Origin of the sequence: Pseudomonas saxonica (assembly GCF_007858365.1) — a bacterium.
In the GTDB taxonomy this organism is placed as follows: Bacteria; Pseudomonadota; Gammaproteobacteria; order Pseudomonadales; family Pseudomonadaceae; genus Aquipseudomonas; species Aquipseudomonas saxonica.
Window position 1 is genome coordinate 167,930 of record NZ_VFIO01000005.1, and the last position, 113,945, is coordinate 281,874.

Genomic DNA, 113,945 nt, shown 5'->3' on the forward strand with positions numbered 1-113,945 from the left:
CAAGGGTGCCAAGCCCTATCACCAGGCCTACGAGAAAGGGGTCAAGCTGGTGGGGGCGACCGCGCACTACATCAACAACGACCTGGACGAAGGCCCGATCATTGCGCAAGGCGTTGAGGTGGTCGATCACAGCCACTACCCCGAAGACTTGATCGCCAAAGGCCGCGATATTGAAGCCCAGACCTTGGCACGAGGAGTGGGTTATCACATCGAACGGCGCGTTTTCCTAAATGGAGGTCGTACGGTGGTCCTCTGATCACCGGCACAGGTTCTAAGCTGCAGGCAGATCGGCTTGCGGCGTACCGCTGTCGATCCCCCCTCCAACAATAACAAGGGTGAACTCGATGGCTGACAATCGCGGTGTGGTGTACCTGGGCAATGGCCAGGTTGAAGTGCAGAGCATTCCTTTTCCGAAGATGCAAAACCCTCAAGGCAAACCCATTCACCACGGCGTGATTCTGCGTGTGGTGTCGACCAATATCTGTGGTTCCGATCAGCACATGGTGCGGGGGCGCACCACGGCGCAAACCGGGCTGGTGCTGGGCCATGAGATCACTGGCGAGGTGATTGAAGCCGGGCGTGATGTGGAACATTTGAAGGTCGGCGATTTGGTGTCGGTGCCGTTCAACGTGGCGTGCGGGCGCTGCCGCAGTTGCAAGGAGCAAAACACTGGCGTGTGCCTGACCGTCAACCCGGCCCGTCCCGGCGGCGCCTATGGTTACGTGGACATGGGCGATTGGGTCGGCGGCCAGGCTGAATATGTATTGGTGCCGTATGCCGATTTCAATCTGCTCAAACTGCCTGACCGCGATGCAGCGATGGAAAAAATCCGCGATCTGACCTGCCTCTCCGACATTCTACCCACCGGCTACCACGGCGCAGTGACTGCGGGCGTGGGGCCGGGCAGCACGGTGTATATCGCCGGTGCCGGCCCGGTTGGGCTGGCTGCCGCGGCTTCGGCGCGCTTGCTCGGCGCGGCAGTGGTGATAGTCGGTGATGTGAACCCGATCCGTCTGGCCCACGCCAAGGCGCAGGGGTTTGAAATTGCCGATCTGTCCAAAGACACCCCGTTGCACGAGCAAATTGCCGAGTTACTGGGTGAGCCGGAAGTAGATTGTGCGGTTGATGCGGTGGGCTTTGAAGCCCGTGGTCATGGCCATGACGGGGTTAAACACGAAGCGCCCGCCACTGTGCTCAACTCACTGATGGGTGTGGTACGGGTGGCGGGCAAAATTGGTATTCCGGGGCTGTATGTGACTGAAGATCCGGGAGCCGTGGACGCTGCTGCGAAAATGGGCAGCTTGAGCATCCGCTTCGGACTGGGCTGGGCCAAGTCCCACAGCTTCCATACGGGCCAGACACCGGTGATGAAGTACAACCGCCAACTGATGCAGGCGATCATGTGGGACCGGATCAAGATTGCCGATATTGTCGGCGTCGAAGTGATTAGCCTGGACGATGCGCCGCGCGGCTATGGCGAATTTGATGCCGGGGTGCCGAAGAAGTTTGTGATTGATCCGCACCGGTTGTTCAGTCAGTAAGAGCCGCTGAAAAACAGCACTCCGGGACGAGCGGAGTGCTGAAAATTTGAGATGAAAATTTACTCACAGAAGGGCGTTTGTTTAGTCGACGGCTCTAATGTTGTCACGCTTGCCCTCAGATAAAGGCGGCTTGGGGCGATTTGAATGAGGCGATAATATAACGGCATTGTAGTAACTGGGTGGGCTGGTGGCTTCATTATAAGAGGGTGGCGGTAGACTCTGTTGCTGCCAGCGCGGTGTCGATTGTTGGCGGGCAATACTATTTTGACTCGTGGTTGAAGCGCGGTTGGTCACCCCAAAATGAGCCCTGAGGGCTTCATACATCTCGTCACCGGGTTGAAGATTTATGCCTGCACGCCTTTGGCGTTGAACGGGTGGTGTATTGGGTACGGACCCTGAAGGCTCTATCAAGTTCTGACTTGTGCGAGGGGTAATCGTATCGAGTGAAACATCTGAAAGTGAGCCGGAAGGTGAGTTCGAAAGTGACCGGGAACCAAATTCAGTTAACGACGTGTTTGAGCCGACTCTTGATAAAGGTTGAGTATTCGCAAGCGTGACCACGCTGTTTCTTGTTGTCCATGCCGGTGTTTTTAAACGGACTATAAGTTTTGAAAGTTTTGGTGGTATTGGAATATGTCCCGTCGGATCAACTTTGTTTGCAGGATCACCTCCGCAATACGCATACGCATTGATCCCGCCTTCAGCAAACGGACTTAAATTGTCGGGGCTGTTAAATCGCATCAATACCGGGTTGAACGCTCGATAACCCTGGCCCAATAGATAATGCCCGGTCAACGGGTCAGGTCGCTCGCCGTTGAAGCCACACACGCCGGGCAGCGTTTTTAAATACCTTTGATGACCGTAGGGTGTATAGGCGAGTGCCTGTTGAGTGCCGTCCGTACGGACGCTCTGCAGCACAGACGTTTGCATGTCTGTGGCCAGTAATGTGCAAGTGGTACCGTTTTGTTGAAGCGCTAAAGGTTGTGCGTCGTATTCGAACAGTCGGTTTGTACGTTCGTCTTCAACCTCGGTTGCGAGACGGGTTTGGTTGTAGAAGAGCAGCGTGGCATTGACGCCTGTCACTCTGTCTAATGAATCATATAAAAACAGGCGAGAATATTTTTTAGGAGGCATGTGCATAGTCTACTTATAGGAGAGATGCTTTTAGCTTCTATCGCACAATCTTGGCTGTATAGCTGTTGATGTTGAGAGTATTTGAAGTTGTTATGTGCTCATGGTGATGAGGTATATGGAGGCATTGCACTAGGCTGTTCGGATCTCTGTACCAAAGGTGACAGGCTCATAATTATCCTTTAAACCCTTTGGGGCATACCTCCACAGGTTTTTGTTTTTGCCGATCTGTATTAGGCTGTTGTGAGTGGACATTTCCCCCGGCTTCAGGGGTGGAATGAGTTTGTCGGGGTCAGAGGCATTTACTATTCCCTTAAAAGACTTAACAGGGCGGCCGGTGATGGCGTGCAGGGTGGCACCAAATGACTGGCTGTCGCCGGTGGCGGAATTGCACATAATAGTACGCAAGTAACTATAATCTTTCACCTCTATGCCATTGTTGCCTGTCAAGTTTACAAGCGACCAAGCGTCAATGGGTTGAGATTCATCAAACAGCATTCGCGCTTTTCCATTGCTCATTTGGCCGTGGCCCACAAAATTCAATCTCCGCTTGTTCTTGAAGGTGTCTTCAAACGCGATAATGCCATCGGAGAGTCTGGTTAATTTATGAACTTTCTTGACATGGCTTCCCGTAAAAAAAGCGTCTGCTTTCAAAAACCCACGATTCAATAGCCGAGAAACTTTAGAAAAAAAATGCCCTGTTGGGTCGACCCTGTTGATGGGATCCCCCCCCACAATACCCATACGCATTGATCCCGCCTTCAGCAAACGGACTTAAATTGTCGGGGCTGTTAAATCGCATCAATACCGGGTTGAACGCTCGATAACCCTGGCCCAATAAATAATGCCCGGTCAACGGGTCAGGTCGCTCGCCGTTGAAGCCACACACGCCGGGCAGCGTTTTTAAATCCTTTTGATGGCCGTAGGGTGTATAGGCGAGTGCCTGTTGAGTGCCGTCCGTACGGACGCTCTGCAGCACAGACGTTTGCATGTCTGTGGCCAGTAATGTGCAAGTGGTACTGTTTTGTTGAAGCGCCAGCGGTTGCGCGTCGTATTCAAACAGTCGGTTTGTACGTTCGCCTTCAACCTCGGTTGCGAGACGGGTTTGGTTGTAGAAGAGCTGCGTGGCGTTGACGCCTGTCACTCTGTCTAATGAATCATATAAAAATAGGCGCGAATATTTTTTAGGAGGCATGTGCATAGTCTATTTATAGGAGAGATGCTTTTAGCTTCTATCGCAAAATCTTGGCTGTATAGCTGTTGATGTTGAGAGGATTTGAGTTAGTTGACTTCAGGGGCATTAGGTCGATAGCGGTAATGCGCTAGGCGGTTCTGATTGCTGTACCAAAGGTGACAGGCTGATAGTTTTTTTTTAAACCCTTGGGTAGATATCTCCACAGATTCTTATTTTTACGGGTGTGTATGATGCTGCTTTTAGTGGAGGTTTCCCCAATCTTCAGTTTTGGAACGAGCAACTCGGGGTAGTTGGTTGAGACAGTCCCCATATAGGATTTAACAGGGCGGCCGGTTATGGTGTGCAAAGTAGCGCCAAATGACCTGCTGTCTCCTTTGGCGGAATGACACATAATAATGCGTAAGTAATTATAGTTTTTGACATCAATACCTTTGTTGGCTGCCAAATTCACCAGCGATCTTGCGTCGATGGATTGAGACTCATCAAATATTAAGCGCACTGATCCTTCGCTACGTTGACTGTGACCTGCAAAATTCATTCTCGGCATATTCTTGTAAGTGTCTTCAAACGCGATGATGCCTTCGGACAGTCGCGTTAATTTATGGACTTTCTTGACGTGGCCGCCCGTCAAAGCAGCCTTGGCTTTAATAATGCCAATGTCAATTAGTCGATTAATTTTAGAAAAAAAGTGCCCTGTAGGGTCGACCCTGTTGAGGGGATCACCCCCGCAATACGCATACGCATTGATCCCGCCTTCAGCAAACGGACTTAAATTGTCGGGGCTGTTAAATCGCATCAATACCGGGTTGAACGCTCGATAACCCTGGCCCAATAAATAATGCCCGGTCAACGGGTCAGGTCGCTCGCCGTTGAAGCCACACATGCCGGGCAGCGTTTTTAAATCCTTTTGATGGCCGTAGGGTGTATAGGCGAGTGCCTGTTGAGAGCAGTCCGTACGGACGCTCTGCAGCACAGACGTTTGCATGTCTGTGGCCAGTAATGTGCAAGTGGTACCGTTTTGTTGAAGCGCCAGCGGTTGCGCGTCGTATTCAAACAGTCGGTTTGTACGTTCGCCTTCAACCTCGGTTGCGAGACGGGTTTGGTTGTAGAAGAGCAGCGTGGCATTAGTGCTGACGAACCGATCCAGAGGATCGTAGAAAAAACGGCGGACAGTTTTTTGGCTGAGAGGGGACATAAGGCGTTCCGAAATGCAGGTCCAGAGGGCGTTTAGCATTCACTGGCGCCTGCCATGTGTATAGCTGGCAGGACTGATGGGCGGGCATGCCGCAGCTTCCGTGTATTTCATTTAAGATTGCGCGCCGTTTGATCCAATAGTGGCATTTGGGAACATCTGCCGGTGTTTTGGGTCAAACTCACAGTTTTGTCGCTCTTTGGTTTGCGGGCGGCTTTTTGGTTCTAGAGGCTTTTACGATGAAAAAATTGAGCGGCGTAGCACTGGCAACCTTGATGACCGTGGCTGCAAGCCCGGTGTTTGCTGGTTTCAGCATGAGTGACGTGGCGGGTATCGCTGCTCAGGTGCAAGGTGCAAATGGTAATGGCGCCACGACTGACAAGTCGGCGCAGGCTGTTCAGTTGCTGAGCAAGGTCAATGAGCTGGGTGTTAAGCCTGAGCAAGCGGCCGGTGGTGTTGGTGCGATGTTGAGCCTGGCAAAAAACCAGCTGACGACCAGCGACTATTCCGAGCTGGCCAAGCAAGTGCCTGGCGTTAACAAGCTGGCGGGCAACGGTGCCTTGGGCCAACTGAGCCAATTGGGCGGCCTGTTGGGCAAGTCCAGCGGTGTGTCCGAGACTGCTACCAACGCTGTGAGCAACGTGGCTAACACCGACCAATTGAACGCTGCGTTTAGCGCCCTGGGCATGCAAGACGGCATGGTTGCCAAGTTTGCGCCGGTGTTGCTGGACTATTTCAAAGGGCAGAACGTCAGCACCTCGCTGCTGAGCAAGCTAAGCAGCGCCTGGGGCGTTTAAAGGCTAATCACGCTCGGCACGCAAGGTGCTGATGCGCTGGTCTTTCTTGATCCAGAGCTGGTTGACCCAGCTCTGGACATGCTCACGAAACTGCGGATCGTTTTCGTAGTCACCCTTCCACAGCGCCGGGTCTAATTCGCGCGTCTGTATATCAACGATGACCTTGGGCACTTGCCCGCTGATCAAGTCCCAAAACCCCGGAATTCTTGCTTGCGGATAGACCACGGTGACGTCGAGCACGGCATCCAGCTGTTCGCCCATCGCAGCCAACACAAAGGCCACGCCACCTGCTTTGGGTTTGAGCAGATAGGTGTAGGGCGATTGTTGCTGTGCACGTTTGGTCGGGGTAAAGCGTGTGCCTTCCAGGTAGTTGACGATGGTGACGGGCTGGCGCTTGAACAACTCGCAGGCCGCCCGGGTGATTTTCAAGTCTTGCCCCTTGAGCTCAGGGTGCCGGGCTAAAAACGCCTTGGAGTAGCGCTTCATGAACGGGTAATCGAGCGCCCACCAGGCAAGCCCCAGAAAGGGCACCCAGATCAGTTCTTTTTTCAAGAAGAATTTGAAGAACGGCGTGCGTCGGTTCAGCCCTTGCATCAACGCCGGAATATCCACCCACGACTGATGGTTGCTGATCACCAGATATGACGTGTTGCGGCTCAAACCCTCGGCCCCACGGATATCCCATTGTGTGGGCAGGCACAGGGCGAAAATACGTTTGTCGATCTCTGACCAGGTTTCGGCAATCCACATCACGGCCCACGAGTTGTAATCGCGCAGACGCCCCGGTGAGATGAGTTTGAGCAAGGCAAACAGCATCAATGGCCCGAACAGGATCAGGGTGTTGCACAGCAATAACAGGGTGACCAGACAGCCGGTGAGCAGGCGGCGCATAAAGAACTCTTGAGCGATTAGGAACTGGCCATCATAAGCAGACACGCGGCGAACGCCAAATCAGACAAGCCGACAAATGTTTCACGGCTGCTCGGTTATGTTGCTGTTGTAACCACTGCCGCTGGCTGCGAACCTAATTTATTCTTGGGGTCTAACCAGCACTCTTTAAAGGAAACTGCCCTATGAAGTCTGTTCTCGCCGTGTTGTCCCTGTTGGCGTTGCCGGTGATGGCTGCCGAGCCGACCCTCTATGGGCGTTACGAGTACATCAAGCTGCCGGAGATCGGCGAAACCCTTAAGGCCAAGATGGACACCGGTGCGTTGACCGCCTCGTTGTCGGCCAAAAACATCAAGACCTTCACCCGCGACGGTGATGAGTGGGTGAGCTTTCAATTAGCGACTGATGGCGCGAGCAGCAAAGTGTATGAACACAAAGTGTCGCGTATCAGCAAAATCAAAAGCCGCGCAGACGAAGACGAAGACAAGGACGAAGCGGTGAGTGCCAAACGTCCGGTGGTCGATCTGGAAATGTGCCTGGGCAATGTGAAGCGCACGGTGGAGGTCAACCTCACCGACCGCAGCAGCTTCAACTACCCGCTGTTGATTGGTGCAAAGGCCTTGCGTGAGTTTGGCGCAGCGGTCAACCCAGCGCGTCGGTATACGGCGGACAAACCTGATTGTTGATCAAGTCAGCCCTCACCCCAACCCTCTCCCAGAGGGAGAGGGAGCTGAACTGCAGTGAGCACATAATTGACGGCACCCCCGATTAAGCCCCCTCTCCCAGAGGGAGAGAGAGCTGAACTGCAGTGAGCACATAATTGACGTCACCCCGATTAAGCCCCCTCTCCCAGAGGGAGAGGGAGCTGATCTGCAGTGAGCACATAATTGATGTCACCCCCGATTAAGCCCCCTCTCCCAGAGGGAGAGGGAGCTGATCTGCAGTTAGCACATAATTGACGGCACCCCCGATTAAGCCCCCTCTCCCAGAGGGAGAGGGAGCTGATCTGCAGTGAGCACATAATTGACGGCACCCTCAATTAAGCCCCCTCTCCCTCTGGGAGAGGGTTGGGGTGAGGGTAAAGGGCTCAATCAGCGCTTAAGCAACCCCTGAACGCTTATCCACACCGGTATCCCCAGGCCAATCCAGCTCAGCACGTCCCAGGCACCATCGCCCAGGAGCGCACTGAACAGGCCCATCAGACTGACCAGACCAATCGCCAGTGGAATGGAAAACACTTTCCAGAAGCTCGACTGACGCGGTCTCATCGTGCGTTCTCCCTGGCGGCGCGGCGTCGTACCCACCACAAATACAAACCACTGCCGAGCACCACGATGGTCAACAGGTCGAGTGCCGCCCAGAGGATTTTCATTGCCATGCCACCGTAGTCGCCAAAGTGCAGCGGCTGTGACATGCCCATCGCGTCCATGTACCACGGGCGACCACCCACGGCTGTAACTTCAAGGGTGCTGGCGTCGATCAAAACCGGGGTCAGCAAGTGGGCGGTCAGGTGCGTGTTGCCTTTCATAAAGACCGCGTAATGGTGCTCGCTGGAAAACCGTGTGCCAGGGAAGGCGATAAAATCCGGGCGCATATCGGGCGCCGCACGGTTGGCAATATCCAGTAGGCGGGTGGCGGGTGCCAGTTGGGTCAGCGGCGGCGCATCGCGATAGGGTTCGATCATCGCGTTGAGGCTATCGTTGCGCCAGGCATCGATGATTAAGTCTGCGCAGGCGCTGATCACCCCGGTCACGCCCACCACCAGCGCCCACGTCAGGGTGACCACGCCGAGCAGGTTGTGCAGGTCGAGCCAGCGCAGGCGCCTGGATTTGTCAGTGCGCACCGTGGCAAATTCATGACGGCGCATAAACGGCAAGTACAGCACCGTGCCGGAGACGATCGCCAGTACAAACAAAATACCCATAAAGGCCAGCAACAGTTTGCCCGGTAAACCGGCAAACATGTCCACGTGCAGGCGCAGAATGAACATCATCAGGCCGCCGTTGGCCGAAGGCACTTCCAGCGCTTCGCCGGTGCGGGCATCGAGCATGAAGGTGTGCGACGAATTCGGTTCGGTGCCGGCCGTTGCAGCCATGATGGCAAACACCGCGTTGGGGTCGTCGTCGTCACTGCCGAAGTACTGCATCACGTCATTGGGGCGATGGGCTTTGGCCGCGTCTACCAGCTGTTGCAGGTTCAGGTGCGGCGTATTGGCCGGCATCTCCCGCAACTCGGGGCTGTCGCCCAGCACGTGGTCGATTTCATGGGAAAAAATCAAGGGCAGGCCGGTCAATGCCAGCATCAGCAAAAACGCGGTGCAAATCAGGCTGGTCCAAGTGTGAATAAAAGACCAGCGACGGATCGTTTTGCTTTTCATGAAAATCCAAAGTTGACGCAGGTGTGCATTGACTCTTAGCCTCTGGCGAAGGCTGCAAGAAGGTATTGAGGACCTCCACAATGGATTGCGGGCAACCCGTCACAGCCTGCGTCAGCAGCTAAAGAAACCGATTTACCACGTGTAATTTACACTGGCCATCACGTTGCGGCGGTCGCCGTAGTAGCAGTAAAAACCATCGCAGGTCGACAAGTATTCCTTGTCGAAAACATTGTTGGCGTTTAGCGAAACTGTTGCGCCTTTAAGCGATTTGTTGATTTTTCCGAGGTCGTAATGCACCGCTGCATCGTAGACGGTGTAGGCGTCTGTATGACCATATGAGGCATCCGGCACGTAGGCCATGCTACCTATGGCGATATTGTCGGTTTCACCGATGTAGCGTGCACCAAAGCCTACACCAAACCCTTCCAACGTACCTTTGTGCCATGTGTAGTCCGCCCAGATCGACGCTTGATGTTCAGGTGTCAGCGGCAAGGGACGGTTCTTGTCCAGCGGGTCGGACACTTTGGTCATTTTGGTGTTGGCATAGGTATAGGCGGCTGTCAGTTTCAGGTTGTCTGTCACGTTGCCGACTGCTTCCAGCTCTACACCCCGAACATTGGCTTCGCCCAGCGGTCGGCTGACACCCAATGTGTCACTCAACACGATGTTTTTGCGGGTTAGGTCATACAACGCAGCAGTAAACAGCATTGAGCTGCCCGGTGGTTGGTATTTGAGGCCCAGTTCGTATTGTTTGCCGGTTCCCGGCTTGAACGCTTTGCCACCGAAACCACCCGGTTCTGCCTGGAACGATTCGGCATATGACACATAAGGCGTGAACCCGGAATCAAATACGTAACTCAGCGCGGCATTGCCGGTGAAGGCGGTGTCGTCACGTTTGTCGCGAGCATTATTCTCGTTGTAGAACGTAGTATCGGTGTGCAACCAGTCTTGACGCCCACCCAAGGTCAACCGCCAGTTATCAAGTGCCATTTGGTCTTGCAGGTAAAGGCCGGTATCTCGTGTTTTCTGATTGTAATCGTTGTAAGCGGTGTATTTGACGTTGCTGAAATCTTGCCCGTAAATCGGGTTGATGATGTTGCTGGGCGGTGCGGCACCGTATTCCCACTTGTAATTGGTGTTGACGCGTTGATGGTCTAGGCCGATCAGTACGGTGTGCTGGAGTTTGCCTGTGTTGAAGTCGGCCTGGAAATTGTTGTCCACGGCGAACTGACTGATGTCTTCATTTACGATGTTGGCCCCACGCTGCACGGTGCCATCGTCGGCAACCGAGCCGTAGTAGCCGCCTGCGGTGATGCCTTGAAAGGACAAGTCACTTTTGGTGTAACGGAGGTTCTGATTGAATTGCCAGACATCATTGAAACGATGCTCAAAAGCGTAGCCGAGAGCGTAATAGGTTTTGTCATAGAACTCCCACTTCGGATCACCCAAGTTTTCGTGGTATTTCACATTGCCGGCAGGTGAGTCTACTTTTGTGCCCTGAATCGGCAAAAACTGACTGGTAATCCCAGTGTCATCGCGGTTGAACTGACTGAGGAACGTCAGCTTGGTGTCTTCGTCGATGTTCCAGGTCAGACTGGGCGCAATGTTGTAGCGCTTGTCTTCGTTGTGATCGATAGCCGTATTACTGTCACGTACAACACCGCTGACGCGATACAGGAAACGCCCTTCGTCATCAATTGGGCCGGTGCTGTCGAAGCTGATCTGCTTGCGCTGATAGCTGCCAACTTGAATCTGTACTTCGTGGCTGGAAGTTTCTTGGGGGCGGCGACTGACCATGTCCAACAAGCCGCCAGCAGGTGTCTGGCCGTATACCGAAGATGCCGGGCCACGGAGCAGAGCGACACGCTCTAGATCCCATGTTTCCAGCTTCGGCATGGTGTAAGAACCTTTAGGTAACGGTAAGCCATCAAGGAATTGAGTCGGTTCAAAGCCGCGCACTTTCAGCCATTCCGAACGGCTATCGCTCCCATAGCTACTGGCCGTGACACCCGGCATGTAGCGCACTGCATCATCCAGATTCTGTACTGCCCGATCCTGCATCTGACTGCGAGTGGCAACGGAGATTGAACGCGGGGCTTCAAGCAGAGACGTGTCGGTTTTGGTGCCTGCTGCTGTACGTTGAGCGAGGTAGCCGTCTACGGGGCCCCATGCGCTTTCATAGCTGCCTTGACCACTGATAGTGGTTGCTTCAAGTGCCACGACCCCTTGTGGGATGGTAATCAGGGTAAAGCTGCCACCGCTTCCGGGCACTAACTGCAACCCCGTCCCGCGTAACGCTTCACGCAATGCCGTGCTGCCCTCGAATGTGCCGCTGACGGGGGCCGAGGTTTTGCCTGCGACCAGCGTCGGGTCAATCGCCAGGGTGATGCCTGATTGGCTGGCAATCTGGTTCAGGGTCGTGGACAGCGAGCCAGCAGGCAGGTTGTAGGTGCGAGCAGTCGTCTGTTCGGCGGCCATCAGCGAGGTGCTGGCCAACGGGGCGCTCAGGGCAATGGCAGCGGCCAACAGGCCGGGGCGCAAAAACGTGTCGAGGGTGCGGGACATTCGGCGTATTCCTGAATGGAAATGTTTCTCAATGCCTATCTGCCGCATGACATTCGAAAAGTGATAGGGCGTGTTGAAAATTATTTCGATTCAGCATTTTGAGGGGCAGGGCTGACAGTGACCCACCACGGCGTCACCTGTTCGATCTTGACCGGTAAAGTCGGTTGCAGGGCGTTGAGGGCCAGTTCGACGTTGTTCAGTGCGAAGCTGCCACTGATACGCAAGTCAGCCACTTGGGGATCGACGCCAAGATGCCCACGGTGATAGCGATTGAGTTCGCTCACCATGTCGGCCAAACGTACGTTGTCGAGCACCAGCATGCCTCGTGTCCAGGCATCTGCGCCGGGGCTCAACGCGAGCATCTGGCCCAATCTGTCGCGCTGCATCAGCACTTGCTGGCCTTCGTTGTAGACCGTTTCATTGCCACTGTTTTCAGGCTGCGCTGCTACTTGCGACTGCAAAACGCTTAGCCGCGTACCGTCGTCTTCGCGTTTGACCAGAAACCGGGTGCCCAAGGCGCGCAGGCTGCCATCGCGGGTCTGTACGATAAAAGGGCGGGGGTCGCCATGGCCGGTCTCGACCATGATTTCACCTTCTTGCAGGATGATTCGCCGGGTGCTGGCATCAAATTGCACGTCAACTGCACTGTGGGTGTTGAGGTCCAGTACGGTGCCATCGGCCAGACGTAATTGCCGCTGCTCCCCGGTTGCGGTGCGTTGGTCGGCCATCCAGTAATCCAGTTGCAGGTAGTTTTTACCCGCGAACAATGCCAGCCCGCACACCAGCGCAACACTGGCCAACCCACCGCTGATTTTACGGAGCCGCTGCTGCACCCCGTCGCGAGGAGCCAACAGCGCCTTGCGCGCCGGGATGCTGGTGTTGCTGAAACGTTGATCCAGCATGCCCAGTTGCAACCAGGCCCGGGCGTGTTCTTCACTGGCGGCATACCAGACCGCGAATTCAGCCTGCTCCACAGCACTGCCGTTGCCGCAGTCCAGACACAATTGCCAGGCGATGGCGGCGTCCAGAACCTTGGCGCTCACCGGTTTTGAGCTGACTGCACTCATGCCGGTTCGCCATACAGAGCGATGTAGCACTGGCGGATACCTTGGGCCAGGTACTGACGCACACGGGGCACGGATACGCCAAGACGCTCGGCAATTTCAGCGTGGCTCAGACCCTCTATGCGGCTATAAAGAAAGGCGGCGCGAGACTTGCTCGACAGTTTGCCCAGCATTGCGTCGATGGCCTTGAGGTCTTCGAGGATCAACTGCTGCTCTTCGGGCGAGGGCTGTTCGGCTTCGGGAACCTGCATCAGTTCGTTGAGGTAAGCCTGTTCCAGCGCAGCGCGGCGAAAGTAGTCAAACAGCAGGCCTTTGGCGATGGCGGTCAAAAAGGCCCGCGGCTCACGGGGCGCCTTGAGGTCGGTGCGCCCCAGCAGTCGCACAAAGGTGTCTTGGCTCAGGTCTTCGGCTCGCTGTGGGCAGGCCACATTGCGTCGCAGCCACGCCAGCAGCCAACCGCGATGGTCGCGGTAAAGCGATCCAACCAGTTCGCTGTGGGGATTTTGGACTGACGACAAGGGCATCACCGAATACAAGTTTTAACTAACGATAATTATTCGCGATTGTGTCAGAGCCATTGGTCATGCGCAATTGACGCTCATCGGATGGCAAAGGGCATTTGCTGTTTGGATACGTAGCAGCTGCCGAAGGCTGCGTTCGAGCGCGAAGCGGTCGTAAAACCTGAGTATGGGTATTGTCGGTATACCGCTGTGACAGGTATCACGACTGCTGCGCAGCCGGACGCAGCCTTCGTCAGCGGCTACGGTCAGGGGTACTTATTAAAAGCTGTGCACCTGTTTGCGTCGTTGCCACTGGTTTAGCTGCTGTTGCAGGGCTTGGGGGCTGTCGATGTGTTGGGCGCGGGCGCGGCTGAACAGGATCAGGGCCAGTTCCGCGGTGGCCAGCGCGTCGGCGCTAGCATTGTGGCGTTCTTCAACCTGGAGGTTGAAGTGGTTGATCCACGCATCTAATCCGGCTTCGCGCAGGTTGATCTGCGGGCACAGCATGGGCGCCAGTGCCGCGACATCCATAAAAGGATGCTGCAAGCGATAATCCAGGCTTTCTTTAAGGGCACGGCCGAGCATGTGTTGGTCAAACGGGGAATGGAAGGCGAGCAGCGGGCTGTCACCGACAAATTCCATAAAGTCGAGCAGGGCGTCGACAGGGTCGCAACCGGCGGCAATCGCACTCGGGCCCAGACCGTGCAGCAATACGCTGGGATTGAGCGGCATGTGGGTGCGCATTAACGTGCGTTCAAAGGCCTGACCCAGATCAATCGCGCCGTCTTCAATCACCATTGCGCCAATGGACAGCACTTGATCGCGCTTGAGATTCAGGCCGCTGGTCTCCAGATCGACCACGACCCAGCGCTGTTGGCGCAATGAACGTTCGCTCAGCCCCGGTGATGGCCGCAGTTGCAGCAAGCGTTGTTGTTGCTCAAGGCTCAGCAGCGGTTTTTTACCGGGTAAAAACCACGACCAGAAGCTCATAGCTGGTACCGCAACGCCAGGCTGCTTTGCAGGCGTTGTGCCTGACGCAGGGCCTCACGCAGGATGCGCCGGTCGAGCTGGTTCAAGTTGTCGGGGTCCACCCGGTTGGAATACGGACGGTTCTCCCGGGTTTGTAACTGGTGCTGTTGCATGCGGGTTTGCTGGATAAAGTGATACGCCTCTTCATAGGCGGCACCGTCCAGCGCTTCGATGACGTCCAGCGACACCAGCTGGCGCAGGCGTTCGAGGGTGTTAGTCGCTTCAATGCCGTGGGCCAGCGCCAGCAGGCGGGCGCCATCCACAAAGGGCGTAAGGCCCTGAACTTTGAGGTCCAGTGTGGCTTTGTCACTGCCTTTGCGTTCCAGCACAAACTCCCGAAAGCGCCCCACGGGTGGGCGATGGCGCAAAGCGTTGTCAGCCATCATGCGCTGGAACAGGCGATTGTCGGCCACTTGGTCGAGGATGCCAGCGCGCAACTGCTGGCAGCCTTGTTCGTCTCCCCAGACGGCGCGCAGATCAAAATAAATGCTGGAGGCCAGCAGATTCTCGGGAGTGGCTTCGCGGATAAAGGCTGCAAAGCGTCGAGCCCATTCGGCACGGGACAAGCACAGCTCAGGATTGCCGGCCATGATATTGCCCTGGCACAGGGTAAAACCGCAGGCGGCCAGGTGCTGGTTAATTTGCTGAGCGATGGGCAGCAAGCGCTGGCGAATTTCGGCAGCTTCTGTGGCGTCTTTAGCCTCGAAAAAAATACCGTTGTCCTGATCGGTGTGCAGGGTTTGCTCGCGTCGCCCTTCGCTGCCAAAACACAGCCACGTGAACGGCACGCCAGGGTCGCCGCGGTCAGCCAGCACCAACTCGATGACGCGACACACCGTGTGGTCATTAAGCTGAGTAATGAGGTGGGTGATCTGCGTCGAAGACGCGCCGTGGGCCAGCATTCGCTCCACCAACTGGCCAATTTCGCCGCGCAGGTTGATCAGGTTCTCCAGCTTGGGTGCGTGACGAATGGTGCGAGCCAGATGCACCAGATCGACCCGTTGCAATGAAAACAAATCCCGCTCGGACACGACGCCGCACAGGCGCTGATTTTTGACCAGACACACGTGGGCGATATGCCGCTCGGTCATGGCGATGGCGGCATCGAAGGCGCTGTGATCGGGGGTCAGGTAAAACGGGCCCGGGGTCATAAATACATCGATAGCCTGGGCGAAGTCCTCAACACCACTGGCCACTACATGGCGCAGATCGCGCAGGGTAAAGATGCCCAGCGGCGCTTTGTCGGCATCGACGACGACAATGCTGCCGACTTGTTGTTCATGCATCAGGCGCACGGCTTCGCGCAGGGAAGTTCCGGGCAAACAGGTTACGGGATGGCGCATCGCCAGTTCGCCGAGGCGGGTGTTGAGGGAGTACTGAGTCCCCAGGGTCTGTACCGCTTTCTGTTGAACCTGTTGGTTGACCTTGTCGAGTAAACTGCTGACACCACGCAGCGCAAAGTCGCGGAAGTCGTCGGACAGGGCGAACAGTTTGATGAACGCGGCCTTGCCCAGTTGCAGGCAAAAGGTATCCTCAGCAGCACGGTGTTCCGTGCGGGTAGCACGCTCGCCCAACAGTGCTGCGAGGGGGAAGCACTCCCCGGCCGTAATTTCAAATGTGGTTTCGGTATCGCCTCTGCCCAGATGAGTACGTTCACCCACGACCCGGCCTTGCTTGACGATGTAAAAATGTTCTACCGGCCCGTCAGCTGGTCGGATGATGCTTTCGCCGGGGCCATAGAAACGCAGCTGGCATTGTTCCACCAGGAACGCCAAGTGGGTGTTTTCCATGTGGTTGAAGGGCGGAAAACGCTGCAAGAACTGCATAGTGCCGTGAATGTTCTGCAATACAGCTGTTTTACCCGCCTGGAGAAACGCATCCGATTTACTCATGACCGTTACCGCGTTGTAGGTGGTTAACCCTTGTTGTTATGACGGGGCGGGGTGTGCCGGCCCAGGGTGCTGCTACCCCCTCATGCTCGTTTGTCTGCGCGCGGGTGCCCATTGGACGTAAGTCTAGGGGGGCTAACATGTTGAATGTTTAGAGGCATTTGTGTGGTTTGATACTTGATGATTGAAGCCACTGGCTTTGGTATAAGCGCATTGAGTGAACAGGAGGCGTGGTCGCGAGATAAACGACTACGCTGCTGAGAAAATAGCGGACAGGGTTCTGTAGAGAGCGGCATGACTGAACATGATATTTTGACCGACGCAGAGCGCAAGGCCTTGAACGAGGTGATGCACACCCCGGTCATCGCCCGGCAAAGTGTGTTGATCGTTGAAGACGATCAATTACAGCGCGAGCTGCTGGCAGAGCTTTTAACGGAGGAAGGCTATAAATGCCTGACCGCCAGCAATGAACAGCAAGCGTTGGCATTGCTCGCGTCCGACGACTCGGTCGGGCTGATACTGACCGACTTGCGCATGGTGCCCCATGATGGCTTGCACCTGATCCGCAAGGTCCGCGCTTCAACACGCGCCAGCCTGCCGATCATCATCATGTCGGGTGATGCCGGGGTAAAAGATGCCATTGCAGCCATGCACCTGAATGTGGTGGATTTTCTGCTCAAGCCGATTGATACCCAAAAGCTGCTTCAGTTGATTGCACAGGAGTTGGGGGTTTAACTAACTTCCCACCAAGCCCTATTTATTCGGCGGTGACAAATAAGTTCGGGTTGTTGGTGATGGACCCATCTGCGGACGACGCTGGGGGCTGGACCGGTGTGGGTGCGAAACCCGGAATATGGGCAGGGGTAAGAGGGGTGCACAGCACCGTCCATTTTTCACCAATGATTACGGGTGAAGTGCTTGTAACAACAGAAGCCGTCTCCGCTTTTGTAATGGTAATTTTGGCATCCCCAGGGGTTGTCGCCGTGCTTGTCGTATATCTCACAGATAGCACGTCGGCTTGCTTTTCATCTCCCGCATGGCACACCTTTGATCCATTGACAGTCGCATGGCCGGTCCCGGAAAGTTTTTTGGCAGGAATAATGACTATAATGGTCCCGAACTGAGTGGGGTAAATAAACTCTGCTCCACTCACAATGATATTTTTCCCCATATGACCCTCACACTCATAAGTATTTTTAACAAACGTTTATGTTTTTAAAATTACTTGGTTTCAAATCAGAATAGTCCACCTTGTAGTCATACGGTGTTAAAGCATTAATGAGCTGACGAACTGCACTCGTTTAGGTCTGAGGGATTATCCAGACAAAAAAATGCCCCTCAGCGAGGGGCATTTAATGAGCTGCGCTATTACAACCCGTTTTTAGCTTTGAACTCACGGCGACGGCGATGCAAGACCGGTTCGGTATAGCCGTTCGGCTGCTTCGTCCCTTCAATCACCAGCTCGACGGCCGCCTGAAAGGCGATGTTGCTGTCGAAGTTCGGTGCCAATGGACGATACAACGCATCGTTGGCGTTTTGACGGTCCACCACCGGCGCCATGCGCTTTAGGCTTTCCAGCACCTGGCTTTGGCTGACAATGCCGTGACGCAGCCAGTTGGCGATGTGCTGGCTGGAAATACGCAGCGTGGCACGGTCTTCCATCAGGCCGATGTCGTGAATGTCCGGCACTTTGGAGCAGCCCACGCCCTGATCGATCCAGCGCACCACGTAACCGAGGATGCCTTGGGAGTTGTTGTCCAGTTCGTTCTGGATCTGCTCGGGCGTCCATTGCGGGTTCACGGCCAGCGGGATAGTCAGAATGTCGTCCACCGAAGCATGAGCGCGCTTGGCCAGTTCGGCCTGACGGGCGAACACGTCTACCTTGTGATAATGCAACGCGTGCAAGGCGGCGGCCGTCGGCGAGGGCACCCAGGCGGTGTTGGCACCCGCCAGCGGATGAGCGATTTTTTGTTCGAGCATGGCGGCCATCAGGTCGGGCATGGCCCACATGCCTTTACCGATTTGCGCACGCCCTTGCAGGCCCGTGCTCAAGCCGACATCCACGTTGTTGTTTTCGTAGGCTGAAATCCATTTTTCGGACTTCATGTCGGCCTTGCGTACCATGGGGCCGGCTTCCATCGAGGTATGAATCTCGTCGCCGGTACGGTCCAGAAAGCCGGTGTTGATAAACACTACGCGCTCGCTGGCCGCTTTGATGCACGCCTTGAGGTTGATCGACGTGCGGCGCTCTTCGTCCATGATGCCGACTTTGAGCGTGTTGCGCGGCAGCGTGAGCACGTCTTCGATGCGGCCAAACAACTCGTTGGTGAACGCCGCTTCTTCTGCGCCGTGCATCTTCGGTTTAACGATGTAAACCGACCCGGTGCGGCTATTTTTGCGCGTGGCCTTGCCGTTCAGGCTGTGCATCGCGGCCAGGCTGGTAAGCAGACCGTCGAGGATGCCTTCCGGGACTTCGTGACCGTCTTTGTCGAGGATCGCGTCGATGGTCATCAAGTGACCCACGTTGCGCACGAACAACAGCGAGCGGCCGTGCAGGCTGACCGTGCCACCGTTGGGCGCGGTGTATTCACGATCCGGGTTCATGGTGCGGGTAAAGGTCTGGCCACCTTTGGACACCTGCTCGCTGAGGTCGCCTTTCATCAGGCCCAGCCAGTTGCGATAGATCACCACCTTGTCGTCAGCATCGACAGCGGCGACGGAGTCTTCACAGTCCATGATGGTGGTCAGGGCTGCTTCCATCAGCACGTCTTTGACGCCGGCGGCATCGGTCTGGCCGACCGGGCTGGCCGCGTCGATCTGGATTTCAAAATGCAGGCCGTTGTGTTTGATCAACACGGCGGTGGGTGCCGCCGCATCACCCTGGTAGCCGATCAGTTGTGCGGTGTCGCGCAGGCCAGTGCTGGCGCCGTCTTTGAGGGTGACCTGCAAGGCACCGCCGATGATGGCGTAGGCGGTTGAATCAACGTGAGACCCTTGAGCCAGCGGTGCTGCTTCGTCGAGGAAAGCACGGGCGAAGGCAATCACCTTGTCGCCGCGCACCTTGTTGTAGCCTTTGCCCTTTTCAGCGCCATCGGCTTCGCTGATCGCGTCGGTGCCGTATAGCGCGTCGTACAGCGAACCCCAGCGGGCGTTCGAGGCGTTGAGGGCAAAGCGTGCATTCATGACCGGCACCACCAGCTGTGGGCCAGCCATACGGGCAATTTCGTCATCGACGTTTTGCGTCGTTACCTGGAAATCGGCCGCTTCTGGCTGCAAATAGCCAATGTCTTGCAGGAAGGCTTTGTAAGCCACGGCGTCATGGGCCTTGCCGGCCTGAGCCTGGTGCCAGGCGTCGATCCGCGCCTGCAAATCATCGCGTTTGGCGAGCAGTGCTTTGTTCTTGGGGGCCAGGTCATGGATAACCTTGTCGGCACCGGCCCAGAACTGGTCGGCGTCGAGGCCGGTACCGGGAATGGCTTCGTTGTTGACGAAGTCGAACAGGACTTTGGCGACCTGCAGGCCACCGACGTGAACGTGTTCAGTCATTGCTTGCCTCACTCATTTTTATTTAAAGCCTGACACTGCGTTAGCTCGTGCTTGCGGGGTCGTGCGGGTTAAAACAGACGCCTTGGCGGGCGGTGTTGCCAGTTATGTAGTGCTTGCCGAGGCATACTACATGATCAATTGGCGATGTGAAAATCAGACTGATCACGTCGTTCTGCGACCATTTTTACGCTATCGGTCACGCAGAAGAACAGGATGTTCTCAAGAAATACACAGGTTGTTCCAGATAATTCTAAAAACAGTACACAATTTTGTGTTCTGGCGCATTTCGATACGCAGCAACGAGCCTGTGATGGGCTGAGTGCCGGTGAAGGTTCTGCGGACCTTATCGCAGCCTGCGGCAGCGGCTACAGGTAGTGGAAGGCGGCCTATACTCAACCGACCCTTAATAAGAGAGTCCAGCCATGAATCATCTCGTGATTACGGTCTTTGCTGCGGACAAACCGGGGCAGGTCGAGCGCATTGCTGACTGCATCGCCGCCCATGGCGGGAACTGGCTGGAAAGCCGCATGTCGCGCATGGCCGGGCAGTTTGCCGGGATTTTGCGCGTGGGTGTGCCAGCCGAAACTTACGAAGAGCTGCTGGACGCGTTAAAGCATCTGGAAGGGATTCAGGTGATGTTCGCCGAAAGTGGCATCGAGCAATCCTGCACCTGGAAGCCCATCGCCATGGAGCTGGTCGGCAATGACCGCCCCGGCATCGTGCGCGATATTTCGCGGGTGCTGACCCAGCAAGGGATCAATCTGGAGCGGTTGGTGACGGATGTGCGGCCCGCGCCCATGAGCAACGAGCCGCTGTTTCACGCTGAAGCCATTTTGGCGGTGCCGCTGACGCACTCGCTGGAGGTGTTGCAAAAGAGTCTCGAAGCCCTGGCAGATGAGTTACTGGTTGAACTCAAGCTGAACACCGAGGATTAGCGTCGGCGCAGGGTCAACCACGCATCAATGCTGTACACCACCAGACCGGCCCAAATAAACATAAAGGCAATCAGGGTACTCGCCGACAAATGCTCGCCGTACACCGTCACTGCCAGAATCAATACCAGCGTAGGCGCGATGTATTGCATAAAGCCCAACGTGGTGTAGGGCAAATGCCGCGCCGCAGCATTGAAACACACCAGCGGAATCAAGGTAGCGGGGCCAGCAGCCACCAGCAGCCAGGCTTCAGAGGTGCCCCAGAAGTCGGCGTGTGCGCTGTTGGCTTCGGGGTGTATCAGCAACCAGACAATGGCAATGGGCACCAGAATCCAGGTTTCGATCACCAACCCCGGCAAGGCTTTGACCGGCGCTTGTTTGCGAATCAGCCCGTAAAAACCAAAGCTCAGCGCCAGCACCAGTGAAACCCAAGGCAGGCTACCGACTTGCCACACTTGCTGGGCCACGCCGATCACTGCCAGGCCCACGGCCAGCCATTGCAGGCGGCGCAGACGCTCACCCAACAGCAGCATGCCCAGTAACACGTTCACCAGCGGGTTGATGTAGTAGCCGAGGCTGGCTTCGAGCATGCGGTCATTGTTCACGGCCCACACGTAGGTCAGCCAGTTGACTGCAATCAGCAGGCCGCTGAGGGTCAGTACTGCGAGGCGCTTAGGGTTGTCGCGCAACTCTTGCCACCAGCCGGGGTGTTTCCACACCAGCAGCATCAAGGAGCCGAACAGGGCGGACCAGAGCACCCGATTAACGATGATCTCGGCCGCCGGTACGCTGGCCAGAAGTTTGAAGTAGAGCGGGAACAGTCCCCAGATGACATAGGCGCTGAGGCCTAAAATGTACCCGCGACGCGGGTTGGCGGTTTGCATGCAGGGGTCCTTGTTTATAAATATTTCAGTAGCTGCGTACGATTGCGCAGCGACCGTAAATACTGAGTTCCTGATTTTCAGAGTCCCAGTGAGCTGATTTTACGACGGCTACGCCGCCGCAAGCAGCCTCGTACCTACGGCAGCTGCTACGGGGCGTGGTGTTAAAACAGCTTTAACGGCTCTTCATTGAGCGCCGACAATTGTTCGCGCAAGGCCAATATCTGATCGCCCCAATACCGTTCGGTGCCAAACCACGGGAAGCTATGGGGGAACGCCGGGTCGTCCCAGCGGCGAGCCAGCCAGGCGCTGTAATGCATCAGGCGCAATGCGCGCAGCGGTTCGATCAGCGCCAGTTCTCGCGGGTTGAAATCGTGAAACTCACTGTAACCGTCCATCAGTTCGGACAATTGGCCCAGGCATTCCTGGCGGTCGCCGGCGAGCATCATCCATAAATCCTGCACTGCAGGCCCCATGCGGCAGTCGTCCAGGTCGACGATATGGAACACCTCGTCGCGGCACATCATGTTGCCGGGGTGGCAGTCACCGTGCATGCGGATGTTGGTGTGCGGTGTGGCGGCGTACACGTCTTCTACACGCTTTAGCAGGTCACGGGCCACTGATTCGTAGGCCGGGAGCAGGCTGCGCGGAATGAAGTTGCCTTCGAGCAACGTGGTTAATGAGTCGTGGCCGAAGTTTTTCACGCCCAGCGCTTCGCGGTGCTCGAACGGTTTGGTCGCACCTACCGCGTGTAAGCGGCCCAGCAGTTGCCCGAGGCGATACAGCTGGTCGAGATTGCCAGGCTCAGGCGCACGGCCACCCCGGCGAGGAAACAGGGTAAAGCGAAAACCTGCATGCTCAAACAGGCTCTCGCCGTTGTGAATCATGGGGGCAACGACCGGGACTTCACAGTCGGCCAGTTCGAAGGTGAAACGGTGTTCTTCAAGGATCGCTTCGTTGGTCCAGCGCTGAGGCCGATAGAACTTGGCAATCAGCGGTTCCGAGTCTTCGATGCCGACTTGGTACACGCGATTTTCGTAGCTATTGAGTGCGAGCACGCGGGCATCGCTGAGGAAACCGATGCTTTCGACGGCGTCGAGCACCAGATCTGGGGTAAGTGTTGCAAACGGATGAGACATGCTGACTCCTGCGCGCAGCAGGCTGCCGCGTCCGGCCATGCATGTTAGCGCAGACCGGTCGCGGGGCGGCGACTTAATGCCGGAGTTGGCGAGGGTCAGGTGCCGACGATACCGCCGTCTTCACGGCTGATGGCCATCACCGAGGAGCGGGGTTTACCGTTGGGCAGGTGTTCCGGGAAGGTTGAGCCGCCGTTTTCGCCCGGGTGCTGGATGCCGACGAACAGGGTTTTCTGATCCGGAGAAAAGCTGATGCCCGTCACCTCACAGCCGACAGGGCCGACCATAAAGCGGCGAATTTCCCCGCTGTCAGGGTCGGCACAGAGCATCTGGTTATTGCCCATACCGGCAAAGTCGCCGCTGTTGCTGGCGTCGCCATCGGTCAGGATCCACAAACGTCCGGCATCGTCAAAGCCCAAGCCGTCGGGGCTGTTGAACATGTTGTGCGGGGTGATATTGGCCGAGCCTCCTTTTGGTTGGTCAGCGTGAACCACCGGATTGCCTGCGACCACAAACAGATCCCAATCGAAGGTGTCTGCACTGTGATCGCCGTTGTGTGCTTTCCAGCGCAGAATCTGCCCGTAGACGTTCTTTTCTCGCGGGTTGGGGCCGCCGACGGGTTGCCCGTCTTCGCCGCGCTTGGCGTTGTTGGTCAGGGTGCAATACACCTGGCCGTCCTTGGGACTGACCACAATCCACTCCGGGCGATCCATCCGCGTGGCGTTGACAATGCTACCGGCCAGACGAGCATTAATCAGTACTTCGGCTTGACTGGTTAGGTTGTTGCTGGCGTCCAGGCCGTTTTTACCGTGACTCAATTCAACCCACAGGCCTTTGCCTTTGGGGCGATCGGGGTTTTTGTCACCATCGTCAAAGCGGGCAACGTAGAGCGTGCCGTGATCCAGCAAGTCGCGATTGGCCTTGGGGTTCGCGTGATCAATTTTGTCGCGGCTGATGAACTTGTAAATGAATTCGCCACGTTCATCATCGCCCATGTAGACCACTGCGCGGCCGTCCCGGGTTTGCGCAAGGGCAGCGTTTTCATGCTTGAAGCGGCCTAGCGCCGTGCGTTTTACCGGGGTGGAGTGCGGATCGAACGGATCGATTTCTACGACCCAACCATGGCGATTCAACTCATTTGGATTGACCGCCAAATCGAAGCGCGGATCGTGGGGGTGCCAGTTGATCTCTTTGCTGGTGCCTACCGCGCCGTACCGTTTCTGTGCAGCGTTGAAGCTTTGTTTGTGATCGGTGCTGCCAAAACAATCGGTAAAGTTTTCTTCGCAGGTCAGGTAAGTGCCCCAAGGTGTTTTACCGTTGGCGCAGTTCTGGAAGGTTCCCAGCACACGGGTGCCTGTGTTGTCGGCTGGCGTGCGCAACAAGGCGTGGCCTGCAGCCGGGCCGCTGAGGCGGATCGGCGTATTGCCGTGTATGCGGCGGTTGAAGGGCGAGTTCTGCACAAACTGCCACCCTGACCCCTTACGCTGAATTTCAATGACAGACACTCCCTCGCTGGCCTGAGCTTTGCGCACCTCTTCAAGAGAGGTGGGCATGCCGCCATGGGGGTACAGGTAGCGATAGTTGGTGTATTCGTTGTTGATTGCCATCAAGGCGCGGTTGGGGTCATCAGGGAAGGCGAACAGACTCATGCCGTCATTGTTGTCGCCGAACTGGACTTCTTGCGCGCTGGCCGTGCCTTTGCCGCTGGGGTCAAAGGCCGGGCCGTCGATGTGCAGGGGCTGGCCCCAACTGATCAGCACCGATGAGCGATAGCCAGGCGGCAAGCTGATGCTATCGGTGGTCGCGGCCTTGATGCTGTCAAAACCCAGTAACTGGCTGGAAGCTGCGCTGACACTGGCTGCCAGCGCGCTGCGGCTGAGCAGCCCGCCGCTTAAAAACAGGGCCGCCCCGCACAGGGCACCGGCGCCGATAAAACCACGTCGGCTGAGGCCGATGAGCTGCTCAAGGTCGGTGGGTTGGTCTTCTTCTAATAGGTTCATGGCAGTCTCGGCTTTAGACGATTTTTGCAGTCACCTTAATCAGCCGGTATGACAGGAATGTTTCACCGCTCGCGAAGCCGCGATTGTGATGGCCCCTCGGACTTTGCCGTGCGGGCCAGGCAATACACATCCACCCGCCGTGCACCGGCCTTGCGCAACAACAGCGCCAAACTTTGTGCTGTGGCGCCGGTCGTCAGCACATCATCCACCAACGCCACATGAGCGCCCTGAACCCGTGCGTCTGAGGCCAGGCAAAATGCATTCAACAAGTTACGTTTACGGGTTTTAGCATCCAGTTCTTGCTGTGCCGGTGTGTCCTGGATGCGAACTAACCACTGTTCGTGACAAGGGATTGCCACTGCCTGACTGAGCCAGCCCGCGAGCATTGCCGCCTGGTTATAGCCGCGCTGGCGCAGGCGTTGAATGGACAAGGGCACCGGCAACAGGAAGTCGGGCTTTTGATTGCCGGCATTGAAGTGATCAAGCAGCGATTGGCCTAGAAGTTCGGCTAAAAGTCGTCCGTAGGGCCACTTACTGTTGTGCTTGAAACGAACGATCAAAGTGTCAATGGGAAAGCCATAAAACCAGGGGGCATGCACACGTTCGAAGGCGGGAGGTTGTTTGAGGCAGTAGCCGCAGCTCATGTCCGTTTTCGGCAGGGGCAAGGCGCATTGCTGGCAGCATTCATTGAGCCAGGGCAGTTCGAACTCGCAGGCTGTGCATACGGCCAGTGAGGTGTCGGTACGCTCATCACACAATAAACAGTACTGATCATTAAATAACCACTTGTAAACCACTCTTATCCAATGTGGTTGACAGTTCATGTCGCATCCTTAAACATGCCGGGCATCCGTGCCGTGCCTGGGGCGATTGCCTCAGGATCAAGTCCAGCATAAACAAGAGAAACGCCGATGAGCGCCAGCACCTTTGCCAACGTGCGACACGATTGGTCTTTAGCCGAAGTCCGTGCACTGTTTGTTCAGCCGTTCAATGACCTGTTATTTCAGGCGCAGACCGTTCACCGCGCGCATTTCGATGCCAACCGGGTGCAGGTTTCAACGCTGCTTTCGATTAAAACCGGCGCCTGCCCGGAAGATTGTAAATATTGTCCGCAGTCGGGCCACTACAACACGGGCCTGGCCAAAGAGAAGTTGATGCAGGTGCAAAAGGTGATTGAAGAAGCACAGCGAGCCAAGGACATCGGCGCTACGCGTTTCTGCATGGGCGCGGCCTGGAAGCATCCCTCAGCCAAAGACATGCCCTATGTGCTGGAAATGGTCAAAGGGGTGAAAGCGCTGGGCCTGGAAACCTGCATGACGCTGGGCAAGCTCGATCAGGAGCAAACCGCGGCCCTGGCAGGTGCGGGGCTCGATTACTACAACCATAACCTCGACACCTCGCCAGAGTTCTATACCTCAATCATCACCACTCGCACGTACAGCGAGCGCTTGCAGACCCTGAGCTATGTGCGCGATGCGGGCATGAAAATATGCTCCGGCGGGATTCTGGGCATGGGTGAGTCGCTGGATGACCGCGCCAATCTGTTGATCCAGCTGGCTAACCTGCCTGAGCATCCAGAGTCGGTGCCCATCAATATGCTGGTGAAAGTGGCCGGCACACCGATGGAAAACGCCGAGGACGTTGATCCGTTCGACTTTATCCGCATGTTGGCGGTGGCTCGAATCATGATGCCGCTGTGCCATGTTCGCTTGTCCGCCGGGCGCGAGGCGATGAACGAGCAAATGCAGGCGCTGGCATTTCTGGCGGGTGCCAACTCGATTTTCTACGGTGACAAATTACTCACCACCAGCAACCCGCAGGCCGACAAGGACATGCAGCTGTTTGCGCGTCTGGGCATCTTGCCTGAAGCCCATGAGGACCACGCCGACGAGGTTCATCAGGCAGCCATTGAGCATGCGCTGCGGGATCAGAAATCCAGCGAGCAGTTCTACGACGCTGCGGTTTAACCCGCTATTACCGTAGCCACTGACGCACCGGCGGCAGTGGCTACGCAACGCTTATCGAGGCCAGCATGTCTTTTGATCTGAACGCCCGTCTGGCTGCGCGTCGTGCCGACCATTTGTACCGTCATCGCCCCTTGCTCGACAGCCCGCAGGGGCCACAGGTGGTGGTCGACGGCCAGCCTTTATTGGCTTTTTGCAATAACGACTACCTCGGTTTGGCCAATCATCCTCAGGTGATCGAGGCTTGGCAAAACGGTGCAGCGCGCTGGGGCGTAGGCGGCGGTGCATCGCACTTGGTCATCGGCCACAGCACCCCGCATCACGCACTCGAAGAAGCGCTGGCCGAATTTACCGGCCGCCCGCGTGCGCTGTTGTTCAGTAATGGCTATATGGCCAATCTGGGCGCAGTGACCGCGCTGGTGGGGCAGGGCGACACGGTGCTCGAAGACCGTCTCAACCATGCGTCCTTGCTGGACGCAGGCTTGTTGAGCGGTGCACGGTTCAATCGCTATTTGCATAACGACGCGGCCAGCCTGGCCACCCGTCTGGCCAAGGCATGTGGCAATACGCTGGTGGTCACTGACGGCGTATTCAGCATGGACGGCGATGTGGCCGACCTGCCTGCCTTGGCCCGCGAAGCCAAAGCGAAAGACGCGTGGCTGATGGTCGATGATGCTCACGGTTTTGGCGCTTTGGGCGCCAAGGGTGGCGGAGTTGTCGAACATTTCGGCTTGAGCGTGGCGCAGGTGCCGGTCCTCATGGGGACCTTGGGCAAAGCCTTTGGTACCAGCGGCGCGTTTGTGGCGGGCAGTGAGGAACTGATCGAAAGCCTGATTCAGTTCGCCCGGCCCTACATCTACACCACCAGCCAACCACCCGCCTTGGCGTGCGCCACGCTTAAAAGCCTTGAGCTGTTGCGCACTGAACACTGGCGGCGCGAGCACTTGAATCGCTTGATACAGCAGTTTCGCCGAGGTGCTGAGCAAATCGGATTGCAACTGATGGACAGTTTTACGCCGATCCAGCCCATCCTGATGGGTGACAGTGCCCGGGCGCTGCTTCTGTCGCAGAGGCTGCGTGGGTGTGGCGTATTGGTGACAGCGATTCGCCCGCCAACGGTACCGGCAGGCAGCGCGCGCTTGCGTGTCACCTTGTCCGCTGCGCACACAGAAGCACAGGTGCAGCTACTGTTATCAGTACTGGACGACTGTTGGCGCGAGCTGGAGTTTGACGATGCGTGATCGCTTGATTCTGTTACCGGGCTGGGGCTTGGGGGTTTCACCTCTGGAACCCTTGGCGTCGGCATTACGTGGCCTGGACGAACACCTGCGGGTGGAAATCGAGCCGCTGCCGATGCTGGATTCGGCCACGCTGAACGACTGGCTCGACGAGCTGGATGCCACACTGCCCGACAACGTCTGGCTGGGAGGTTGGTCCCTGGGCGGGATGCTGGCCAGTGAGTTGGCCGCACGGCGAGGCGACCGTTGCTGTGGGCTGGTGACTTTGGCCAGTAATCCGAATTTTGTTTGCCGTGACGATTGGCCCGGTGCGATGCCTGTCGCCACTTTCGACACGTTCCTGAGCAGCTTTCAGGACGCCCCCAATACACTTTTGAAACGCTTCTGCCGGTTGTGCAGCCAAGGCGCTGTGGATGCGCGCAAGCTTGCCGATTTACTGCTGGCCGGTGCCCCCACAGTGCCGCGCAATAAGCTGGTGGCGGCGCTTGAATTGTTGGGCCGGCTGGATACGCGTGCAGCCTTGCAGGCCTTCAACGGGCCGCAATTGCACCTGTTCGCCGGGTTGGATGCGCTGGTGCCAGAAACAGTAGCGACGCAGGTGCTGGCGTTGTTGCCGGATGTCGAAGTGGGCCTGATTGAGCAGGCCTCCCATGCCTTTTTACTGGAAGCACCCCACGAATTGGCGGCGGCGATTCAGGCTTTTTTACATGAGTTGGGTGATGACTGATTTGAATAGTGCGAACTTGGCCAATCATTTGCCTGACAAGCGTCAGGTAGCGGTTTCATTTTCCCGTGCGGCAAGCAGCTACGACCGAGTAGCGGAGTTGCAACGTGCTGTGGGTCATGAGTTGATCGCCCGCCTGCCTGCAGACTTCGTGCCTGAGCGCTGGCTGGATCTGGGGTGTGGCACGGGGTATTTCAGCCGCGCTTTAAATGAGCATTTTGTGGATAGTCAAGGGCTGGCGCTGGATATCGCCCAAGGTATGTTGTCTTACGCGCGGCCGTTGGGCGGGGCGCAGCACTTTATTGCCGGTGACGCCGAATGCCTGCCCCTTCAAGACAGCAGTTGCGATTTGATTTTTTCCAGTCTGGCGCTGCAGTGGTGTGCTGATTTCAACGCTGTGCTCAGCGAGGCGCATCGTGTGCTCAGACCGGGCGGCGTGCTGGCCTTTTCCAGTTTGTGTGTCGGCACGTTGGGTGAGCTGCGAGACAGCTGGCGGGCCGTGGACGGGCAGGTCCACGTCAATCGTTTTCGCGAGCTTGAAACCTATCAACGGGTCTGCGCCGACAGCCATTTGAAGGTGCTCGGCTTGCAGATTCAGCCCCATGTGCTGCACTACCCGCAAGTACGCCAACTGACCCATGAACTCAAAGCATTGGGGGCGCACAACCTCAATCCTGGGCGTCCGGAAGGCTTGACCACTCGGGCACGTATTCAGAAGTTGGTGGGCGCGTATGAGCAATTTCGGCAGCCTTTAGGGCTACCGGCAACCTATCAGGTGGTTTACGGCATTTTGGAGAAAACGCGATGAACCCAGCGTACTTCATTACAGGCACCGACACCGATGTGGGCAAGACCACGGTGGCTGCCGGGTTGTTGTTTGCCGCCCGCGAAGCCGGGCTGACCACGGCAGCCGGCAAGCCGGTGGCCTCAGGCTGTGAAGATACGTCCAAGGGGCTGCGCAATGCCGATGCGTTGGCGCTGATGGCCGAATGTTCGATACCGCTGACTTACAACGAAGTGAATCCAGTGGCCTTTGAGCCGGCCATTGCGCCGCATATTGCTGCACGCGAAGTGGGTGTGACGCTCACCGTAAACTCGCTGCTCGTCCCCATGCAGGCCATTTTGGACAAGCAGGCGCAGTTTACCCTCATAGAGGGCGCAGGCGGTTGGCGCGTGCCGCTGTCCGGACAAGACAGTTTGTCGGACTTGGCCCAAGCGCTGAATTTACAGGTCATTCTGGTGGTGGGTGTGCGCCTGGGCTGCATCAGTCATGCCTTGCTGACCGCTGAAGCCATCGCCCGAGACGGCCTGCAACTGGCCGGCTGGGTGGCTAATATTATTGACCCGAAGACCTCACGCCTTGAAGAAAACCTCGCCACGTTAGCTGAGCGCTTGCCTGCACCGTGTTTGGGTCGCGTGCCGCGTTTGAAGTCCGCCAGCGCCAAAGCGGTGGCTGAGCATCTGCAACTGGATTTGCTGGACTAACCCGTCTTTCACCCGTAGCCGCTGCCTCCGATTGCAATGCGATCGTAAACCCTGAGCCTTCCATCTATCTGACAAATCGCAGGCATTGGGTTTACGACGACACCGTCGCCGGACGCAGCCTGCGCCAGCGGCTACAGCTTTTTTCGACGCCTTCATTCTGATATCCGAGACGAACGGCGGCATCGCGCTGCTTGACAATAAATAGGCGTAAACGTATGTTTCAAACACCTGTTTGACCGCTATAACAAATCCACGCGGTTGTTCATCCAAGGTTTCATCAGCAGAGGTTTATCGCTATGCCTGATTACAAGGCCCCCTTGCGTGATATTCGCTTCGTTCGTGACGAACTGCTCGGTTACGAAGCGCATTATCAAAGCCTGCCGGCTTGCCAGGACGCTACTCCAGATACGGTTGACGCCATTCTTGAAGAAGGCGCCAAGTTCTGTGAGCAGGTGTTGGCACCTCTGAACCGCGTGGGTGACATTGAAGGCTGCACCTGGAGCGAGTCCGGTGTTAAAACCCCGACCGGCTTCAAAGAAGCCTATAAGCAATATGTTGAAGGCGGCTGGCCAAGTCTGGCTCACGACGTAGAGCATGGCGGCCAAGGCTTGCCTGAGTCTTTGGGCCTGGCCGTGAGCGAAATGGTCGGCGCGGCCAACTGGTCGTGGGGCATGTACCCTGGCCTGTCTCATGGTGCGATGAACACCATCTCCGAGCACGGCACCCCTGAACAACAAGAGACCTACCTGAGCAAGCTGGTTACCGGCGAATGGACCGGCACCATGTGCCTGACCGAATCGCACTGCGGTACCGATCTGGGCCTGCTGCGCACCAAAGCCCAACCTCAGGCTGATGGCTCTTACAAAATATCCGGCACCAAGATTTTCATCTCGGCCGGTGAACACGACATGGCTGACAACATCGTCCATATCGTATTGGCTCGCCTCCCTGATGCACCGGCGGGCACCAAAGGTATCTCGCTGTTTATCGTGCCCAAGTTCAATGCCAATGCCGATGGCAGCCTGGGTGAGCGCAATGCCGTGTCCTGTGGCTCCCTTGAGCACAAAATGGGCATTCACGGTAACGCCACCTGCGTGATGAACTTTGACGGCGCCACCGGTTTCCTGATCGGCCCGCCGAACAAAGGCCTGAACTGCATGTTCACCTTCATGAACACCGCGCGTCTGGGCACTGCCCTGCAAGGTCTGTCTCATGCGGAAATCGCCTTCCAGGGCGGTCTGAAATACGCCCGTGATCGCTTGCAGATGCGTTCGTTGACCGGCCCTAAAGCCCCTGAAAAGGCCGCTGACCCGATCATCGTTCACCCAGACGTACGCCGCATGTTGTTGACCACCAAGGCGTTCGCCGAAGGCAACCGCGCGATGGTTTACTTCACCGCCAAGCAAGTTGACATCGTCAAGTACGGTGTTGATGAAGAAGAGAAGAAGAAAGCCGACGCACTGCTGGCCTTCATGACTCCTATCGCTAAAGCATTCATGACTGAAGTCGGTTTTGAGTCCGCTAACCACGGCGTCCAAATCTACGGCGGCCACGGCTTTATCGCTGAGTGGGGCATGGAGCAGAACGTACGCGACAGCCGTATTTCGATGCTGTACGAAGGCACCACCGGCATTCAGGCTCTCGATCTGCTCGGCCGTAAAGTGCTGATGACCCAAGGCGAAGCCCTGAAAGGTTTCACCAAGATCGTGCACAAATTCTGCCAGAACAACGAAGGCAACGAAGCTGTTCAGGAGTTCGTCACCCCGCTGGCTGCACTGAACAAGGAATGGGGCGAGCTGACCATGAAGGTCGGTATGGCGGCGATGAAAAACCGTGAAGAAGTGGGTGCTGCCTCCGTCGATTACCTGATGTATTGCGGTTATGCGTGCCTGGCGTACTTCTGGGCTGACATGGCCCGCCTGGCGGCTGAAAAACTGGCTGCAGGCACTTCGGAAGAAGCCTTCTACAAAGCCAAGCTGCAAACGGCGCGCTTCTACTTCCAGCGCATCTTGCCGCGCACCCGTGCACACGTTGCGACCATGCTGTCGGGTGCTGCCAACCTGATGGACATGAAAGAAGAAGATTTCGACCTGGGCTACTAAGCTCCGGCGCTTGATCTGCAAAAGCCGCTTCTCCTTCGGGGGACGCGGCTTTTTTTTGGCTAGCAGCGACCACAGGGTTGTGACTGGGTTTTAATTAATAGTCACGGCTTGACCCTATGTATCGCTATCGTCGTTAAGCTAGACTGCTACCTTCGCACAACGGTCCGTTTAGGGCTTTACCGTTTAACTATCACGAGGTTTGCCATGGCTGATTACAAAGCGCCCCTGCGCGATATGCGCTTCGTCCTCAATGAAGTCTTTGAGGTTGCTTCTCTTTGGGCGCAACTGCCTGCATTGGCAGAGTCTGTTGATGCTGAAACGGTAGAAGCCATTCTTGAAGAAGCAGGCAAGGTAACGGCCAAAAGCATTGCACCCTTGAGCCGCAGTGGGGACGAAGAAGGCTGTCATTGGCAAGACACCGTGGTCACAACGCCTGCCGGTTTTGTCGACGCGTATAGAACCTACGCCGAAGGCGGTTGGGTGGGGGTGGGCGGTAACCCTGAGTTCGGCGGCATGGGCATGCCCAAGTCGGTATCGGCCCAAGTCGAAGAAATGATTAATTCCTCCAGCCTGGCATTCGGCTTGTATCCGATGCTGACCTCCGGCGCGTGCGTGTCGATCAATGCCCACGCCAGCGAAGAATTAAAAGCGACTTACTTGCCGAACATGTACTCAGGCGAATGGGCAGGCTCCATGTGCCTGACTGAGCCTCATGCCGGTACTGATCTGGGGATCATCCGCACCAAGGCTGAGCCGCAGGCAGACGGTTCTTATAAAGTCAGCGGCACCAAGATTTTTATCACCGGTGGCGAACACGATCTCACCGAAAACATCATCCACCTGGTGCTGGCCAAACTGCCAGATGCCCCGGCAGGCCCGAAAGGCATTTCGTTGTTTCTGGTGCCCAAGTTCATGGTGAATGCCGATGGCAGCCTGGGTGCGCGTAACACGGTCACCTGTGGCTCTATCGAACACAAGATGGGGATTCAGGCCTCGGCAACGTGTGTGATGAACTTCGACGAAGCGGTGGGTTATCTGGTCGGCGAGCCTAACCGTGGTTTGGCGGCGATGTTCACCATGATGAACTACGAACGTCTGGGCGTTGGCATTCAGGGGCTGGCCTCGGGTGAGCGTTCGTATCAGAACGCCGTGGAATACGCCCGCGACCGGTTGCAAGGTCGCGCAGCAACCGGCGCTCAAGCCAAAGACAAAGTGGCTGACCCGATCATTGTCCACGCCGATGTGCGTCGCATGTTGCTGACCATGAAAGCCAGCAACGAAGGCGGTCGTGCCTTTTCGACCTATGTGGCCAACCAACTGGATATCGCCAAGTTCAGTGAAGACCCGGCGGCGCGTGAGCGCGCGGATGCGCTGGTGGCGTTATTGACGCCGGTGGCCAAGGCTTTCCTGACGGACCTTGGTCTGGAAACAACGGTGCATGGCCAGCAAATCTTTGGTGGGCATGGCTATATTCGCGAATGGGGCCAGGAACAATTGGTGCGCGATGTGCGCATCACGCAAATCTACGAAGGCACCAACGGTATTCAGGCGCTGGATCTGGTCGGTCGCAAGGTTGTGGCCAATGGCGGGGCTTATTACCGTTTATTTGCCGACGAAATTCGTCAGTTTATCGCCTCGTCCCACAGCGACTTGAGCGAGTTCACCCAACCCTTGGCCTCAGCTCTGGACACACTTGACGCCTTGACAGCCTGGGTACTGGATCGCTCGGGAAACAACCCGAATGAAATCGGTGCAGCTTCGGTTGAGTACCTGCACGTTTTTGGTTACACCGCGTATGCCTACATGTGGGCAATGATGGCGAAAGCTGCAGTGGGCAAAGAGTCCGATGGGGATTTTTACGTCAGCAAGCTGGGTACTGCGCGTTTCTACTTCGCCCGTTTGCTGCCGCGTATTCACTCCTTGAGTGCTTCAGTAAGGGCTGGCAGCGAGTCGCTTTATCTGTTGGATGAATCACATTTTTAAAATGTTTACCACAATGTAAGCATTTGCTTACATTACGCACTGCCAATCTCCCATATCCCCAGATTGGATCCACAGGTAATCTGATTGCCATGGACGTAGAGCAGGAAGCTCAAAGAAACAACACGGACACGTAGGATTCTGCCAGGACGGCGGAGTGAAATGGATGTCAGGGAAACAGTCTGTAAAACCCCGCCTCGGCGGGGTTTTCTTTTTTGCGCGCCAGAAATATCTGCCGAAGCGGCGACAAGGTCGTCGTAAAACCGGTGTGCGCAATTAGGACGGCCCTAAGCAGCGCCTACAACACACCTTCTTTGTCATGCATCACGTCTTCAAGCAGTGTGCGCAGTAGCCCCAGTGTGGCTTGCTGGCGTTGCACATCGCGACACACCAGCCCTACCGTCAGCGGTACACGCGGCTCACTCAGGGGTTTCCAGAGGAGTGCCTGGTTATCATGTTCATGACGAGAGCGGCCCGGTAGCACTGTAGCCAGCTTGGTGTGCGGCAAACTTTCGAGAATCCCCGCCATTGTGTTCAATTCAGCCTGCACCTGGGGGCGACGGCCTAAGCTGGCCAATTGGTTTTTCCAGATTTGTCGCACCTGGAACTCTTCCCCCAACAACAGCATTGGCAGCTCTGCAGCCTGTGTCACAGACACCTTCTTGAATTCACGCAGTGGATGATCAGCCGGTATCACCAATTGCAGTTCGTCTTCATACAACACCAAGCCGTGCAGTCCGCCCTGACGGGGCGGCAGGTAGCTGATGCCTATATCCAGCGTGCCATTGAGCAGGCGTCGTTCAATCTCGATGCCGGTCAGCTCGTAAATCTGCACCACTAAATGAGGCTGGGCCTTGCGTACCCGTTCCAGCATCTGTGGCACCAAACTGGTGTGCACGGTTTGCAAGACGCCAATCGCCAGGGTGCGCAACGCCTGACCCCGGAAATTGCTGAGCGCTTCTTTGGTTCGTTGCAAACCGTCGAGCAGTGGCAACGCGTGGTTGTACAGCGTGTGGGCCGCAAGGGTCGGCAGCAGGCGCTTACTGCTGCGCTCAAACAGGCTGACATCAAGGTTATGTTCGAGTTGGCGGATCTGCTGGGACAGGGCTGGCTGCGAGATTGAAAGGCGTTCGGCAGCACGGCCTACGTGGCCTTCTTCATAGACCGCGACGAAATAACGCAGTTGCTTGAAATCCATAAGTAATACTTATCGAAAATGCTTAAAAATCGAAATGGCTGAAAAGGCCGTTGCCCCCTAGTCTACGCCCATTGCGCTGGGCTGATCGAGCCGAATGGTCTGATATCCAAGACCTGAAACAGGTTCTTTTACATAGGCGCAGCTGAAAACCCGTTAGAGGTTAAAGGCTCCTGCTAGAACCAGGACAGTTGCATATTAACTCTGCTTATGGTCACAAGGTCTGCGTGCATGAACCTGTTTAACCTGCGTCGTCAAACGTCCAGTCTTGATCAACTGGCGGCTGTTGCTGTGCGTCCACCAGAAAGCACCTCTATGCCAGTCAACTATCTGATGCCCAGCGTAGAGCGCCCGGCGCAGGTCTTTGTGCGCGGTCAGGGCTCCTGGATGTGGGACAGCGACAGCCGCGCCTATCTCGACTTCACGCAGGGTGGTGCGGTGAACAGTCTGGGGCACAGTCCCGCGGTGTTGATCAAGGCGATGGCCGATCAGACACAGTCGTTGATGAACCCGGGAGCCGGTTTTTATAACCGTGCCATGTTGACCTTGGCCCAGCGCCTGTGTGAAAGCACGGGCAGCGATCAGGTGCATTTTCTGAACACAGGGGCTGAAGCCAACGAAGGCGCGATCAAGCTGGCGCGTAAGTGGGGCCAGCTGCATCGCGGTGGCGCTCATCGCATCATCACGGCAACCCGCAGCTGCCACGGCCGCAGTTTTGGCGCGATGTCGGCTTCTGGCAGCGGCACGTTCGATAACCGTTTCGAGCCGCAACTGCCGGGCTTTATCAATGTGCCGTTCAATGACTTGCCCGCGTTGCATGCGGCGGTTGATGCGCAGACCGTGGCGATCATGCTGGAGCCTGTGCAGAGTGAAGCCGGGGTGATTCCTGCCACCGAGCATTACCTCAAGGGCGTAGAGCGGCTCTGTCGAGAATTGGGCATCTTGCTGATTCTCGATGAAGTACAAACCGGTATGGGTCGTTGCGGCACCCTGCTGGCGGAGCAAAATTACGGCGTACGAGCCGATATTGTGACCTTGGGCAAAGGCTTGGGCGGCGGCGTGCCATTGGCGGCATTGCTGGCGCGAGGCAAGGCGTGTTGCCTGGAGCCGGGTGAGTTGGGCGGCACCCATCATGGCAATGCCTTGATGACCGCCGCCGGGGTTGCCGTGCTCGACACGCTGCTGGAAAAGAACTTCCTGCAAGACGTTCGCGAAGCCGGTCATCACCTGCGTGAAGGACTGGGTCGCCTGGCCAATAGTTATGCACAGGGTGAACTGCGCGGCCAAGGTTTGCTCTGGGGTTTGACCCTGTCAGACAACTCGGCAGATGCCGTGGTCAAGGCGGCCTTGTATGAGGGCTTGCTGATCACCGCTCCGCAGCCTGACTGCTTGCGTTTTACGCCTGCGCTGTGCGTCAGCAAAGGCAATATTGACGAGATGCTGCTGCGTCTGGCCCGGGCCTTTGCCCGCGTTCGCACTGCGCAATTGCAGTGCCGTCGAGGGGTTGCGGTCTGATCGCACCCACTCCACAGAATTTAACGAACCGTCTCGCGGTATCCCGCGCGCCCCATGCCTGTTTCTTTCGGCATGGGGCGTTTTTTTTGCCTGGGGATAAGTTGGCACTGAACCTTTTAACCGCGCCCGGAGTCGACTAACGGTCGGGCTTGAATGAGCCCACTTTATTTTGGGGAGCTGAAAATATGGACTTTATAAGAATCATCATCGCCATCCTGCTTCCACCACTGGGTGTGTTTCTACAAGTGGGTTTCGCCGGTGCATTCTGGCTGAATATTCTGTTGACCCTCTGTGGTTATATCCCGGGCGTTGTGCACGCGGTTTACATCATCGCTAAACGATAAGACCGCCTGCGGCAGCGGCTACCGGTTTTGCATGACATTGCAATAAAACAACCATTCCTGCTCCAGCGCGTGAGCCTGATTACTGGCCTTTCGAAAGCCGTGGCGTTCGTCCGGGTAGTAATGCGCTTGAGCCGGAATGCCGTTGTCTTGCAGTGCCTTGACCATGTCGCGGGTCTGCTGCGGCACAACCACTGCGTCCAACTCACCTTGAAAGAAAATCACCGGCACGCGGATTTTATCGGCGTGTAGCAAAGGCGTGCGGGCTGCATAACGTTCGGCGTCGCGTTGCGGGTCGCCGATCAGCCAGTCCAGGTAATCGCCTTCGAACTTATGGGTAGCCCTGGCCAAAGCAACAGGGTCACTGACGCCGTAAAGGCTGGCCCCTGCACGGAACACGTTCTTGAATGCCAAGGCGCACAAGGTGGTGTATCCCCCCGCGCTACCCCCGCGAATAAAGGCGTTGCTGGCATCAATCAAACCCTGCGCTGCGAGATGACTGACAACGGCGCAAGCGTCTTCTACATCCACTTCGCCCCATTTCAGGTGCAACGCTTGGCGATAGGCGCGGCCATAACCGGTGCTGCCGCGATAGTTCAGATCGGCCACGGCAAAGCCGCGCTGCGTCCAGTACTGAATACGTGGGTCGAGCATCGGGTAGCAGGCCGAGGTAGGGCCGCCGTGTATAAACACCACCAGCGGCGGCGCACCCTGTACGTTCATTGCCGGGTAGAAAAAGCCGTGTGCCTCGCCGCCCGCAGAAGGGTAATGCAGGGTTTGCGGGTAGCTGATCTGATCGGCAGGCAGAGGCGCAACGCCGCCGGCCAGAACGCTCATGTGTTTGTCGCTGCGACGAATGGCGATGACGGCCGAGGGGCTGATGGGCGATGCAGCAATGCAATAGATGAACGTTTCATCCAGCGCCAGGCTACGGAAGCGGCTGTACTCTCCCGTGAAGTCTTCAACGGTACCGTCGGCTAAACGCAGACCCAGGTGTCCGAATCCGGCTTCTGTCCAACTGGCCAGATAGCTCTGCTCGCCCAGCGGTAACCAGGTGCTGGCCCCTAATTGCCAAGGTGCAGGCGCATGATCGGCGGCGCTGGCGGGGGCAGGAACAAGCCCTTCGCCGGACTCAGCCCAAGGCTGCCAGAAGCCCGCCCGGTCGGTAAGGCTATGCAGACGATTGTGTTCGTCAAAGCGTGGCTGTTGCAGCGACTCTTCGCTTAAGTCGCCCGCGATACAGTGAGCGGCATTCCACTGACCGTCGATTTGCCCTTCGGCCAGCATCAGGCGTGTGGCGGTCCAGGGCTGGTGCGGTCGGCTCCATTCGATCCAGGCCAGACGCTGACCGTCCGGGCTCAAGGTTGGCGCTGCGTAGAAGTCAGCGCCCTCGGCCAGTACCTGACGCTCAAGGGTACTGGCATGAATGCTGACCAGCCGGTGCTGATCGGCCTGTTCTTCGACCGCCATTACCCGTCCGTCAGACCATTGCACATCGCCATAGCGGCACGTCCCCGTGGTCAGCGCCTGTGGTGCGCTGCCATCGAGTGCCTGACGATACAGTTGCTGATCGGCCTCATTGACGAACACCACACCGTCATCGCTCAGGCAGAAGGCGCCGCCGCCATATTCGTACACTCGGCTGCGCACGCTGAAGCCCGCAGGCGTCAGGCAGTGGGCCTGGCCATCGCTCCAGTGCCAGAGGCGGCAAGCCGCGTCCTGGGGCCGGTATTCATTCCAGAACAGGCCAGCAGAGCCGACCCGCAACTCGGCGAAATCGATCCCCGCGGCGACGGCGAGTGCGGCGCTGAAAGGTTCAGCCTTTGGCGATGAGACGGGAGTTTCGTTCATTTCGGAAGGCCAGTTGTTCGATGGTCTGAGTGGCGTGCTCAGCTTCTTCGCGCGCCTTGAGAATCAGGTCATGCTGTGGCGACTTGCTGCACACAGGGTCTGCGTTACTGGCATCGCCCGTGAGCATAAAGGCCTGACAACGACAGCCGCCGAAGTCTTTTTCTTTTTCGTCACACGAGCGGCAAGGCTCGGGCATCCAGTCATAACCGCGAAAACGGTTGAAGCCAAACGAGTCGTACCAAATGTGCTGCATGCTGTGGTCGCGCACGTTGGGGAACTCGACCGGCATTTGCCGTGCGCCGTGGCACGGCAGCGCTGTGCCGTCAGGGGTGACTGTCAAAAAGATACTGCCCCAGCCGTTCATGCAGGCTTTTGGGCGTTCTTCGTAATAGTCAGGGGTGACAAATATCAGCTTGCAGGGATGCCCTTCGGCTTCAAGTTTGGCCCGGTATTCGTTAGTGATGCGCTCGGCCCGGACAAGCTGTTCTTTGGTCGGCAGCAAGCCGACGCGGTTCAGCTGTGCCCAGCCGTAGAACTGGCAGGTGGCAAGTTCCACGAAGTCGGCTTCAAGGGCGATGCACAGCTCGATGATGCGGTCGATCTTGTCGATATTGTGCCGATGGGTCACAAAGTTCAGCACCATCGGATAGCCGTGGGCTTTGACGGCGCGGGCCATTTCGAGCTTTTGCGCGAAGGCTTTTTTTGAGCCGGCCAGCAGGTTATTGACCTGCTCGTCGCTGGCTTGGAAGCTGATTTGGATATGGTCCAGCCCGGCTTTTTTGAAATCGCTGATTTTTTGCTCGGTGAGGCCAATGCCCGAGGTAATCAGGTTGGTGTAGAAACCCAGTTTGCGGGCTTCTGCGATCAATTCGGCCAAGTCCTGGCGCACCAGGGGTTCGCCGCCGGAGAAGCCCAACTGCGCTGCGCCCATTTCCCGGGCTTCGCGAAACACCTTGATCCACTGTTCAGTCGTCAGCTCTTTGCCTTGCTGGGCAAAGTCCAGCGGGTTGGAACAGTACGGGCATTGCAGCGGGCAGCGATACGTCAGCTCGGCCAGCAGCCACAGCGGCAGACCCACTTCGGGTTTGGGTGGCAGCGCCATCGGGCTCTCAGGCAAGTTCGATCCAGTGCTCTGCACGAGCGACCTCCATAAATTGCTCGATGTCTGCGCCGAGCTCGGGTACGCCGGGGAACTGTTTGTCCAGTTCGCCGATGACAGCGGCAACGTCGCGCTGGCCATCAATCAGTCCACCGATCAAGGCTGCGCTGTCGTTGAGTTTGATCATGCCTTCGGGGTATAGCAGCACGTGGCCTTTTTGCGCTGGCTCGTATTGAAAGCGGTAGCCGGGGCGCCAGGTCGGGATTTTGCTGCGATCGAAGCTCATAGGGTGATTCCTTTGTGCCAGACACGTTGGTCGGTCACGCTGTGATAAGGCGGGCGATCCAGCTCGTAGGCCATGGTCATGGCATCGAGCATGCTCCACAAAATGTCCAGTTTGAATTGGAGAATTTCCAGCATGCGCTGCTGGCCTTCGTAGGTGGTGTAGTGCTGCAAAGTGATCGCCAGACCATGTTCGACGTCGCGGCGGGCTTGGCCCAGACGCGTGCGGAAATACTCATAACCGGCCGGATCGATCCACGGGTAATGCTGCGGCCAGCTGTCCAGTCGTGACTGGTGAATCTGCGGCGCGAACATTTCGGTGAGCGAGCTGCTGGCGGCTTCTTCCCAGGTGGCGCGACGGGCGAAGTTGACGTAGGCGTCCACCGCAAAACGAACGCCCGGCAGGACCAGTTCCTGAGAGCGCAGTTGATCCGGGTCCAGGCCAACGGCTTGCCCCAATCGCAGCCAGGCTTCGATGCCGCCGTCTTCACCGGGAGCGCCGTCGTGGTCGATCATGCGTTGAATCCACTCGCGGCGCACTTCCCGGTCAGGGCAGTTGGCGAGGATGGCGGCGTCTTTAAGCGGGATGTTGACCTGATAGTAATAGCGGTTGGCGACCCAGCCCTGAATCTGCTCGCGGGTCGCACGGCCTTCATACATCGCCACCTGATACGGGTGATAGATGTGGTAATACGCGCCTTTTGCGCGCAGGGCTGCTTCGAATTCGGCGGTGGAGAGTGGGGCTTGGGTCATGGTGCCTCCAAATTAATTGGTTTTGCCTTCGTAGCAGCTGCCGAAGGCTGCGTTGGGCGGCAAAGCCGTCCTGAAATCAGACCGCGCGGTTTATCAGTTAAACCCGGATATGCCTTTCTACGATTGCTTCGCAACCGGACGCAGCCTGCGGCAGCTGCTACGAATCGTTTTGTTTACAGCTCGATGCTCATGCCATCAAAGGCGACTTCAACACCCCGGCGGGCCAGTTCGGCGCGCTCGGCAGAGTCTTCATCGAGGATCGGGTTGGTGTTGTTGATATGAATCAGCACCTTGCGCTGCTCAGGCAATTGTTCGAGCACTTCGAGCATGCCGCCGGGGCCGTTTTGGGCCAGATGACCCATTTCACGGCCAGTGCGTGTGCCAACGCCACGGCGCTGCATTTCATCGTCGTCCCACATCGTGCCGTCCACCAGCAGGCAATCGCTGCCGGCCATGATTTCCAGCAACGGCGCATCGACTTTGCCCAGGCCCGGTGCGTAGAACAGTTTGCCGCCGGTACGCAGGTCTTCAACGATCAGGCCGATGTTATCGCCCGGATGCGGGTCGAAGCGGTGCGGCGAGTACGGCGGCGCGGCGCTGCGCAAAGGCAACGGGCTGAAGCGCAGGTTCGGGCAGGCGGGGATGGTGAATGAGCCTTCCAGCTCAATACGGTGCCAGTTCAGGCCGCCGTTCCAGTGCTTGAGCATGTTGAACAGCGGGAAGCCGGTGCTGAGGTCTTCATGCACCATGTCGGTACACCACACATCGTGCGGGCATCCTTCTCGCAGGCTCAAAAGGCCGGTGGTGTGATCGATCTGGCTGTCCATCAAAATGATGGCGCTGATCCCGGTATCCCGTAGAGCGCGGCCCGGTTGCATCGGGGCAAAGCTCTGCAGTTGCGCACGGATGTCGGGCGAGGTGTTGCACAGTACCCAGTTGACGCCGTCATCGGAGATGGCAATCGATGACTGGGTGCGTGCCTTGGCGTTCAGCGTGCCATCGCGAAAACCCGCGCAGTTGACGCAGTTACAGTTCCACTGCGGGAAACCACCGCCAGCGGCGGAACCTAAAATCTGGACAAACATGGCGTGTTCTCTTGCAAATCTGGAAATAAAAACGCCCCGGCGAACCGAGGCGTTGGGTTGCTCTGCTCAGCTCTCTATGGAAGAGCCAAAACAGATCAACGGCTTGCGAAGTACATGGTGACTTCAAAGCCAATACGCAGGTCGGTGTAAGCAGGTTTAGTCCAAGCCATTTCGTGACTCCTTCAGCAGGTGGGTGAATGGGTGTCTCTTGATTAGTCCAGCTCCCGGAGGGGCTGTTCAAAAGCTTAGGTGGCTATGTTACTAAATTTGACGCTTTTTGAACGCCTGATGTGGAAGAAAGCTCATTGCAGGGTTGGTAACGATCAGCTTTTTCCTTGATAAAACGCTTCAGGCGCTGCTTGTGTTGCTAAACACAGCCAGCCATTTTCGGCTTGGGCAATGCGCTGTGCTGCAGACAGTGTAGTGGCCTGATCCAGCGTCATAAGCGCGTTGTAGAGGGCTGTCAGGTAATCCGACGGATGGCCGGCCAGCTTGGCGTGCCACAGTAGCTCTGCGGCCTGGAGCGCCCCCAGTGACGCGCTCGAAAATTGTTGTGCCAAGGAGGTGCGCGCCTGCGTGAAAGAAGTTTCATCCAGCGCGGTGATCAATGCCGGCAGTGCGGTGATAAATGCTTCGATGTGCGCATGGATTTCAGCCACCGAGGCGTGAGGTGATTGCACGCCGAACAGCAGGCCGGTTTGGCCGTTAATTTGCCGCAGACCGCTGAATACGGCATAGCCCAGTTGCAACTCAACTCGCAGTTGCTGATAGAACGGTGTTTGGGCCAGGTGCGCGAGCAACCGCCACGCGGCTTCGTCAGCCAGATGACCGATGGGGGCCGGGCAATACACCAACAGGGCCTGTTCGCTGGAGTCGCCGGGTTCGATGTGCCAAGTGTGCCGCCATGCTGGCGGCTCTGAATGCTGCGCCTTTGGCGTGCCAGGAACTTTGCTCAAGACACTTGTCATTACAGCTTGGGTCGATGCGGGCAAGGCGACGGCTAACCCTTCCCATTGCGCGGTTGCCCAGCACTGCTCAAGATCGCTGACCTTGGGCGCTGTACCCTGTTGATGAATCTCGGGCAGACGCTTAAGCAGGTTGCGAATGGGCATCAGGGTCGGCGTTGGTGCAGCGTCGTATGTACCCGGCGCGACGAGTGAGCGTAGAGCGTGCTCCAGAATGGTGGGCATAGGCGTGTGAAAGCCCTGCATTTTGAGCAGCAGGTGTGTCCCTGATGCGCTCAGCACCAACTCAACTCCCGCCTGGCGCGCATCCTGTTGCAGTGAGCGCAAACTGCTTTGCAGACGTACCAGCAGCACATCGTCCAATTGCCCCGGCAGGCTCCAGCGCAGATAAATCGACGCCTCTGTGTTGTGCGCAGCAATGGCTGAGCTAAAGCTCATGGCAGACGGGGCGCGTCGATCTCGCAACCGATCTTGAGCAAAGGTACGCAGGCCTCGATGCGCGCTGGTCTGCCCACGAATCAAGCCTGCGCTGACGGGTTCATCCGGCACCTTGAGAAACGGGTTCGGCGCTGGCAATTGCCAGTCGTGTGCTGACCCATGACGCGCTGTGGGTTGCATCTGTTGCAGTGCGCTTTTGAGTGCGGTGACGCCTTGATCCGACAACTGGAGAGTGTGTTGCTCTACGTCGCGGCGGGCCAGTTCCAATGCACCACTCACGGCTTGCTGACGCTGTTGCAGCCGATGGTATTCGTCGCGCAGGGTCGGCCATTCGGCTTGAGCACTGAAGAACGACAGCCAGTCGCAAAACGTGTCCCGAATGCTGGAAGCGTGTTCAGCAATGTCGCTGGCAGCAGTGAACTCGATTTGCAGCAGTGCCTGACTTTCGAACTGATAAACAGGACTGGCTTTGAGGGTGTCGATCAGGTGTTGCTGGCGTAACGCTGCGACGAGTCCGCCCGGTTTGTCGGCGTTGATCCAGTGGCAGAGAAACGCCAATGCCTGAGCCGATTCGGGCGGCAACGGGTCGAAGGCAAACATCAGGCTCAGGTGCTGCCCGTCAATGTGGTGATAGGCGTGTTCACCTGTGCTCATCAGGGCGGGCGGGGCGATCTGCGGTACAGCTTTGCCGGTGTGCAAGACGGCGCTGTAATGCTCGCCTAGTGCTTCAAGCTCCGTCACTGATTGCGGGCCAACCAAGCTAAGGGTCATTTGCCCGGTTTGGTAGAACTGCTGATAAAAATCCTGCAAGGCCTGCTGAAAGCTTGGGCGGGGGATCGGCAGGCTGTAACGATTACCGGCATGAAAAGCCCTGAGCGGGTGCGCCGGGTTCAGCGCTTGCAGCCGCGCCAGTTGGCGCTGGGCCGATGGCTCACGGGTCCAGGCGATAAACTCGGCGTGCAGCACTTCGCGTTCGCGCAGTTGCGTTTCTTTGTTCATGCTCGGGTGGGCGAGCATGTCGCACAAGCGTTCGAGGCCACCCGCAAAAGCGCTGGGCGGGAGTTCGAAAAAGAAGTCGGTATGGCGCTCGCTGGTTCTTGCATTGATTTGGCCGCCGTGACGCTGCACGTAGGCCATCAGATTGTCTTGGGCGGCAAAGCGCTCTGTACCGAGAAACAGCAGATGTTCCAGAAAGTGCGCCAGCCCAGGCCAAGCCGCGGGCACATCGTGGCTGCCTGCTGCTACGCGCAAAACGGCTGCGCAGCGATTGAGGCGCGGTTCTTGGCGCACAGAAAGGGTGAGACCGTTATTCAGGGTCAAACGTTGGGTGTGAGGGTGGTTCAGCGCAGGCATGGGCACTTCCGCAACAGAGAAGTACCTATGCTAGCGGATCAGCGCTTGGTCAGCTCGTTGTAAAGTTCAGGGCGACGGTCGGCCAGGTAAAAATTACCGTCTTTGGCATCGAGCAATTGCTGACTGTCCAGCGTGGCCACAATCAACATTTCTTCGTCGTTGGCCAGTGCGATCTGTACGCCATTAGGCGCTGCGATACTGCTATGGCCGCAGTACTGAATGTCGCCCTCGCGCCCACAATAGTTGGCATAGGCCACATAACACTGATTCTCGAAGGCGCGGCTGCGCACAGTGACATCTGCAATGAACTCGTAAGGCGCCATGTTGGCCGTGGGCACCACAATCAGCTCAGCACCCGCCAGGGCCAGACGGCGGGCGTTTTCCGGGAACTCAAGGTCATAACAAATCAGCAAGCCAAGCTTCCAGCCTTCCAGATCGAAGACCGGAAAGGCATCGGGCCCCTGGCTGAACATCAAGCGATCCAACTCACCGAAAAGATGCGTTTTGCGATAGTTGCACAGGCTTTGGCCCTGGGCATCAATCAGCTGCACGCTGTTGTAAATGTGCCCGTCCTCGGCGCGTTCGGGGTAACCGTAAACGATGGCCATGTTATTGGCTTTCGCCAATTCGGCAATCTGCTGTGCGGCGTCGCCGTCCTGCGCTTGCGCGAGTTCGGCGACGGCTTTGGCGCCGATGTTGTAGCCCGTTAGAAACATTTCGGGCAGGACCAGCAAGTCTACGTTGTCTTTGGCCTGCAAGACGATGGTGTGCAGTCGTTGCAGATTGCCCGCCACATCCAGTGGCAAAGGCGGGCATTGATAAAGCGCGACGCGCATAAAGTGCTCCTGCTGTGGGGCGATCAATCCGGCAGGGCGATGGGGCCTATGTCATTGAACACATCGCCAGGGCCGGGGTTTGCGGCGTGAGTGCTGCCGCCAAAGTGGGTCATGATGCCCCATACCGCGTTCAATGAGGTCTGCACGGCGCCTTCGACCCACGCAGGTGTCCAGGACACATCATCACCGGCAATAAAAATACCACGTTGTTCGGGTGGAAAATCCTGCTGCATAAAGTGTGCGTACATACGCTGGTTGTAACGATAGTGGCCCGGCAGCGCGCCTTTAAAAGCGCCGAGAAAGTGCGGGTCAGCTTCCCATGACACGGTGATCGGGTCGCCAATGATGCGGCTGGCAATATCCACCTTAGGGTAGATCTTCTTCAAGGAATCGAGCGCCAGCTTGACGCGTTTTTCGACAGGATGCGGCAGCATTTTCAGAGCGTCGCTCATCCACGAGTACGACAGGCAAATAACCCCCGGTTTGTCATCGCCGTGATCAAACAGGTAAGTGCCGCGGGTCAGGCGGTCTGTGAGCGTCATGCTCATCAGGTCGCGGCCAGTCTCAGGGTCTTTGTCTTTCCAGAAAGGACGGTCGACCATGACGAAAGTTTTCGACGATTGCATGTAGCGCGTACGGTCCAGCGCCATCCACACTTTTTGTGAGAACAGCGACTCCTCGCACTCAATTTGTGTGGTCAGCAGCCAGCTTTGGCAGGTGACCAGAACCGCTTCGTAAGGGCGGGTGACACCCAGATTGTCGGTGATCGAAAACTGACCGTCTGCACTGCGGCTGATGCTTTTGACCCCGGTACGCGGTGCTCCATGGTGCAACGAGCTAAGGCTGGTGCCTTCGGGCCAGTGGGCGCAGCGTTCAGGCGCGTGACGCCAGATGCCCAGTGGCACCTGTTCTACGCCGCCGACTACCAGGTGTTGATGGTCGTCGCAGTTGGTCATGACCACGCGGAAAATTTCGAGCATGGAATTTGGGAAATCAGAGTCCCAGCCGCCTGTGCCAAACCCTACCTGACCGAACACCTCGCGGTGCTGGAACGACAACTTGGCGAAGGCTTTTGACGTAGCAACGAAGTCGTAAAACGTGCGGTCATCCCACAGCGGCACCAGGGTGTTCCACAATTCTTTCAGGCGAGGCACGTCACGGTCACGGATAGCTTGTTGAATATCGCCAAAGCGTGACCCTGCTTCCAGTGCATCGGCCCAAGCGTCTGCAACTTCCTGGAACAATGCAGGCAAGTCCGAGAGTTTTTGGGCGTAGAAGGTTTGGCCTTCAAGGTCAATCACGGTGCTGCCTGACGCGGGGGTGAGCGGGTTGGGAAAAGGTTTGGTTTCCAGCCCCAGCTTATCGACGTAGTGGTAAAACGCCGTTGAGGACACCGGGAAGCGCATGCCGCCCAGTTCAGCGATTACCCCTTCGCTCCCTTCAAAGGCTTGTGAGCGCAGACGCCCGCCCATTTTCGAGGCTTCATACACCACGGGCTTGAGGCCCAGTTTCATCAATTCGTACGCCGCCACCATGCCGGCCATGCCCGCACCGACAATGGCCACCTCAGCACCCAGCTTCTCAACGGGAATACTGCCCAAGCCCGCCGGATGTTCGATCCAGTCATCAAACGCGAAGGGGAAGTCCGGACCGAAAATGGTGACGGGCTTTTTGCCGTCCAGAGGGTGACGATTCTTCTTATTCATGGCTGACCTTGCTGGCGACCCGCGCTTAACGCTGAGTATAGGAAAAGACAGGCACCATGATAGGGAGCGTAGAACTCGTTAATAAGACGCAAACTGTCGTCGGAATGGCTTTATTTTAGTCAATATGACGAGGTTGGTAGTCGTAATGCGTTATTTACGATCCACTTTGCTGCTGAGGATGATCGACGTCGTGGTTTTTTCGACGCCCTCTACGCTGCCGATCTGATCGAGCAATTGATCCAGTTGCTCGGGGGAGTCGCTGCGCAGCCATGCCACATAGTCGAACTCGCCGCTCACCGCACATAGCTGTTGCACCTGAGCCATTGCGCTCAAGCGTCGCACCACATCTTTGCCGGAGCGGGGCTGCACCGTGATCCCTACATAGGCTTGCAAACCGCCATCGATCAGGCGTTGGCCCAAACGCACGCCGTATCCGGTGATCACCTTGGTCTTCTCCAGTCGTGCCAAGCGCGAGGTCACCGTTGTGCGCGCGATGCCCAGCTGACGAGCCAGCATCGCCACGCTTTCACGGGCATTGAGCTGCAAGGCGGCAATCAATTGACGGTCGATTTCATCCAGCGCGGGTGGGCGAGTATCGGACAAGGGGGATTCCTGTGGCATGAGCGATGTGGATGTTCATGGTACAGGGCTGTCGGTGATTGCGCTTTGCAGCTGAGCGAGCCTATGCAGGCAAGCTCTGCCAAGTTCCCCTTACGTGGAATTCAGGAACTCACAACGATTGATCCCAGTTAGTCATCAAGAAACTGAACACAGCAAACGCAATAAAAATAATCAAAAACACATGTCCCTTTTTAACTTTGCTTTTCATTCCATCTCCTTTAGGTTCCGCGCCCGCTTTATGCCTGACCCATGCCAGGCACTTATAGTCCGAGGCCGGAAAACGTCATATGTGATTGTGTGGTAGGCCATTGTGCAAATCACTTCTCAAGGCCCGTAACCCCAAAGGCCGCTTCTGTAGCTTCCGATATCTAAGCCTGAGGGCCTGCGGGCCATGTGCAGCGTCCGCTATCCACCCCATGTGCGAACGCTGCGCAGCGTTGAACTCTAGCCTATTTTGTATTTTTTTCCCGTGTGCACAGGGACGTCGAGACCTGTCCTGCGCATCACGCCGGGCATGGAAGGACGGTTGAGGTGTAGCCATAGGGGAGGGGATTGCGGGGGGGGGGCGAACCGGCACTTTGCCTGCTTGGTAGGGGTGGAGCGTAGGACTGTAAAGACAGTGACCACTCCAGAAACACGAAAGCCGCGCAGTGCGCGGCTTTGAGTATGGTGGGCCCAGTAGGACTCGAACCTACGACCAAGGGATTATGAGCCCGTATAAAAGGCCATTAAGCATTGATGGTCTTCAATAAAATCAGGCTTTTATTCGTTTTTTGTTCATATGTGCCGGATACACTTCCCGCTGCTGTGGACGCTTTGTGGACGGTCTCGGTACACCTCTTTGCACGCTGCTGAAAACCCTTTCACTTTGTGCAAACTCTCCCACCCTTACAGGCCCTGCAGCGGGTCTAGCTCAACGCCTTGTTTTCAGTACTCGTCTGTTTGCACAAAAAACCTACGCAAAGCCCGTCGGCGGGAGGGGGATAAGTGCTTTTCTCAACAGTTTTTTTTGGAAAAGAAAATTTGAGGGGCGCAGTTTTACCTAGAGAACCAATCAGGTGTAAGGTTAGAGCTGCGCCGTCATAGATGCCTCTATTGCTCCTAAGGCTGGCAGTAGGATCCTATCTAATGCTTATAATATGGATGTGCATATGGGAAAAATATCAGTTGGCGTTGATAGAGACTTGGTAGTCAAACGCTATATGTCGCTTGGGAAATTTGAAAGTCTAATCAACTCAGGAAGCTTATACTTTTCCCGATTCGATCGCTTTACAGACAAGCTAGAGGGGGGAATAAGTAGCCAGAACTATCCAGACGTCAGTGTTTCTGCTGAGCTTTTTGACCTAACAATTAATTATAGGGCCAGCGATCCTGCATCCCCTGAAAAGACACAGGCCGAAAAAAGAATCAATGAAATAAACAATGAAACCTTCGAAGGAATATTTGGTAGCGAAAAAAAACTGGATGGCGACTCCTACCTACAACTGGTCAGCTCTTGGCTATACGCAAACTGCTGGACTGATCTTGATCATGAATGCGACGCAATGTGGTCTCTTTATGGTATTACCGGAGTGGGATGCAATCATGTCGAATGCTGTCCACAATGTGAAAGTACTCATGGAATGTCCGTATGCATTGAAACTACAATAGGCGCTATCTTAGACAACTTAGAACTAGATGAGCGTTATAACCTATCAATCCAAAAGGTTGATTATATCGACCATAAGAAAATAAAATTTGAGGCTCACGAGCTGAGCACCAAACCTTTCTTTTCAAAAGCCCGGCATTTCAGCTATGAAAATGAAGTTCGACTCATGCTATGGCCGGATAGAAGCGACATCAGCTTCAGCTATGTTTATCAACAGAGCACGGTAAATGATAAAAAAAGCGTTGAGCTGAAAATCAAGAATATGAGCTCATTTATCAACAAGATAATTTTATCTCCAATCCCCGCCAAGAAAAGTGCACAACTCCGCACTACGCACTACGAGGCTCATCAATCAAATTTAGGATTAAAAGATAGCCTTGCCAATTGCATCTTGAGAGAAAAAGTCCAAACTCTCTGCTCTGCTAACTCATTGTTCGTTGAGATACTTGATTCAGATTTAAATCAAGTTGTTACGAGCGACTGCTACACATTCATGGATGATTTTAAATAATCTATTCGACATGCCGCGCACCAAAAACAAACTAATGATTAGTGAGTAATTGGTTGAAGCGTTTCTGCGAGTTCTGAAACTGACTTCGCGCAACTGATGAAAGCGGCGGCGTTGCTGGGTACTGGCGTCGGCCCATGCGTATGCCCCGCCAGCTGCACATTCATCTCCTGCACCAACTCAAGTAAATCACACAGCACCTGCAAAACATTCACACCTTCGGAGCCCAACCATGTCTTGGGCGACACATACCGTTGGCTGATCGCAGCCATACTCGTCTTCATGCCCTCTATTCGCTCCTCCATATCCCCGCCCACCATGGCGTTGTGCTTCTGCCCCACGACCAAGTTCAAGTCCCGCCCGGTCGCTTGGTGCAAATCATCCACAGCCGCCAAGCTCGCAGCCCCGCCCGACAGCAGCTTGAGCGCGCCCAGCGCTTCTATTTTCTTGATCCCACCCACTAACTCGGTTGAATGATCGTCCACCGTCATGGTGTGGTTTTGGAAGGTCTCGGTGTTATCCAGGGCTTCCACTTCGCGCTCGATCGCTTTGTCCTGGATCTTGCCGTCGGTTTGGCGCAGCCAGTTGCCGTCGGCATCGACCCGTTGCTGGCACGCTTCGCTGTGCTGCCACACCTGATCCCCTTTCGGGACTTTGGGCATGCTGAGGCCGTGCGGGAGGATGGTTTGGATGTAAGGCTTGTTCGGCAGGCCGTAGGCGAAGCACACCACGACTTGAGTCCCTTCTTCGGGGAAGGCGTAGATGCCCATTTCTTCGCCGCCAGTCGGCAATGGCAGCGGGACTCCGGCCAAGATTGGCAGTTGGGTGTCTGGCTCGCCATCTGGCCCCATGACCTCGATGTCGACCGCGTAGCGCGGGCGGAAGTCGTCGCAGATCCCGGCGCCGCTAGGGGCATCGGCCACGGCCACGACCCGGGCAAAGCGCGGCAGGTGGTAACCGCCTGAGAGTTCGGGGAATTGTCGTTCTACGCTACGGCGGATTGCGTCGTCCATCGGATGGCCATTTGGTTGTCGACGAGGGCCACACTGGTGATGCGCTCGCCTTGATTGATTGTTGCACCTGGTCGCAACCCGGGAAGGGCCGCGATCAGTGCGCTTTGATTGCCCTGGTAGCCGTCGAACAGCTCGGCAGGCAGTTGTAGCGGCGCTCGCACGCCAAAGAAGCTGTCGGCCCAACTGCCCACAAACACTTCACCGTCGCCTTGCTGCTGCCAGATGAAGTCGGGGATGTTGAACACGCGGGCCATGCTGTCCATCGCCTGATAACCCGCCGCCAGGCTGTAGAAAAACGGGGCTTTTACGCTGGCGTACGCTTGTGCCGGCACACGAAAACGCAGGCCGGTGTGTTGGCTGATTTCGGTCAGCACGGCTCGCAGATCCACGTGACGCAGGTTCAGCGGCAGCGGTTTGGCAAGGATCGCGGCCATCTCACGGCAGAACAGCACTTGCTGGACGCTGTTAGCAGCGGTGCAGCGCTCGACGTAGCCGATGAAGTGGCGTTGCAGCGTGCTTTCGTTGTAGCCGATGTCGAGTGTGACAAGCCCCCTCACGGGGGCAGCGGCTTGAATGGTGAACGTGGCCCGGCCCGGGCTTTTCAAGTCCAGCCGAACCTCGTCTTTGACCAAGGCCACCGGCTCGCCGTTGATGCTGAGTATCTTGTGCAGTTTCATGCGCCACTCACCCCGCCCAACCAACCATCGACCTTTTTCAACGTGGCTTCAAAGCCTGTCAGTGGTTGCTCGCCTTCGGCCGAATCGGCGCCGGTACCGCCGCCACCTCCCACCGTAGCGCCCGGGCCGGATTGCGCCTTGACCCCATTGGCCGGGCGCCGCCCTTCGACTTTCTGCGGGTTGGAGACTTTTTCGCTCAGGGTAAACTGAATCCGCCAGGCACTGAGGGTGTCGTCTTCCCGGGCGCTGACGCCTTCGGAAAACTCCACCTGACGGATGCCGAAAGCGCTCGCGGTGTCATTCACGACCCGATAGGTTTTGAGCTGGCCACCACCTTCAGTGGCTTCGGCCATCCGCATCAGATCGCGAAGTTGCACCTGGTCAACGTAGGGAATCATCATCGAAGCGGTCAGGGTCTTGGGCTTAAAGCCCTTGTGCGCGGTTTCGGTGTTGCTGGTCTGGCCCGACATGTCAGCGGCTTCAATCCGCATATTCGCTGTGATTTTCAGGTTTTTGCCGCGCACCTGTTCGCCATCGAGTAGCAGCGTCATAGGCCCACCAGTTCGCGCACAAAGCTCAAGCCCTGTTCCGACCCCACCAGCAACACACCGGCACACAGCACCCACTCATGCCCTGGGGCTTCTTCCTTCAACAGATCCCGGCGCAAGTCGCTGGCTGTGCCCGGGCCGATCATCCGCGCGCGCAGGCTGCTGTCGGCATGGCCGCTGGCGAGCAAGGCCTTAAGGTCGTTCAGTTGCTGGTCGCGCCCTTGCTGCTGCGCCACTTTGCGTTTGGCCAGTGCCACCAGATCGCTCATTGGCGAGCTGTCAGCCGCGTAGCTCTCCAACACCGCCAGTTGGCCAGACATGGATTGTTTGGCGGCCTTGAGCAACGTGCACCGCTCCAACGGCAACGCCTGCCAGCGCGGCAATGTCCCGGCGCTGGGCAATTCCCACTTTTCGGTTTCCAGTTTTGACAGGTGCCGCGCCCGGCGTTCGGCGCGCACCAGGTCAGGCATCGGCAGCAACGCATTGAACCGGGACAAGCTTTCGGCTAACTGATCGAGACGAGTCGCCAGAAACATCAAGCACAAGGCGTACTGCGGCCCATCCGGGCGGCTGGCATCGCTGACATCCGCCAGTTTGTTCGCCAGTTGCTGCACCAGGTTCGGTGCTGACAGAAAGCGCTGGTAGCCCGTGCCTTGGCCCACGCCGCTTTGAAACGGCGTCACCACCAGACAGGCCGGGGCTTCACCCATCTGTTGGGTCAGCGCCGATCGGCCCGCATCGATCGCGCCTTGGGCCGCCGCACCCACCGGCCCCGGGTTGGTACTGGTCATGCCGTCCAGCCCGCTCAAGCGCAGCGCCGTGCTGACTAACTCGCCGCTGGCCAGATCCTTGGCCGTGCTCAATTGGCCCATCCATTGGGTGGCTTGCTCGGGCCAGCGTAGGGTTACGGGTGCCCACGTCATGCTGTTGCCGCCTTGACCTGACCGTTTTCAAGCCAGTCCGGTTCGACAGGTCGTTTGCTTGAATCCGGGAAGCTCGCGGCTTCTGTCCAGTCGCGCAGGGCCAGACGGAAACCCTGCAACTCGCGGTACTGATCAGCGGACAATGAGGCGGGACGCTCTGCCTCCAGCTCATCACGGTGGCGAACCACCAGCGCGTCCGTGGTCAGCAGAACACTGTCACGCCATGCCCGCTCACGCACCGCCAGTTCAGTTTTGGTCAAGGGTGGCGGTGCTTTGGCGACGGGAAACCCTTTCGCATTGGCTTGAATGACTTTGCCCAGTGCCTGCGCCTGCAACAACTCTTGGTGATAGGCGCCGGTGATTTCCACCAGCTCATTTCGAGGCGGTAAAGAGCACATCGGGTTGGATGCTTCTACCTGGGGCGCATAGGCGCTTTCATCGGGCACTTCAAGTTGTGGCGCGACCATTTGCCGATCGGGCCATTCCGGATTTTTAACCAGCTTGGTCGGGCGCTTCCAGGCGGGATCGTCCACCAAAATCGTGCGTGGCCCGTGAACCTCATCCAGATAAAAGCCCAAAGTTTTAGCGTGAAAATAGGTGCTGTTCATCAGTTCCCCACCGCTTCAATGATTAAAGAAAATGCGACGGACTGTATCGGCCCCCAATCTCCAATCAAAATGCTCACTCGCTGGCGTATCTCCCCGGTGTCGGCGCATTTCCACCATCCGGGAAGACCGACCACCGCCGTGTTGCGTGGCAGCATGGGTTCAGCAATTAATCGAATAAGATTTTGCGTCTCAGCATGTCGCATATACGGCATGTTCTGATTGTTGCTAATCACGCCTACGTACGAGATTTGGTCAGCGACAGGCCGCAAAGCAATGCTGGCTAGCATGTCCGGGTGGGTATGATCTCTCCGGGACAGATAAATGAGCCCGTCACTTTTCTCGTCCCGGAAGTAAGGAAGTTCCGGATTGCCCCCGACCAGCCCTGCCGCCACAATCTGATCGCGAGTGAGCCGTTGACTAAGCAATTCATTGGTTCGCGCCATCGTGTAGGCGTCAGTGATGCCAAAGCCGCCCAGCGTGGTGGGCTTGCCCCCAAGGTCAGCGTAGTTATGCCCATGATCAGAACGTGATAGACCGACCAGCTCATTGCTGCCATCGGCGCGCATATACGGATAGCGCACATCGCCCGAAGCAAGACCGACATAGCTAATGCTGTCGCGAAACACCCGCAAATTCAGCAACTCGTCAGTCTTTGTTTTGGTGTAGGCATCGGTGATGCCGTAGCCGCCAAGGGTGGTCGGTTTATCGCCCAGATCCGAATACTTGTGGCCATGATCGCCCCGGGCCAGATGCAACAGTTCGCCGCTTGCCTCGACCCGTACATACGGATAACGCGTGTCACCCGCGACCAACCCCACTGCCGTGATGAAGTCGCGGTCAGGTTTGCCATTGATATTCTTTTGCAGCTGTTCGCCCAGGGCTGACAGGGCTTTGGTAAAGACATTGCGCACCACATTCACAGCTTTGGTAGTCGCCAGAATCAAGCTGCTGTTGCTGTTGTCGTCGTCACTGATGGCATTGGGGATCTGGTCTAGACCGACATCACCTTTCGTGGTCGCCCGTGCCCGCAAGCCTGAATAGTCACCCGTGCGTGCCGCAAAGTGCTTCACCAGCTCAGTATTGATCGGCTCAACAGCGCGCAGATCCTGAGTGACACTTGAACTCACCAGATCCGCCAACGGCACCAGGTAATGCCGCGCCCCGCTGCTGTCGCTGTAATCCGCCTTGTCAGCGCCGAACACCACCGTAAACGTGCTCACCACATCACTCAGTTCGCGTTGCAACACCACATCCAGCCAGACTTTGTTCGGTACCGAGGGCACCGCCACCGGCTTGGCCGCAGGTAAATGCAGACGAACACCTTCTACATAGGCCAGCCCCGGCTTGAGTTGATAGCCCGCCCCGACCTTTTCCAATTGCAGGCCCGTACCGAAGAAGCACGCACGCCCGAAAATATCGCGGTTGCTCAAACGCTCACGCTCATCGATCCCGTTCAGGCGCACCGTAAAATCGTGCTGCCAGGTACTGGCGTCAATGGTGATGCCGGTCAGCGCTTGGGCGCCGTCGAACACCACCAGAAAGTTGCGGGTCACGTTGTTGCCGATTTGCAGCGGCGGAATGTTGCGGCGCTTTTGCTGCACCGGTACGTACGCCACGGCCAGCAACACGTTCTCGGCGGTTTCGAGGCCTATCCAGTTCCAGTCGAAGTCCCCGATGTCGCTGCCCATCATCAGGCTGTAAACCACCTGATTGGGGTTCACAAAGCCTTTCTGGGTCACGTCGTAGGTGGCCACGATCTGGCCCACGGGCGGTTTGGCCGCGCCACGGTTTACCGGGCCGTTCGGATTAAGGCCCGGCACGTTGGCCAGCACAAAGCGGCTGACGATCAGGGGTTGTTGTGCGCCGACTTTCTGCGCGATCAGGCTTTCGCCTGCAAGGGTAATGCTGGCACCCACGGGAGGCTCCTACAGGCTGGCAACCAGCGTTTGCTGGTCGTCGTTAAAGTCCACCGCGACGATGCGCAGCGACACAGGGGTAATGGTCACAAAGTCATAACGGCGGCACGTGCGCCCGTACTGTTGGATCAGCACGCGCATCAGCTCCGGGTTTTGCGACAGTTGCGAGTCGGAGAGGCGCAGCAGCACCACGTCCCAGTCCCGATCGGGCAAACGCTCGTCGATCTCGACGTAACCGACGCCCAAGCGTTGAAGGATGCGTTTCAGGCCCGCCGTACTGCCCGCGTCCACGGCATTGATAAAAGCGAACTTGACCCGCAGCCGGTACAAACTTTCTGGCTCGCCCTTGAAGCGGCTAATGTCGCGCTGCCAGGCCAGCAGATCGAGCACAGTCAGGTGGCAGGTTTCGGCGTCCATTTGCAGCAGGGGCCACTGCAACCAGCCCTCCACCTTGTCCCACCAGGACTGACCTGCGGCCTTGAGTTTGGTCAGCTGCGGGCCGTCCAGCCAGAACGGCAACTTGAGTTTGATCATGCGAGCGTCACCACCAGGCTGTTGATGCGGGGGATGCTCAGTTCGGAAACGATGTCGGCATTATCAAAGTGCAGCGACTCGATACCCGGGAACTGTTGGTGCAGCTCTTCCCCCAGTCGGCTGAACGAAAACCGCGACTGGGGGTACGTCAGGGTCGGCTGAAAGTCCGTGGCTGTGCTTTCACGGAACGCCGCTCGCACAAACAACGCCACGTCATCGCGCAGGCTGTCACGCTTTTCATTGCCGATCAGGGCGCGTGGCCACAGCGTCAGGCGGATGGCGTGCTGGGTTTCCGGCATGACCATCACCACCAGATCATCACCGTGGCCATGGTTGCCCTGGTCACGGATATGGGCGTTGATCTGCTCCAGATAGGTCTCGGCTGGCACGTCGGCTTCAAACAACACATAGGCATTGGCACTGCCCGGGCCACGGGGTGCGCCGTGCAGGAAATACACGCCGTCCGGACGCACGCCCGGGAAGGCCGAAATCATCGCCCGATAAACCGCATCGGTGTGCCACTGGTTGACCGCCGAGAACTGATTGCGCACCCGCAAGCGCAGCTGGTCGTCGGGTTCCGGATCCGCCCCGGGCGCAATCAGCCAGCCGTCGGTGTTCACCACCTGAGCTATGCCCGCCAAGGGCACCGGCAAGATCGCGTAGTAACCCGGCGCCAAGTTGTAGCCGCTGCCCTCTTCCTGCGCTTCGACCGGGATTTCGAGCTGCAACAGCCCATCGGCAAAGGTCGCGGGTGTGGTCGTGACCATCTGATAGATATGGCCATTGATGGCGGCGGACTGCACCACGATGCCCGCAGGCAGCTCCAGCGTCCCACCGGCGGCAATGCGCGTAAACAGCATCATGCCGGTGGCCTTGGTCGCGCCCTTGCGTTCGACGTTTACCGCCCAGGCCAGCATGTCCAGCCAAGTATCCCCGGCGGTTTTGACAAAGAAGTTGGGCAACACGGTGTCGCTGATAAAACTGATCAGCCACAGCACGGGCTTGGTCACCAGTGCGGTGATCAACCGCCAGAACGGCGAATAGGCGCTGGTGTTGCTCAGCTTGCTGCCTTGCGCCGCCACTTCGGTTTCCCAGGCTTTACGCAACCCGGCTTCGGTGGTCGGAATCCCGGCGTCTGTCAGCGCCTGTTTAAAATCTACCTCGCTCACACATACACCTCGATCGCGCCGAATTTAAGGGTCTTAGCCGTCACCAGGTACTTGCCCGAGTCATAGGGTTCAATCAACGCCGTCCCCGGTACCAGGCGCACATCCGCCTCCACCAGCAGCTCCAGTTGTTGAATGCAGTCGCGCTGACGCAGACGGCTGCGTTCGGCCACCAACGTCACCAACAAGCCGCTTTCGCGGATCATGTGCGCAATGTCCTGGGCGATACTGGCGCGGTCATCGATGAGCAACGGCTGACGCGACGGATCCAGCGACAGGTCGTTGTCCACAATCAGCAGGTCGATGTAGTCACTCATCCGCCCACCGCCATGCTCATCATGTTTTCAAGCTCCAGCGGGCTCATGGGTTTGGTGTTGGTGATGTTCAGGTTTTCCACATGGGTGCCCTTGTTCTGGGTCTGATTGTTGTTCTGGATGCTGCTCAACAACCCGCCCTTGGGCACAGCGTTGGGCCGCGACGGCGACAGGCTGCCCAGTGAACTGTTGAGACGTTCCTGACTTTGCTCAGACTTGGCCTGCGGCGGTGCTGCCATCACCAGTGCCGGGGCTTGGTGCGGCGGTTGTAGCGCATCAATTTGCGTGACTTTTGGGGTTTGAACCTGAGGCGCTGCCAGCAAAGACGGAACCAACGGTTGACTGGCCGCCATGACCAGCGGCGCCGGTTGTTGCACCCGGTTCAACGGGGTCTGCATCTGCGTCAACATGCTGGGCGCGGCTTGCGGCGGCTGCGCCATCACCAACGGCGGCGCGGGCTGTGCCTGAATCTTCGGGATGCCCAAGTCCGGCACTTTCGGCGGCGCTGGCAAGTCGCCAAAGGCGGCATCGATCTGCACGCCCGGGATCTTGTTCAGCATCGCAATCAGGCCATTGATGGCACTTTTGAAAATGGTGGTAATCCCGTCCCATGCCGCCTTGGCCATGCCTGTCCAGCCGCCCATGGAGCTGAACCAGTCGCTCAAGCCTTTGAGCTGGTCACTGACCCACTGGAACGCCGCGCTGTTCATTAACGCGGTTGTCCATTCATCCCAGTAGTAAACGGCCGCCGCCACGGCCGCAGTTAGCGCAACCACGCCGACCACCACCCACACAACAGGGTTGGCCAGCAGTGCTGCGTTGACCAGCCAGATCGCGCCTTGCCACAGCAACATGGCGCCACGAACAAGGCCCATCCACGCGACCATGGCCGCCATGCTCAACACAAACGTAGTGACCATGACCACATGCATCAGGAACATGGCGATACTGCGAAAACCCGTCCAGGTGAGTATTTTCCAGACGGTAATCATGCCCAGCCAGACCGTTTTCCCCAGCCCCACCACCAGCGTCAACGCCGACATGGCCACCGTAATACCGAGGATGGTCAACGCCGCGATACTCACCACGCGGGTGATGTTGGGGAACAACTGCGACCACCGCGTCAGGGTCTGGGCAATGCCGGTCAGCTTGGCCATCAGCGGTTCAAGAATCGGCATCAACGCCTGACCGAAGGCAATGCGCAACGCCTGCACAGCGGCGCCGAATTGCTGCCACGGATCGACCATGGCCCGGGCCATCTTGTCGGCGCTCTCCAGCCCGCGCACGTTGCCCAACTGCTCCATGCCGTTGCGCAGACGCCCGGTGTCCTTGGCCAGTGCGCCAATCACACGTGCCCCCTCGCCACCAAACGCATCGGTCAACGCCGTGCCAGCCGCAGCGGTGGTCAGATCGCCAAACTTGCCTTGCAGCTTGTCCAGGATGTCGAGCATCGGCAGCAACTTGCCGTTCTGGTCGGTGAACTTCATCCCCAATTTTTCGGAGCCAGCGCCGATGTTTTCAAACAGCGCCTTGTACATGCCCCCGGCGTCGCCACCTTCCATGGTGCTGCTCAGCGTGCCGATCACCGCGAACTGCTCGGCCAGGTCGACACCCGCCGTGGTCGCGATCGCGCCCACTTCCTTGAACGCATCCTTGAGCTGGGCGCCGTCGGTGCGGAACAACTGCACCGCCAAGGCGGTTTGCCCGCCCATCTTCTCGACCCACTGGCTTTTACCCATGGCGTCGGCCTGATCTTTGAACAGGTTGTACATCGTGCCGACGTAAGCGCCCATGGTGTCGGCGTCGGTCTTGGTGGCCTTGGCCAACAGGTTGCTGGTGTTGGTGAACGTGGCCAGTTGGCTGCCGCTCAAGCCCTTGATCGCACCTTCAATGCTGTACGCCGAGGCCACAAAGTCGCGGGCGTTTTCACCGTAGGCCACCGAGAATTCCAGCGACTTGCGGTTCAGCGCATCCAGCGCGTCTTCGGCCACGCCCAGCGAACGGACTTCGCCCAGGGCGCGGTTCATTTCCAGCGCCGGTTCCAGTGACTGACTGATCGCAACGCCCGCACCCACCATGCCCGCAAGCCCAAGGCCCATGGTCTTGATGTTGTTCTGCCCCTGCTCGGCCAAGTCCGAAAAGCTGGTCTTGACCCGGCCCAGGGGCGCGGTGATCTTGTCGGTCAGGCTCAAGATAAAAGCCAGCCGGGCGCTGCGATCTGCCATGTGAATTTATCCGTTCAATGCGTAGGCAATGCCATTGGCCACGGCGATTTCCATCCTTCGCCAGTGCTCATCCTCCAGCCACTTGGCCGTACCCATCACCTCGGCAGTGGGTTCGGCACCGGGTAGCCAGCGGTTGGCCAAGGCCACTAACTGGCCCAAGCCGTTTTCGCTTAGTCGTTCGGCGTGCTCGAGGGCTTTTTTACGGCGATCTCAACGTCCGGGCTGTATTCCTCCAGCAACGTGCCGGCCAGTTGCATGACCAGCACCGGGTTGGCCAGCAGCGGTTTCAGGGTGGCGCGCTGTTCCTGTTTAACCGTGCTAACCAGCAGGTTGTTGGCCGGGGCCACCTTGTTGGTTTGGGTCAAGGCGTTGAAGTACTTGGTCACGTCCTGCGGGGTCAGGTCGAAAGTGAATTCGGCTTCGCCTACTTCCAGGGTGATTTCGCGACATTCAGACATAGGTAATTTCCGTTCAATTTTAAAAGTGGGTGATTGGGGTTAGCGCAGGCAGATCCGGCGCACGTGGTCTTGCAGCCCCAGGATCATTTCTTTACTCAGGGCAAGCTGATCGCGGAGGGTGAAATAATCCGGTCGAGCGTCTGTTGCGAGTTCGGCGGTGCCTGCATCAGCCACGCGGCCGGTGCGGGCTTGTTCGGGGTCGGTGGCACGGCACACGGCGTTGACACGCAGCCGCTGACGGCCAGCAGCAACATCACGCTGCAACTCGCTGTTTTCAAAAAGTGCATGGCTCAGTGCCTCAGTTCGGGTGCGGTCAATGTCTTCACGGTCAGCCAGCATTTCGCCGCTGATCCGGGCCGCTTCACGCAGGCCGGTGACTTCGGTTTGAGCGGTGGCCAACGCCTGTCGGGCGTCGTTGCGCTCATCCATCAGGCGGTCAAATAGCAAACACATCGCCGCGCCCGCCAACAGCCAGAGCAAGGTCGAACTGATCCCGTTCACAGGCTCGCCTCGCACAGCTTCACTTCCGCCAACCGCCGCGCATGCAAGCCCGGGACAAACACCTTGCGGCCCTGGGTGTCAGTCACATAAGCCCACACGGGTGTTTTGCCGTCCGCCGCCCAGGCCAAGGCTTTACAGCCTTCGGCCATGCGTCCGGCGTTGATCAGGCCCACCGCACGACTGGCGCAGGTGCTGGGCATACCGACGTTATGGCCATGGCTGCTCAGTGCATCGAAGGTGTTCTGGGCAACCCGCTGGTTGGTCAGGCAGTCAGCAAGGGCGAGCTGGCCCTTTTCGATCACCAGTTGCTCAACTTCGGCGCAACGGGCCGCTGACCAGTAATCACCCACCACAACCGGATAAGGGCTGGTATGGCGGGTAATCCCCTTGCACACCGTGGGCAGGCCACGGGCCAACTTGTCGGCATACACCACGTGCTGACCTTCACCTTCCCACTCGCCCAGAAAGGCGATCAACGCAGCGCTGGTCAAGGCAATCGCGCCAGTGGCAATCTTGTGGCGCAGGGTCATAACTTATCCTTCCAGTCACGCAGCATCTGGCGGTACTTGGGGGCCAGCAATACGATTTGCAGCACCATATAAAGGGCGGTCAGCATGTAGGCCACCGCCGACCAGTCGACAGCGCCGGTCGCGCCGGTTGCCGCCACACCGATGGCCGGTGACGCCTTCACAATGGCCATGGCGGTGTCCTGAGCGGCCTGATTTGTGCTCATCGGCGGCCCTCTTTCTCAAACAGTGACTGGCATGGCACGCAACGCAGCATCCCGCCCAGCGCTTGCCGAGCCGGGGGGATTTGCCCCCCACAGTCCAGACACTCAGTGCGGCTTGGCCCGGTCGGGCGCGCAGTGGCCAACTGGGCGGCAATCGCCTGATCGCGCTGACGTTGCTCCAGCGCCTGGGCGCGATCGAACGGGCAGACCATCAGCTCAGCCCCTCAGTCTCAGCAGCAGCCAGATACGGCACGCCGTTGATGCGGATAAAGTCTGGGCTGGTGACGTCAAACGGCACCTTGTGTTTGGATTTCTCGCCGCCTTTGGGGTCGATGCTCAACAGGCTGGACACCTTCAACTTGCAGCCAAAGGCCTCAATGCGAAGTTCCTCATCGCCGGTCTTGGCGAAAAACACCGTGTCGAAGGGTTCCAACTGGCGAAAGCTGCCAGCGGTACGGGCCGCATCCATCAGCAGGCCGAAGTTGTAGCTGTCCAGCTCAAACTCACCGCTGGCCGACACATCGCCATCCACGTGGCCATTGGGCACGCCACGGGTCTGCGCCACAGCGCTGTTGTCGGTGACATCGAGGGTGCAGCTCTCCACGTGAACCAGCAGGTCGCCCAGGTTCACGTCAAAATTCTTGCCGCCAATACGTGACATAAAGGGTTACTCCGTGGCGTCGTTGGAAAGATCCAGGGCGATATTGGCCGTGATGTCTTTCGGGCAGTTGTGGGGTTTGAGCTTGATGTAGGCCTCTACGGCGGTTTTGCTCTTCCAGACCAGCACGATGTCGCCGTCTTTCGGGGTCTCGATTTCGCCCGGGAACACCTGACCGGCAAACGTCACGGACTTGGCCATGGCACGCAGCGGCGCCATCAGCGCGTTGATGTTCACCGCCATGCTGTTGGGCGTGCTGTTCAGGCGGCGATCGCCCACGCGGCGGATCAACAACGGGCGCACCTGACGTGCCGCCTTGTCAGCCAGACGCAAATGCTCGATCACCTGAAAGTCACTCGCCGGGGTGTCCAGCAGATTGCCCTCGCCCCAGTACACGCCGGGATAATCCGGGTACGTCTGCGAGACCGAGAACCGCGCCTTGTCCAGCTCGGCGCGGATCGCGGACGGAAGCGGCACACCTTCGGCATCCACCGGCACCGGCCCAAGGCCCAGTACCGCGCCGCTGGCCACCCGCATCGGCGTGTCTGCAATGCTCACTGCCGCATTGGCCAAACGACCGGCCAACACGCCCAAATCGTTACCGTGCAACTGCGGCACCACCAACACACGGGGTGCGGCCACGTCCGCCGTAATGGCCTTCTGTTCGGTCAAATACTGCGACCACGGCTGCAAGGCGCTAATACCGGCAGTAGACGCCATCACAAACGAGCGACGGCCATACACGTTGTTCAACGCCACCGCTGCATCGTTCATCTGCGACAGCTCGACGCCATCAATCACCGGCGTGGTGATCACCACCGCCTCGACTGAAAAGCCTTGTTGCTGAGCCTTCTCCAGCGCCGTCGTCCACTCACCGTCAGCACTGACAGGCGCTGCCAGACAAGCCCAGCGGTCGCCACCGTTCAAGCGTGCAGCGGTGATCTGGGTTTTCAGGTCGCTGGCCGGAATGCCCAGCTCGTTGTCCAGGTCACTGTCGGTATTGAGGGCCAACAACTTGCCTACGTTCTTGGTCGAGGGGCCAATAAAGAGGAAATAACGCTCGATCGCGGTCACTTCCCCCTGACCCAAATTAAGGTTGTTAACGCTGACTTTGCCGAGTGCCATGTGGTGCCTCGTTAGCGGGGTGAATTAAGGATTTGTTCAAACACCTGGTTAACCAGGTCGCGGGTTTCATTGCCGCTGCTGACGCCGAGGAACTGACGTTTGGGCAGGGTGATGTCCCAGCTTTGCGCGCCCGAGGACTCGGCTCTTTCATCATTCAAAATGCGGATCAACAGACCGGCCTTGGCGTAATTCACGTGTTCCTGAATCCATGCCACCGAAGGTCGGGTTAAGGTCTTTTTGCCCTTCTGACGGGTACGAAAGCCCAGACGGCGCAAGCGCTTGGCTTGCTTGTCGGTGCAGGCGATACCGGGCGGCACCTTGTTCCAGCGGCGCATCTGCGCCGCGGTACGGCGCTCACTGACCCCGTTGTGCTGCTGCGAAGCGACCCAACGGGTCAGGGCATTTTTCCAGCCCAGTTCGGCCTCATTCGGACTGACGCGGGTGACTTGCAGCAGCTTGGCCAACCCGGCTTCCATCTTCTTCTTGCCCTTGGCTGAACCTTTGCGCTCAGCGAACGGCGAACCGTCCAGGTTCTTCTGCTCACGCACCCGCTTGCGGCTCATCGAGCGCACGCGCTTGGTCACGTTATTCAACAGACGGCGGCGCAACTGCGGCGGCAGATCCAGCAATGCCAGCTGCGCGTCCACATTGAGCAAACCGCGAATATCGAGGTCGAGCGGACTAGCGGCCATGACTGCCCACCTCGCCTTCTTCCGCGATCCACAGATCAAACGGGATAAATGACCAGGTCTGACCGAACGCCTCGATTTCGCCGTCCGGGTCTTCGGCCAGGTACTGCGGCTCGACAAACTCCACGGTGATTTCGACGTCAGCCAGATCGTTGTCCAGCATGTCGATGGCAAACGTCATCGACGGCAGCCCGTCGCGGTCGCGGTCGTGGTTCTCCAGCCAACTGCCGAGCAAGGCCATCAACCGCCCCGGATCATCCGCAAAACGCTCCAGCACAATCGTTGCGCTGTAGTGCATGTCCGCGAAGTGCAGCCCCTTCACATCCGGCTTCCAGATCAAATCCAACGTGACCTGATTGGCCCAGCTATCCAGCTGCTCGGGCATCACCAGATTGCGTTCGATCAAATACGTGGTCAGCGCTTTAAGCTTGTTCATAACAACGCCGCCGTCATACGCCCACGGCCTTGCAGCGAGCGCACAGCCTGCTGACTGAAAGACAAAAAGGTTTCGGCGCGTTCCGGGGCTTCTTTGCCGGTGTTTTCGGCGCTGTCACGGCGGGTCACGGTGGCAAACTGGGTCAACAGGCTGGCTTTGGCGCGGGAGTAAACGGCGCGCTTGTAAGTCGCTACGTGAAAAGTACGTTCGGGCAGCACCCTGGTATCAGCAGATTTCACACAGCTCACGCCTGCGGACTGCCACCGGGATTTACAACGGGCCAAGTCCGCGTTGACCTCGAACATAGCCGTGGTCAAATCAACGACCAGCATGTCGCCCAGGTACTCACCCGGCAGGCGATAGCCTTTCTGGAACTCGCTCACCGACAAGTCGGGCCAAAAGCCGTCATTGTCGATTTGCTGTTCCACCAACGTGGTGGGTTTGCCTGAAAAGCTCATTGCTGGGCGCTCAAATAGGGCGGGAGAACTGTTTCAGGGAGGCAGGCCATAAATGGCTAACTCTCATCCACAGTTTCCCGCTGGGGGGGTAGTCGGTTATTCGGTGGCCGGTACGGCCGCTTCTTTCTGTTCTTTTTCCAGTGCCTTGCGCACACCAGACAGGCGCGTCCCTACGCCGATTTCCGGGTACAGCTCCGCCGCACGCTCAAAGTGATGAGCGGCTTTGGCCCACTCTTTGGTGTCGATGGCCAGAATCCCGACCAACTTGTGGTAGCGCGCGGGAATACGTTCAAACAACTGCCACTCACCATCGACCCACGGCAACAGATCCGACAGGTATGGTTCAGGGCTTCGACCGGCTTTGTGCTCGGCCTCGGCCCACTCGATCAACTCGTCAGCCACAAAGGTCGGAATGTCTCGCCTGAATCGCTCAGGCATTTCTTGACCCTGACTCATAGCGAAGCGAGCAAGCCCCAGACCTTCTTCAAACTGCGCGGTGTCGAACAGCCACACCACCACCTGCATCAGCACCGGATTGGCGTGATTAACACCACTGTCGATGTAGCGCGTGACGTAGTCCTGGTACTTGGGCAGCAGCTCGTCACGTTTGAGCTGTTGGCGAGCTTCGCGGCTGTTGATCGCGCTGACGCGCTCCAGATCAACAGCCAGTGCCGCTTCCATCAGCTTGAGATGCTTTTGCGCGTTAGCCGGGCTGGCCAGCGCGGTCGATGAGCTGTAGGGCACAGCTTTCGCCTCGACCGCAGGGCCTTGCGCAAGTACACGCCGCTTGTGGGCCAAGGCGAGGCTCATCAGATCAGCTCCAGGTTGCCAGCTTCGATTGCCGCGAAATTTTCCAGCTGCTCGATCACATAGCCCTCATTACGTCCGTTGTAATCTTCGACGCGGGAGCGCTTCGGATTTTCGAGAACATGACGACGCCAGCTGCTGTCTTGAAAGTAAATCGACAGGTTGTCCCAGCTGGTGACCAGTAGGCCGGTGGCCGGGAAGTGCGGGACTACGAAAGACGGCAAACCGCCATAGGTCGCAATCACCTGGGCGCCTTCGATTCGCTCTTTTTCGGTCGGAGTGTCGCCTTGCTTGGCGTAGAGCTTGCCCTTGTCGCTGGCCAACAGATCGCTGCCAATGATTGCAATCAAGTCGCCCGCATCGCGGAACACTGGATCAATCATCTGTTTGACGTCATGCACCAGGGCGTCAAGGTTCGCGTAATCGCCACCCACACCCAGGGTGATTTTGCCTTCGGCCTGGCCTTCTTTCAGCACCTGCGCCGGAATCTGTTCACGGGCAATTTGCAACCAGCCTTTGTTCACGTCCTGAAGCATGGGGAACGCAGCAATGTCGGTTTGCGGTGCCGCGTGCGTACCGTGGAAACCGATCATGATCCGGTCGAGGGCAATCTGACGTTGCACAGCAGCCGTGTAGCGGTCGGCAAAGTCCGGGAATTTGGCCCAACTATCGATTTTGGCAAAGGACAACGCCACGTCGGATTCGGTGTGGAACAACTCATAACCGATCTCTGACAGGTCGCTAAAGTCTTTAGCTTCGCGATCAGTGGTCTTGGTGTTGGTGCGGCTCGACACCGGGCCACTCACCCCCATCATCACCTTTTGACCTTTGATTTCAGTCACTGGCACGACGTTAATTCGCTCAAGAAAGTCGGCTTTCTCGGTGATTCGATCGTTCAGTTCCTGAGCCACGCTGGGTTCAACGGCGAACTGACGGGAAACATCATTGACGTTGTACGCTTCGCCCAAATCATCTTGCAGCAGCGCAAATTGATCCTGGCCGTGAGCACTAAGAGACTGGGCCATTTACACCGCTCTCCGCTTGTTGCTGCGGGTGTTTACGCCAGTGGTGCGCGCAACTGGGCGTGTTTGGGCCGTGTTCAAAAGCTTGCTGAACTTCTTGTCCATTTCTTCAAGACGCTTTTCCAGCGCGCTTTGGCCTTTGCGGCGACGGGACATTTCACGGTCTTTGTCCGCGTCATCCAGAATCGTCTCGACGGAGTCCTGCACATCATCAATCAGGGTCTGATCGACCTCTTCTGTGACAGCTGGAACCAGTGTTTGGAGACCGGCAGCCACAATCAATAGCTGCTCGATGAGGGCTTGTGCAGCCTTGGCTGTTGCTTCATCCATTGGGATTTTGCTCTCGGTGGGGGTTGGGGTTTCGTCGGGCTTTGACTCAACGCCGAAGTGCTTTAAAAGCCCTTTGAACACGGCGGCCAACTTGGTGAACTCGCCGTTAGGCTCTTCCTCGACCAACTCCCCCAACGCAACAGACGCGGCGTAATACGAGGTCTTATTGGTCTTGCGGGAAAAGTAGAGTTCTTGAGTGCCCAGGCTGGCCGGCTCATCCGTCACGGCAAGTCCGGTCAAATAAGCTTTGCCACTACCGGCGAAGTTCGGGGTGATTTCGATGCTGGTAAACAGCTTCTGGCCCAAGTCATTGAGGCGCAGCAGTTGATCGTTGGGTTTTAACTGGGCTTCAAGGGCGATTTGGCCTGGCTCCAGATCCTCAGCGTCTTCCAGCAAGCGCACCGAAAACACAGTGCCGTGGGAGCCATGCCAGCGTTCGTGTTCGCACCAAATAACAGCGGTGTACCGCGACGACTTGTAGGTCTCGGCGATGTCGCGCAGTTCCTGGGGAAGGATTTCGCGACCGTCAGCGGTGGTGCCGCTGGTGGCGACACGTTTCCAAACTGAAACAAGGGAACGGGGCATGGTGCTAACTGCGCTCAATCGGTGAGTTGAGCCGCCACGATAGGGAGCCGACGCCGCTCAAACAAACGATTGCTTTCCGATCTTCTCCTATATTCACGATCTAGGAGGAACGCGGAAATTAACACCGCGTTCGACGCGTTTTCGCCGCTTAGACTGCGGCCCATGTTCTATTCAAAAGAAATTAAAGAAGCCGCCAAACGCCTGTTTCTGCGCCGCTGTAAGGCCAAAGAAATTCAAGCGCAACTCAACCTGCCCAACATTCGGATCGTCTATTACTGGATCCGCCAAGGCGGGTGGGAAGACATGCTGTCGGATGAGGAGCCGCTGACCGCAGTTGGCCGTCGTATCACCCTGATCCTCGACAAGCAGACCACGCTGACAAAGGGGGATCTGGACGAGCTCGACCGCCTGACCACTGTGCGCGAGCGCCTGTTAAAGCAAAGCGCAAAGCCGGTCCCGGCCCCGACCGGAGAGCAACCGGCAGACGCTGGCCAGCCTCGGGAAGGCCGCCGCCGTGAGCGGGGGGAGCGCGCAGACAAAAGCGGGGGCAAGCGTGAGAAAAAGATTAAGAACGATGTCAGCGGCCTGACCGAAGTGGACTTTCTGGATAAGTTCATCGGCAGTATGTACGGCTACCAAAAAGAGCTCTTCGCCGCCAAACAGAATCCATTGTATTGCCGCATCCGCAACATCCTCAAAAGCCGCCAAGTAGGCTTGACCTACTACTTCGCGGGTGAAGCGTTTATGGACGCCGTGCTCACCGGCGACAACCAGATATTTCTGTCGGCCAGTCGTGCCCAGTCCGAGATTTTCCGTAGCTACATCATCCAGTTTGCCCAGCAGTGGTTTGGCCTTGAGCTGACCGGCAACCCGATCCAGTTGAGCAACGGCGCCGAGCTGCGCTTTCTGAGCACCAACAGCAGCACCGCACAGGGCCATCACGGCCATGTGTACGTGGATGAATACTTTTGGATCCGCGACTTTGAAAAGCTCAATACCGTGGCCAGTGCCATGGCCACGCACAAAAAGTGGCGCAAGACCTACTTTTCAACACCGAGTGCGGTCACGCATCAGGCGTATCCGTTCTGGACAGGCGAAGTGTTCCGCAACAGCAAGCGCGGTAAAAAACTCGCTGCTGACTGGCCGAAAGACAAACCAATCGCCCAAGGCGCCCTGTGCCCGGATGGGCAGTGGCGCAAGATCATCACCATTGACGACGCCATAGCCGGTGGCTGTGACTTGTTCGACCTCGCACAGCTCCAGCTGGAGTACGACGAAGACAAGTTTGAGCAACTGTTTCGCTGCAAATTCATTGACAGCACCATGAGCGCCTTTGCCCTGTCCGATCTGGAACGCTGCTATTCCGACTTGGCCCTGTGGACAGATTACGATCCGGACGACGCCAGACCTTACGGCAACAGCCCGGTCTGGCTGGGCTATGACCCAAGCCGCACCCGTGACGACGCCACGTGTGTAGTCATTGCTCCGCCGCTTGAACCCGGTGCCAAGTTCCGGATTCTGGAAAAACACAGTTGGCGTGGCCACTCGTTCACCTTCCAGGCAGCCCAGGTCAAGAAACTAACCGAGCGTTTCAATGTGCAGCACATCGGTATTGATACCACCGGCATCGGTTACGGCGTGTTCGACCTGGTGCGGGACTTCTTCCCGCGTGCGACCCCAATTCATTACAGCCTCGAAGCCAAGAACACCCTGGTACTCAAAGCCCAGGACACGATTCAAGGCAGCCGTATTGAATGGGATGCGGGCTGGACTGACATTGCCCAAGCCTTCCTGACGATCAAACGCGGCACTACCAACAGCGGACAAGTCACCTACAGCGCATCGCGTACCGATGCCACCGGCCACGCCGACGTGGCATGGGCGGTCATGCACGCCCTACAGAACGAACCTCTCAACACCAACAAGCAGCGACGCAGTCGCTACGCACTCAGCGGATCGAACAGCAATGGCCCGGCAAAAAAAGCAGCAGCAACCCAAAGCACAACTAGGGCGCACGCGAGCGTTTTCGTTCGGGGCACCGGAACAAGTCCTCAGCGAAAACATCGGGCAGTACTTGGGAATATTTGCCAGCAACGACGGGCGCCTTTACACACCGCCAGTGTCGCGCCAAGGCTTGGCCAAACTGCTGCGCGCCAACGCGCACCACGGCGCCATTCCAGGCTTCAAGCGCAACTTGCTGTTGCGTGAATTCATTCCCTCTGACGGCCTAAGTGTCCACACCATGCGCTGTGCAGGTCTGGACTTCATGGTGTTTGGCGAAGCCTACCTGCTCAAACAATACAACGTGTTCGGGGAGGTGTTGGAGCTGGAGCATCTGCCCACGATCAACATGCGGGTAAAAGTTGAAGGCGGGTACGTGATGCTATTGCCGGACGGCAAAGAGGATGAGTTTGACCAAGACGAAATAGTCCATATCAAAGACTACGACGTAGAACAGAATATCTACGGGGTGCCTGACTATCTGGGCGGTCTGCAAGCCTTGCTGCTGAACGAAGCCGCGACCTTGTTTCGCCGCCGCTACTACAGCAACGGCGCCCACGCGGGCTATATCTTCTACACCAACGACCCAAACCTGACCGAAGAAGACGAAGAAGAACTGCGCGCCCAAATCACCGCGAGCAAGGGTGTGGGTAACTTTCGATCTATGTTCGTCAATATCCCGGGCGGTTCTAAAGAAGCAATTCAGATCATCCCCGTGGGCGACTTTCAAGCCAAAGACGAACTGGAGAAGGTTAAGAACATCACCCGCAACGACGTGATCGCGGCATGGCGAATGAACCCGGCACTGGCAGGCATCATCCCGGAAAACAGCGGTGGCTTTGGTGATATTGAAAAGATTGACCGGGTTTACACCAGCAATGAGATACGGCCGATCTGCCAGTTGTTTAACCAGGTGAATGATGTGTTACGGGAGGATAGGTGGATTGGGTGGCGGGAAGAGCCGAAGGTAGAAGCGGCCTTGTGACGCACAGGCCGTAATTGATTGAGAACATTCCGTCCTGTGGCAAAATAGTGTGCGTACGCACACTTTTGGGGAAGGCATAATGCGGATTACATGTAAGGAATGCACCGGTAGGGCTCGGATTGGGTCTAGAGAAAATATGAATGCTGGGTACGCCAAGCTATATTGTCAGTGCCTAAATCCCCATTGCGGGCATTCCTTTGTCATGGATCTCTCTTATTCCCATGCTTTGCGGCCTTCGGCGGCAGCGGTCGACCAATTAATCTTCGATCGACTTCGCACGCTTCCTATTAGCTGTCAGCAGCAGTTATTTGATCAACTTAACTCTTTGCCAGTTTGAATAACAACAGTGCCAAGTTTGCTGGAACACTCCAGCAAACGGCCGTGCGACCACATCATTGTAGCTACTACTCCTTCACTTTCATCCTCATTAAGTGCCCTTGCACCTACGCAGACGCTTAAACTGATAATGACTTTTGCAACTTCCTCTATAATGTCTCGCGTAGTTGTAATGGTGCGCTGTTCCATTTCCGTAGTTCCATTTGCTGCTGTTCAGATGAGTGCACTTTACGTGTTGCATTTTCGGCTTGTCAAATATTTATTAATTATTTCAGGTTGGAAATAATCTGCCGATAAAGCGACACTACACCTTGTGTTTGCTAGTGTGAAGTTTTTTGATGTAGATGTTTTTTTATTCTTTTTGTTTAGAGGTTTATTGTGGTTTTGTCATGGCTGTATGTTCAGCTAAGCCGTTACAGCGTTACAGCGTTACAGCGTTACAGCGTTACAGCGTTACAGCGTTACAGCGTTACAGCGTTACAGCGTTACAGCGTTACAACATCAAATCGTAGTATGCGGTGACTTAAAAAGTTAAGGTTTGTTTTTCACTTAATAAAAAGGGCGCAGAAGCGCCCTGATGTTGGAGTGACTTTGAGTTTGGTCTTTTATATCGCTATTGCTTAAATTCTGATAACACCATAAGAGCGTACTCCAGACGTATTTTCAAAAGCGGCTACAAGCAATCCAGATGGCAGATTTATACTAATTGTTCGGTTGCCAGTTTCATGAAATAACTTGCCAGTAGCTTCAACTAGATTAAAGGTAGGTGGAAGCCCAAGCTGTCTACGTGCATCCACATATTGAGCGTTGCTTAAAGAAACAAACTGGCCGTCAATAAACATGGGGTAGTCCTTTTTCTTCGAGTGTCTCGATTCGTTTCAATAGTTGAGCAATGAGTTTGTCTTGCTCGATTTTGAGTTGGTCTTGAATAAGAGAGCGCTGAATCCGTACGATTATTTCACCGTTCATACTGCGCTGATTCGTACGAGCGACTTCAGCAATTTCAGGGCGCAGCCCCTCGGGTAAGCGAAGAACAAATTTATCCAGTTCGCGTGATTCATTCATGAGTCAGCTCCTTGAAAGCTGTGGCGGCCAAAAATTGTGCAACTACAGCCGCGTCACGTTCTGATAGCTCGCCCAAGGTTTGTGCCATCTCGGCCAGGCTCTCAAGTTTCTGGCGAGCGTCTGGTGTCTTGTGGACAATGTAGCCAATCAGCGCCGCGCCGATCATGGCCGTGGCCAGCAGTGGGCGAGGGTGCTTAAAGATCTGGCTGTTTGGTTTCGGTGCTGTGGTAGCCTTACGTTCACTGCTGCTTGGGTGCTGTGCTTGCATGGTGTTGCTCCTCTTGCGGTGGTTGGTGTCGAGGAGGTGCGAACTCCTCGACGCCGTTTTAATCAGGCCAGCTGCAATAGCGTGGCTGTGAATATCGGCTGCATTTCGCAGCGCACTTCAAACAACCCAAGATCACTACCCTCGACATCAGCCAGGTGTATGGCCGTGATGACTGTTGGGCAGTCCTCCGGGTGATCTTTCCAATGCATTGCGGCAGCCAGTTCAGCCAACTGTTCGGCTGTGCTGTTTTCAACGAATTGAACTGGCATATGTAAGCTGCCGGGTAGGGTGTTCGCGCAGTAAAGGATTTTCATCGTGCGGTCTCTCCAGAGACTTCAATGCAAAAGAAAATGTGTGTCGCCATACGTTCGGCGGAACAACCGGAACAGACATGGTTTAAAAGGCTGTTTCCCCTGGCCCTTATGGTTTTGGCTGGCCCAGCACCTTGAAATACTGAGGCGGAACATTCCGGAACATGTTTTCTGGCTAAAACCGTGCAGCCCTTGAACGGTAAGGGTTTGCGAGTTGTTCCGCCTGAATGGCTTGCCGGAACAACTTCAGAACAGCTTTTGAAAGATTGTTCCGGCGTGTTCCTTTGTGTTCCGGGAGTGACTGCGAGGTGATGCCTGTTATCTATCTGTTTTTTATGGATATTTTTTAAGTTATAGATAGTGTTCCGGTTGTTCCGGCAAGACAGAGGACACACACGCATTTCACCAAAAAGCCTTAAACCAAGGCCCATACGAAAGTCCTTCACACAAACTTTCATCACTCCCTACCGCTCTTGCGAAAGACCCAGCAATTGAGCGGTCGTTTCTCGATGGCCGATCGAACTTTTCGTATCTCAATGAAGGTGTGAGAGCTGCTTTGCGGTAATGCACGGTGCAGCTGTGTCGCGTGAATCACTTCCTGGCCAGCTAATCGACAGGCGTTGTGGAAGTGCTCGATGTTGATAGCGATCAGTGTCCTGTCAGGGCTGTGATTCAAGGTTTCCCGTGTTTCATCGTGCGAGCCTTCACCGTCCGTGTATGTGATCACCTTTTCATTCAGGTAGTGATAGATCTGCCAGAACCTGGCAGCTGTGGGGTTCTCACTGCTAACGCGCTGCTGACGCTCGATAGCGCGGCTTTCAACATGCTTGAATAGTTTCTCCATGAGTTGGTCAGACCAGCCCGGGAAAAGCATTTGGGTGGCTTTGGCTGCAGCCATGACTTGAGCATGGCAATGCACTATTCGCTGATGCTGAATGATGGTGTTTGCCTGGAGTCGCTGTTCGTAGTGATCGAAGGCTTCAAAGTAACGTGCCAGCCACTGCTTTTCTTGGCCCAAGCATCGACGCAAGTATCCAGACAGATCCTCAACCGGCAGAGCGTAGAGGCGATCGGAGACTACTTTACGTGCAGGCGTGTGCCCTGTACGTGTGGCGTGCATATGCACGATCCGCGTCAGAATGGCTTCGGATCCATCGACACTGGCGTTTTGAGAGATAAGCAGCGCAGCCAGGAAAATCAGGCTGTCGGTGTCATTGCTCGATGACTTCACGCCCACAGTACGAAGTGTGGCGTTATGGTCATAAAGAGATTTCCAATTTTCCCAGTTGTACTGGCTAACTGTGGTACGGCCTTGAGCATCGACAATTTGGCTATCTGACTCAATCAGCACCACCGGCAGGTTGCTCACTTGAGACAGAGCACGGGTCAAGCCAATGGCACTAGCCCCAGTTGAGTTGGGTTTCATCCCTTCGTAGTTCGGGCGACCAAACAACCGCCACAAGAAACGCAGCAAGCTAGATTTACCCGCACCGGCATCGCCCGTCAGTTCAAAAAACAACCATGAATGCTGCTTTGACCGAATTTGCTGCGTGAACAGAGAGGCCGTCCACCACGCCAGTGACGCTAATCCGTTCATATCGTTGACTTCAAGAAAGTCAGCGAACCAGTCAGGTTCCTCATCTTTCCCGCGAGTAAGTGCCAGGCTACTCAGCGACGTTTTCAGCCCGCTTTTACCTATCTCCAAATACCCATGACTGTTGGCCATGTACTCGCGGCCATTGTTAAAGCCGAAGGTCTGAAAACAGTAGGTCTTGCTCGTTGCGTCATAGCCTACAAATGGGAGCGCGCGCACAGTCAGGGCGTTCTCCAGCCATTTACTGCGCAGCATAGAAAGCACCTTCTCCCCACCCTCGAAGTTTCCACCAGGTGTGCGCTCAAGGAGTGATTTGGAAAAACTGCGGGGATCGCCAATTGAGTTCGGAGCCAGTGGCTCTTTGCAGTTCTGAGCCGGGTTCGGGAAGTTGAATTGGAAGAAAAACTGTTGATCACCGCTTAACGCATCCCGCTGGATGTATTCGAAGTGAGGAATGCAGTTGGCCACCTGTTTGATGTCGCAATATTTGTCGAAAATCTCTTCCCGGGATTTCGGAGTGGTTCCCTCGTCTGAATCCTTGTTCAGCTCCCGGTTTAGTTCATCGCTGTTCACCTTGGCGGTGAACAGGCGCTCCCCGAACTCAAGTAGAAAGAAGCTCAGAGGCTTTTTCAGGTGCAGCAAGAAAGCTTTTTTCGACGGGTTTGGAGCAACGAACAAGCGGCCTTGATAGCTGGCTTCTGTCATAAACACGTCGTCCAGCTGGCCATCGCGGTACACGTCGTCCCAATCGCGGTTTTTGCCAGCAAGTGCAACCCACGCGATTTCATCCATCGCCTGCAATTGGCGACGATACTTGGGGATAACCAGGTGCCCGGCCTTGTCGTCGTCCAGGGCAATGACCCAGCGGACTTTTAAGCCTTTATGAGCCTCGACCACATCCCATGGAAAATTGTTGGCCGAGATTGAGGCAATCACCTTGTAACCAGCGAGGTGCAACGCGATGGCGTGAAAGATACCTTCGACGATATAGACACTGTCGCCTTTCTCGATGGTCATGCCTTTAGGCATCCAGCCATCGGACTTAAAGCTCATTTTGTATTTGATACCGGCCTTGTCGCCGCCATTCGCCGCCACCATGGTCGCGTCGATGATTCTCTCCCAGTAGCCATCGCAAAGCGGGAAACGAACGGTATCAGCCCATTGGCCATCAGCCATTTTGCGGCGGCCCTGCTCATACCAGCCTTGAATTTTACTGACGTCGAATCCGCGGTTGCGCTGTAGATAAGCGTCCGCTGTTGCGTTCGGGTTTGCTTCCGATCGTGGGAAACGCTCACTGAGATTTTCAAACAGGTAGCTATAACGCTCGCGAGTCTTTTCCTCATGCTGGCATTGGTTGAGGCGGTTGCACTTGAGTTGATAAGGCTTGTCGCGGGCGATGTAGAGCGTACGTTCGCCACAGCTTGGGCAGATGCCCTTTTGCAGGTACTTGCCACTACGGATGTCCTTGAAGTCCAGCTCATGGTCTTTTTCCAGAGCGTCGATCACTTCTAGGCGGTAGATATCTTCGAATTGCATAACCGACCTCAGCGCTTAGCTGCGGTATGCGATTTCGCGACCCGCTCAACTTGCTCTGCGGCTTCGATAGCCAAAGCCAGCATGTTGACCAACACCGCTTCTTTTGAGCCTTCATTTTTTTCTCGGATCAAAATCCGACCGCGTTCAATCTCATTTCGAATGGCCCTTTCTGACTGCCCCGATCGCCGCGAAAGTTCGCGAACTGTGGTGTATGGCGTGTCGATAGTGATCTGCATTTGCTAAGCTCCGTGGGTATATATGCAGCAGATGTGTGTCTGCATGCACAGAATATGTATGTACCTACACAAAATCAAGAGGCCGTGATGGATTTAGGAAGCAAGCTCAAGGAAGTACGTCTGACAGAGCGTCTGACTCAGGCTGAAATGTGCGAGATCACGGGTGTCAAAATGGACACGTGGAAGGGGTACGAGTACGGGCGCAGTAAGTCCGTCAGTTCAGTAGAGCTGCTCAAAGTCACCATGCACCCTCGTTTCAAAAAATATGCGCTATGGCTTGTGACTGACGAAGTCGCGCCGGAGGTTGGCCAGATCAGTCCGGTAATCGGTCAATGAAGTTTGGCGAACCAACTCCGCTTTATCTGGTTTATGGAGTGTCTGGCAACACCGGAGGCCGGGCGAACCAGCCCTGTAAAAATTAGTGGCCATAAACAAATTAGGCGAAGGCCGTTATGAGGTTGATTGCCGTCCAGACGGTCGATATGGCGTGCGTCTGCGAAAGATTTTCAAGAGCAAAAATGAAGCTCAGAAATTTCAGAACCGGGTAATGGGGGAGGGGGCGACGGGCAGTTTCGAAAAAGCTCCCAAGCACGACACGCGCACGCTTAAAGATTTAGTCGAGCGTTGGTATGTGGTTCATGGCCAAAACCTCAAGACGGGTCAACAGAGGCTGTCCCTGCTTAACAATATGGTTGAGCGGATGGGGAATCCCAAAGTTTCGAAGTTCGGTGCTGCTGATTTCGCTCAGTACCGAGCCGAGCGAGCCGAGGGGAAATATGCTCGAAATACCCCGGGTAATGGCTTTGTAAAAGATGGGGGGCAGCCGAAGCCGATCAGCGCAAACATGCTCAACCATGAACTGGCCTATCTCCAGGCAGTGTTTAACGAGCTGACACGGCTGGGGGAGTGGGAAGGGGATAACCCTTTAGGGAATATTCGCAAGTTGAAGTTTGACGAGACCGAGATGGTCTATTTGCTACCTGAACAGATTCAGGCATTACTAGAGGATTTGAAGTCACGGGGCTCCGACGCTGCTCTAGTTGCTGAAGTGTGTCTGGCTACTGGAGCAAGATGGGGGGAGGCTGAGGTGTTACAGTTACATCAAGTACGCAATTGCCTTGTGCATTACAGCAAAACTAAGTCTAGTAAAAATCGATCAGTGCCAATATCTGAAGATTTAGAAAAGCGTTTAAGTATATCGTTACCCTTCGTATCTACATATAACACTTTCCGTCGTTCAATTCAGTCCGTTGGGATAAAGCTTCCTGATGGACAAATGACTCACGTCCTACGTCACACCTTTGCTAGTCATTACATGATGAATGGTGGGGATATTTTGACCCTGCAGCGAGTACTGGGGCATGCAACTTTATCTATGACTCAGAAGTATGCGCATTTTAGCCCGGGACATATGGCGGAAGTGGTAAATTTGAATCCTGTTGCCAAAATTAAATTTGATAAGGGCTTAGTGAGATAATGGTTAGAAAAAATAAGAATGATGAAGCTACCACTTCGTTGAAGCAGTTGCAGGATTACTATAAGAACTCAGCTGCTGGACAACTACTGTCTGGTGGATACGCTGAACAGCTTAGATACGTTGAACAGCTTAGGAAAACACAAGAAGCTACTCTAAGTATCAGCGCAGCTAGCCATGCAGCGCTAATGACTGGTGCAGCTGGTGTGGTCACAAATGTGGATTACCTGAAGCAAATAAGCGCTTTCCGCGATTCATTAATAACAGATAAGTTCAGATCTTCTGTATTAACAAGTGAGTCACTTGCTCAAGCAGCTGCCGCTGCTAAGTCTGGTTACGTTAATGCATTTGAAAATACCGCAGCGTTTTCAATCTATGCCAACGCAGCTAAGAGTGCAGCGAAGTATGCGGATCTTGCGAGTATCATATCAGGTGATACATATTCGAAGTTGTTAGATAGTATTAGAGGTTTTTCGCAAGAGTCAGATTGGCTTGAAAAACAAAAGGATTCTATTTTATATAATTATCTTGCGGGCGCAGATGCAGATAAAAGTGCTGTAATTTCCCGTATGCAAGAAAGCTTTGAGTCCAGTTTGTTTAGTGTTGACTCATTTACTTGGGAGGAGATTCCTGAGGTTCGACGAGAGCTGGAGATTGAGCTCGTCGAATATATTAAATTTGGTCGAGATATTTTAGAGCTTTCTGTTGAGGCTAGAAAGTATTTTATAAAGTACTGGGCCTTTCTTTGGGATGCCTTGAGTAAAGCTTCTGTAATTATCACAATCAGCTCTATTCTATCTTGTACCCAAGCCGATTTAGAGAAAGCTACTTCATCGGAAGAGATTCGTCATGTAGTGAAATCCGTGCATGCAGACCGTCGCGAGATTCTTGCCGGTTACAGCGTTGTCACTGGTAGCAATGTCATTCTCCGATCTAGGGCTGATAAAAACTCACCTGAGCTTGGACGCCTGCCTATGAATACTTGGGTGGAGAATTTGCATGATGATGCTGAGGCCTGGATTCATGTGAGGGTGGAGATTGGCGGTGAGGAGATAGAGGGTTGGATTGCACGCCGTTATCTGGCGGTTTTCTGAGGTTTTTTGCGGTGTGGACGCTTTGTGGACGCTATTGGAGATTTGCAGCGGGTGAGCCGATCCTTGGATCTATTCTCAGAAACACGAAAGCCGCGCAGTGCGCGGCTTTGAGTATGGTGGGCCCAGTAGGACTCGAACCTACGACCAAGGGATTATGAGTCCCCTGCTCTAACCAACTGAGCTATAGGCCCTCAGTAGGTCGCGGATTATAACGATGGTTTAGCGTCAGTGCTATCCGAAAAGTCTGAAATAGACATACGAAGAAAGGAAGCTGCGAACTCTTCCGCAGATAACGGCACGCTGACGAGGTATCCCTGTATCTGTTCGCAGCCTTCTTTAGCCAAGAAATCCTGTTGTGCCTGGGTTTCTACACCTTCGGCGATGATGGTCAGTTGCATGCTGCGCCCCAGTGCAATGATGGCGCGGACGATGGCGACATCATCGGCATCATCCGGGAGCCCGCGGATAAATGACTGGTCGATTTTCAGCGTGTTGAGCGGTAAACGTTTGAGGTAACTGAGGGAGGAATACCCGGTGCCGAAGTCATCAATGGCCAGTTGCACGCCAAGCTGCTTGAGCTTATGCAAGACGTCCAGCGCTTCTTCGGTTTGACTCATGATGAAGTTTTCGGTGATCTCCAGCTGTAATGCATCTGGCTCAAGGGAGTAACTTTTGAGCAGCTCTTGAATGCGTGCCAGCAGCGCGGGTTGGCGCAGTTGTGTGCCCGACAAGTTGACGGACACGGGCCCGAAGGGCTCATACAGTTGTTTCCATGCATTTAATTGTTGGCAGGCGTGCTCAAGTACCCAATCGCCGATGGGAATGATCATGCCGTTTTCTTCGGCCAGAACGATGAAGCGATCAGGCGGGATGTTTCCCAGGTCAGGATGGTTCCAGCGAATCAGTGCTTCAGCCCCCACCAGGCTATGGTCTTTCAGGCTTATTTTGGGTTGGTAAGACAAGGACAACTGGCCGCGCTCCATTGCACGGCGCAGTTCTTGTTCCAGCAGGACTCGCGCACTGGCTTGGGCAGTCAGGTCATGGGTGTAGCGTTCAATACGGTTGCGCCCTTTAAGCTTTGAGCGGTACATCGCCGCGTCGGCGTTTTTGACCAGTGTGGCGACGTCGGTTCCGTCATCGGGGTAAATACTGGCGCCGATGCTGGCACTGATAAAAAGCTCATGTTCACCTGCAACAAAGGGGGCGTTGAAACAGGCCAGTAGCTTGTTGGCAATCAGCTCGGCATCGCTGGGGTTCTTGAGTGCCGGCAGCAAGATGATGAACTCGTCACCACCCTGGCGGGCCACGGTGTCGATGTCCCGCAACTGCTCTTTCAGGCGGGTAGCGATAGCATTTAGCAACAGGTCGCCAATGGGGTGGCCAAGGCTGTCGTTGATGTTTTTGAAACGGTCCAGATCGAGAAATAATACGGCACCTTGTTGGCCATACCGATCGGGTTCGCTGAGCGCCTGTTGCAACCGGTTTTCAAACAGCAAGCGGTTGGGGAGGTTAGTCAGCGGGTCATGGTGTGCCTGATGATCGAGGCGGTCTTGTGCGTGTTTGAGGCTGGATATATCGGCAAAAACGGCCACGAAGTGGGTGATTTTGTGGTCACTGTCGTATACCGCACTGATGGTCATCCAGCAGGGGTAAGTCTCGCCATTTTTACGCTTGTTGCAGATTTCCCCCTGCCAGTGCCCTTCGTTGGACAGCTGATGCCACATCGAGACATAGAAAGCGCTGTCATGTTGCCCTGACGCCATTAAGCGTGATGACTGGCCCAAAGCGTCACGCTCGCTATAACCGGTGATTTCTGTAAAGGCGCGATTGACCGCAGTGATGTTTTGCTGCGGGTCTGTGAAGATGATGCCTTCAGCCGTACTGTCAAAAACCGTTGCCGTTTGCAGTAGTTTTTCCTGCATGAGCTGGCTTTCGCTGATATCGCGGGCGATGGTCAGCATGCAGTTTTCGTTGCCAATCATCAGAGGTCGAGTGGATATTTCGCAGAGCAATGTGCGTCCGTCCCGATGCCGCACGCTGCATTGGAAATCACGTACAAAGCCCTGTTGATCAAGGAGTGCCAACAGCTCGATACGCTGCTGCGGGTCGGCCCACAACCCTAGCTCCAGTGTTGAGCGGTACAGGGCGTCTGAGCTGCAGTAACCGCTGATATGACTGAAGCCTTCATTGACCTCGATTAACAGGCCATCGCGTTGTCGGGTCAGTAAAAGACCATCAGGCGATGCATGAAAGGCTTTGGCGAACTTTTCTTCAGAAAGGCGTAGCGCTTCTTCGGTCTCTTTTGACTGGCTGATGTTGATCATCAAGCCCCGCAGCACGGGCTGTTGGTTGTGGGTCGTTATGCTGACAATGTCTCTTATCCACAAGGTTTTTCTGTGGGCGGTTATGACGCGATAGTCAACGCTGTGATCGCGTCCGCTACTGATCTCCTCATCGCAATAAGCGTGAACCCACGGTAGGTCGTCGGGGTGAACAAGACGGCTCCTGAAACCCTCAAGTAGCCAGTCACTTAGCGGATAGCCGAGCAAAGCTCCTGCCTGTGGAGACACGTAGCTGTAATTGTAATTATCCAAACGTACTTCCCAAGAAATCGCGCAAAGGCTTTCTATCAGGCCTCTGTAGTGATATTCGCTGCTGCGTAGCGCTTGCTCGAGGGCAATGCGTCGAGAGATTTCGCTGCTCAAGCGGCGATTGATACGAATGACAACGATCAGCACGGTCATCAGTAACAATACGCCAGGCAGGGCATAGGTCAGCAGGGTATGCCACACCGGGGAGTAGTCGCTTGTTGAGCCTATCCAGCGCTCTTGTATGGCCTCTGTCTGGGCGGGGGTGATGTCAGCCAGTACTTTGTCGAGAATCCCTGCCCATAGGGTCTCGTCTTTCGGGGTGGCCATGGCCAGTTGGTACCGATAGGGCGTTTCGCCACTCACATAAAGGCCGTTGAGCTTGAGTTGGCGCATGCTCCAAACACTGGAGGCCAAGTCCCCGACCATGGCATCCACTTGATCGGTGGCTAACGCCTGAAGAGCGGAACTTACGTTGGGAAGCGCGACAATGTTCAAGTCGGGATGCTGGGCTTGAAGCAATTCATGGGGTGCATAGTTTTCGACCACGGCGACTTTGAGACCATACAGCTCTTTAATGCTGTGAGGCGCTGGTCCGTCTTTGTGGGCGAGGATGACGATGGGGAAGTCGAGATAAGGGCGGGTGAAGGCAAGGCTTTTTTGGCGTTCGGGGGTGGACATGATGCCCGATAGCCAATCGATTTCCTTGGCTTTGGCCATTTCAAGTACGTGGGTCCAGCTATGGGGTTCAACCGGTTTGATTGTTACGCCCAAACGTTTTTCGATCAGCGTTACGTAGTCAGCGGCCAGACCTGTATAGAGGCCATCCTGATCGCGGAACTCGAATGGCGGCCATGAGGCATCGATGCCAAGACGCAGTTGTGGGTGATCGTTGAGCCAGTGCTGTTCTTCATCGGTGAGCGTTAATGCGCCAACTTCAGTCGTCCAAGCAATAAATGACAGGAACAGGACAGCAAGCGATCGTGGCATGCGCTTCTCGAAATACACTCCAAAGCGAGGAGTGTAGTTGGACTGTAGCGCGGGGAGGGGTATCAGGCATAAAACAAAACCCCCGGCAGGGCCGGGGGTTTTGGTCTTACTCGTCGAGGAAGGAGCGTAAGTGCTCGCTTCTCGTCGGGTGGCGAAGCTTGCGCAGCGCCTTGGCTTCGATCTGACGAATACGCTCACGGGTAACGTCGAACTGTTTACCAACCTCCTCAAGGGTGTGGTCGGTATTCATGTCGATACCGAAACGCATGCGCAGTACCTTGGCTTCACGGGCTGTGAGGCCGCCGAGTACGTCACGTGTCGCTTCTTTAAGGCTCTCAACGGTGGCCACATCGATTGGCGACTGCATAGTCGAGTCTTCGATGAAGTCGCCCAGATGGGAGTCTTCGTCATCACCGATCGGGGTTTCCATGGAGATCGGCTCTTTAGCGATCTTCAATACCTTGCGGATTTTATCCTCAGGCATTTCCATGCGTTCGCCCAGCTCTTCCGGGGTCGGTTCACGGCCCATTTCCTGCAGCATCTGGCGGGAAATACGGTTGAGCTTGTTGATCGTCTCGATCATGTGCACCGGAATACGGATGGTGCGGGCCTGGTCGGCGATCGAGCGAGTGATCGCCTGACGGATCCACCAGGTGGCATAAGTCGAGAATTTGTAGCCGCGACGGTATTCAAACTTGTCTACCGCTTTCATCAAGCCGATGTTGCCTTCCTGGATCAGGTCGAGGAACTGCAAGCCACGGTTGGTGTACTTCTTGGCGATGGAAATCACCAGACGCAAGTTGGCTTCAACCATTTCTTTCTTCGCGCGGCGGGCTTTCGCCTCACCGATCGACATGCGACGGTTGATGTCCTTGATCTCGGCAATCTTCAGGCCAGTTTCAGCCTCCAGAGCAGACAGCTTTTGCTGGCAACGGATGATGTCCGGTTGCAGGCGACCAATGGCTTCAGCGTATTTGCTTTTACCTTTGGCCAGGCCTTCGCTCCAGCTTTCGTCGACTTCATGGCCTGGAAACAGGCGCAGGAAATCAGTACGCGGCATACGTGCATCACGTACACACAGCTGCATGATGGCACGCTCTTGTGCACGCAGGCGCTCCAGAGCGCTGCGAACACGTTCAACCAAGCCTTCGAATTGCTTCGGGACCAGCTTGATCGGCATGAACAGCTCAGCCAGCGCAACCAGCTCGGCAATTGCCTGCTTGCTGTCGCGACCGTGCTTTTTCAGTGCCTTGCGCGTGATTTCCATCTGGTCAGAGACGGCACCGAAGCGCTGTGCTGCGATGATCGGGTCAGGGCCGCTTTCGACCTCTTCCTCTTCGTCGCTGCTCTCTTCCTTGTCGTCCTCTTCGTCATCGCCTTCGGCTTTAACCTTAGGGTCGACAGGAGGCGGTACTTCAGCTGCGGGCGGCGCAATACCGTCGTCCGGGTCGATATAACCGCTCAGAACGTCGGACAGGCGGCCACCTTCGGTGGTGACGCGAGTGTACTCGGAGAGAATATGGTCAACCGTGCCAGGGAAGTGCGCGATAGCGCCCATCACTTCACGAATGCCTTCTTCGATACGCTTGGCGATTTCAATTTCGCCTTCACGTGTCAGCAGTTCTACCGTGCCCATTTCACGCATATACATGCGTACTGGGTCGGTAGTACGACCAATGTCGGTCTCTACAGCCGCCAACGCTGCAGCTGCTTCTTCGGCAGCTGCTTCGTCGGTGTCGGCATCGGCCAACATAAGGGCGTCCGCATCCGGAGCACTCTCGTGTACGGGGATCCCCATGTCATTAATCATGCGGATGATGTCTTCCACTTGCTCCGGATCTGAAATATCTTCGGGCAGGTGGTCGTTGACCTCTGCGTAAGTCAGATATTTCTGCTCACGGCCGAGGGTGATCAACTCTTTGATACGAGACTGCTGTTGCGCTTTTCCGGACATAACACCCTATCCACTGAAGGTCTTGGCGGGCAAAAAAACAAGCCGAGGATTATACCTTAGCTATGACCTCACGCGCCAGTTGAGGTCGGGTTTGTTGCGCAATTGTTACGACCCAGAAGGTCAAGTAACTGTTGCTTCTCCTCGCTACTGAGCTCGCCTTGACGTGCTTTTCGAAGAAGTTGCTCTAGATTTCGCTCGCGTTGGCGAGCTGACAGGCTAGTTATGGTGTCAAAAAACTGTTGTTCAAGGTTGTCGGCATCAATTAGCCATTCCTTTTCCAGCAGCCTTTGTAGTAATCGGCCTTGTTCTGTCCCATGCCAGCGGGACAGCAACTGTATGGAGCTTAGCTTAGGATTTTTCTGTACGGCCTCTACCAGAGCAATCAGTAGTTGATTGTTTGTCTGGTCTTCTGCGGCAAAGTGCCCCGCATCTTCAACTTTTTTTGCCAATTGCGGATGGTGCAGCAAAGTCCGTAAGGCCGTTAGCGTAGGGGGTTCAACCCCGACAGGAATCCAGGCTTGTTCACGCTCCCCGCCGCGTTTGCCTTTTTTGTCCCAGGGTTTGTTTTCCCATTTCTTGCCGGCAGCACCGGTTTTTTTGGGTGTCCATTCCTGCTGGGGGAGGTACGTGTCCGGTTGCTGGAAGTCGCTGTAATCCGGCATGGCATCGTAATCGATGCCCGGGTCATAGGCGGGTTGGGACGGCGCGGGGGCTTTTTGTGCCAGTTGGCTGACGGTCTCGCTGGTCAGGCCGGTGATCTCGCTAAGGCGCTGGCGCATCAATGTTCGAAGGTTGGCGCCGGGTACTTTATCGATCAGCGGTGCTGCCAGGGTGGCCATATGAGCCTTGCCTTCGAGCGAGCGCGGGTCGGCCTCTTCGGTCAGTTGCTGGAAGAAGTAATCGGCCAGGGGTTGTGCGTGCTGGTTGATTCGGGCCTTGAATGCATCGGTGCCTTCAGAGCGCACGAGGGTGTCCGGGTCTTCGCCTTCGGGCAGAAACAGAAACCGGGCGCGTCGGCCGTCTTGCAGGCATGGCAATGTCGCTTCAAGTGCGCGCCAGGCGGCATTGCGACCCGCCTGATCACCGTCAAAGCAGAACAGTACGCTGGGCACGACCCGAAACAGGCGCTTCATGTGCTCTTCGCTGGTGGCGGTACCCAGCGTGGCCACGGCATTGCGCAAGCCTTGCTGGGCGAGTGCGATGACGTCCATGTAGCCCTCGACCACAATGATTTCATCGAGGCTGCGGTTAAACTTGCGCGCTTCGAACAGCCCGTACAACTCCTGGCCTTTGTGAAAGACCGGGGTTTCAGGGGAGTTCAGGTATTTGGGTTTGTCGTCGCCTAGCACCCTGCCGCCGAATGCGATGATGCGCCCGCGGCTGTCGCGGATTGGAAACATCACGCGATCACGAAAGCGGTCATAGCGCTTGCCGGTTTCGGCATTCTCGACCAGCAGGCCGGCGTCAATCATCGCTTTTTGCTGGAGGGTGTCACTGCTCAGGTGTTTGTACAGGTTGTCCCAGCCTGGCGGTGCGAATCCTAGCCCAAAATCGCGGGCTATTTCGCCGGTCAGGCCACGGCCTTTGAGGTAGTCCACGGCCGCTTTTCTGGCGGGGTGGCTTTTCAAGGCCTGGCGATAAAACTCAGCCGCAGCAGTAAGGAGCGGGTACAGCGGAGAGTCAGTGGGCTGCCGCGGTTTGTGCGGGCGTCCACTCTCCTCTCGGGGGATTTCCATGCCCGCGGCTTTGGCCAGTTCTTCGACGGCCTGGGGAAAGTCCAGGTTGTCGTGGTCCATGATGAAGCCGAGGGCGTTACCGCCAGCGCCGCAGCCAAAGCAGTAATAAAACTGTTTGTCCGGGCTGACGCTGAAAGACGGCGTTTTTTCTTTGTGGAAGGGGCAGCAGGCGGTGTAGTTTTTGCCGGCTTTCTTCATTTGCACGCGTGAGCTAACGACATCGACGATGTCGGTACGGTTCAGAAGGTCGTCAATAAAGCTCTGGGGAATTAGCCCGGCCATGGCGTTCTCGTCATCACTGCGCAGCATTAACCTGCATAAAAGGCGTGGTCATCAAAGCGTGCAGGCAAGGGCTTTGCCGGGTTGCAAGACGTCTGCTCAATCATGTGGGGGAAGTGTATCTGTCGAAACACCGCTGATCATTAAGTAATCAGTGTAAATGGCTTCGGTAGGTGTAGCGCTCTGAGTTCCGCTGTTGGCCAATGGCTGGCCTCGGATAGCTCAATAAGCAGGCACGTGAGGAGTGCCTTGGGCTGATCGTCTTTGAGGAGAATCAGAGGGGTGTGCTCGTCGGTAGCCTTGGAAGGCTCGTCAGTAAAGACGTGCACCGCTGGCTATTAGGCCAGGTCTGACGTGAAAAAGCGTTTTGTCGCGGTCGCATCTGCGGCCTTGACAGTGTTGCGTGTAACTTGCTGCAACTGCCTACGGCCCGGCTTTAGGCCGGGCTTGGCAGAAGCATGCAACGAACGTCTGTGTATTAGTACAGACGAACGGCGCGGCGCTGCTCGCGCTGAACTTTCTTCGCGTGACGCTTAACAGCAGCTGCTGCTTTACGCTTACGCTCAGAAGTCGGCTTCTCGTAAAATTCGCGGCTGCGAACTTCAGCCAGAACACCGGCTTTTTCGCAGGAGCGCTTGAAACGACGCAGAGCTACGTCGAAGGGTTCGTTCTCTTTTACTTTGACGGCTGGCATCCAGAGCTACCTTCATTCATTACCGGGGTCAACGTCTCAAGGCAAAATCGCGTTGGAAGACGTCGGTTTTTAAGGGTTGCGGATGTTAACCCCTCATCGCCCGGAATGCAAAGCCTCTGATCGAAAACCGCTAGCCGGGGGCGGGAGTGGCGACTATTATGCGCGCCTTCGAATTTAGCCTCTACAAGGCGTAAACCCATGCTAGTACTGGGATTAGAAACTTCCTGCGACGAAACCGGCGTCGCGCTCTACGACAGTGAACGCGGGCTTTTGGCCGATGCACTGTTCAGTCAGATTGATCTGCACCGCGCTTATGGCGGTGTCGTTCCCGAGCTTGCCTCACGCGATCATGTGCGTCGCATGCTGCCTTTGATTCGTCAGGTTCTTGCTGAGGCCGATTGTGTGCCTACAGAGATTGACGCCATCGCTTACACAGCAGGCCCTGGATTGGTCGGGGCCCTTCTGGTTGGGGCCTCTTGCGCTCAGGCGCTGGCTTTTGCCTGGGGTATTCCGGCCCTTGGCGTACACCACATGGAAGGCCACTTGCTGGCTCCGATGCTGGAAGAGCTGCCGCCGGAGTTTCCGTTCGTCGCTTTGTTGGTATCAGGTGGTCATACCCAGTTGGTGCGTGTTGACGGTATCGGCCGATATGAGTTGCTCGGTGAAACCCTCGATGATGCTGCCGGGGAGGCGTTCGACAAAACAGCCAAGATGATGGGGCTCAACTATCCGGGCGGGCCAGAGATCGCGCGTCTGGCGTCTCAGGGTGTTGCGGGGCGATTTGTGTTCCCCAAGCCAATGACAGATCGTCCAGGGCTGGCATTCAGCTTCAGCGGTCTTAAAACCTTCGCCTTGAATACGTGGCAGCGCTGTGTCGCGGCGGGCGATGATCTTGATCAGGCTCGCTGTGACATCGCCCTGGCTTTCCAGCAAGCGGTGGTCGAGACGCTGACCATCAAGTGCAAGCGCGCATTGAAGCAAGCTGGCATGCAGCGTCTGGTGATTGCGGGCGGAGTGAGTGCAAACAAGGCGTTGCGCGAATCACTCGAAAAAATGCTCGGTGGCATGAATGGGCATGTTTACTACGCTCGCCCGGAGTTCTGCACGGATAACGGTGCCATGATTGCGTTTGCCGGTTGTCAGCGCTTGCAGGCGGGACAGCACGAAAGTCTGGCGATCAGCGTACAGGCGCGCTGGCCGATGGAGCAGTTGAAGCCTTTGTGAGTCAGGGTTGGCAGATGAAGCTGGGTATTTTTCATTTGTCTGATTCAGAAATGCCGTTCGCGCCCAGCCATAAGGTCGCGTAAATTACTGCGATGTCGCCACACGATCAGTGCCGTCAACGCGCTCATGGGTAGCAGGGCTGTGGGTGCTAGCCAGGCGAACAAGGGCAGGGTCAGCGGGGTGGCAATCAGTGCCGCCAGTGAACTGGTGCGGGTCAGCTGGAAGGTCAGTAGCCATGCGGTGACCGCCATTAATGCCGCTGGCGGGTAAAGCCCCAGCAACATGCCGGCGGCAGTGGCGACCCCCTTGCCTCCACGAAAGCGGAAGTACAGCGGGTACATGTGGCCCACCACGGCGCAGGTACCGATCCAGGCTTGTTGCTGCATTGAAAGCCCGAGCTGGCTGGCCAACAGGACGGGGAGCAGGCCTTTGCACAGGTCGCCCAGCAAGGTCAGGATGGCGAGTTTTTTGCCAGCCAGACGCAACATGTTGGTCGCGCCGGCATTGCCTGAGCCGCTCATTCGCGGGTCGGGACTGCCCGTCAGGCGGCTGAGCAAAATGGCGAAGGACAGAGAGCCAAGCAGGTAGGCGAGGATCGCCAGTAACCAAAACATGCTAACTATTCCGGGCGAGGATGCCCTGATTCTAACGGCGCATTGCGCCCTTGTCGTGCTGCGGAGAAGAGTGCTTGGACAGAGTGTTTATCGAAGGCCTGGAAGTTGACACCGTGATTGGTGCTTATGACTGGGAGCGTGGCATCCGCCAATGCCTGCGGCTTGATCTGAGTTTTGCGTGGGATAACCGCCCCGCTGCAGCGGGTGATGACCTGACGCTTGCCCTGGATTACGCCAGTGTTTCCACGCGTGTTCAGGTGTTTGCTGAAGAGGCGCAATTTCAGTTGGTTGAAACCTTTGCCGAGCGTTTGGCTGAGGTATTGATGAGCGAGTTCAATATTCCGTGGTTGCGCCTTAAGTTGACCAAGCCGGGTGCAGTTGCAGCGGCTTCAGGTGTGGGTGTGGAGATTGAGCGCGGATGTCGCTAACTCAGGTTTACCTTGGCCTGGGCAGCAATGTCGAGCGTGAAAAAAATCTATGCGCAGGGCTTGATGCACTTGCTGGTTTTTTGCAGGACATGCGCTGTTCGCCGGTGTTCGAAAGTCAGCCTGTGGGTATCAAAAGCGGGCCTTTTTTCAATTTGGTGGTGGCGGCCAAAACTGATTTGCCATTGTTTGAGCTTAGTCGACGTTTGAAGCTGATCGAGGCAGATAATGGGCGTTATGCCCAGGATCGCAAAGGTTTGCCGCTGGATATCGACGTGCTTTTTTACGGCAATCTGGTCGGTAATTTTGATGGGTTGACCTTGCCCCGGGCAGAGATACTGACTAACGCTTTTGTACTGTGGCCACTGGCATTGATCGCACCCGAAAAGATTCATCCGGTTGAGGGTAAGCCCCTGGCCCAGATTTGGGCAGAGGCCCAGATAGACCAAGTACTTGCGCCAGCCGCTTTTGAATGGCGGGGCGAGCAGTTGACGCCAGGCTCGATGCTGTCGACGAAGCGTAGCCGCTGACGAAGTACGAAGTACGAAGGCTGCGATCGACGACCAGGGCTCGCAGAAGCGACACGAGGTGGTGCCCTATTTAGCGACCGTTTGGCGCTTGATCGCAGCTTTTATCAGCGATTACGAGGAGTGGGGCTCTCCCGCCTGAGCTTTTGCGGTCTCTTTGTAGGTTTGCAGTGCTTTTAGCCGTTCATGTTTGAGCGCTTCGCCCAGCTGTGGGCCTTTGAATCCTTGCTCCAGCAGCGGCTGAACCGCCACAGCCTGAGCGGCCCGTGCCGCACCGCGCAGGTAATCAGCCTGCAGATAAGGCCGGTTTTCCATCCCCAGACGTCCTTTGGCGTCCATTTCGCACGCCACAATAAACTCTTCAAAGCGCTGTGGTCGACGGTACACATCAAAACGTTGAAGCAGTTCCAGCAGTGTTGACGCTTTGAGTTCCAGAGCGCGATGACCATGGGTGTGGTATTCGCCCACCAATAGCGCCAGCTCCTGACAGTCACGCGGCACTTTGTAGCGCTCATTGACTGCAGTGATCAGCCGTAACCCTTTGTGTTCGTGGGCAATATGCCGGGGCCATTGGTCCTCGGGTGTCAATCCTTTGCCCAGATCGTGCAGCAGGCAAGCCCATCGCACAGTGAGGGGTTGACGGTGCAAGGCCGCCTGCTCAAGCACGCTGAGGGTATGAAGGCCGCTGTCGATTTCGGGGTGATGTGCCGGTGGTTGTGGCACGCCAAAGAGTGCATTGACCTCAGGCAACAACACTTCGAGCGCCTCACAGCGACGCAACACTTCAATAAATACCTGAGGTTGATCTTCCATCAAGGCTCGGGAGATTTCTTTCCAGCAGCGCTCTGGGGTCAGTTCTTGCAGTTCGCCTGAGCGCGACAGTTGGCGCATCAGTTCCAGGGTTTCAGGTGCGATGCTGAAGCCAAGACCGGCATAGCGGGCCGCAAAACGGGCCACCCGCAGCACTCGCAAGGGATCCTCGGCAAATGCCGGAGAAACATGGCGTAAAACTCGATCTTCAAGATCGCGCAGGCCGTGATAAGGATCAATGACATTGCCCGCGTCGTCCTCGGCCATTGCGTTGATGGTCAGGTCTCGACGTATCAGGTCTTGCTCCAGCGTAACGTCGGGACTGGCGTGGAAAACAAATCCACCATAGCCGCGCCCGCTTTTTCTTTCAGTACGCGCCAGTGCGTATTCTTCACCTGTTTTAGGGTGAAGGAACACCGGGAAGTCAGTGCCTACAGGGCGATACCCTTGGGCCAGCATCTGCTCGGCGGTTGCGCCTACGACGACCCGGTCAATGTCTGTTACGGGTTTGCCCAGCAAGCGATCACGTACTGCGCCGCCAACTTTATAAATCTGCATAAAAAACCTCCGTTAGCGGCACAGGATAGCCCCTGTACGCCGTTAACGGAGGCTCCGTGTGTTACAGGTGAATAGCGCTCATATCCAGACGGCCATAATCTCCGATGCCTGCGTCTCCTTTAGGGGGCACATGGTGGACTTTCATGACTTGATCGCCTTGTACCGTTTCGAGATGAATATCAAAACCCCACAGGCGGTGCAGGTGTTTGAGGACTTCGTCGGTCGATTCGCCCAAGGGTTTGCGATCATGTTGTTGATGACGCAAGGTCAATGAACGGTCTCCGCGCCGGTCAATGCTCCAGATTTGTATATTGGGTTCCCGATTGCCCAGGTTGTACTGGGCGGCCAATGTTTCACGAATAATCCGGTAGCCGTTCTCATCGTGAATGGCCGGCACCAGAAGGTCGTCCTTTTGATCGTCATCCATGATGCTGAACAATTTCAGGTCGCGGATCACCTTGGGTGACAGGTATTGCAGGATAAAGCTTTCATCCTTAAAGCTGCTCATGGCGAATTTGATGCTCGACAGCCAGTCGCTACCCGCCATGTCGGGGAACCAGCGGCGGTCCTCTTCGGTGGGGTTTTCGCAAATGCGGCGAATGTCGCAATACATGGCAAACCCCAGCGCATAGGGGTTTATGCCGCTGTAATACGGGCTGTCAAAGCCCGGTTGAAAGACTACGCTGGTGTGGGAAATCAGGAACTCCATCATGAAGCCTTCTGTCACCAGGCCTTCGTTATAGAGGTCGTTCATTAAGGTGTAGTGCCAGAACGTGGCCCAGCCCTCGTTCATGACTTGGGTTTGTCGCTGTGGATAGAAATACTGGGCAATTTTGCGCACGATGCGCACGACTTCGCGCTGCCACGGTTCCAGCAGCGGGGCGTGTTTCTCAATAAAATACAGAATGTTTTCCTGGGGTTCTTCAGGAAAACGCATGTTGTCCTTTTCGCTGAACTTGTCAGCGCTTTTGGGGATAGTTCGCCACAGATCGTTGATTTGCTTTTGCAGGTGCTCTTCACGATCCTTCTGCCGGCGACGCTCCTCTTCAGCTGAAATCGGATAGGGGCGCTTGTAGCGGTCGACCCCGTAGTTCATGAGCGCATGGCACGAGTCGAGCAGGTCTTCGACCGCATCAATGCCGTGGCGCTCTTCGCATTGCATGATGTACTGCTTGGCGAATACCAGGTAATCGATGATCGAACTGGCATCTGTCCAGGTTCGGAACAGGTAATTGCCCTTGAAGAAGCTGTTATGCCCATAGCATGCATGGGCCACTACCAGTGCCTGCATGCAGATGGTGTTTTCTTCCATCAGGTAGGCAATGCATGGATCGGAGTTGATGACGATCTCGTAAGCCAGTCCCATTTGGCCACGGCTGTAGGATTTCTCGGTACTCAAGAAATGTTTGCCGTAGGACCAATGGTGATAGCCCAGAGGCATGCCCACAGAGGCGTAGGCATCCATCATTTGTTCTGCAGTGATGACCTCGATCTGGTTGGGGTAGGTATCGAGCGCATAGCGCTCGGCCAGGCGACCGATTTCCCGGTCATAGGCCTGGATCAGTTCAAAGGTCCACTCTGAGCCGGTGGACAGGGGCTGGCGTTTATTCTCTTTGGCGGTCATGTCACTAACCTGCGCTGGAAGAGTTCACGGAAGACCGGATAAATATCGCCGGCCGAGACCAGTTGCTGTTGTGCGAAGGTGTCGGAAAACGCATCGCTGATGCGTTCGTATTCGTACCAGAGAGCCTGATGTTCGCGTGGGGTTATTTCTACATAAGTGTAGTACTGCACGAACGGCATGATTTGATTGATCAGAATGTCACGGCAAATGGGTGAGTCGTCGTTCCAGTTATCACCGTCCGAAGCCTGGGCGGCGTAAATGTTCCATTCATTGGTGGGGTAGCGTTCGGCCATGATTTCCTGCATCAGTTTCAGGGCGCTGGAAACAATGGTGCCGCCGGTCTCCCTTGAGTAGAAAAACTCTTCTTCATCGACTTCACGGGCGCTGGTGTGATGGCGAATGAACACGACATCAATCTTGTCGTAATTGCGCTTCAAGAACAGGTACAGCAGGATGAAAAAGCGTTTGGCGATGTCTTTGGTGGCCTGAGTCATGGAGCCTGAAACGTCCATCAGGCAAAACATGACTGCTTTTGAGCTGGGGTTGGGTTGTTTGACCAGCAGGTTGTACTTGAGGTCAAAGGTGTCTAGAAACGGAACGCGATGGATGCGTGCGCTGAGCTTCTCGATCTCGCTCTCGATATCTTTTATATCGCCAAAATTGTCGGGCTCATCGCGTTTGAGTCTCTCCAGTTCGGCTTTGGCTTCCTTGAGTTTGGCCCGGCTACTCCCGGACAAGGCAATGCGGCGCGCGTGGGCTGAACGCAGAGTGCGAATGATGTTGATGCGTGACGGGTTGCCTTCGTTGCTGATGCCCGCGCGCACGGTTTTGAAGGTGTCTGTGCCGGTGAGGTGGCGTTTGACCAGGTTCGGCAGTTCCAGATCCTCAAACATGAATTCCAGGAATTCTTCCTGGGTGATCTGAAACACAAACTCATCCATGCCCTCGCCGGAATTACCCGCTTTACCAGGTCCACCGCCCCCGCCGGCGCCGCCTTGTGGGCGCTGGATGTGTTCGCCGCTGGTAAATTCCTTGTTGCCGGGGTGTACCACGGTTTGTTTGCCGCCGCGGCCGTGATGAAGCACGGGCTCGTCAATATCCCGCCCTGGAATGCTGATTTGTTCGCCATGTTCCATGTCGGTAATGGACCGGCGACCTACGGCCTCTTCAACGGCCTTTTTAATATGGTCACGGTAGCGCCGCAGAAAGCGCTGACGGTTTACCGTGCTCTTGTTCTTGCCATTCAGGCGTCGGTCTATTACATAGCTCATGGGGCCCTCCGGGCAGCTTCAAGGGGTGAGCTGCAAGCTGCAAGTAGAAGCGGTTTCCGGGTACCCGGGTTTGCGCTGTTCTCTTGCAGCTTGAAGCTAGGAGCTTGCTGCTGCTTTTATTGCGATTTCCTGACCCGCAGGTACCACTCGGAGAGCAGTCGTACTTGTTTGTCGGTGTAACCCCGTTCGACCATTCGGGTCACGAAGTCGTTGTGCTTTTGCTGATCCTCTTTGCTCGCTTTGGCATTGAAGCTGATAACCGGCAGCAGGTCTTCGGTGTTGGAGAACATTTTCTTCTCGATGACCACCCGCAGTTTTTCGTAGCTGAGCCAGGTCGGATTTTTGCCGTTGTTGTTGGCGCGAGCACGCAGCACGAAGTTGACGATTTCGTTGCGGAAATCTTTCGGGTTGCTGATGCCAGCCGGTTTTTCGATTTTTTCGAGCTCCTCGTTGAGGGCTACGCGGTTGAGGATTTCTCCGGTTTCCGGGTCGCGGTATTCCTGATCCTGAATCCAGAAGTCTGCGTACAGCACATAGCGGTCGAAGATGTTCTGCCCGTACTCGCTGTACGACTCCAGGTAAGCAGTCTGGATTTCCTTGCCGATAAACTCGATATAACGCGGGGCCAGGTATTCCTTCAGGAAGCGCAAGTAACGTTCGCGGGTTTCAGGCTGGAATTGTTCTTGCTCGATCTGTTGTTCCAGCACGTAAAGCAGGTGCACCGGGTTGGCTGCAATTTCGTGAGGGTCGAAGTTGAACACTTTGGACAGGATTTTGAAGGCGAAACGGGTTGAAAGGCCGTTCATGCCTTCGTCGACGCCCGCACTGTCCCGGTATTCCTGAATCGATTTGGCTTTCGGGTCGGTGTCTTTGAGGTTTTCGCCATCGTAAACCCGCATCTTGGAGTAGATGTTGGAGTTTTCCGGCTCCTTGAGGCGTGACAGGACCGTGAACTGCGCAAGCATCTTCAGGGTGTCGGGCGCGCAATGGGCTTTGGCCAGCGAGCTGTTGAACAACAGTTTGTCGTAGATTTTGATTTCATCGCTGACGCGCAGGCAATACGGCACTTTGACGATGTAGATCCGGTCGATAAACGCTTCGTTGTTCTTGTTGTTGCGGAAGGTGTGCCACTCCGATTCGTTGGAGTGGGCGAGCAGGATGCCGGTAAACGGAATCGCGCCCAAGCCTTCGGTACTGTTGTAGTTACCCTCTTGGGTCGCGGTCAGCAGCGGGTGCAAAACTTTGATCGGCGCCTTGAACATCTCCACGAATTCCATCAGGCCTTGGTTGGCCCGGCACAGAGCACCCGAGTAGCTATAGGCATCGGCGTCGTTCTGCGGGAATTCTTCGAGCTTGCGAATATCAACCTTACCGACCAGGGCTGAAATGTCCTGGTTGTTTTCGTCACCGGGTTCGGTTTTGGCGACGCCGATCTGGTTAAGAATCGAGGGGTAGAGTTTGACCACGCGGAATTGGCTGATATCGCCGCCAAACTCTGCCAGCCGTTTGGTCGCCCACGGAGACATGATGGTGCTCAGGTAGCGTTTTGGAATACCGAAGTCTTCTTCGAGAATGGCGCCGTCTTCAGTGGCATTGAACAAGCCCAGTGGCGATTCGAAGACGGGTGAGCCTTTGATCGCATAGAAGGGCACTTTCTCGATCAGTTGTTTCAGTTTCTCGGCCAGTGATGATTTACCGCCGCCCACCGGGCCCAGCAGATAGAGAATTTGTTTCTTCTCTTCCAGGCCCTGCGCAGCATGGCGGAAATAAGAAACAATCTGGTCAATGCATTCTTCCATCCCGTGGAAGTCTTCAAAGGCCGGATAACGGCGAATCACTTTGTTGGAGAAGATTCGCGACAAGCGAGAGTTGGTCGAAGTGTCCAGCAGTTCCGGTTCACCGATGGCCAGCAGCAGCCTTTCAGCGGCTGAGGCGTAAGCGCTTTTATCGTTTTTGCACAGCTCAAGGTATTCCTGGAGCGTGAGCTCTTCCTGGCGTGTGGATTCAAAGCGTTGTTGGAAGTGGCTAAAAATACTCATGACGTCACCTCGCTCGATACGTGGAGTCGGCGATTGATCGGTCAGCTCGAGTGCTGGCATGCAGCAACATTGCAGTTGCTGTGTACCCCCCAGGACACCATCAATGGGTCTAACCCGTTGAAATTACTACTGATAATCCACTCACCGGTGTACCGGCTCTCCCCAGATTTGGATGGCCTGAGGTAAAGGATAGTTGGTAATTGGAGAGGTCAAGGAGAGATGCGTGATTTGTTGGGCTTGACCGTTGGTCAGGCATGGCGCAAGCCCACTGATCACGCGGGCTTGGCGTTAATAAAAATTTTACTCGGCTGAATCCTGGGCCGTTTCTTGTGGATAAGTTGCACGCCATAGTTCGAATCCGCCATCGAGGCTATAGACATCGCTAAAGCCCTGACTGATCAGGTACGCCGCAGCACTTTGGCTGGAATTACCGTGATAGCAGGCAACGATCAGTGGCTGGTCCAGATCGGCTTTGGCAATGAAATCATGCAGGGAGTGGTTGTCGAGGTGTTTGGCACCACTGATATGCCCGGCGGCGAAAGCCTGTGGGTCACGGATATCCACCACAACAGCACCTTTCTCGCGCAGGGCTTGGGCTTCTTGAGGCGGGATGCGTTTGAATTCGTTCATGTAGAGTTCCTGTAGCCTGACAGCGGGCGGGCTTAGCCGGCGCCCAAGGGGAGAGAGGGTGGGGTGGGCAACGTATTAGCAAGGCCGAGGTCATCGCAATCGCAGCTCAGTTTCTGGCCAGTGTCGACGTTGAGCAGGGTCATGGAGCCACCCCAGACACAACCGGTATCGAGTGCGAAAATCCCGGGCTCCTTGCAGTTGCCTTCCAGTGCAGCCCAATGCCCGAAAATGATTTTGAGGTCTTGAGTTTTACGTTCTTTGTAACTGAACCACGGTGCATAGCCAGGCGGTGCAGTGCCGACACCTTCTTTGCTTTTAAGGTCGAGTTTGCCATCGCGGGTGCAAAAACGCATGCGTGTGAAATAGTTGGTAATAACTCGCAGGCGTGTGACCCCGCTGAGGTCGTTGTCCCATTTTGCCGGCTCGTTTCCGTACATGCCGTCTAGAAATGGCCCCAACAGGTTATCGTCGCGCAGCGCTTGTTCGACTTCGTTGGCGTATTTGAGGGCTTTTTTCAACGACCACTGCGGCGGAATTCCGGCATGCACCAGAGCGGTATTACGTGCCACATCGTAATGCAGCAAGGGTTGCTGGCGCAGCCAGTCCAGCAGTGGGTCGCAGTCGGGTGCCTGCAGGATTTCGCGCAGGGTGTCGCCTTTTTTCAGGCGTTCGACATTGTGTCTCACGGCCAGAAGATGCAGGTCATGATTGCCCAGCACACACACGAGCGATTCGCGCATTTGATACAGGAAACGCAGGGTTTCCAGTGATTGCGGGCCACGATTGACCAGATCACCCACCAGCCAGAGTGTGTCTTTGGCAGGGTCAAACGCTACGCGCGCCAATAGGCATTTGAGCGGTTGCAGGCAGCCTTGCAGGTCGCCAACAGCATAGACCGCCATCAGTGCAGGGCTCCGGGCATCGCAAGGCGGAAAGGCGCAATAAGCGCCTTGAACTGCTCTCCGTCTTCGGCGCGCATGAGAAAGCTGCCTTGCATATTGCCGACACGAGTGCCGATGACCGAGCCGCTGCTATAGACATGCTGCTGACCTGCGGCGATCAGAGGTTGTTGACCGATAACACCAGCACCGCGGACTTCTTCCACATGACCGTCGCCGTCTGTAATTACCCAGTGGCGGGAAAGCAATTGTGCGGGAAGCGAGCCATTGTTCTGCACCGTGACGGTATAGGCAAAGGCGAAGCGCTGTTGGTCTGGCTGGGACTGTTCTGACAGGTAACGCGTGACGACGCTGACGTCGATCTGATAGCGGGGATCGGACATGCGAGAGGCCTTACTTGAAAGCGAAGACACAGTTCGGGATTTAACTGATGCCTGAGTCTAGGGTCTGTTCCCGTTTCATTGCAATGCGCGTCGCTGCTGCAATGAAACGGGAACAGACCTTAGGCTGGTACCGCTAGGGTGCTCGGCGATCAGTCGGCAGCGGGCGCTGGGACGGGTTGTTCGCAGAGTTTGTCGGCCAGGCGCACGAAGGCGGCCAAGTCGAGTTGCTCTGGACGCTTGCTGCCATCGACGCCAGCGGCTTCGATTTCATCGTTGCTGAGCAGGGCCTTGAGCGTGTTGCGCAGGGTTTTGCGACGCTGGTTGAAGGCTTCGCGAACGACGCGTTCCAGCAGGCGATGATCTTTGGCTGGATGAGGCAGGGTTTCGTGCGGCACTAGACGGACAATCGCCGAGTCGACTTTTGGCGGCGGATTGAACGCACCCGGGCCAACGTTGAACAGGTGTTCGACGCGACAGTGGTACTGAACCATGATCGACAGGCGGCCCCAGTCTCCACCGCCAGGGCCTGCTGCCATGCGCTCAACCACTTCTTTTTGCAGCATGAAGTGCATGTCGCGAATCAGATCGGCATTTTTCAGCAGATGAAAAATCAGCGGCGTGGAGATGTTGTAGGGCAGGTTGCCGACTACGCGCAGCGTGCGGGGCGCGGCGTTGAGGCTTTTGAAGTCAAACTTCAGGGCATCGCCTTGATGCAGCGTGAAGTTGCTCATGCCCGCGAACTGCTGGTTGAGGATTGGAATCAGGTCTTTGTCGAGTTCAACAACATCCAGTTGGCCGCCGCTGTTCAGAATACCTTTGGTCAAGGCGCCCTGGCCCGGGCCGATTTCCAGCAGGCGATCACCCGCTTTGGCGTTGATGGAACGCAAAATGCGGTCAATTACGCCTGCATCGTGCAGGAAGTTTTGACCAAAGCGTTTGCGCGCTTTGTGTTGGAATTGCTCAGTCATAAACGGGTCTCGGACATCTGGTAGGCGGTTTCCAGCGCGACTTGCAGGCTGCCGGTATCGATTTTGCCGCTGCCCGCCAGATCCAGGGCTGTGCCGTGGTCGACAGACGTGCGGATGATCGGCAAGCCCAGCGTGATGTTAACGGCGGCACCAAAGCCTTTGTATTTCAACACGGGCAGGCCTTGGTCGTGGTACATCGCCAGCACTGCATCGCAGTGTTCCAGATATTTTGGGGTAAACAGAGTGTCGGCAGGCAGCGGGCCATGCAAATCCATGCCCTCGCTGCGCAGGCGCTCAAGTGTAGGTTCAATGATGTCGATTTCTTCATGGCCCAAATGGCCGCCTTCACCGGCGTGGGGGTTGAGCCCGCAGACCAGAATACGCGGCTGGGCAATACCGAATTTTTGTTGTAGATCCGCGTGCAGAATGCGGGTGACCCGCATCAGGCGTTCGGGGGTTATAGCATCGCTGACCTGACGCAGGGGCAGGTGAGTGGTGACCAACGCCACGCGCAGTCCGCGCGTGGCGAGCATCATCACGACTTGCTCGGTCTGAGTCAGGTCTGCAAGAAATTCAGTGTGGCCGGAGAACGGAATCCCGGCTTCATTGATCACGCCTTTATGGACAGGCGCGGTGATCATGCCTGCGAAATCGCCTTCGACACAGCCACGTGCAGCACGGGTCAAGGTTTGCAATACAAAGGCTGCATTGGCCTTGTCCAGCGTGCCTGCGATGACCGGGGCGTGAAGTGGGGTATCCCATACATACAGGCTACCGGCCGGTGCAGGCTCATCAGGCCAGTCAGCGGGCGTAACCGCCAGCAGACTGACCGACACACCCAGTTGCGCAGCCCGCTCAAGGAGCAGGTCGCGGCTGGTGATGGCAATCAGGGGGTGCGGCTGGCGTTGCGAGGCGAGTAGCAGGCACAGGTCGGGACCTATGCCTGCCGGTTCTCCGGGTGTCAGTGCAAAACGCTGTGTTTTCACTGAGCTGCCTGGTTAGCGCTCTCTTGCGAGTCGGCGCCTGGCAACTTGATCTCTACATAGGCTTCGTCACGGATCTGACGCAGCCAGTTTTGCAGCTCTTCATCGTACTTGCGGTTACGCAAGGTGTTCATGGCTTGCTGCTCGCTGGCTTTGGCGGTGTTGTCGACTGCGCGACGACCCAGTACTTCCAGTACATGCCAGCCGTATTGAGTCTGGAATGGCTTGGACAGCACGCCTTGCGGAGTGTTTGCCATGACTTCGCGGAACTCTGGAACCAGCGATTGCGGGTTGATCCAGTCCAGGTCGCCGCCGTTGAGGGCTGAGCCTGGGTCTTCCGAGTAAGTTTTGGCCAGAGTCGCGAAATCTTCACCCGATTTGACGCGGTCGTAGATTTTGTCGATCAGCTTCTTGGTGTCGTCTTCGGTGCGAATTTCGCTCGGTTTGACCAGAATGTGGCGAACATGAACTTCGTCCGTCACAACCGTGTTACCGCCGCGTTTTTCGTTCACTTTGAGGATGATGAAACCCGTCGGGATACGGACAGGCTTGGTTACATCGCCTGCGTTCATCCGGCTCAGTTCTTCATCGAACGGCGGTGGCAATTGAGCTGCTTTACGCCAGCCCATGTCGCCGCCTTCCAGCGCGTTGTCGCTGCTGGAGTAAGCGATGGCCAGTTTGGCGAAGTCCGCGCCTTGCTGGAGCTGGTTGTAGATATCGACGGCCTTTTTGCCTGCTGCCTGAATATCTTCCGAGCTCGCGCGATCAGGCGTTGGAATCAGAATGTTAGCCAGACGGTACTCGTCGGACTGCTGCATGGCACCCATTGGCGACTTGAGGAAGTTCTTCACTTCCTGATCGGTCACCTGGATGCGCTCAGCCACTCGGCGCTGGCGCACACGGCTGATGATCATTTCGCGGCGCACCTGCTCACGCGCGTCTTCATACGACAGACCATCGTGGGCCAGTGCCTGACGGAACTGGTCAACGGTCATGTTGTTGCGCTGGGCAATGGTACCGATGGCCTGATTCAGCTCTTCGTCCGTGATGCGGATGCCAGAGCGTTCGCCGATCTGCAATTGCAGGTTTTCGACGATCAGACGCTCAAGTACCTGCTGATCCAGAACACTGGCAGGAGGGACATCCTGACCACGCTTAGCAATGGTTTGCTGAACTTCCTTGACCCGTTGGTCGAGTTGGCTCTGCATGATCACGTCGTTGTCGACGATGGCCACGACCTTGTCAAGGGGCTGTACCGCGGCGTGAGCCGCAGTACCCAGGAACAACGCGCCCAGCAATAGCGGGCGCAGACACTCAGAAAGCTTGATCTTCACGTTCACGATAACCTTGGATGCCTTTGTCGAGGAAGCTCTCTACTTTGGTGCCGACTACGCCACCGAGACCTTTCAGCACAACTTGGAGGAAGAGACCATGATCGCCCTTCTCGTTTTGAGGGGCTTCTTGGGTGTACTCGTCGTTGGAGACCCAATAACGGCTGATCAGACGCAGTTTCCAGCAGCAGTTGTCGTACTCGAATCCACCAAAGGCTTCCAGGGTACGGTTGCGGTTGTAATCGTACTGCCAGCGGCTGATAGCGCTCCATTGCGGCACGATCGGCCAGATAACCGAGAAGTCGTGCTGCTGGATTTTGTAGTAATCCTTGATGTAACCCGGCTCGCCTTTGGTGCCGTAGTCGCCACCGCCCACGGTCCACTTGCCGGTGTACTGGTCATAGCGAACCTGGTCGTTGCGATAGCGATAGCCGAGGTTGACGATCTTGTTCGGATTGTCTTCAGGCTGGTAGTGCATCATCGCGCTGCCAGAACGCGGGCTGTGAGTTTCCGGGTCCCAGTTGTAATCGGCAGTTGCACGCCAGTCGCGGTTAAAGCGGTAGGCATACTCAAGCGCGTATGGCGAAACACTGGAGGTCGAGTCCGAGCGATCTGCACTGATACCCGGCAACTGAACCTTGCGGTCCTTGAAGTAGTACGCCTGGCCGATGCTGATACGCTGGCGTTCAAAGCCGTTGTCTTCGATCCAGCGACTGGTCAAGCCCAGCGACAGTTTGTTTTCATCGCCTACACGGTCACTGCCGGAGAAGCGGTTATCGCGCCACAGCGAGGAGTAGCTGAACGTGCTTTCGCTGGTGTCGAAAACCGGGATGTCTTCCTGATTGCGCTCAGGGACATACAGGTAGAACGCACGCGGTTCCAGCGTCTGGCGATAGTTGGTGCCGAACCAGTTGGTGTTGCGGTCAAAGTACAGGCCGCTGTCGACGCTGGCGATAGGGACGCTACGGTTGACCGAGCTGTCGAATTTGTCGCCAGCAGCCAGCGTGCTCTTGCCCTTGCTATCCAAGTCAAGGTCGTACTGGGTGTACATGTACTTGAGGGTCGGCGTCACATAGCCGTAGCTAGCCGTCATCGGCAAGCTCATGGACGGTGCCAGATTCAGACGGGTGCCGTTGGCGCGTGCCAGACCCCTGACGTTGTTATCGAGACGTGGGGCTACAGTGCCATCTTCGTTGGTGTAATCACCATTTTCCAGATCGCGCTCGAACCGCACCAGCTCAGTGTTGTAGTTGAAGTTCACGCCACCCGGGTGATACGGCAGGGCACCATTGAAGGTGAGCTGCGGCATCTGGTTGTACGGCGTGATCTGGGTCACGGTCGACAACTGGTAGGCGTGCACGTTCAGCCTGGCTGTGTAAGAGTCGCCACGGTAGCTGACGGCCGCTTGCTGGTTCAGGTAGTCGCGGTTTTCAACGCCAATCTGATCGGTTTGCAAATCCTGGAAGTAGTACGGGTCGCTGACCTTGGTGTAGTCGACTTCCGTCAATACACGCGAATCCAGGCCACCCTTGTGCTGCCAGTTGAGCATGTAGCGCTTGTCGGTGTAATCCGACTGATCCTTACGTTCGGTTTCGTCGTCGTTCAAGTACGCGGCGCCAAACTGACCTTCACTGGACTCTGTCAGGTAGCGGAACTCGCCTTCCATCAACAGACCGCGCTTGGTCATGTAACGCGGGTACAACGTGGCATCGTAGTTTGGCGCCAGGTTGAAGTAGTACGGGGTCACGAGCGTAAAGCCGGTGTCGGTGCTGCTGCTGAAAGACGGCGGCAGGAAACCGGACTGGCGGCGATCGTCGATCGGGAAATAGATATACGGGGTGTAGAAGACCGGAATGTCTTTAACCCGTAACGTCACGTTAGTGGCCGTACCGAAACCGGTGGCCGGGTTCAACGTGATGTTGTTGCCTTTGAGCTGCCAGGCATTGCTGTTCGGCTCGCACGTGGTGTACGTACCGTCCTTGAGACGGATGATGGCGTCTTCAGCACGCTTGGCATACAGCGCACTGCCGCGGATGCGCGACTTGTGCAAGATGTACTCGGCGTTGTCGACCTTGGCAGCGCCGGTGTCCAGCTGAACGTCAGCGTGATCGCCGACGATCAGTGCACCGTTGTCACGTAGACGGACGTTGCCATTGAGTTCGCCGCGGCTTTCTGCCTGATACAGGCTGGCTTCATCGGCCTCGACCTGCATGCTGCCCTGACGCATCACAACGTCACCGGCCAGGGTTGCAACCTGCGATTCCTGCTCATAGCGGGAGGCTTTGGCGCCCACAAACGTCGGCGAGTCGCTTTTGCTGGTGGTGTCATTCATGCCCGGACGAATAGGCTCGACATACGAACCCGAGCAATAAGGCCCGGTTTCGGCCAGCTGTGCAGGCGTGAGCTTGTCGCGAGGCACCCAGTCAAGGTGGCTGTAGTCGGCACTGCGTGCCTGCAGGCCACGGCCCTTGGCTGACGTTACCAGCGGGACAGGAGCTTCTTGCTCGCTCACCTCGCCTGTAGCATCGGCCACAGCAGTGCTGTGCGCTGGACGGGGCGGTAATTGCGCAGCCGTCGTTTTCGGCGTGCAATCCCAGCCTCCCGAAGCCGACACGGAACAGTCATACTGCTCCTCGGCAACAGCGAACGGCATGGCTAGGGGTTGCATGGCCAGCAAACTGCCGGTTACCAGCAACGGAAATTTTTTACGAAACGCGGGGGATTTCAATGCCATCTTATTAGTCCGGGCTTCCTGCGTGCCATCAGCCCGCGGTGGGGGACCGCACGCCTATCGATGGTCTGGAAAAGATTCTGGATAATAAAGCATGACCCGCTTGACGGCTAGCGCCGTCGGAGACCCTTGTAATGCCTGACCAAGATGTACGCTTGCAACACCTGAAAGTTTGGCTCGATGAGCAGTTGGCAACCTTGTTTTCGACGCAGGGTTGGGGCGCTGTACCCCCGGCCACGTTGACTGCCGCCAGCAGTGACGCGAGTTTTAGGCGCTATTTTCGCTGGGAGGGCGAGGGCCGCAGTTTTATTGTGATGGATGCGCCGCCCCCCCAGGAAAACTGCAAACCTTTCGTCGACATTGCCGATTTATTACGAATCAGCGAGATAAATGTCCCGAAAATTTATGCTCAAGACCTGGAACGCGGGTTCCTGTTGCTTAACGATCTGGGCAATAAAACCTTTTTGGACGTGATCAACAGCGACAACGCTGAAGGTTTGTTCAAGGACGCCATTGAGGCGTTGCTGGCCTTCCAGCAGTTGCCGATGGATGCGCCGTTGCCTTGCTATGACGAGGCCTTGCTGCGCCGAGAGCTTGAGCTCTTCCCCGAATGGTATGTGCGTCGCCACTTGGGCATTGAGCTCAATGAGCGGCAACAGGCTCTCTGGCAGCGGGTTAGCACGCTGTTGATCGACAGTGCGCTGGCGCAGCCCCAAGTTTTGGTGCACCGCGACTTTATGCCGCGCAATCTGATGCTCAGTATTCCTAACCCCGGCGTACTGGATTTTCAGGACGCGGTGTATGGCCCGGTAACGTATGACATCACTTGCCTGTTCAAGGATGCCTTTCTCAGCTGGCCAGAGGAGCGTGTGCACACCTGGCTCAAAGATTACTGGCAACTGGCAGCGCCACTGGGTATTCCCGTGGGCGACGACTTTGACGCGTTCTGGCGTGACAGCGATCTGATGGGCGTGCAGCGGCATTTGAAAGTGATCGGTATCTTTGCCCGCATCTGCCACCGCGACGGCAAACCGCGTTATCTGGCCGATGTGCCGCGCTTCTTCTCTTATATAGAAGCCGTTGTAGCGCGCCGCCCGGAATTGGCCGAGCTGGCTGAGTTGTTCGCCAGCCTGCCAGCGTCGCCTGAGGCCGTGCAATGAAAGCGATGATTTTGGCCGCGGGCAAGGGCGAACGCTTGCGTCCTTTAACCCTGCACACACCTAAGCCACTGGTGCGCGTGGGCGGCGTGCCATTGATCGAGTACCACCTGCAAGCACTCGCGGCGGCGGGTTTTACCGAGATCGTGATCAATCACGCTTGGCTGGGCCAGCAAATAGAAGACCACCTGGGCGATGGTTCGCGCTTTGGCGTCAGCATTCGGTACTCGGCCGAAGGAGAACCGCTCGAAACCGGCGGCGGTATTTTTAAAGCATTGCCACTGTTGGGCGATAAACCTTTTGCAGTGGTCAACGGTGACATCTGGACCGACTACAGCTTCGCCGGTCTGCGCACGCCTTTGACGGGGCTGGCGCATCTGGTGCTGGTCGACAACCCGGCGCACCACCCCACGGGCGACTTCTGCCTTGCGGGTACACAAGTGCTCGATGCCCAGCCGGGTAGTGACACCCTGACCTACAGCGGTATTGCCGTACTGAGCCCGGCGTTGTTCGAAGGTGCCGAGGCGGGTGCCTTCAAACTGGCACCGTTACTGCGCAATGCCATGGCGGCCGGGCGCGTGACAGGCGAGCGTATGCAGGGGCATTGGGTGGATGTAGGCACTCATGAGCGTTTAGCTGAGGTTGAATCGTTGATTAAGGGCAAGGACTAAGATGCTGTGGCCAGGGACTCTGATCGGAGCCGGTGCCGGCTATTTAATAGCCAGCATTCCGGGGGCCATGTTGGGCGCTTTATTGGGGCAGACGCTGGACCGTCGTCTGCAGCTGCACAGTTGGGCGCATTTGCGAGAGCGCCTGGGCGGTCGGCCAGCGCTGCGTAATGATGAGCTGCTGTTTGTGCTGCTGGGGCGTCTGGCAAAAAGCGGTGGGCGGGTGGTGGACAAGCATATCGAGCAAGCGCGTCAGGAAATGCGCTTGCTCGACATGAGCGGCCCCGCGCAGCAAAGAGCGATTGCCGCATTCAACCGGGGCAAGAGCGCAAGCGACTCTCTACGTGGGTACTTGCGGCGGTTGAGCGGCCAGCCGCATGCGGCTGAAGGTGTGCTGCGTGCCTGTTTCCGGATGATGTGGGCGGACGGCCGAGTCGACCCAAAAGAGCGTGAGTTGATTCTGCTCTGGGGACGATGGTTGGGGTGGAGCGCTCAACAAGTGCAGGCCCTTGGCGCGGATTACGGCCCCCAGAAAAGGCCACCGGCAACTCGGGGTGGCACCTATCAAGCGTCGCTGGCGTTACTTGGCGTGACCGCCAACACCGAGCCGGCTCAAATCAAGCGTGCGTACCGGCGTTTGCTCAGTCGTCACCACCCGGACAAAGTGGCCGGCAGCGGGGCCAGCGCAGCTCAAGTGCGCGAGGCCACGGAAACAACCCGTGAGCTACATCACGCTTACGCGCTTATTCGCGAGCAGCGTGGCTTTCGTTAGCGGCTGGCTGCGGGCTGAGCCAGCCTCGCACTCGGCGCATTAACTGCTCTTGCTCTGCTTCCCGGTTGCCGGGCATGGCGATCAATCCTACTTGAACAACATTCTGCCGGTTCGCTCGCTTGCTCGCTTGCAGGCGTTGCAAAGCGCTCTTGCGTGCCAGCACGGTGTCTTTATAGAAGACATCGAGTAAACCCACCGTGAGGTTGGGAGTCAGTTGGCTCAATTCTGGCTTCACCTGATCAGGCGTTGCGGCAGCCACCAGGATTAACTTGGCGATCTGTGGCGGTTTCCTTTCGCTGATATAACGGGCTGCCCAGTAAGCGCCGGTGCCGTTGCCCAGCAACACAACCGTGCGCATGTTTTGTTGCTGGGCAAAGGCCAGGGCCGCGTCAATGCGTGCGTAGATTCGCGCAGCATCGGCGGTGCTCATGGCCTTGAATGACTCGCTTGTTTGCAAGGGTGTCGCGGTGCTGTCGGTGCCAGCACTGGCGGCTTGCTCGATGGGTTTGGCTGTGGTGCTGGCGTCTTTGCTGCTACTGTTCGGCGCGGGTTCTGCAGGAGGTTTCTCTTGCTCGACAGGACGAGGCTGGCTGGCGGTGCTCTGCATGTCGGGCAGGCTCAGGCTCAGGCTGGCCCAGTTGGCGTCCGGCAGTTTGCGTCGTAATGGGCCGACAGTGACGGGCCAGTCAGCGTTTTCGCCGGCACCCGGAACAATGATCACGGCACCACTGGGCTCGCTGCTGTTGGCCGGCTTCCAGAGTGCAAGAAAGCTGTCCTGGCCTGCTTGCAACAGTTGCTGCTCGTCTTGCGCCACTTGCCGCTCAAGGGCGGCTGCGTCTTCTTGACTGCGTTCTTGCAGCAATGGGCGAACTTCTGGCTCGGCAATCGCGGGTTCGGTTTCGGGGGGGCCATCGACGGCCAGCACAGGGAGTGCGCAGGGCAGCATCAACGACAGAGACACGGTTGCAAGTGCCAGGCGGTAAAAAGACATCGGTTAGTCCAGGCCAGGAGTAATCCCGGTAGCCTAGGGTCTGTTCCCTTTTCATTGCAAGCCGCGTCGTGGCTGCAATGAAACGGGAACAGACCCTAATGGGTTGGTCAGTATTTGTCAGGGTGTGAGTATTCAGATGAAGCGTTTTTGCTGTCTGTTGGTTATCGGCTGGTTATCGCTGCCCTTGATAGGCCAGGCTGCGTCCATACCTGCCGCGCAATTGGATACCGAACAACAGCAGTGGCTGGCGCAGCATAAAGAGTTGCGCGTAGGGCTGGTGTTGCAGGCGCCCTATGCCAAATTCGACCAGCGCATGCAGCGCTTGTCCGGGGCGAATGTAGAGCTGATGAAATGGCTGGCGCAGAGCTTGGGCATCGAGCTGGTCTGGCGTAACTATCCTGATCTTGCACAGCTTGAGCAGGCCGCTCGTAGAGGTGAGATCGATCTTGCACCGGGTTTGACACAGACCCCGGCAGGCTTACATTTGTGGCTGTTTTCCGATCCTTATATGCGAGTTCCACAGTTGCTTGTCGGGGAGCGTACTGGCGGTGGAACGGTTGACCTTGAGCGCATTGACAGCCAAACCCGTGTGGCAGTGCGCATGCCCGGTGTTACGGCTGACTTTTTACGCGCCAGTTACCCGGGGCTCAATTTACAAGGCGTCCCGCTGGAGCGTCAGGCCTTGCAGTTGTTGCTGAGTCAGCAGGCCACTTATGCGGTGATCGACGAAGCTCAATTGGCCCGCCTTTCGGCAGAGCCCGAATTTGCAGGTCTGGCGGTGGTGGGCGATGTAGGGTTTCCGCAACTGCTGCGAGTAGCCACGCGCAAGGACTGGCCGCAGTTGGCTGCCATTGTGGAACGTGGGCTGCATGCGATTCCTCCCCGCGATATGGAACAACTACACAGCCAGTGGCTACAACCTAAATACCCGCATGCGGGTCAGTCGCCCGGCTTTTGGCAGAGCCTCTGTATGCTCATCGGTGCGCTGTTGCTGGCGAGCCTCACCCTTGTGGTGTGGCAGCGCCGGCAACAGAGTGCGCTGGAGCATTCTTTGCTGAAGGCGCGTGAAGAGGTCGTACAGAGTGCCGCCAGCGCTGAAGCCTTGCGTTTGACCCAGTTTTCAATTGATCAAAGCCCGGTGGGTATTCTCTGGGTCAACTGGGACAGTCACATTCGCTACGCCAATAAGGCCGCCGAAGACCTGTTGGGTTGCTCGGCGGGCGCGGTGCTGGACAGGCCTTTGAAGGATTTTGAACCCGGCCTGACGATGGATCGCTGGTTGACGTTATGGCGCCGCGCGCGCGCCGATGACATCGCTGTGCAGCGCTTCGAAACGCATTGCGTGCGGGCCGATGGCAGTGAGTTCCCGGCCGACGTAACCTTGAGCTTTCTGCGTTTCAAGGATGCGGAATACCTGGTGGTGTACCTCAATGACGTGACCGAGCGGCGCCGTGTACAAGCGGCTCTGCAGGAAAGCGATGCTCGCTTGCAAGGGATCGCCGCCAATGTTCCGGGGTTGGTGTTCCGTTTAGAGCGCTCTTTGCTAACCGGTGAACTGGATTTTCCTTATATCAGCGAAGGCAGCGAAAACCTGGCGGGCTATTCCCCTGCGACGTTACGTCAGCGTGAGGTGGGTTTACGCAGTCTGGTGCATCCGGATGACAAGGCGGATTACCATCGAGTGCAGGACATAGCGGTGGACAGTGACAGTGACTGGTCGTGGCAAGGGCGGATTGTGACCCGTCAAGGCCAGCAACGCTGGGCTGAGATCAAAGCGATCAGCCGGCGTCTTGGCGATGGCACCGTGGTATGGGATGGCATCGTTTGGGACATCAGCGACAGCAAACGCATCGAGCTGGAGCTGGACCGTTCCCGCGGTCAATTGCGTGAGTTGTCGGCCCACCTCGAAAGCGTGCGCGAAGAAGAGAAGGCCCGGATTGCCCGCGAGGTGCATGATGAGTTGGGTCAGATGCTGACCGTACTCAAGCTGGAAACCTCGATGTGCGAATTGGCCTATGCCGACCTTGATCCGGGGTTGCGCGAGCGGCTCAACAGCATGAAAAAACTGATTGCCCAGTTGTTTCAGCTGGTGCGAGACGTAGCTACCGCGCTGCGGCCGCCCATTCTTGATGCCGGAATCAGCTCTGCCATTGAGTGGCAGGCCAGACGCTTTGAGGCGCGTACGAACATTCCCTGTCTGGTGCAGGTGCCTGAGCATTTGCCGCCGCTCAGTGCTGCCAAAGAAGTCGGGCTGTTCAGAATTTTGCAGGAGGCGCTGACTAATGTGATGCGCCATGCGCATGCGCATACCGTTGAGTTGACCTTGTGTGTTGAGGGGCAAACGCTGTGCCTGAGCATCAGCGATGACGGTCGGGGGTTTATACCCGTGAACGACCGCCCGACCTCCTTTGGCTTGGTCGGTATGCGCGAGCGGGTATTGATGCTGGGAGGCACCTTGACCCTGCACAGCCAGCCCGGTGAGGGAACCCTGTTGAGTGTGCGAGTGCCGTTAACCCAACGCCTTTAGTGATCATTGATAAGGAAGTAGCCGTGATTCGTGTACTGGTAGCTGAAGATCACACCATCGTGCGCGAGGGCATCAAGCAATTGATTGGCCTGGCCAAAGACTTGTTGGTGGTGGGTGAAGCCAGTAATGGCGAGCAATTGCTGGAAACCCTGCGCCATGTGCCTTGTGAGGTGGTGCTTCTGGATATTTCCATGCCTGGCGTTAATGGGCTGGAAGCCATTCCGCGTATACGCGCGTTGAACAACCCACCGGCCATTTTGGTGCTGTCGATGCATGACGAGGCGCAAATGGCTGCCCGGGCGCTGAAGTTCGGGGCGGCGGGGTATGCGACCAAGGACAGCGATCCGGCGTTACTGCTGACGGCGATTCGAAAAGTGGCAGCCGGTGGGCGCTATATCGACCCGGAACTGGCGGATCGCATGGTTTTCGAGGTGGGCTTGACTGATGAACGCCCTTTACACGCGTCTCTGTCCGAACGTGAATTTTCAGTGTTCGAGCGACTGGCTCAAGGCGCCAACGTCAACGACATCGCCCAACAATTGGCATTGAGCAGTAAGACCATCAGCACCCACAAAGCGCGGTTAATGCAAAAACTCAACATCACCTCACTGGCCGAGCTGGTGAAATACGCGATGGAGCATAAGCTGGTTTAACACCTGTTCTCGTAGCAGCTGCCGCAGGCTGCGTCCGGCGACGAAGTCGTCGTAAAACACCCTCTGGCGCATTGTGTCAGGACGCCCGTGTACTCCGTTTTACGATCGCTACGCAATCGGACGCAGCGTTCGGCAGTTGCTACGGGGACTGTGGATTCGATATTGCGTGTCTATTTACGACCCTTTGAACACGATCTTCAGCCTTATTGTTGAGCGCGGCTGTATCCAGCGTTCCATTTACGACATTCCTGTAGGGGATCCCCTACAACAACCCTTCCATCCTGCTGATGACATTCTCTCCTGTGCCCCGATTTCTGTGGGCTGACGGCTTCTTTAGGCTTGAGCCACAGCAGTCCAAAACAGAAGGTGTGGCTATGGGTGAGGTCGGTGCAAGCGCTGGGTCGAATGATATTTTGGTCAGCTTTCGTGGCGTGCAAAAAAGCTATGACGGCGAAAACCTGATCGTCAAAGACCTCAATCTGGACATTCGCAAAGGCGAGTTCCTGACCTTGCTCGGGCCTTCCGGTTCGGGCAAAACCACTAGCCTGATGATGCTGGCCGGTTTTGAAACGCCCACCGCCGGTGAAATCTTGCTGGCAGGGCGTGCGATCAATAACGTGCCCCCGCACAAGCGTGACATCGGCATGGTGTTTCAGAACTACGCATTGTTCCCGCATATGACCGTGGCCGAAAACCTGGGGTTTCCCTTGTCGGTGCGCGGCCTCAATCGAACGGACATCAGTGAGCGGGTCAAGCGCGTATTGAGCATGGTTCAACTCGATGCCTTTGCTCAGCGCTATCCGGCTCAACTGTCCGGCGGCCAGCAACAACGGGTGGCGCTGGCGCGGGCATTGGTGTTCGAGCCGCAACTGGTGTTGATGGACGAACCCTTGGGTGCCTTGGACAAACAACTGCGTGAGCACATGCAAATGGAGATCAAGCACCTGCACCAACGTCTAGGCGTGACCGTGGTGTACGTGACCCACGATCAGGGTGAAGCCTTGACCATGTCGGATCGGGTGGCGGTGTTCCATCAGGGGGAAATCCAGCAGATCGCTCCGCCGCGCAGTCTCTACGAGGAACCGAAAAACACCTTTGTGGCCAATTTCATTGGCGAAAACAACCGCCTCAATGGCCGCTTGCACAGTCAGGAGGGTGATCGCTGCGTTATCGAATTGAGCCGTGGTGAAAAGGTCCAGGCGTTGGCGGTGAATGTCGGGCGTACGGGCGATCCGGTGACGTTGTCGATTCGTCCCGAGCGCATCAGTCTCAACGGCTCCAGCCAGTCCTGCGCTAACCGGTTTTCGGGCAGGGTCGAAGAATTTATCTACCTGGGCGACCACGTTCGGGTACGGATGGAAGTCTGCGGCAAGACCGATTTTTTTGTGAAACAACCGATTGCCGAGCTGGACCCGACCCTTGCGGTTGGGGATGTCGTACCGCTGGGCTGGCATGTTGAACACGTACGTGCGCTGGACCCCCTCATAGAGGCGAATTAATCGCCCCGGCTTCACCAACCCTGTGGAGAGTAACGATGCAAGCAACCTTTAAGTTAACGGCCCTGAGTTTGGGCTTGCTGTTCGCCGCCAATGCACTGGCGGCCACCGACCTGACCGTGGTCTCGTTTGGCGGTGCGAACAAGGCCGCACAGGTCAAAGCGTTCTATGCCCCTTGGGAAGCCAAAGGGGATGGCAAAATCATCGCCGGTGAGTACAACGGTGAAATGGCCAAAATCAAGGCCATGGTTGATACTAAAAGTATTTCATGGGATCTGGTCGAGGTTGAATCGCCTGAACTGTCCCGTGGCTGTGATGAAGATATGTTTGAAGCGCTGGACCCGGCGCTGTTCGGTAATCCGGAGCAGTACGTAAAAGGTGCCATCCAGACCTGCGGCGCCGGCTTCTTTGTGTGGTCGACCGTACTGGCCTACAACGCCGACAAGCTAAAAACCGCCCCCACCAGTTGGGCTGATTTCTGGGACACCAAAACCTTTCCCGGTAAACGTGGCCTGCGCAAAGGTGCCAAGTACACCCTCGAATTCGCGCTGATGGCGGACGGGGTTGCACCCAAGGATGTGTACACCGTATTGGCCAGTAAAGATGGCCAGAACCGCGCCTTTAAAAAACTGGATGAACTCAAGCCAAGCATTCAATGGTGGGAAGCGGGCGCACAGCCGCCGCAATATCTGGCCTCTGGTGACGTGGTGATGAGTTCTGCCTACAACGGCCGAATCGCTGCCGTGCAAAAAGAGAGCAACCTCAAGATTGTCTGGAATGGCGGCATCTATGATTTCGATGCCTGGGCTATTCCTAAAGGCCTGAGTGCTGACAAGGCCGCGGCCGCGAAGAAGTTCATGGCTTTTACCCTGCAACCGCAACAGCAGAGCGTTTATTCGCAAAACATCGCGTATGGCCCGGCGAACAAGGATGCGATGGCATTACTGCCTGAAAATGTTCAAGCCGAGATGCCGACCGCCCCGCAGAACATTGCCAACCAAGTGCAGATTGACGTCAGCTTCTGGGCTGATAACGGCGAGCAACTGGAGCAGCGTTTCAACGCCTGGGCTGCCAAGTAAGCAGCGCTGATACGCGGCGCGCCCGCAAGGATCGCGCCGCCATCGTTTAAAGATTTCCGGAGTTTGCCATGGCCATCGCCGTTCCCCTGAACGAGGTCTCCAGCCCCACGTTGAAGAAGCGTCTTGCGCATGCCGAGCGCGTGAACCGCTGGAAAGCACAGGCCCTGATTGCGCCGTTGGTTATTTTTTTGCTGTTGGTATTTCTGGTACCGATCGCAGCACTGCTCTACAAAAGCGTCGGTAACCCTGAAGTGGTTGAGGGATTGCCGCGCACGGTCGTGGCGGTGGCGGGTTGGGACGGTAAAGGCTTACCGGCGGAGCCGGTTTACCGGGCACTCAGCGAAGACTTGGCTGAGGCGCGCAAAAATC

General features: G+C 56.5%; 110 protein-coding genes and 1 tRNA gene (2 of these 111 running past the window's edge). 33 read left to right on the forward strand and 78 right to left on the reverse strand.

Annotation, left to right across the window (positions count from 1 at the left end; all coding sequences use genetic code 11):
* Together purU and fdhA are read left to right on the forward strand one after the other, a co-directional pair.
* On the forward strand, positions 1–256 hold the end of the coding sequence (gene purU / locus FJD38_RS14700) for a formyltetrahydrofolate deformylase (protein WP_122784116.1). The gene continues 602 nt to the left of window position 1, outside the view; the window shows 256 of its 858 coding nt (coding positions 603–858); its start codon lies beyond the left edge, outside the window; the stop codon is at positions 254–256.
* A gap of 88 nt (positions 257–344) precedes the next feature.
* Positions 345–1,541: a formaldehyde dehydrogenase, glutathione-independent gene (gene fdhA / locus FJD38_RS14705; RefSeq protein ID WP_122784117.1), complete on the forward strand. Its 1,197-nt coding sequence runs from the start codon at positions 345–347 to the stop codon at positions 1,539–1,541.
* An 81-nt stretch (positions 1,542–1,622) separates the two neighbouring features.
* Here the strand turns inward: fdhA and FJD38_RS14710 are convergent, their stop codons facing one another.
* From FJD38_RS14710 to FJD38_RS14720, 4 genes are all read right to left on the reverse strand, one after another.
* Positions 1,623–2,675: an RHS repeat-associated core domain-containing protein gene (locus tag FJD38_RS14710; RefSeq protein ID WP_244302731.1), complete on the reverse strand. Its 1,053-nt coding sequence runs from the start codon at positions 2,673–2,675 to the stop codon at positions 1,623–1,625.
* Between the two features lie 129 nt (positions 2,676–2,804).
* Positions 2,805–3,422 carry a hypothetical protein gene (locus FJD38_RS24770; RefSeq protein ID WP_244302732.1) on the reverse strand — a complete coding sequence of 206 codons (618 nt, stop codon included), beginning with the start codon at positions 3,420–3,422 and terminating at the stop codon, positions 2,805–2,807.
* On the reverse strand, positions 3,355–3,867 hold the full coding sequence (locus FJD38_RS24775; RefSeq protein WP_244302733.1) for an RHS repeat-associated core domain-containing protein: 513 nt from the start codon (positions 3,865–3,867) through the stop codon (positions 3,355–3,357). The genes FJD38_RS24770 and FJD38_RS24775 overlap by 68 nt, the downstream gene beginning before the upstream one ends.
* Positions 3,868–3,994: 127 nt before the next feature.
* Positions 3,995–5,062 (reverse strand): RHS repeat-associated core domain-containing protein, encoded by a 1,068-nt coding sequence (locus FJD38_RS14720; RefSeq protein WP_146385942.1) that lies wholly within the window; start codon positions 5,060–5,062, stop codon positions 3,995–3,997.
* 236 nt (positions 5,063–5,298) lie between these two features.
* Here FJD38_RS14720 and FJD38_RS14725 point away from each other — a divergent pair, with 236 nt between their 5' ends.
* Positions 5,299–5,856, forward strand: coding sequence for a DUF2780 domain-containing protein (locus FJD38_RS14725; RefSeq protein WP_122784120.1), 558 nt, complete (start codon positions 5,299–5,301; stop codon positions 5,854–5,856).
* A 3-nt stretch (positions 5,857–5,859) separates the two neighbouring features.
* On the opposite strand, the gene FJD38_RS14730 is transcribed toward FJD38_RS14725, so the two are convergent.
* Entirely contained in the window at positions 5,860–6,747 is an 888-nt protein-coding gene (locus tag FJD38_RS14730) for an acyltransferase (protein WP_146386100.1), read from the reverse strand.
* A 182-nt stretch (positions 6,748–6,929) separates the two neighbouring features.
* Here FJD38_RS14730 and rloA2 point away from each other — a divergent pair, with 182 nt between their 5' ends.
* Positions 6,930–7,430, forward strand: coding sequence for a retropepsin-like aspartic peptidase RloA2 (gene rloA2, locus FJD38_RS14735; protein WP_122784122.1), 501 nt, complete (start codon positions 6,930–6,932; stop codon positions 7,428–7,430).
* Positions 7,431–7,835: 405 nt separating this feature from the next.
* Here the strand turns inward: rloA2 and FJD38_RS24545 are convergent, their stop codons facing one another.
* The 7 genes from FJD38_RS24545 to FJD38_RS14765 form a co-directional block, all read right to left on the reverse strand.
* Entirely contained in the window at positions 7,836–8,012 is a 177-nt protein-coding gene (locus FJD38_RS24545; protein WP_167654271.1) for a hypothetical protein, read from the reverse strand.
* On the reverse strand, positions 8,009–9,121 hold the full coding sequence (locus tag FJD38_RS14740) for a PepSY-associated TM helix domain-containing protein (RefSeq protein ID WP_146385944.1): 1,113 nt from the start codon (positions 9,119–9,121) through the stop codon (positions 8,009–8,011). Before FJD38_RS14740 ends, FJD38_RS24545 begins: the two co-directional genes overlap by 4 nt.
* A gap of 132 nt (positions 9,122–9,253) precedes the next feature.
* Positions 9,254–11,686: a TonB-dependent siderophore receptor gene (locus FJD38_RS14745; protein ID WP_146385946.1), complete on the reverse strand. Its 2,433-nt coding sequence runs from the start codon at positions 11,684–11,686 to the stop codon at positions 9,254–9,256.
* Positions 11,687–11,766: 80 nt separating this feature from the next.
* Positions 11,767–12,753: a FecR domain-containing protein gene (locus FJD38_RS14750; protein ID WP_146385948.1), complete on the reverse strand. Its 987-nt coding sequence runs from the start codon at positions 12,751–12,753 to the stop codon at positions 11,767–11,769.
* On the reverse strand, positions 12,750–13,274 hold the full coding sequence (locus FJD38_RS14755; RefSeq protein WP_167654272.1) for an RNA polymerase sigma factor: 525 nt from the start codon (positions 13,272–13,274) through the stop codon (positions 12,750–12,752). Before FJD38_RS14755 ends, FJD38_RS14750 begins: the two co-directional genes overlap by 4 nt.
* 255 nt (positions 13,275–13,529) lie before the next feature.
* Positions 13,530–14,240, reverse strand: a complete 711-nt coding sequence (locus FJD38_RS14760) for a 3'-5' exonuclease (protein ID WP_122784126.1) — start codon at positions 14,238–14,240, stop codon at positions 13,530–13,532.
* A complete protein-coding gene (locus FJD38_RS14765; protein ID WP_146385950.1) occupies positions 14,237–16,171 on the reverse strand; it encodes a putative nucleotidyltransferase substrate binding domain-containing protein in 1,935 nt (644 codons plus the stop codon). Before FJD38_RS14765 ends, FJD38_RS14760 begins: the two co-directional genes overlap by 4 nt.
* 291 nt (positions 16,172–16,462) lie before the next feature.
* Here FJD38_RS14765 and FJD38_RS14770 point away from each other — a divergent pair, with 291 nt between their 5' ends.
* Positions 16,463–16,903, forward strand: a complete 441-nt coding sequence (locus tag FJD38_RS14770; protein WP_122784128.1) for a response regulator — start codon at positions 16,463–16,465, stop codon at positions 16,901–16,903.
* A gap of 22 nt (positions 16,904–16,925) precedes the next feature.
* Here FJD38_RS14770 and FJD38_RS14775 read toward each other — a convergent pair whose 3' ends face one another.
* Both FJD38_RS14775 and FJD38_RS14780 read right to left on the reverse strand, forming a co-directional pair.
* On the reverse strand, positions 16,926–17,339 hold the full coding sequence (locus FJD38_RS14775) for a hypothetical protein (RefSeq protein WP_146385952.1): 414 nt from the start codon (positions 17,337–17,339) through the stop codon (positions 16,926–16,928).
* A gap of 197 nt (positions 17,340–17,536) precedes the next feature.
* Complete coding sequence (locus FJD38_RS14780) at positions 17,537–19,714, reverse strand: malate synthase G (protein ID WP_146385954.1); 2,178 nt, start codon at positions 19,712–19,714, stop codon at positions 17,537–17,539.
* A gap of 422 nt (positions 19,715–20,136) precedes the next feature.
* Between FJD38_RS14780 and FJD38_RS14785 the strand changes: the two genes are divergently transcribed.
* Positions 20,137–20,649, forward strand: coding sequence for a glycine cleavage system transcriptional repressor (locus tag FJD38_RS14785; protein ID WP_122784131.1), 513 nt, complete (start codon positions 20,137–20,139; stop codon positions 20,647–20,649).
* On the opposite strand, the gene rarD is transcribed toward FJD38_RS14785, so the two are convergent.
* The 4 genes from rarD to FJD38_RS14805 form a co-directional block, all read right to left on the reverse strand.
* A complete protein-coding gene (gene rarD, locus FJD38_RS14790) occupies positions 20,646–21,530 on the reverse strand; it encodes an EamA family transporter RarD (protein ID WP_122784132.1) in 885 nt (294 codons plus the stop codon). The two genes, FJD38_RS14785 and rarD, sit on opposite strands and share 4 nt — an antisense overlap.
* A 161-nt stretch (positions 21,531–21,691) precedes the next feature.
* A complete protein-coding gene (locus FJD38_RS14795; RefSeq protein ID WP_122784133.1) occupies positions 21,692–22,666 on the reverse strand; it encodes a serine/threonine protein kinase in 975 nt (324 codons plus the stop codon).
* A gap of 95 nt (positions 22,667–22,761) precedes the next feature.
* Positions 22,762–24,663, reverse strand: coding sequence for a PhoX family protein (locus FJD38_RS14800; protein WP_146385956.1), 1,902 nt, complete (start codon positions 24,661–24,663; stop codon positions 22,762–22,764).
* Between the two features lie 62 nt (positions 24,664–24,725).
* Positions 24,726–25,487: a ComF family protein gene (locus tag FJD38_RS14805; protein ID WP_146385958.1), complete on the reverse strand. Its 762-nt coding sequence runs from the start codon at positions 25,485–25,487 to the stop codon at positions 24,726–24,728.
* 87 nt (positions 25,488–25,574) lie between these two features.
* Here FJD38_RS14805 and bioB point away from each other — a divergent pair, with 87 nt between their 5' ends.
* The 7 genes from bioB to FJD38_RS14840 all read left to right on the forward strand — a co-directional run bounded on the left by bioB (position 25,575) and on the right by FJD38_RS14840 (position 34,159).
* Positions 25,575–26,630 (forward strand): biotin synthase BioB, encoded by a 1,056-nt coding sequence (gene bioB / locus FJD38_RS14810; RefSeq protein ID WP_146385960.1) that lies wholly within the window; start codon positions 25,575–25,577, stop codon positions 26,628–26,630.
* A 65-nt stretch (positions 26,631–26,695) separates the two neighbouring features.
* Positions 26,696–27,868: an 8-amino-7-oxononanoate synthase gene (gene bioF, locus FJD38_RS14815; protein ID WP_146385962.1), complete on the forward strand. Its 1,173-nt coding sequence runs from the start codon at positions 26,696–26,698 to the stop codon at positions 27,866–27,868.
* Positions 27,861–28,592: an alpha/beta fold hydrolase gene (locus FJD38_RS14820; protein ID WP_146385964.1), complete on the forward strand. Its 732-nt coding sequence runs from the start codon at positions 27,861–27,863 to the stop codon at positions 28,590–28,592. Before bioF ends, FJD38_RS14820 begins: the two co-directional genes overlap by 8 nt.
* The gene (gene bioC, locus FJD38_RS14825) at positions 28,585–29,397 is read left to right on the forward strand and encodes a malonyl-ACP O-methyltransferase BioC (protein ID WP_146385966.1); all 813 of its coding nucleotides are present in this window, start codon (positions 28,585–28,587) and stop codon (positions 29,395–29,397) included. The genes FJD38_RS14820 and bioC overlap by 8 nt, the downstream gene beginning before the upstream one ends.
* Positions 29,394–30,074, forward strand: a complete 681-nt coding sequence (gene bioD, locus FJD38_RS14830) for a dethiobiotin synthase (protein WP_146385968.1) — start codon at positions 29,394–29,396, stop codon at positions 30,072–30,074. Before bioC ends, bioD begins: the two co-directional genes overlap by 4 nt.
* 296 nt (positions 30,075–30,370) lie before the next feature.
* Positions 30,371–32,176, forward strand: a complete 1,806-nt coding sequence (locus FJD38_RS14835) for a phenylacyl-CoA dehydrogenase (protein WP_122784141.1) — start codon at positions 30,371–30,373, stop codon at positions 32,174–32,176.
* Between the two features lie 204 nt (positions 32,177–32,380).
* A complete protein-coding gene (locus tag FJD38_RS14840) occupies positions 32,381–34,159 on the forward strand; it encodes an acyl-CoA dehydrogenase C-terminal domain-containing protein (RefSeq protein ID WP_146385970.1) in 1,779 nt (592 codons plus the stop codon).
* Positions 34,160–34,454: 295 nt separating this feature from the next.
* Here the strand turns inward: FJD38_RS14840 and FJD38_RS14845 are convergent, their stop codons facing one another.
* Positions 34,455–35,354, reverse strand: a complete 900-nt coding sequence (locus FJD38_RS14845; protein ID WP_122784143.1) for a LysR family transcriptional regulator — start codon at positions 35,352–35,354, stop codon at positions 34,455–34,457.
* Between the two features lie 228 nt (positions 35,355–35,582).
* Here FJD38_RS14845 and FJD38_RS14850 point away from each other — a divergent pair, with 228 nt between their 5' ends.
* Both FJD38_RS14850 and FJD38_RS14855 read left to right on the forward strand, forming a co-directional pair.
* Positions 35,583–36,866, forward strand: a complete 1,284-nt coding sequence (locus FJD38_RS14850) for an aspartate aminotransferase family protein (RefSeq protein ID WP_146385972.1) — start codon at positions 35,583–35,585, stop codon at positions 36,864–36,866.
* Positions 36,867–37,051: 185 nt separating this feature from the next.
* A complete protein-coding gene (locus tag FJD38_RS14855) occupies positions 37,052–37,210 on the forward strand; it encodes a YqaE/Pmp3 family membrane protein (RefSeq protein ID WP_122784145.1) in 159 nt (52 codons plus the stop codon).
* An 18-nt stretch (positions 37,211–37,228) separates the two neighbouring features.
* Here the strand turns inward: FJD38_RS14855 and FJD38_RS14860 are convergent, their stop codons facing one another.
* From FJD38_RS14860 to FJD38_RS14910, 10 genes are all read right to left on the reverse strand, one after another.
* The gene (locus tag FJD38_RS14860; protein WP_146385974.1) at positions 37,229–39,058 is read right to left on the reverse strand and encodes a S9 family peptidase; all 1,830 of its coding nucleotides are present in this window, start codon (positions 39,056–39,058) and stop codon (positions 37,229–37,231) included.
* A complete protein-coding gene (gene pqqE / locus FJD38_RS14865) occupies positions 39,024–40,160 on the reverse strand; it encodes a pyrroloquinoline quinone biosynthesis protein PqqE (protein WP_167654274.1) in 1,137 nt (378 codons plus the stop codon). The genes FJD38_RS14860 and pqqE overlap by 35 nt, the downstream gene beginning before the upstream one ends.
* A 7-nt stretch (positions 40,161–40,167) precedes the next feature.
* A complete protein-coding gene (gene pqqD / locus FJD38_RS14870; protein WP_122784148.1) occupies positions 40,168–40,443 on the reverse strand; it encodes a pyrroloquinoline quinone biosynthesis peptide chaperone PqqD in 276 nt (91 codons plus the stop codon).
* Positions 40,440–41,192 carry a pyrroloquinoline-quinone synthase PqqC gene (gene pqqC / locus FJD38_RS14875; RefSeq protein WP_122784149.1) on the reverse strand — a complete coding sequence of 251 codons (753 nt, stop codon included), beginning with the start codon at positions 41,190–41,192 and terminating at the stop codon, positions 40,440–40,442. The genes pqqD and pqqC overlap by 4 nt, the downstream gene beginning before the upstream one ends.
* Positions 41,193–41,365: 173 nt before the next feature.
* Positions 41,366–42,277, reverse strand: a complete 912-nt coding sequence (pqqB, locus tag FJD38_RS14880; protein WP_146385976.1) for a pyrroloquinoline quinone biosynthesis protein PqqB — start codon at positions 42,275–42,277, stop codon at positions 41,366–41,368.
* Positions 42,278–42,372: 95 nt separating this feature from the next.
* Complete coding sequence (gene pqqA, locus FJD38_RS14885) at positions 42,373–42,447, reverse strand: pyrroloquinoline quinone precursor peptide PqqA (protein WP_003444522.1); 75 nt, start codon at positions 42,445–42,447, stop codon at positions 42,373–42,375.
* 153 nt (positions 42,448–42,600) lie between these two features.
* Complete coding sequence (pqqF, locus tag FJD38_RS14890) at positions 42,601–45,033, reverse strand: pyrroloquinoline quinone biosynthesis protein PqqF (protein WP_146385978.1); 2,433 nt, start codon at positions 45,031–45,033, stop codon at positions 42,601–42,603.
* A gap of 38 nt (positions 45,034–45,071) precedes the next feature.
* A complete protein-coding gene (locus FJD38_RS14895) occupies positions 45,072–45,869 on the reverse strand; it encodes a carbon-nitrogen hydrolase family protein (RefSeq protein WP_122784152.1) in 798 nt (265 codons plus the stop codon).
* A gap of 23 nt (positions 45,870–45,892) precedes the next feature.
* Positions 45,893–47,575 (reverse strand): flavin monoamine oxidase family protein, encoded by a 1,683-nt coding sequence (locus FJD38_RS14905; protein ID WP_146385980.1) that lies wholly within the window; start codon positions 47,573–47,575, stop codon positions 45,893–45,895.
* Positions 47,576–47,725: 150 nt separating this feature from the next.
* On the reverse strand, positions 47,726–48,178 hold the full coding sequence (locus FJD38_RS14910) for an Lrp/AsnC family transcriptional regulator (protein ID WP_122784154.1): 453 nt from the start codon (positions 48,176–48,178) through the stop codon (positions 47,726–47,728).
* 1,169 nt (positions 48,179–49,347) lie between these two features.
* On the opposite strand from FJD38_RS14910, the gene FJD38_RS14915 reads away from it, so the two are divergent.
* A complete protein-coding gene (locus FJD38_RS14915; protein WP_146385982.1) occupies positions 49,348–50,355 on the forward strand; it encodes a hypothetical protein in 1,008 nt (335 codons plus the stop codon).
* Positions 50,356–50,393: 38 nt separating this feature from the next.
* On the opposite strand, the gene FJD38_RS14920 is transcribed toward FJD38_RS14915, so the two are convergent.
* The 24 genes from FJD38_RS14920 to FJD38_RS15030 form a co-directional block, all read right to left on the reverse strand.
* The gene (locus FJD38_RS14920; protein WP_146385984.1) at positions 50,394–51,365 is read right to left on the reverse strand and encodes a hypothetical protein; all 972 of its coding nucleotides are present in this window, start codon (positions 51,363–51,365) and stop codon (positions 50,394–50,396) included.
* Entirely contained in the window at positions 51,338–52,042 is a 705-nt protein-coding gene (locus tag FJD38_RS14925) for a hypothetical protein (RefSeq protein WP_146385986.1), read from the reverse strand. Before FJD38_RS14925 ends, FJD38_RS14920 begins: the two co-directional genes overlap by 28 nt.
* Entirely contained in the window at positions 52,039–52,593 is a 555-nt protein-coding gene (locus FJD38_RS14930) for a baseplate complex protein (protein WP_146385988.1), read from the reverse strand. The genes FJD38_RS14925 and FJD38_RS14930 overlap by 4 nt, the downstream gene beginning before the upstream one ends.
* The gene (locus tag FJD38_RS14935; RefSeq protein ID WP_146385990.1) at positions 52,590–53,513 is read right to left on the reverse strand and encodes a hypothetical protein; all 924 of its coding nucleotides are present in this window, start codon (positions 53,511–53,513) and stop codon (positions 52,590–52,592) included. Before FJD38_RS14935 ends, FJD38_RS14930 begins: the two co-directional genes overlap by 4 nt.
* Positions 53,510–54,121 (reverse strand): tail fiber assembly protein, encoded by a 612-nt coding sequence (locus tag FJD38_RS14940; RefSeq protein ID WP_146385992.1) that lies wholly within the window; start codon positions 54,119–54,121, stop codon positions 53,510–53,512. Before FJD38_RS14940 ends, FJD38_RS14935 begins: the two co-directional genes overlap by 4 nt.
* Entirely contained in the window at positions 54,121–56,037 is a 1,917-nt protein-coding gene (locus tag FJD38_RS24780) for a phage tail protein (RefSeq protein WP_146385994.1), read from the reverse strand. Before FJD38_RS24780 ends, FJD38_RS14940 begins: the two co-directional genes overlap by 1 nt.
* 9 nt (positions 56,038–56,046) lie before the next feature.
* Positions 56,047–56,571: a phage tail protein gene (locus tag FJD38_RS14950; protein WP_146385996.1), complete on the reverse strand. Its 525-nt coding sequence runs from the start codon at positions 56,569–56,571 to the stop codon at positions 56,047–56,049.
* Positions 56,568–57,740, reverse strand: coding sequence for a baseplate J/gp47 family protein (locus FJD38_RS14955; RefSeq protein ID WP_146385998.1), 1,173 nt, complete (start codon positions 57,738–57,740; stop codon positions 56,568–56,570). The genes FJD38_RS14950 and FJD38_RS14955 overlap by 4 nt, the downstream gene beginning before the upstream one ends.
* On the reverse strand, positions 57,737–58,054 hold the full coding sequence (locus tag FJD38_RS14960) for a DUF2590 family protein (protein ID WP_146386000.1): 318 nt from the start codon (positions 58,052–58,054) through the stop codon (positions 57,737–57,739). Before FJD38_RS14960 ends, FJD38_RS14955 begins: the two co-directional genes overlap by 4 nt.
* A complete protein-coding gene (locus tag FJD38_RS14965; protein ID WP_146386002.1) occupies positions 58,051–60,276 on the reverse strand; it encodes a phage tail tape measure protein in 2,226 nt (741 codons plus the stop codon). Before FJD38_RS14965 ends, FJD38_RS14960 begins: the two co-directional genes overlap by 4 nt.
* A gap of 6 nt (positions 60,277–60,282) precedes the next feature.
* On the reverse strand, positions 60,283–60,423 hold the full coding sequence (locus FJD38_RS24460) for a DUF6890 family protein (RefSeq protein WP_194286302.1): 141 nt from the start codon (positions 60,421–60,423) through the stop codon (positions 60,283–60,285).
* Positions 60,424–60,446: 23 nt separating this feature from the next.
* Positions 60,447–60,734: a putative phage tail assembly chaperone gene (locus tag FJD38_RS14970; protein WP_146386004.1), complete on the reverse strand. Its 288-nt coding sequence runs from the start codon at positions 60,732–60,734 to the stop codon at positions 60,447–60,449.
* Positions 60,735–60,773: 39 nt separating this feature from the next.
* Positions 60,774–61,235 (reverse strand): lysis system i-spanin subunit Rz, encoded by a 462-nt coding sequence (locus FJD38_RS14975; protein WP_341874136.1) that lies wholly within the window; start codon positions 61,233–61,235, stop codon positions 60,774–60,776.
* Positions 61,232–61,765, reverse strand: coding sequence for a lysozyme (locus tag FJD38_RS14980; RefSeq protein WP_146386006.1), 534 nt, complete (start codon positions 61,763–61,765; stop codon positions 61,232–61,234). Before FJD38_RS14980 ends, FJD38_RS14975 begins: the two co-directional genes overlap by 4 nt.
* Positions 61,762–61,968, reverse strand: coding sequence for a hypothetical protein (locus FJD38_RS14985; RefSeq protein WP_146386008.1), 207 nt, complete (start codon positions 61,966–61,968; stop codon positions 61,762–61,764). The genes FJD38_RS14980 and FJD38_RS14985 overlap by 4 nt, the downstream gene beginning before the upstream one ends.
* Positions 61,965–62,177 carry a TraR/DksA family transcriptional regulator gene (locus FJD38_RS14990; RefSeq protein ID WP_146386010.1) on the reverse strand — a complete coding sequence of 71 codons (213 nt, stop codon included), beginning with the start codon at positions 62,175–62,177 and terminating at the stop codon, positions 61,965–61,967. Before FJD38_RS14990 ends, FJD38_RS14985 begins: the two co-directional genes overlap by 4 nt.
* Positions 62,177–62,626: a phage protein gene (locus tag FJD38_RS14995; protein WP_146386012.1), complete on the reverse strand. Its 450-nt coding sequence runs from the start codon at positions 62,624–62,626 to the stop codon at positions 62,177–62,179. Before FJD38_RS14995 ends, FJD38_RS14990 begins: the two co-directional genes overlap by 1 nt.
* A gap of 6 nt (positions 62,627–62,632) precedes the next feature.
* Positions 62,633–63,748 carry a DUF2586 domain-containing protein gene (locus FJD38_RS15000; RefSeq protein WP_146386014.1) on the reverse strand — a complete coding sequence of 372 codons (1,116 nt, stop codon included), beginning with the start codon at positions 63,746–63,748 and terminating at the stop codon, positions 62,633–62,635.
* An 11-nt stretch (positions 63,749–63,759) separates the two neighbouring features.
* Positions 63,760–64,440, reverse strand: a complete 681-nt coding sequence (locus FJD38_RS15005) for a phage virion morphogenesis protein (RefSeq protein WP_146386016.1) — start codon at positions 64,438–64,440, stop codon at positions 63,760–63,762.
* On the reverse strand, positions 64,430–64,873 hold the full coding sequence (locus tag FJD38_RS15010; protein ID WP_146386018.1) for a phage tail protein: 444 nt from the start codon (positions 64,871–64,873) through the stop codon (positions 64,430–64,432). The genes FJD38_RS15005 and FJD38_RS15010 overlap by 11 nt, the downstream gene beginning before the upstream one ends.
* Positions 64,870–65,331: a head completion/stabilization protein gene (locus tag FJD38_RS15015; RefSeq protein ID WP_146386020.1), complete on the reverse strand. Its 462-nt coding sequence runs from the start codon at positions 65,329–65,331 to the stop codon at positions 64,870–64,872. The genes FJD38_RS15010 and FJD38_RS15015 overlap by 4 nt, the downstream gene beginning before the upstream one ends.
* A gap of 96 nt (positions 65,332–65,427) precedes the next feature.
* The gene (gene gpM / locus FJD38_RS15020; protein WP_146386022.1) at positions 65,428–66,141 is read right to left on the reverse strand and encodes a phage terminase small subunit; all 714 of its coding nucleotides are present in this window, start codon (positions 66,139–66,141) and stop codon (positions 65,428–65,430) included.
* Positions 66,141–67,163 (reverse strand): phage major capsid protein, P2 family, encoded by a 1,023-nt coding sequence (locus FJD38_RS15025; RefSeq protein ID WP_146386024.1) that lies wholly within the window; start codon positions 67,161–67,163, stop codon positions 66,141–66,143. The genes gpM and FJD38_RS15025 overlap by 1 nt, the downstream gene beginning before the upstream one ends.
* Positions 67,164–68,075 (reverse strand): GPO family capsid scaffolding protein, encoded by a 912-nt coding sequence (locus FJD38_RS15030; protein ID WP_146386026.1) that lies wholly within the window; start codon positions 68,073–68,075, stop codon positions 67,164–67,166.
* Positions 68,076–68,237: 162 nt separating this feature from the next.
* On the opposite strand from FJD38_RS15030, the gene FJD38_RS15035 reads away from it, so the two are divergent.
* The 3 genes from FJD38_RS15035 (at position 68,238) to FJD38_RS15045 (ending at position 71,398) form a co-directional block, all read left to right on the forward strand.
* The gene (locus tag FJD38_RS15035) at positions 68,238–70,283 is read left to right on the forward strand and encodes a terminase large subunit domain-containing protein (protein ID WP_146386028.1); all 2,046 of its coding nucleotides are present in this window, start codon (positions 68,238–68,240) and stop codon (positions 70,281–70,283) included.
* Complete coding sequence (locus tag FJD38_RS15040; protein WP_158637864.1) at positions 70,210–71,061, forward strand: phage portal protein; 852 nt, start codon at positions 70,210–70,212, stop codon at positions 71,059–71,061. Before FJD38_RS15035 ends, FJD38_RS15040 begins: the two co-directional genes overlap by 74 nt.
* Before the next feature lie 79 nt (positions 71,062–71,140).
* Positions 71,141–71,398, forward strand: a complete 258-nt coding sequence (locus tag FJD38_RS15045) for an ogr/Delta-like zinc finger family protein (RefSeq protein WP_146386032.1) — start codon at positions 71,141–71,143, stop codon at positions 71,396–71,398.
* Here FJD38_RS15045 and FJD38_RS15050 read toward each other — a convergent pair.
* The 7 genes from FJD38_RS15050 to FJD38_RS15080 form a co-directional block, all read right to left on the reverse strand.
* Complete coding sequence (locus FJD38_RS15050; RefSeq protein WP_146386033.1) at positions 71,374–71,586, reverse strand: hypothetical protein; 213 nt, start codon at positions 71,584–71,586, stop codon at positions 71,374–71,376. The genes FJD38_RS15045 and FJD38_RS15050 overlap by 25 nt on opposite strands.
* A gap of 431 nt (positions 71,587–72,017) precedes the next feature.
* A complete protein-coding gene (locus FJD38_RS15055) occupies positions 72,018–72,239 on the reverse strand; it encodes a hypothetical protein (RefSeq protein ID WP_146386035.1) in 222 nt (73 codons plus the stop codon).
* Entirely contained in the window at positions 72,229–72,462 is a 234-nt protein-coding gene (locus FJD38_RS25155) for an Arc family DNA-binding protein (protein ID WP_146386037.1), read from the reverse strand. The genes FJD38_RS15055 and FJD38_RS25155 overlap by 11 nt, the downstream gene beginning before the upstream one ends.
* Positions 72,455–72,730, reverse strand: a complete 276-nt coding sequence (locus FJD38_RS15065) for a hypothetical protein (protein WP_146386039.1) — start codon at positions 72,728–72,730, stop codon at positions 72,455–72,457. Before FJD38_RS15065 ends, FJD38_RS25155 begins: the two co-directional genes overlap by 8 nt.
* Positions 72,731–72,792: 62 nt before the next feature.
* Positions 72,793–72,999, reverse strand: coding sequence for a hypothetical protein (locus tag FJD38_RS15070; RefSeq protein ID WP_146386041.1), 207 nt, complete (start codon positions 72,997–72,999; stop codon positions 72,793–72,795).
* 499 nt (positions 73,000–73,498) lie between these two features.
* Complete coding sequence (locus tag FJD38_RS15075; protein ID WP_146386043.1) at positions 73,499–76,171, reverse strand: toprim domain-containing protein; 2,673 nt, start codon at positions 76,169–76,171, stop codon at positions 73,499–73,501.
* Positions 76,172–76,179: 8 nt separating this feature from the next.
* Positions 76,180–76,407, reverse strand: coding sequence for a hypothetical protein (locus FJD38_RS15080; RefSeq protein ID WP_146386044.1), 228 nt, complete (start codon positions 76,405–76,407; stop codon positions 76,180–76,182).
* Between the two features lie 87 nt (positions 76,408–76,494).
* Between FJD38_RS15080 and FJD38_RS15085 the strand changes: the two genes are divergently transcribed.
* The 3 genes from FJD38_RS15085 (at position 76,495) to FJD38_RS15095 (ending at position 78,975) form a co-directional block, all read left to right on the forward strand.
* Positions 76,495–76,743 (forward strand): helix-turn-helix domain-containing protein, encoded by a 249-nt coding sequence (locus FJD38_RS15085; RefSeq protein WP_146386046.1) that lies wholly within the window; start codon positions 76,495–76,497, stop codon positions 76,741–76,743.
* 85 nt (positions 76,744–76,828) lie between these two features.
* Positions 76,829–77,884: a phage integrase gene (locus tag FJD38_RS15090; protein WP_146386048.1), complete on the forward strand. Its 1,056-nt coding sequence runs from the start codon at positions 76,829–76,831 to the stop codon at positions 77,882–77,884.
* Entirely contained in the window at positions 77,884–78,975 is a 1,092-nt protein-coding gene (locus tag FJD38_RS15095) for an SH3 domain-containing protein (protein WP_146386050.1), read from the forward strand. Before FJD38_RS15090 ends, FJD38_RS15095 begins: the two co-directional genes overlap by 1 nt.
* A gap of 114 nt (positions 78,976–79,089) precedes the next feature.
* Here FJD38_RS15095 and FJD38_RS15100 read toward each other — a convergent pair.
* From FJD38_RS15100 to rpsU, 5 genes are all read right to left on the reverse strand, one after another.
* Positions 79,090–79,166: transfer RNA gene (locus tag FJD38_RS15100), tRNA-Ile, on the reverse strand.
* Between the two features lie 15 nt (positions 79,167–79,181).
* Positions 79,182–82,553: a bifunctional diguanylate cyclase/phosphodiesterase gene (locus FJD38_RS15105; RefSeq protein ID WP_146386053.1), complete on the reverse strand. Its 3,372-nt coding sequence runs from the start codon at positions 82,551–82,553 to the stop codon at positions 79,182–79,184.
* 106 nt (positions 82,554–82,659) lie between these two features.
* The gene (rpoD, locus tag FJD38_RS15110; RefSeq protein ID WP_122784156.1) at positions 82,660–84,507 is read right to left on the reverse strand and encodes an RNA polymerase sigma factor RpoD; all 1,848 of its coding nucleotides are present in this window, start codon (positions 84,505–84,507) and stop codon (positions 82,660–82,662) included.
* A gap of 68 nt (positions 84,508–84,575) precedes the next feature.
* Positions 84,576–86,525: a DNA primase gene (gene dnaG / locus FJD38_RS15115; protein WP_146386055.1), complete on the reverse strand. Its 1,950-nt coding sequence runs from the start codon at positions 86,523–86,525 to the stop codon at positions 84,576–84,578.
* A gap of 475 nt (positions 86,526–87,000) precedes the next feature.
* Complete coding sequence (rpsU, locus tag FJD38_RS15120) at positions 87,001–87,216, reverse strand: 30S ribosomal protein S21 (protein ID WP_002551877.1); 216 nt, start codon at positions 87,214–87,216, stop codon at positions 87,001–87,003.
* Between the two features lie 198 nt (positions 87,217–87,414).
* On the opposite strand from rpsU, the gene tsaD reads away from it, so the two are divergent.
* Complete coding sequence (tsaD, locus tag FJD38_RS15125) at positions 87,415–88,440, forward strand: tRNA (adenosine(37)-N6)-threonylcarbamoyltransferase complex transferase subunit TsaD (RefSeq protein ID WP_122784157.1); 1,026 nt, start codon at positions 87,415–87,417, stop codon at positions 88,438–88,440.
* A gap of 44 nt (positions 88,441–88,484) precedes the next feature.
* On the opposite strand, the gene plsY is transcribed toward tsaD, so the two are convergent.
* Positions 88,485–89,054 carry a glycerol-3-phosphate 1-O-acyltransferase PlsY gene (gene plsY, locus FJD38_RS15130; RefSeq protein ID WP_146386057.1) on the reverse strand — a complete coding sequence of 190 codons (570 nt, stop codon included), beginning with the start codon at positions 89,052–89,054 and terminating at the stop codon, positions 88,485–88,487.
* A 74-nt stretch (positions 89,055–89,128) separates the two neighbouring features.
* Between plsY and folB the strand changes: the two genes are divergently transcribed.
* Together folB and folK are read left to right on the forward strand one after the other, a co-directional pair.
* The gene (folB, locus tag FJD38_RS15135; RefSeq protein WP_146386059.1) at positions 89,129–89,482 is read left to right on the forward strand and encodes a dihydroneopterin aldolase; all 354 of its coding nucleotides are present in this window, start codon (positions 89,129–89,131) and stop codon (positions 89,480–89,482) included.
* Positions 89,473–90,009 (forward strand): 2-amino-4-hydroxy-6-hydroxymethyldihydropteridine diphosphokinase, encoded by a 537-nt coding sequence (gene folK, locus FJD38_RS15140; protein WP_146386061.1) that lies wholly within the window; start codon positions 89,473–89,475, stop codon positions 90,007–90,009. Before folB ends, folK begins: the two co-directional genes overlap by 10 nt.
* A gap of 111 nt (positions 90,010–90,120) precedes the next feature.
* Here the strand turns inward: folK and FJD38_RS15145 are convergent, their stop codons facing one another.
* The 11 genes from FJD38_RS15145 to FJD38_RS15195 form a co-directional block, all read right to left on the reverse strand.
* The gene (locus FJD38_RS15145) at positions 90,121–91,374 is read right to left on the reverse strand and encodes a multifunctional CCA addition/repair protein (protein ID WP_146386063.1); all 1,254 of its coding nucleotides are present in this window, start codon (positions 91,372–91,374) and stop codon (positions 90,121–90,123) included.
* Positions 91,375–91,435: 61 nt separating this feature from the next.
* Complete coding sequence (locus tag FJD38_RS15150) at positions 91,436–92,998, reverse strand: SpoVR family protein (protein ID WP_122784162.1); 1,563 nt, start codon at positions 92,996–92,998, stop codon at positions 91,436–91,438.
* Complete coding sequence (locus FJD38_RS15155) at positions 92,995–94,269, reverse strand: YeaH/YhbH family protein (RefSeq protein ID WP_146386065.1); 1,275 nt, start codon at positions 94,267–94,269, stop codon at positions 92,995–92,997. Before FJD38_RS15155 ends, FJD38_RS15150 begins: the two co-directional genes overlap by 4 nt.
* 116 nt (positions 94,270–94,385) lie before the next feature.
* The gene (locus tag FJD38_RS15160) at positions 94,386–96,308 is read right to left on the reverse strand and encodes a PrkA family serine protein kinase (protein ID WP_122784204.1); all 1,923 of its coding nucleotides are present in this window, start codon (positions 96,306–96,308) and stop codon (positions 94,386–94,388) included.
* Positions 96,309–96,608: 300 nt separating this feature from the next.
* Entirely contained in the window at positions 96,609–96,938 is a 330-nt protein-coding gene (glpE, locus tag FJD38_RS15165) for a thiosulfate sulfurtransferase GlpE (protein ID WP_146386067.1), read from the reverse strand.
* 32 nt (positions 96,939–96,970) lie between these two features.
* Positions 96,971–97,840 (reverse strand): symmetrical bis(5'-nucleosyl)-tetraphosphatase, encoded by an 870-nt coding sequence (locus tag FJD38_RS15170; protein WP_122784165.1) that lies wholly within the window; start codon positions 97,838–97,840, stop codon positions 96,971–96,973.
* Positions 97,840–98,220 carry a Co2+/Mg2+ efflux protein ApaG gene (gene apaG, locus FJD38_RS15175; RefSeq protein ID WP_146386069.1) on the reverse strand — a complete coding sequence of 127 codons (381 nt, stop codon included), beginning with the start codon at positions 98,218–98,220 and terminating at the stop codon, positions 97,840–97,842. The genes FJD38_RS15170 and apaG overlap by 1 nt, the downstream gene beginning before the upstream one ends.
* A 149-nt stretch (positions 98,221–98,369) precedes the next feature.
* The gene (rsmA, locus tag FJD38_RS15180) at positions 98,370–99,188 is read right to left on the reverse strand and encodes a 16S rRNA (adenine(1518)-N(6)/adenine(1519)-N(6))-dimethyltransferase RsmA (protein WP_146386071.1); all 819 of its coding nucleotides are present in this window, start codon (positions 99,186–99,188) and stop codon (positions 98,370–98,372) included.
* Positions 99,185–100,174 (reverse strand): 4-hydroxythreonine-4-phosphate dehydrogenase PdxA, encoded by a 990-nt coding sequence (gene pdxA, locus FJD38_RS15185; RefSeq protein WP_122784168.1) that lies wholly within the window; start codon positions 100,172–100,174, stop codon positions 99,185–99,187. Before pdxA ends, rsmA begins: the two co-directional genes overlap by 4 nt.
* Positions 100,171–101,505 carry a peptidylprolyl isomerase SurA gene (gene surA / locus FJD38_RS15190; protein ID WP_122784169.1) on the reverse strand — a complete coding sequence of 445 codons (1,335 nt, stop codon included), beginning with the start codon at positions 101,503–101,505 and terminating at the stop codon, positions 100,171–100,173. The genes pdxA and surA overlap by 4 nt, the downstream gene beginning before the upstream one ends.
* On the reverse strand, positions 101,486–104,236 hold the full coding sequence (locus FJD38_RS15195; RefSeq protein ID WP_146386073.1) for an LPS-assembly protein LptD: 2,751 nt from the start codon (positions 104,234–104,236) through the stop codon (positions 101,486–101,488). The genes surA and FJD38_RS15195 overlap by 20 nt, the downstream gene beginning before the upstream one ends.
* Positions 104,237–104,367: 131 nt before the next feature.
* On the opposite strand from FJD38_RS15195, the gene FJD38_RS15200 reads away from it, so the two are divergent.
* Genes FJD38_RS15200 through FJD38_RS15210 form a run of 3 tightly spaced genes read left to right on the forward strand, consistent with a single transcriptional unit; the run spans position 104,368 to position 106,830 of the window.
* Positions 104,368–105,393: an aminoglycoside phosphotransferase family protein gene (locus FJD38_RS15200; RefSeq protein WP_122784171.1), complete on the forward strand. Its 1,026-nt coding sequence runs from the start codon at positions 104,368–104,370 to the stop codon at positions 105,391–105,393.
* Positions 105,390–106,061 carry an N-acetylmuramate alpha-1-phosphate uridylyltransferase MurU gene (gene murU, locus FJD38_RS15205; RefSeq protein ID WP_146386074.1) on the forward strand — a complete coding sequence of 224 codons (672 nt, stop codon included), beginning with the start codon at positions 105,390–105,392 and terminating at the stop codon, positions 106,059–106,061. The genes FJD38_RS15200 and murU overlap by 4 nt, the downstream gene beginning before the upstream one ends.
* Before the next feature lies 1 nt (position 106,062).
* The gene (locus FJD38_RS15210) at positions 106,063–106,830 is read left to right on the forward strand and encodes a DnaJ domain-containing protein (protein ID WP_122784173.1); all 768 of its coding nucleotides are present in this window, start codon (positions 106,063–106,065) and stop codon (positions 106,828–106,830) included.
* Here FJD38_RS15210 and FJD38_RS15215 read toward each other — a convergent pair.
* A complete protein-coding gene (locus FJD38_RS15215) occupies positions 106,802–107,821 on the reverse strand; it encodes an alpha/beta hydrolase family protein (RefSeq protein ID WP_146386075.1) in 1,020 nt (339 codons plus the stop codon). The genes FJD38_RS15210 and FJD38_RS15215 overlap by 29 nt on opposite strands.
* Positions 107,822–107,957: 136 nt before the next feature.
* Here FJD38_RS15215 and FJD38_RS15220 point away from each other — a divergent pair, with 136 nt between their 5' ends.
* The 5 genes from FJD38_RS15220 to FJD38_RS15240 all read left to right on the forward strand — a co-directional run.
* On the forward strand, positions 107,958–110,348 hold the full coding sequence (locus FJD38_RS15220) for a PAS domain-containing sensor histidine kinase (protein WP_146386076.1): 2,391 nt from the start codon (positions 107,958–107,960) through the stop codon (positions 110,346–110,348).
* 23 nt (positions 110,349–110,371) lie between these two features.
* On the forward strand, positions 110,372–111,001 hold the full coding sequence (locus FJD38_RS15225) for a response regulator (RefSeq protein WP_146386077.1): 630 nt from the start codon (positions 110,372–110,374) through the stop codon (positions 110,999–111,001).
* A 374-nt stretch (positions 111,002–111,375) separates the two neighbouring features.
* Positions 111,376–112,500, forward strand: a complete 1,125-nt coding sequence (locus FJD38_RS15230) for an ABC transporter ATP-binding protein (RefSeq protein ID WP_122784177.1) — start codon at positions 111,376–111,378, stop codon at positions 112,498–112,500.
* Between the two features lie 35 nt (positions 112,501–112,535).
* Entirely contained in the window at positions 112,536–113,576 is a 1,041-nt protein-coding gene (locus FJD38_RS15235) for an ABC transporter substrate-binding protein (protein ID WP_122784178.1), read from the forward strand.
* 68 nt (positions 113,577–113,644) lie between these two features.
* On the forward strand, positions 113,645–113,945 hold the start of the coding sequence (locus FJD38_RS15240; protein ID WP_146386079.1) for an ABC transporter permease. 947 nt of this gene lie beyond the right edge of the window; the window shows 301 of its 1,248 coding nt (coding positions 1–301); it begins with the start codon at positions 113,645–113,647; its stop codon lies off the right edge, out of view.

Coding starts and splice junctions, on each gene's coding strand:
- FJD38_RS14915 (WP_146385982.1), top strand. CDS start 49,348: ATGGGAAAAATATCAGTTGGCGTTGATAGAGACTTGGTAGTCAAACGC.
- FJD38_RS14800 (WP_146385956.1), bottom strand. CDS start 24,663: ATGAACCTATTAGAAGAAGACCAACCCACCGACCTTGAGCAGCTCATC.
- FJD38_RS15215 (WP_146386075.1), bottom strand. CDS start 107,821: ATGTCTTTTTACCGCCTGGCACTTGCAACCGTGTCTCTGTCGTTGATG.
- FJD38_RS14755 (WP_167654272.1), bottom strand. CDS start 13,274: ATGCCCTTGTCGTCAGTCCAAAATCCCCACAGCGAACTGGTTGGATCG.
- FJD38_RS14845 (WP_122784143.1), bottom strand. CDS start 35,354: ATGGATTTCAAGCAACTGCGTTATTTCGTCGCGGTCTATGAAGAAGGC.
- glpE (WP_146386067.1), bottom strand. CDS start 96,938: ATGAACGAATTCAAACGCATCCCGCCTCAAGAAGCCCAAGCCCTGCGC.
- rpsU (WP_002551877.1), bottom strand. CDS start 87,216: ATGCCAGCCGTCAAAGTAAAAGAGAACGAACCCTTCGACGTAGCTCTG.
- pqqF (WP_146385978.1), bottom strand. CDS start 45,033: ATGCCTGCGCTGAACCACCCTCACACCCAACGTTTGACCCTGAATAAC.
- FJD38_RS14820 (WP_146385964.1), top strand. CDS start 27,861: ATGCGTGATCGCTTGATTCTGTTACCGGGCTGGGGCTTGGGGGTTTCA.
- FJD38_RS14980 (WP_146386006.1), bottom strand. CDS start 61,765: ATGACCCTGCGCCACAAGATTGCCACTGGCGCGATTGCCTTGACCAGC.
- bioD (WP_146385968.1), top strand. CDS start 29,394: ATGAACCCAGCGTACTTCATTACAGGCACCGACACCGATGTGGGCAAG.
- FJD38_RS15150 (WP_122784162.1), bottom strand. CDS start 92,998: ATGACCGCCAAAGAGAATAAACGCCAGCCCCTGTCCACCGGCTCAGAG.
- FJD38_RS14960 (WP_146386000.1), bottom strand. CDS start 58,054: ATGAGTGACTACATCGACCTGCTGATTGTGGACAACGACCTGTCGCTG.
- gpM (WP_146386022.1), bottom strand. CDS start 66,141: ATGAGCCTCGCCTTGGCCCACAAGCGGCGTGTACTTGCGCAAGGCCCT.
- FJD38_RS15230 (WP_122784177.1), top strand. CDS start 111,376: ATGGGTGAGGTCGGTGCAAGCGCTGGGTCGAATGATATTTTGGTCAGC.
- FJD38_RS14795 (WP_122784133.1), bottom strand. CDS start 22,666: ATGTCTCATCCGTTTGCAACACTTACCCCAGATCTGGTGCTCGACGCC.
- FJD38_RS14970 (WP_146386004.1), bottom strand. CDS start 60,734: ATGTCTGAATGTCGCGAAATCACCCTGGAAGTAGGCGAAGCCGAATTC.
- FJD38_RS14895 (WP_122784152.1), bottom strand. CDS start 45,869: ATGCGCGTCGCGCTTTATCAATGCCCGCCTTTGCCACTGGATGTGGCG.
- FJD38_RS14855 (WP_122784145.1), top strand. CDS start 37,052: ATGGACTTTATAAGAATCATCATCGCCATCCTGCTTCCACCACTGGGT.
- FJD38_RS14710 (WP_244302731.1), bottom strand. CDS start 2,675: ATGCCTCCTAAAAAATATTCTCGCCTGTTTTTATATGATTCATTAGAC.
- plsY (WP_146386057.1), bottom strand. CDS start 89,054: ATGTTTTGGTTACTGGCGATCCTCGCCTACCTGCTTGGCTCTCTGTCC.
- FJD38_RS14990 (WP_146386010.1), bottom strand. CDS start 62,177: ATGGTCTGCCCGTTCGATCGCGCCCAGGCGCTGGAGCAACGTCAGCGC.
- FJD38_RS15050 (WP_146386033.1), bottom strand. CDS start 71,586: ATGGAACAGCGCACCATTACAACTACGCGAGACATTATAGAGGAAGTT.
- rsmA (WP_146386071.1), bottom strand. CDS start 99,188: ATGACTGAGCAATTCCAACACAAAGCGCGCAAACGCTTTGGTCAAAAC.
- FJD38_RS14950 (WP_146385996.1), bottom strand. CDS start 56,571: ATGATCAAACTCAAGTTGCCGTTCTGGCTGGACGGCCCGCAGCTGACC.
- FJD38_RS14770 (WP_122784128.1), top strand. CDS start 16,463: ATGACTGAACATGATATTTTGACCGACGCAGAGCGCAAGGCCTTGAAC.
- bioB (WP_146385960.1), top strand. CDS start 25,575: ATGAGCGCCAGCACCTTTGCCAACGTGCGACACGATTGGTCTTTAGCC.
- bioC (WP_146385966.1), top strand. CDS start 28,585: ATGACTGATTTGAATAGTGCGAACTTGGCCAATCATTTGCCTGACAAG.
- FJD38_RS24775 (WP_244302733.1), bottom strand. CDS start 3,867: ATGCCTCCTAAAAAATATTCGCGCCTATTTTTATATGATTCATTAGAC.
- FJD38_RS14760 (WP_122784126.1), bottom strand. CDS start 14,240: ATGAGCTTCTGGTCGTGGTTTTTACCCGGTAAAAAACCGCTGCTGAGC.
- FJD38_RS15065 (WP_146386039.1), bottom strand. CDS start 72,730: ATGCAAGCACAGCACCCAAGCAGCAGTGAACGTAAGGCTACCACAGCA.
- FJD38_RS15015 (WP_146386020.1), bottom strand. CDS start 65,331: ATGAGCTTTTCAGGCAAACCCACCACGTTGGTGGAACAGCAAATCGAC.
- FJD38_RS14805 (WP_146385958.1), bottom strand. CDS start 25,487: ATGAACTGTCAACCACATTGGATAAGAGTGGTTTACAAGTGGTTATTT.
- pqqC (WP_122784149.1), bottom strand. CDS start 41,192: ATGACCCAAGCCCCACTCTCCACCGCCGAATTCGAAGCAGCCCTGCGC.
- FJD38_RS15085 (WP_146386046.1), top strand. CDS start 76,495: ATGGATTTAGGAAGCAAGCTCAAGGAAGTACGTCTGACAGAGCGTCTG.
- murU (WP_146386074.1), top strand. CDS start 105,390: ATGAAAGCGATGATTTTGGCCGCGGGCAAGGGCGAACGCTTGCGTCCT.
- FJD38_RS15220 (WP_146386076.1), top strand. CDS start 107,958: ATGAAGCGTTTTTGCTGTCTGTTGGTTATCGGCTGGTTATCGCTGCCC.
- FJD38_RS15070 (WP_146386041.1), bottom strand. CDS start 72,999: ATGCCAGTTCAATTCGTTGAAAACAGCACAGCCGAACAGTTGGCTGAA.
- FJD38_RS15055 (WP_146386035.1), bottom strand. CDS start 72,239: ATGTTTATTGACGGCCAGTTTGTTTCTTTAAGCAACGCTCAATATGTG.
- dnaG (WP_146386055.1), bottom strand. CDS start 86,525: ATGGCCGGGCTAATTCCCCAGAGCTTTATTGACGACCTTCTGAACCGT.
- FJD38_RS15030 (WP_146386026.1), bottom strand. CDS start 68,075: ATGCCCCGTTCCCTTGTTTCAGTTTGGAAACGTGTCGCCACCAGCGGC.
- FJD38_RS14745 (WP_146385946.1), bottom strand. CDS start 11,686: ATGTCCCGCACCCTCGACACGTTTTTGCGCCCCGGCCTGTTGGCCGCT.
- FJD38_RS14720 (WP_146385942.1), bottom strand. CDS start 5,062: ATGTCCCCTCTCAGCCAAAAAACTGTCCGCCGTTTTTTCTACGATCCT.
- FJD38_RS15010 (WP_146386018.1), bottom strand. CDS start 64,873: ATGAACAAGCTTAAAGCGCTGACCACGTATTTGATCGAACGCAATCTG.
- apaG (WP_146386069.1), bottom strand. CDS start 98,220: ATGTCCGATCCCCGCTATCAGATCGACGTCAGCGTCGTCACGCGTTAC.
- FJD38_RS14935 (WP_146385990.1), bottom strand. CDS start 53,513: ATGACGTGGGCACCCGTAACCCTACGCTGGCCCGAGCAAGCCACCCAA.
- FJD38_RS14920 (WP_146385984.1), bottom strand. CDS start 51,365: ATGGACGACGCAATCCGCCGTAGCGTAGAACGACAATTCCCCGAACTC.
- FJD38_RS14780 (WP_146385954.1), bottom strand. CDS start 19,714: ATGACTGAACACGTTCACGTCGGTGGCCTGCAGGTCGCCAAAGTCCTG.
- FJD38_RS15080 (WP_146386044.1), bottom strand. CDS start 76,407: ATGCAGATCACTATCGACACGCCATACACCACAGTTCGCGAACTTTCG.
- FJD38_RS14840 (WP_146385970.1), top strand. CDS start 32,381: ATGGCTGATTACAAAGCGCCCCTGCGCGATATGCGCTTCGTCCTCAAT.
- pqqD (WP_122784148.1), bottom strand. CDS start 40,443: ATGAGCTTCGATCGCAGCAAAATCCCGACCTGGCGCCCCGGCTACCGC.
- FJD38_RS15200 (WP_122784171.1), top strand. CDS start 104,368: ATGCCTGACCAAGATGTACGCTTGCAACACCTGAAAGTTTGGCTCGAT.
- FJD38_RS15145 (WP_146386063.1), bottom strand. CDS start 91,374: ATGCAGATTTATAAAGTTGGCGGCGCAGTACGTGATCGCTTGCTGGGC.
- FJD38_RS14725 (WP_122784120.1), top strand. CDS start 5,299: ATGAAAAAATTGAGCGGCGTAGCACTGGCAACCTTGATGACCGTGGCT.
- FJD38_RS14930 (WP_146385988.1), bottom strand. CDS start 52,593: ATGACGCTGCTACTCGATGGCGAACAGGTGCGCGGCAAAAACCTGAAA.
- FJD38_RS15210 (WP_122784173.1), top strand. CDS start 106,063: ATGCTGTGGCCAGGGACTCTGATCGGAGCCGGTGCCGGCTATTTAATA.
- bioF (WP_146385962.1), top strand. CDS start 26,696: ATGTCTTTTGATCTGAACGCCCGTCTGGCTGCGCGTCGTGCCGACCAT.
- FJD38_RS15045 (WP_146386032.1), top strand. CDS start 71,141: ATGCGGATTACATGTAAGGAATGCACCGGTAGGGCTCGGATTGGGTCT.
- FJD38_RS14905 (WP_146385980.1), bottom strand. CDS start 47,575: ATGAATAAGAAGAATCGTCACCCTCTGGACGGCAAAAAGCCCGTCACC.
- FJD38_RS15155 (WP_146386065.1), bottom strand. CDS start 94,269: ATGAGCTATGTAATAGACCGACGCCTGAATGGCAAGAACAAGAGCACG.
- FJD38_RS15160 (WP_122784204.1), bottom strand. CDS start 96,308: ATGAGTATTTTTAGCCACTTCCAACAACGCTTTGAATCCACACGCCAG.
- FJD38_RS15075 (WP_146386043.1), bottom strand. CDS start 76,171: ATGCAATTCGAAGATATCTACCGCCTAGAAGTGATCGACGCTCTGGAA.
- FJD38_RS15095 (WP_146386050.1), top strand. CDS start 77,884: ATGGTTAGAAAAAATAAGAATGATGAAGCTACCACTTCGTTGAAGCAG.
- rloA2 (WP_122784122.1), top strand. CDS start 6,930: ATGAAGTCTGTTCTCGCCGTGTTGTCCCTGTTGGCGTTGCCGGTGATG.
- FJD38_RS14775 (WP_146385952.1), bottom strand. CDS start 17,339: ATGGGGAAAAATATCATTGTGAGTGGAGCAGAGTTTATTTACCCCACT.
- pqqB (WP_146385976.1), bottom strand. CDS start 42,277: ATGTTTGTCCAGATTTTAGGTTCCGCCGCTGGCGGTGGTTTCCCGCAG.
- FJD38_RS24770 (WP_244302732.1), bottom strand. CDS start 3,422: ATGCGTATGGGTATTGTGGGGGGGGATCCCATCAACAGGGTCGACCCA.
- FJD38_RS14860 (WP_146385974.1), bottom strand. CDS start 39,058: ATGAACGAAACTCCCGTCTCATCGCCAAAGGCTGAACCTTTCAGCGCC.
- FJD38_RS14765 (WP_146385950.1), bottom strand. CDS start 16,171: ATGAGTAAATCGGATGCGTTTCTCCAGGCGGGTAAAACAGCTGTATTG.
- FJD38_RS15000 (WP_146386014.1), bottom strand. CDS start 63,748: ATGGCACTCGGCAAAGTCAGCGTTAACAACCTTAATTTGGGTCAGGGG.
- FJD38_RS15035 (WP_146386028.1), top strand. CDS start 68,238: ATGTTCTATTCAAAAGAAATTAAAGAAGCCGCCAAACGCCTGTTTCTG.
- FJD38_RS14750 (WP_146385948.1), bottom strand. CDS start 12,753: ATGAGTGCAGTCAGCTCAAAACCGGTGAGCGCCAAGGTTCTGGACGCC.
- FJD38_RS15195 (WP_146386073.1), bottom strand. CDS start 104,236: ATGGCATTGAAATCCCCCGCGTTTCGTAAAAAATTTCCGTTGCTGGTA.
- FJD38_RS24545 (WP_167654271.1), bottom strand. CDS start 8,012: ATGAGACCGCGTCAGTCGAGCTTCTGGAAAGTGTTTTCCATTCCACTG.
- FJD38_RS14730 (WP_146386100.1), bottom strand. CDS start 6,747: ATGCGCCGCCTGCTCACCGGCTGTCTGGTCACCCTGTTATTGCTGTGC.
- rpoD (WP_122784156.1), bottom strand. CDS start 84,507: ATGTCCGGAAAAGCGCAACAGCAGTCTCGTATCAAAGAGTTGATCACC.
- fdhA (WP_122784117.1), top strand. CDS start 345: ATGGCTGACAATCGCGGTGTGGTGTACCTGGGCAATGGCCAGGTTGAA.
- FJD38_RS14850 (WP_146385972.1), top strand. CDS start 35,583: ATGAACCTGTTTAACCTGCGTCGTCAAACGTCCAGTCTTGATCAACTG.
- FJD38_RS15005 (WP_146386016.1), bottom strand. CDS start 64,440: ATGGCCGCTAGTCCGCTCGACCTCGATATTCGCGGTTTGCTCAATGTG.
- FJD38_RS14835 (WP_122784141.1), top strand. CDS start 30,371: ATGCCTGATTACAAGGCCCCCTTGCGTGATATTCGCTTCGTTCGTGAC.
- FJD38_RS15170 (WP_122784165.1), bottom strand. CDS start 97,840: ATGGCGGTCTATGCTGTTGGCGACCTGCAAGGCTGCCTGCAACCGCTC.
- FJD38_RS14940 (WP_146385992.1), bottom strand. CDS start 54,121: ATGAACAGCACCTATTTTCACGCTAAAACTTTGGGCTTTTATCTGGAT.
- FJD38_RS15025 (WP_146386024.1), bottom strand. CDS start 67,163: ATGGCCCAGTCTCTTAGTGCTCACGGCCAGGATCAATTTGCGCTGCTG.
- FJD38_RS15105 (WP_146386053.1), bottom strand. CDS start 82,553: ATGCCACGATCGCTTGCTGTCCTGTTCCTGTCATTTATTGCTTGGACG.
- FJD38_RS14985 (WP_146386008.1), bottom strand. CDS start 61,968: ATGAGCACAAATCAGGCCGCTCAGGACACCGCCATGGCCATTGTGAAG.
- rarD (WP_122784132.1), bottom strand. CDS start 21,530: ATGCAAACCGCCAACCCGCGTCGCGGGTACATTTTAGGCCTCAGCGCC.
- FJD38_RS14740 (WP_146385944.1), bottom strand. CDS start 9,121: ATGAAAAGCAAAACGATCCGTCGCTGGTCTTTTATTCACACTTGGACC.
- FJD38_RS25155 (WP_146386037.1), bottom strand. CDS start 72,462: ATGAATGAATCACGCGAACTGGATAAATTTGTTCTTCGCTTACCCGAG.
- folK (WP_146386061.1), top strand. CDS start 89,473: ATGTCGCTAACTCAGGTTTACCTTGGCCTGGGCAGCAATGTCGAGCGT.
- pqqE (WP_167654274.1), bottom strand. CDS start 40,160: ATGGCGCTGCCACCCAAACCCGAAGTGGGTCTGCCGCTGTGGCTGCTG.
- FJD38_RS14995 (WP_146386012.1), bottom strand. CDS start 62,626: ATGTCACGTATTGGCGGCAAGAATTTTGACGTGAACCTGGGCGACCTG.
- FJD38_RS14785 (WP_122784131.1), top strand. CDS start 20,137: ATGAATCATCTCGTGATTACGGTCTTTGCTGCGGACAAACCGGGGCAG.
- FJD38_RS14925 (WP_146385986.1), bottom strand. CDS start 52,042: ATGAAACTGCACAAGATACTCAGCATCAACGGCGAGCCGGTGGCCTTG.
- FJD38_RS15235 (WP_122784178.1), top strand. CDS start 112,536: ATGCAAGCAACCTTTAAGTTAACGGCCCTGAGTTTGGGCTTGCTGTTC.
- FJD38_RS14965 (WP_146386002.1), bottom strand. CDS start 60,276: ATGGCAGATCGCAGCGCCCGGCTGGCTTTTATCTTGAGCCTGACCGAC.
- tsaD (WP_122784157.1), top strand. CDS start 87,415: ATGCTAGTACTGGGATTAGAAACTTCCTGCGACGAAACCGGCGTCGCG.